This window comes from Paenibacillus naphthalenovorans (assembly GCF_900099895.1).
Classification (GTDB): Bacteria; Bacillota; Bacilli; order Paenibacillales; family NBRC-103111; genus Paenibacillus_G; species Paenibacillus_G naphthalenovorans.
This window is the reverse complement of sequence record NZ_FNDY01000015.1, coordinates 1-95,572: the sequence shown is the minus strand read 5'-3', so window position 1 is coordinate 95,572 and position 95,572 is coordinate 1. Positions and strand designations below refer to the sequence as shown.

Here is a 95,572-nt window from a genome sequence, read left to right as displayed (position 1 = left end):
TAGCTACCGTTTCCGGTAGTTATCCCGGTCTTACAGGCAGGTTGCCTACGTGTTACTCACCCGTCCGCCGCTCCAGGAGGTCTCCCCTAAGGGAGAACCCCTGGCGCTCGACTTGCATGTATTAGGCACGCCGCCAGCGTTCGTCCTGAGCCAGGATCAAACTCTCCAATAAAGTTAGAGAGAATTGATTGCTCAATTCGTTACTGACTTGTTTTGAAATCTCTTGACGAGACTTCGCACTCACTCGTTGTTCAGTTTTCAAAGGGCAATTACTTTATGGTTTCACCGATCCGCTTGTCTCATGCGGCCGGAAAATCAATCTACCATAACTCCGTACCGTTTGGCAACTGTTTTTTTATCCAGACTGAGGAACGAATCCTTTCGTCCAGACGCTGATTCAGTTGCAGTATTTTCGGAGTCACGGTTTAATAATTTATCATATTCGATTTCGTTTTGCAAGTCTTTTGTTTTCCATGCTTGGGATCGTCCGCAAGCTCAGAGAAACCGTCTGACTTGTATCCTGTCTGCCTCGCAGCAGCTCAGGATTAGTAATTTATCATACTTACTATCCCGATGCAACAGTTATATTTTCCAACCTAGATATTTGTATCATATTATCCAATGTTTTGGTGCTCGTTCAAAATAAAAAAGCACCGCATAGGTGCTCTGCTCTCGGTTCCGTCGGACGATGCGGCGAATCATGCTCTCCTCCGAGCGCGGCTAAAATGATCCTGGGTGTACGCACACGTCGCTAAGTCCCGAGGCCGTATAATCATTTATATCACTGCATGCAGAGCCTTCGCCCCTTACGGTCACCGGCCTAAGCGTCAAAAGGTTCCGCGATGTCCCTGCCGCCTCACGCAAGAAACCGCCGCTTCTTCTGCGGCGATGTGCCACCAATTCTCCCATGATGCTCAGCGTGATTTCTTCCGGCGTCCCGGCCCCGATATCCAAACCGATGGGGGAAAACAGCCTGTTCAATCTCTCTTGCGTCAATGTCACATCGTCGGACCGGAGGCTCTTTACGATTTTGCGGATGCGGCTTCCCGAGCTTAACCCCCCAAGATAGGCGATGTCTTCATGACTTTTTCCGATACAATAATCTTGCCGTCGTCAATGGCAACCGCCCCATCCTTGTAAATCCGCCTGTCCCGGTCTACAGTGATCACATAATCCGCATGAACAATCAACAACGAAACTTGCTGCAATCTGTTCATCTCCATTCACAATGGCAATCAACCCAAAACAAAAACCGGACTCACCAGAAATCAACATTCATGTTGACTCCGGCTGTCCGGTCGATTCTTTCCAACGTTAAAGTGATTCGGTTATTCGATTTTTCTCCTGTCATTCCAACTGGTGATCTAAGAGATATTAATATAATAAAATCACTAGGAATAATTGTCATTTTTTTGTTTTCATCTGATGAGACGACAGATTTCGTTTTCCGGCCAGCGGATGGAGTGAAGGCTATTCGCCGGTCATGCGGCAGGGCATCCAAACCTGCGCAGCTTCCCAAAAACGCAGCAAAGATACTTTCATAATCCTTAAGAGGAATTACTTATTTCTACGTCGAATATTGTAGATTGAGGTGAAAACAATGTCAGATACCAGAGCTCTTTATTCCGATACGGAACTATTCGCTGCATCATTGTTTCAGTTGAAAGTATCCGTCTGGGAACGTACCGCTGATGATATTCCGGTGAGAGTCGAGGACGGCGGAACCATTGAACGGATTACGCCGATTAGCGTTAAAATAAACGGGACCAACTATGTGCGAAGCGACTGCGAATTTCGAGTTTCCATGAGCGATATTAGATCGTAAGGTTCAGCTTCAATTTAAGATAAAGGATGTGGCGAAAAGATGACAGGACAATCTTTATTATTAATCGACGGATTTAACTTGTTGAGCAGAGCGCATTTTGCCACCTCATATAACCGAACCGATGACCAGTTAAAAAATAGCAAAGGCATGTACACCAATGCATTAAGGGTGTTTTACCAGAAAATATTCAACCTGATCAGGGACCACAGGATTACTCACCTCTCCGTGGTTTGGGACGTGAAAAGGGACGAAACCGCAAGAAGGAAAAAGTATCCGTTTTACAAGGCCACAAGGTTTGAACTCCCCGAACCTTTGATCCATCAGTATGAGACGTGCAAAGCAGCATCGGATGCGATAGGGATTCATCAGATTTCATTGTCGCCTTACGAAGCCGATGACCTGATGGGGGCTCTGTCGAAAAAGTGGTCTGGCGGAGATTGCTACATATACAGCAATGACCATGATTTGTTTCAATTATTGAGTGAAACGACCTCGCAAATTATTGCGGGCAAACAAGGAGAATATGTTTACTCCCTGAGCCATTTTCAAGCGGATTATGGAATCGCTCCTGAACAATGGGTAGATGTCAAAGCGCTGCTTGGCGACAGCAGCGACAATATTCCCGGTTGCCCGGGGATTGGCGAAAAATCTGCTCTGCCGCTGATTCAGCATTATGGATCGCTGGAGCGGATCTATGAAAATATCGAGCAACTGGAGCCCGGCCTGTCCCGGCTTAAAAAGAAATTGATTCAAGGCAAGGAAACCGCTCTTTTAAGCAGGGAGCTGTCGCAAATCACCTGCGATATTGCAGAGCTTGATCCGTTGTTGATGGATGATCTGAAAGTAAGCATACGTAAAGATGTCCTTGGCGAATGGCTGAAGCAAATGGAACTGAAAATCAGAATAGATTCGTATGGCGCTTAGTAGCGCCCGGGCTTTGGGAATAAACAAGAGCTGTCCGCCGGCCATTTTCATGGCGACAGCCCCGCAGCTCTTATTGTTTAATCGACCATTCGTTTACATCATAATGCATGCCGTAGATGGTGCAGTCTCGCCCTTCGATGGCTTTATCAGCGCAATCAGAATTTTTTTCGGAGTAGAGTGACAAGCGGAACATCTTCCTGAATCAGGTTTTGCAGCTCTTTATATATGACAAACCGTTTGTCCTTATCGATTTCCTTCATGCCAAGCGCTATGTCGGCAACAATACCGGGCTGGCGATCGGAGCGTGCTTGGGAGGTTTGATCGCCTCGATTTCGTTTCCGTTGACTTATGCCGTAACGTCAATGTCGACATTCGCTTTGCAGTGTTCCTGTTCTTCTTCATGACATTCTCCGCGCAGGATGAGATTCCTGCGGAAAACGCTGCGGCGGCGCATGCCAAAAGTGAAAGCCCGCTGCGTGATTTGACCCGTTTCCACATATATTTGTTCTTGGACTCGGCGCGTTGTTTTATTATATGTCATTTACGTTCTGGAGCAACGTCATCGCGCCTTATTTAACGGAGCAAGGATATCCCTTGGCCATGTACAGTTTATTGTGGACCGTAAACGGAATTGTCATTTTCGCCGGACAGCCGGTAACCACCCTGATCAAATCCACGATGGCCAGGTCGCTGGTCGCCCAAATGGTGGCCAGTGCGGTCTGTTATACGTTGGGGCTGGGCTTCATTTTAATTTTTTCACGAGACCTACGTGTTTCTGGTTTTCGGCATGATCGTGTGCACGATCGGAGAAATGCTGCTGCTTCCTGCGATTCCGACCTTTTCCTCCGAACGCACGGGCAAATCCGCGCCTTTCTATATGGGGTTGTCCGGCGGTTTCGGCAATGTGGGCAGAATGACCGGACCTACCATCTGCGGCAATGTGTATGATCATTGGGGCGTCCTGCCGGTGATTGTGATCGGGACCCTCACTTCAGCCGTTTCGCTATTGTTCTTTTTGATGCACGCTTCGCTGCACAAACAAAGTAAGGAAAACGTCAGCAAAGGGCAAGTCGCGACCTATTGATTCCATACCGTTAAGAAAAAAATCCCTTGCCGGAACGAACCGGCAAGGAATCGCCTATGTCAAACCTCTTGTTTTTAAAAAATGTCCGATCCGGCGAACAGCCTCGATCAGCCGCTCCTCTTCTTGAACCAAGGCTATGCGTACATAACCTTCTCCTTCTTTGCCGAACGCATCGCCCGGAATGACCGCAACACCGGCCGAATACAGAATTTCCCGGGAAATTTGTCGAGAAGTCCATCCGTCGGGAATCCGTGCCCAAATGAACATGGTCGCTTTCGGTCTGGCAATATCCCAGCCTGCCTCGCGCAAACCGTCAATGACGATGTCTCTCCGTTTCTCATACATTTCCGCAACCGAACGTCTATCCGGGCTCATGTCCTCCTCCAAAGCGGCAATGCCCGCTTGCTGCACCGCCAAAAACACGCCATAATCGATATTCGATTTCAGCACGCGCAGCGCCCGAACCGTATCGGACTGTCCGACCATGAATGCAATGCGGCATCCGGCCATATTAAAGCTTTTGGATAGGGAATGGAACTCCACGGCCACGTCTTTCGCGCCCTCGACTTCCAGAATGCTGGGCGGTCTGAATCCGTCAAAAGCCATCTCGGAATAAGCCAGATCCTGGACAATCAGCAGATCGTGCTTTTTGGCGTAATCTACCAGCCGTTCAAAGAACGGGAGCGTTGCAACGGCAGACAACGGATTGCTCGGGTAATTCAGCAGCATAAATTTGGCCTTCTTTGCCGTTTCCTCAGGGATATCCTCCAATTTGGGGAGGAAGCCGTTCTTTTCACGAAGCGGCATAAAGCAAGGCTGTACGCCGGCCAATACCAGGCTCGCCCCATAAATGGGGTAACCCGGATCGGGAACCAGCACGGTATCTCCCGGATCGGTCACCGCCATGGCAAGATGGGCGAGGCCGTCCTGCGAGCCCATAAGGGTGACGATCTCGCTTTCCGGATCCAGCGTCACGTTGAAGCGGTGTTTGTACCATTGCGCAACCTTCCGCCTGAACTCGGGGCTTCCTTCCGATGTCGGGTACCCATAAAGCTTAGGGTCTGCCACAGCATCCGCAAGCGCCTGCATCACCCTTGCCGAAGGAGGACGATCCGGACTTCCGATGCCCAAGTCGATCACATCGACGCCGCGGGCTGCCACCTCTTTTTTCCACTGTGCCACTTCAGAAAAAATAGCCGAACCCAGTTCGGCCAAACGTTTCGATTCCAGTCGTTTCATACGGAAAACCTCTTTTGGTATAAGAATAGATCTTAACATGTTAGCCTCGATCAAGCAAATGACCTTTAAACCGTCAAGCCGGAAACCCGATGCACAAGCGACATCATGGCGATCAGAAACGCGGCAAGCAGCACATATGCAATACCGAATTTCCAACGGGAAGCGGCGGGCACTTCGTAATATTTGTCATTTTCATAATGTGTGTAATCGATCCGGCAGTGAATCATCAGATGCAGCCCGTCTTCCTTCTGAAGATGCTCCAGCCGCGTCACGTACGCCCTCTGGATGATGCCTTGGCTCATCATCGGCACCGTGCCTTGAAAATCAAGGCTGTCCCAAAGCACCTTCACGTACTGCTGCCCATCCTCCAGACTGGAATACGTGATGAAAGGAAGTTCCCTTTTGTGCTCCGTTCCGGGAATGATGTATCCCTGGGCAATTAACGGCTCTGCCGGAACGGAAAAGCTCGCGGTCACCATGCGCTCCTCGCCCCGGTTGCGGTTTTTGACATACTTTTTGTAAAGGTCGTAGGCGAACATCGCCCAGATGATGAAAAATAAAATCGAACGCAAATAGATGATAATGACCAATCCGCCGATCAATCCGACCAGCCAAAGCCAACGGGTAACGGCCGTGGCGATGCGTCCTCCGTCTAACGGATGGATCGGCAGCAAGTTGATCAGATTCAGGAAAAACCCGACGTAGGCCACAGTATAGAGCAGCGGATGATCCAGCGCATAAGCCGCTCCAAACACGGCAACAGCCCCGAGCGTCCCGAGCGCCGGACCGCCAATCGCTACATAAGCCTCCGTCTCCGCATCTCTCGGGTGTCTTTTCATATTGATCAATGCGCCGAGAAAAGGAATAAATACGGGGGCCGTCACCGGTAAGCCTTTGCGCTTGGCGGCCCATACATGACCCAACTCGTGGACAAGGAGCAAAAGCACCACGCCTATGGCAAAGCCCCAAGGGTAGATCAAAGCATAGGCTCCAACAGAGATGAACATAGAAACCAACGCCCCGCCGGCTTTACCGAATTTCAGCAGCGTAAGCAGGCCTTTGCCTTTGGTCAGAAGGAACGCCGCCGCGGCCCCGATATACCACAGCCAATTACCTTTGTTTTTATTACGACTGGGCTGCAATCCTCGATCACCCTCCTTTTATGCTTCCGCCCGGCCCCACACCTCGGCATACATTTCCGGTTTGAACCCGACCGTTACTTTGGAACCGTCGGTCACTACCGGGCGCTTGATCAGCTTGCCGTTGGACGCCAGCAGCGCGATCTTCTCCTCGTCGCTCATGGAGGGAAGCTTGTCTTTCAGCTGCATTTCCTTGTAGACTTCTCCCGATACGTTGAACCACTTCTTGATCTCCAGGCCGCTTAAAGGAATCATTTCCTGCAGTTGCGATACGGTCGGAGGCCGCTCTACGATGTGAACGGCTTCCACATCCCATCCTTGCTCCTTCAGCCACTTTAATGCGTTGCGGCATGTGCCGCATTGCGGATATTGATATACGGTTAACTTGTGCTTGCTGCTCATCTGCTCCATCCTCGTCCCATGGTATAGATTTTCTTTACTTTACATTATACCGATGTTGGCAGCCCGCCTGCAAATCAGCGGCGGCAAGCCCGTAGTTGAAATCAGACGACGCAATACCGATAATGGAAAAGAATACCGCAACTTTCCCGGATTCATTATCTGCGTCCTGCCCGGTTATTCAGCCGTTCTTACGAATTTCCAAAAGGAGATACGACATGATTATTTATTTTATCAAACAGGTTTACAGCCTGCTCATTCCGCCCGGCATCTTTGTGCTTTTATTAGGGCTTGCCGCATTATGGCTGTATTATCGCTGCGGCCGCAGATCGTGGCTTATTCCATTGGCCCTCGCTTTCCTGCTGTACTTGTCATCGATCCCGCTGACCGGCGAAGCGGCCCTTCGGTCGCTGGAAGATCGCTATGCCCCGCCCGCATCCATAGAAGGGGACGCCTACGTTGTACTCACCGGAGGAGCCATCGCAGGAACCCCGGACATCGACGGTACAGGACATCTGAACGGCTACACTCTGCATCGGGTCGTATCGGCTGCGGAGCTGTACGCCCGGCATCCGCTGCCGGTTCTCATTTCCGGCGGCCAAGTGTTCGCCGATACCCCTAACGAAGGTCAGCTGGCAAAGCGCAAGCTGATCGCCTTGGGCGTGCCCGAACAGGCCATCCTGCTGGAGGATCGGAGCCGAACGACGCAGGAAAATGCCCGGAACGCCAAAGAGCTTCTGGAACGGCAGGGATTGACCCGCCCTGTACTGATCACCTCCGCTTTTCACATGTCAAGGTCCATCAAACACTTTAAGGAGCAGCAGGTGGAGGTTATTCCTTACCCGGTTAACTATCTGGCAGGCAATACCGGCGGCGGGTTATCGGGCCGGTTATTCGTACCGTCCTCTGCCGCAATGAATCAATTGCAATTAGTGGTGAAAGAGTACTTGGGCATGCTGCAGTAGCTTTTGCGGTACGCAAAAAACCGCCGGTTCTTTACGAAGAACGGCGGTTTTGGGCTTTATTCGTTTGATTCCAGTCTATCCAGGCACTGCTGTATGTCCGACGGCAGCGGAGCGTGAAATTCCATCCATTTACGGGATATCGGATGGGTTAACCCGAGCACAGCGGCATGCAGCGCATGACGGCCGATGAAGACAGACGTTGACGGTTCCTCCGATTCTTCCAACCCATAGAGCTTATCACCAAAGAGCGGGTGTCCCAGATGCTTCATATGAACGCGGATCTGATGGGTACGGCCTGTCTCCAGCCATAGACGAACCCACGTCGCATTCCGGAAGCGGCGCTCTACGCGATAGTGCGTTACAGACGGGTAACCGGTGTCGGTGACGATACGAAGATGCGGCGACAGCGGGTCGCGATCGATCGGCGCATCGACGGTTCCTTCATCGAGCGCCAGCACACCATGCACCAAGGCGACATACTCTTTTTTCAACCCGGTGGTCTGCATTTGTTCGGAAATTTGCTGGTGTACATACGCGTTTTTGGCAACGGCCAGCACCCCCGACGTTTCCTGGTCGAGACGGTGAACGGGACGGAAACGGAACCTTTCCCCTTTTTCCAACCAATAGTGAACCACGCCGTTGGCCAGCGTTTCCGTGTAATGTCCGTGCGTCGGATGAACGATTCGGCCGGCCTCTTTGTTCAGCACCAGTAGCTCCTCGTCCTCATAAAGTATGTCGAGCGGGATCGGTTGGGGTAATATGTCATCTGACGTTTCCACTTCCATGCGGGCTTCCACCCTGTCGCCCGCCCGTACTTTGACGTCGATATACCTGCGCTCTCCGTTGAGCAGAATGCCCTGCTCCGTCATCTTCAGCCGGGACAACAGCTTGCGGGAAATCCCCATCCTTTGCTGCAAAACCGTCCGGAGCAACATGCCGTCATCCTCCGGCGGCACGATGTACTGAAGAGGTTTGTAATAGCTTGTCATTTTCGGCGGAACACCTTGGCGCTGCGCGCATATTCCACATCGGGAATCCCTGCGCGGCTGTTGGCCGCCCGGGCCACGGTAAAGAACAAATCCGACAATCGGTTCAAATAGCGGCGCACTTCTTCATTGATTGGCTGTGTACGGGCCAGCGTCACCACCCGGCGCTCTGCCCTGCGGCAGACGGTCCGGCATACATGCAGCGCGGAGGAAGCCCGGCTTCCCCCGGGCAGAATAAACCGCTGAATCTCCGGGGCCTCCGCATCGTACTTGTCGATCCATGTCTCCAGACGGTCCACCATCTCCGCCGTCACCTTATAAGGACGCAGCTCCTGCTTGAGCAGAGCCAAATCCGAGCCGCAGTCGAACAGCTCATGCTGAATTTCAAGCAAATCGGCAAGCAAATCCTGATCCCGCTCCGGGTCAAGGAAACCCATCGCCTGTCCGACAAAGCAGTTCAGCTCATCGACCGTACCGTAAGCCTCCACCCTTGCGTCATCTTTATCCACGCGTCCTCCGATCACGCCAGTTTGACCCGCATCGCCCGTCCTCGTATATATTCTCATCCGCTATCCCTCCTTGCGATCTATCATCTCATACAACCGGTCCATATCCAAGTGCTGCCTTACATGCGCTGCCAGCCTGTCAAATGCGGCTTCACGACGCTCCTGAAAGCGAAGCTCCGCCGGCACCGGCTCCAGCCCTTTACTTTCACGAATCCGGTTTAACCAGGCCCTGCGGAAATCGTCATTATGCAAAATACCGTGCACATACGTGCCGAATCGGCGGCCGTCTCCGTTCACGACCCCATCCGCGGCAGGCTCCGTATCATCAGCGGCCGGCAGCAGCAAAAAAGGATGCTCGACCGGTTCAAGAAATGAAGTTTGGCCCATATGTATTTCGTAACCCGTAATAGGAAACCGCTGTCCCTGCCGGGCGTACAGACCCGTTGTTCCTTGAGCTTGCACCGTTCTCTTCTCCCGGGCAAAGACGGTTTCCGTCGGAAACAGGCCCAGTCCCCTCAGCTCCGGCTGATTCGATTCCACCAGTTCCGGATCCAGCAGCCTGCAGCCGAGCATCTGATAGCCTGCGCAAATGCCGACGATCCACCCGCCGTTCTCGGCAAAATCCACCAGCTTCCGTTCCAGTCCCCCGTTTCGCAAATAAAGAAGGTCGTCGACCGTGTTTTTGCTTCCCGGCACGATCACCGCATCCGGTTCGCCGAACTGTTCCGGCGTCTCCACGAACCGCAAGCGAACGTCCCTCTCGTACTCCAGCGGATCTACATCCGTGAAATTGGATATGCGCGGCAGGCGAAGCACCGCAATGTCCAGCATGCCGGGCTGCTTCTCCCCGATCTGACGTTCCGCCAGCCTCCGGTCCAATGATGCGGAATCTTCATCTTCAAGTTCAAGCTGGTGCAGATAAGGAATCACGCCCAACACGGGCTTCCCCGTCCGTCGCTCAAGCCAATCCAGTCCGGGCTTCAGCAGGCTAATATCCCCGCGGAATTTATTGATGATAAATCCTTTGACACGCGATCTTTCTTCCGGAGTGAAGATCTCGAGCGTGCCTACAATCGAAGCGAATACCCCTCCGCGGTCGATATCCGCCACCAGGAGCACAGGCGCATCCGCCCAGCCCGCCAGCCGCATGTTGACGATATCGCGGTTTTTCAGATTGATCTCGGCGGGGCTTCCCGCCCCCTCAATGAGGACAACGTCGAAATCCCTGCGCAGCCGGGTCAGCGCTTCCTTTACAACCCTTTCCGCCTCAGGCAGGTATTTTTCCCGGTACGTCCTGGCGTCAAGATCGCGGAAAGGCTTGCCGTGCACGACGACTTGGGAGATCATGTCCTTTTTCGGCTTCAACAGGATCGGATTCATATCCGTCGTCGCGGGAATGCGGCAGGCATCGGCCTGCATCCCCTGCGCCCTGCCGATTTCTTTGCCATCCGGCGTGACGTAGGAGTTCAGCGACATGTTTTGCGATTTAAACGGCGCGACGCGCCAGCCATCCTGCAGCAGGATACGGCACAGCGCAGCCGTCAGCAGGCTTTTGCCCGCATCCGAAGACGTACCTTGGATCATGAGTGTAGGAGCAAGCCCGCGATCAGGAGTTCCCACCGCGGCAGGCACAGCATCCTCGGTCTCCGCCGAGCCCTGCAGAACGCTCAAAGCTTCGGTTAAACCGGCCAACAGCTTTTCGTTTTGTTCCCTCAGCTTGACCGCTACTCTGCACCAGGTTTCGTCCAATCCGGCAAAAAGCGACGCATCGCGCACCAGAATCCCTCTTCGTCCCATCTCGGCTTGAAGCGCCTGAACCGTAAGGCCAAGCGGCCGAAGCGAGAAGAGAATAAAATTGGCGTCGCTGTCAATCACCCGGAGCCCCAGTTTCCGGAGTTTTCCGGTAAGAACCTCCCGCTCTTCCTTCAGCCATTCCAGCGTGCGCACCGCGTATTCCCGCTCCTCCAGCACACTGCTGCCGATCCACTGCGCCAAAGCATTCACGCTCCACGGCACCTGCAGCCGCTTCATCAGGCGAATCCGTTCGGGATTCGCTACAATATAGCCGAGCCGGATACCGGGGATCGAATAAAATTTGGTCATGGAACGAATGACCATCAGGCTGGAGCTCTCTGCTGCCGTACGCGTCAGCGTAAGCTCCTCCTCGCGGGGACTAAAGTCAAGAAACGCTTCATCAATAATGGCCGGAATGCCGCCTGCCGCCAGCCAGGACACGATTTCCCCAGGCAGCAGCCGCCCCGTAGGGTTGTTCGGATGCCCCAGAAACAGCAAGTCGCACAGGCTTGCCGCCTCTTTTACATCGGAAAGCTTAAGCTCATATCCCGATGCCTCGGAGAGCGGAATATCGTACACCCGCCCGCCGATTTTTGCCACAGCTTCTTCATATTCTCCAAAAGACGGCCTCGCGAGCCCTGTCAGGCCGGGACGCAGCACCCGTACGGCCAGATCGATCAGCTCCGCCGCCCCGTTGCCCACCAGAATGCAGTCCTCGTCCACCTTATGCTTTGCCGCCAGCTTGCGCGTCAGCTCTCTCACAGCCGGATCGGGATAGTTCACGACTTCCTTCCACCTGCTGCTGAAGATGAATCCCACCGTTTCCGGAGGCCCAAGCGGATTCATGTTCGAGCTGAAATCGAGAAACTGATCCTTGGGCATCCCAAAGGTTTCCGCCGCCGTCCATAAATCACCGCCGTGTCCGTATCGCTCCAGCATCCATTCATTCCCCCTGTCCCGTCATCAACACAAGCAAAAGAAGCAGCAGCACCTCCAGCAGCTCGTTCATAGCCCCATAGGTATCTCCGGTCAAACCGCCCAGCTTGCGATGAATGTACTCGCTCATCAGATAACCGCCGCCAAGAGTCAATCCCGCAAATGCCAGCATAGGCCACAGCCCCCCTGCCAAGTGCAGACCCAGCGCCCGTGCGGTCAGGAACACAGCTGCGGATAATAGTGCAGCCAGCGCACTATGGGCCGCAATGTGCTTCCATCCGACGCCGCGGTAAAAACTCCCCATACCGCCGCCTTTTTCCTGCCTCGCATAGGGCCAGCCGGCAATCGCAACCACCATATACCACCGGCTCCACAGCAAAACCATCGGCAGCAGCAGCCAGCTCAGCGTCCCGGTACGAAAAAGCTCCTGCAGCAAAGACCATTTCAGAAGCAGCACCAGCGCGCATACTACGACGCCCATAGCGCCGACCCGGCTGTCCTTCATGATCTCCAGCATCCGCTCGCGCGAACGGTGGCTCAATATGCCGTCCGCCATATCCATCAGGCCGTCCAGATGCAGCGCTCCGGTCAGCAGCACCCAGGCCGAAAGCAGCAGCGCGGCGGCGGGAAGCGGAGGCAAAGCCATATACAGCAGCTTCCCCGCACCCATCAGAAGAACTCCGAGCACCAAGCCGACCAAAGGATAAAAAACGACGCTTCGGCGAAACAAAGCGTCATTGTAATCAAGCTTCACCGGCACGGGAAGACGGGTCAGAAATTGAAAAGCAGCCGCACAGGCCGACCCCCACGTTATCCATAAAGCCAAAAAAGCCCGCACAGCAATCCCCCCGCAACCAGATAACTGACACCGTACAATATCCCGACGGTTCGACGGATGTCCTCTCGCTCCCGTTCTCTGAGCGGCCACCCCATCCGTGCCCGCTCACTCGTGCGGCCGTGGTAAACGTTCACTCCGCCAAGCTCGATACCCAGTGCTCCGGCGACGGCCGATTCCGGAATGCCGCTGTTCGGACTCGGGTGAAGCCGGGCAAAGCGTACAATCGAACGCGCGGCTCTTCCTGCACGAAGCCCGGGGCTGAACCACGCAGCCATCACGATCAGCAGACCCGCCAGCCTTGCGGGAATCCAGTTCATCACATCGTCCCAGCGGGCCGAAGCCCATCCGAAATGAATATATTTTTCATTCTTGTAGCCCACCATCGAGTCGAGCGTATTGGAAGCGCGGTACAGCATCGCCAATGGAGCGCCTCCCGCCAAGGCATAGCAAACCGGAGAAATAAACGCATCCACAATGTTCTCGGCTACGGTCTCGACCGCGGCCCGCGTAATTTCAGGCTCGTCGAGCTGTGAAGTGTTCCTTCCGACAATGAAGCCGACCTGCTCTCTTGCCTCATCGATACGTCCTTCGCTTAAAGGTTTATATACCGCCATCGCCGCGTCCTTCAGCCCCTTGACGGCGATCGTAGTCGAGATAAACCAGGTGCTGGCGGCATAACCAACCCATAGATGTACTTGATCCGCCAGCCATACCATAAGCCAAATGCTTCCGGCAGACAGACCGATCGTCAAGAAGGCCAGTACCGCTCCGCACAAACGGGCACGGCGCGCCTCTGCGGCCGATTCGCTCTCCTGTTTCACCGGAATCGGATACAGGCGGTTTTCCAAATATGCAATCAACCGCCCGATCCAAACAACCGGGTGTGTCAACCAACGCCATGCGGGGTCCCCGATGACCCAGTCGATCACTATCGCCGCAAGCACCATCCACATCAACTCTTGCAAACTATAAAACAGCAAGTCCGTTCCTCCGCACCGTACTAAAAGTGAAACGCCCGGCTTTTCAGTTCCACCGGAATTCCCGCCGTGACCAGAAACACTTGGTCGGCTATGCGGGCCAGCCGCTGATTCATTCGCCCGGACAGATCCCGAAACACCCGACCGAGCTTATATTCAGGCACCAGACCGCTGCCTACCTCATTGGTAACCAGAACGACCGGACGGTCGAGCGAACCGAATACCTCCGCCAGCTCGTCAATTTTGGCCTCAAGCCCGTCCAACCGCCCGGTCTCCGGCTCTTGTTCCAGCCTCAGCAGCCAATTGGACAGCCACAGCGTCAGGCAATCGACAAGCACGACGGGCGATTCCGCCCTAAGAAGCGCCCCGGCGAGATCATACGGCTCCTCCGCCGTAATCCACGGAAACCCTCGTTCATCCCGTTCCCGGCGGTGCATCGCGATGCGTTCCTTCATTTCATCGTCATAGGCTTGCGACGTGGCGATGTAAAGACCTTGTGCGCCAAGTGTTGCCGCATAGCTTTCCGCAAAAGAGCTCTTCCCGCTGCGGGCCCCGCCCGTTACAAGCACCTTCAGTCCCCGCCGGCTCATCCTTGCAGCTGCTCCGCAGGAAGCGCACCGGAAACACCCGCATTGGCGAAGGTCGCCATTTCTTTCATGATCTTGACCGCAGCCTCAATCAGCGGAAAAGCAAGGACGGCGCCCGTACCCTCGCCAAGCCGCATGTCCATCACAAGCATCGGTGTCAGTCCGATTTCTTCGAGCAGACGCGCGTGTCCCTGTTCCTGCGAAAGGTGCGAGGCGATCATATACCGTACGCTGAGCGGTGCCAATCGGGCTGCGACCAAAGCGGCAGCCGAGGATATGAACCCGTCGATGACGACCGGACAGCGGTGCTTGGCCGCCCCCAGGATGACGCCGGCCAAGCCGGCGATCTCAAGCCCCCCCACTTTGGACAGCACGTCCATCGGATCGGCCGCATCCGGACGATTGAGCTCGATCGCTTGGCGAATTACAGCCTGCTTGTGCCGCAGGCGCTCTTCGTCGATTCCGGTGCCTCGCCCTGCGGCTTCGGCCGCATCCGTACCCCCAAGTACGGTCAAGATGGCCGAGCTGGCCGTCGTGTTGCCGATGCCCATATCTCCGGTGGCGATCAAGCCGTAGCCATCCCGCACCAATTCAGCGGCTATCTCCGCACCGACCAGAACCGCTTCCTCCGCTTCCTCCCGCGTCATCGCGGGCCCCTTAGCCATATTGGCCGTGCCCATGCGAATTTTATGAGACCTCAGCCGTGAATCGGAAAGCTCCGCGTTCACACCAATATCGACACACAGAACGTCGGCTCCGGCGTGGCGCGAAAGCACGTTCACCGCCGCGCCCCCATTCAGAAAGTTAAGCACCATCTGCGGCGTGACTTCGGCCGGATAGGCGCTGACGCCTTCTTCGCATACGCCGTGATCCGCAGCCATGACGACGACCGCCTTTTTCCCCAGATCCGGTATCGGCTCCCCGCGGATTCCCGCAAGCTGCTTGGCCACCTCCTCCAGTCTGCCCAAGCTTCCCGGCGGCTTGGTCAGCTGATCGAGATGACGCGCCGCCTCCTCTATACTCCGTTTATCCAAAGGGGCGACACCCGCAATGATTTGTTCCAATCGGTTATTGCTCATCATCTTGTTCCCTTTCCCAGTAAGATTTGCGGAACACCGCTGTCCGGATGCGCAAGAATGTGAGGCCGCGTTCCGTACACCTGCTCCAGCAGATCGGCACGAAGCACCTCTTCAGCCGTACCGATTCCCGCCGTCGCTCCTTCATGCAGCAGAAGGAGACGGTCGCAGTATTGAGCGGCCAAATTCAGATCGTGCAGCACCGAAATGACCGTCATCCCCCATTCCTGCTGCCATTCGCGAACCATATCCATCATTTCAACCTGGTACCCGATATCCAGAAATGTTGTCGGTTCATCCAGCAGCAGCAGCTTGGGCTCTTGCGCCATTGCTTTCCCCAAGGCTACACGCTGACGTTCACCGCCGCTCAAATGATCGATGGTTCGCTCCCGCAGGGAGTCCAGCTTCAGCCAAGCGATAATCCGCTCTACCAGCGCAGCGGCATCCGCCGTTTCGTCTCCCAGCCAGTTTTGATACGGGTAGCGTCCCATTTCGATCACCTCCTGCACCGTGAAGCCGAGCGGCGGCAGCGCATCCTGCTCCAGCACCGCGATCTGCCGCGCCAAGGCTTTCCTTGAGCAGGATGCCACGGGCTTGCCATCCAGCCGCACATTTCCCGCAGTCGCCGGCTCCAGGCCGGTAATCAGATGAAGCAGCGTCGATTTCCCGCTTCCGTTGGGTCCCAGAATACCGAACCATTCACCGGGCTTCACCCGAAAGCGGACTCCCCGGAGCACCTCCCGCGCTCCGAATGCCTTGGACACCTCTTCCACATCTACTTGAATCATCGCGCCGGCCTCCTTTCACTCACGCACCATCCGTTTTTTCCGCCGCAGCAAATAAGCAAAAAACGGAGCCCCCATAAACGCGGTCACGACTCCGAGCGGAATCTCCGTCGGACTAAGCAACGTTCGGGCCAGCGTATCTGCGAGCAGCACATAAATCGCGCCGCCAATTAGAGACAGGGGGAGCAGCAAGCGGTAATCCGGTCCGATCATCAGCCGAAGCAAATGCGGCACCAGAAGCCCGACAAAAGCAATCACCCCCGACACGGATACGGCCGCCGCAGTGATCAAAGTAGACGCCATCAGGACAATCAGCTTGGTCCTCTCGATATGGACGCCTAGATGCGCCGCTTGCCGCTCCCCGAGCGCAAACAAATTCATCGACCGGCCGTAACAGAGCAGCACTGCGGAGCCTGCAGCCAAATACGGCAGCAGCACCAGCGAATAAGTCCAGCCCCGCAGCGCCAGGCTTCCCATCAGCCAGAAGATGATTTCGTTGATCACCTGATCCGACATCGCCACCATTAACGAGACGAAGGCGCCCAGGAACGCCTGCATTACGACACCCGACAGAATGACGGTTTCCTTACGCAGCTTGCCGTCGGTCCGTGCCAGCAAAAGCACCGTACAGAGCGATAGTACTCCGGTCAAGAACGCTACCGCCGGTACCGTCCACTCCCCAAAGAGCGTATACTGCAGACCGAACAAGATCAAAAAAGCCGCGCCCACCGATGCTCCGGACGAAACGCCCAGCGTGTACGGATCGGCAAGCGGATTGCGGAGTACGCCCTGAAAGGCCGCGCCGGCCAACCCCAGGGCGGCACCGACCAGAATGCCCAGCACTACCCTTGGCAGCCTGACCCTCCATACGATTTGTTCCGAAGCTTCGCTCCAATCCCCCTGGATTCGTTCACCGATCCAAGGCAGCTGATGAAGTACGATTCCCCAGACATGACCAAACGGAATTCGGACCGAACCGATCGATACTGCCGCAGAAACGGCGAATACAAGCAGGGCCAAGGCGGCTCCGCCCCAAATCCACAGCTTACGCTTCATCTATTTCACCAGTTCCGGGTATATTCCTTTGGCTACTTCCGTCAATGCCTGTGTAATCCGGGGACCCGGACGGCTCATAATGTCCTTGTCCAACCCGACCAACCGGTTCGACTTCACCGCTTCAATCCGGTCCCAGCCGCTGCGCTCGCGAATCAACTGATCCATCGGCTTATTGCTCTTCTCGTCGATGATCCCCGTCGGATAAAGAATAATCTGCGGATTGTCCGCGATCACCTTCTCCTCGCTAAGCTTTACGTAACCTTTCTCGCCGCCCGCCACATTGATTCCTCCGGCCAGGCTGATCAGCTCGTCAATATACTCGCCTTTACCGACCGTCCAGCCGGGGGAAAACTCGACAAATACCTTTTTCTTCTGCTCAGGCTTCAGATCCTTCACCGCATCCAGTACCTTTTGGCGTTCGGCCTTCATCGAATCGACCAGCTTCTCCGCCTGCTCCTGGCGGTCGAAGATTTGCCCCATGAGCAGAATATTGCTCATCACATCGTCTAACGTTTTGGGCTCGACCTTAAACAGATTCACCTTCAGTCCGCGAAGCTTCTCCACTACGGTCATATTCATGGATACCCCCGTCATGACCAAATCGGCGTTGGCCGCAACGAGCGCTTCCTCGTTCGGCTTGATGATGCTGCCGACTTTCGGCTTCGCCGCCGCTTCGGCTGGATAGTTGCAGAAATCCGATACGCCCACTACCTGATCTCCGAGCCCCAAAGCAAAGAGTGTTTCCGTTTCACTCGGTGAAGTGGAAACGATGCGCTCCGGAGCTTTCTCAAAAACAAATTCTTTACCCGTAGCGTCTTTGACGGTGAGCGGATACGTCGTCCGTTTGGCCGATGTGACCGACCCTTCCTGCCTGGCGTCGCCCGCCTTCGGCGATTCCGCCTGCTGACCTTGCCCCGGCGCTGGCGCAGCGCTTCCGCATCCTGCCAGCGTTCCCGCCAAAGCCAGGCTCAGAACGGCTGCAAGCAGCCTTTTTTTTATGCGAGTCGTCTTATCCCAATACATAGGTCCATCTCCTTATCATCATTCAAAAAACGAAAAGACCCCTGCTTTCGGATCGTCTCCAAAGCAGAGGCACACTCTGACAAACCTGGCGGCCGCAGTCGACATCAAGTCGATATGCCGCCGGCAGGCTGCGCGTCTGCCCCTTTTCCTCGAAAGGCTGCATCGAATGCATGTTCAGGCAGGTTTCCTGACTTACGGGCTGCTTCGCTGAGCCAGAGCTCTTCGCCTTCCCGTCTGCTCCAGACAGTGACTTCATGAAGAGCATTTACCCGTTTACAGTGGCGGGACCGCGCCGGATTCACACCGGCTTCCCTTTTAACCCGCAAGCGTTGATTGGCTGTGCGGGCACCTGAACCGCTATGTTGTTGTCCGCTGCATGACTGGCATGCACAATTATTTCTCGGCAATTATTTTCATGACCTGCTTCGCTTTCTCTTTGTCCGGCGCATTGGCCGGAATGAACGCGAACAGATTTTTGCCGTCGAATTCGAGCTCCGTAAACCATTTGGTTTGATCCATCGGGATGCCGTACAGATGCTTTTGCTTCTTGCCGTCTTCCGTAACTTCCAGAACGCCCTCAGGAAAATCCTCCGCTTTGGCCACATCGTCCAGCGGAACATAACCGCCCTGCTCGCCCATCGCTTTAAAATGATTCTCCGGAATCATCAGAATGCCGTTCTGACCGGCCGCTATTTCGACGATCAGCTTCTCCATTGAAAATATAGGCGCCGCCAATACTTGCACACTGGCCGATTCACCTATTTCACTTTGCAGCGAGGCTTGCAACTTTTCTCCCGCTTCATTCGGGATCCCGTTGGATCCTATCATGAAAATCGACACATCCGCCTTCGATCCTCCGCCGCAGCCTGCAGCAAGTACGAACATCATCAGCAGCAGGCAGAGCAGCCCATTCCTTCTCACGCCGGTTTCTCCCCTCGTGTTTTTCCCTCTCTACCCCGATTCTCCAACATATCCTTTATGATGTTAACATAAAAGACCTGCTCTTTCAAAGCTTTTAAGAATAAGGAGGAAGCACGAAAAACCTGGCTGCTGCGCTGAAATCATCCTTACAGCTGACCATTTGACGTTTTGGCACTCTGCTGCTCACTTACACTTCTTTCGATCTCATAAAAGAAGCCGGTCAAGACCGGCCCTTTTGATGAAGATTCATATATTCATTTATTTTGAGATCAAGCTCCATACTGATTTTCACTACTTCCGGTGATGTCAGGTCATTTCCGTTTTGTACAAGGCGCTCCAGTTCGCGTCTTAAAAGGTAAATATGATCTTCTAAAGATAAGGCAGACGAAGCACGTTTTCCTGTTCCAAAAATCCACTTGGCTTTCTGATCATTCTCGCGAATCCAGCCGTTATTCATGTATTGCCGAAGCTGATATTCCGGAAAAGCCATTCTTCATCCCTCCCGCTTCATATCTTTAGACCTATAAAGAAAAAGATTCATATTCTATGAAAATATGAATCTACATCTAATATACCAGTTTTTGGGGGGATTGAAAATGGATAATATTGTTTAATTAAAGCTTTTTGATGAAATTGCCTATTCGATCAATCGCTTCAATCAGCTGGTTAACCGAAGTCGCGTAAGAACAGCGGACAAATCCTTCTCCACCCTTGCCAAATACATTGCCGGGTACTGCTGCGACCTTCGCCTCACGAATCAAGCGCTCGGCAAATTCCTCGGAGCTTAGCCCCGTTGCCTGAATGGAAGGGAAGGCATAGAATGCGCCCTGAGGCTCATGACACTGCAGTCCGATGTCCCGGAAACCCTGTACGACAAGACGACGGCGCTGGTTGTAGGACTCTACCATGCGGTCTTTTTCCTCCATGCCGTGCTTGAGCGCCTCCAGGGCAGCAACCTGTCCCATGGACGGCGCACACATGACCGTGTACTGGTGGATTTTGAGCATGGCCGATATGAGGTCGGGATGCCCGCAAGCGTATCCCATCCGCCAGCCGGTCATCGCAAACGCCTTGGAAAAGCCGCTCACAAGAATCGTCCGGTCGCGCATGCCCGGAATCGAAGCGAAGCTGACATGCTTTTGTTCATAGGTCAATTCCGCATAAATCTCGTCCGAGATAACGATCAGATCGTGCTCCTCAACGACTTTGGCAATCGGCAGCCAATCCTCATAGGTCATGATGCCCCCGGTCGGGTTGCTTGGATAGCACAGAATCAACACTTTGGAACGGGGCGTGATCGCCGCCTTGAGCGATTCCGCCGTCAGCTTGAAGCCGTCTTTGGCAAAAGTCTCGATGCCTACGGGAATGCCGCCGCCGATCCGGGTAATCGGGCTGTAAGAAATGTAGCAGGGCTCCGGAATAAGAATCTCATCGCCCGGGGTAACCAAGGCGCGCAGCGCCAGATCGATGGCTTCGCTTCCGCCAACGGTGACGATCACCTCTTCGGAAGGCTCATACGGGACGTGAAACGACTCGTACAAGTATTCGGCAATCGCTTCCCGCAGCTCAGGCAGCCCGGAGTTGGGCGTATACTTGGTATTTCCGCGTTCAAGCGAATAAACGCACGCTTCTCTGACATGCCACGGGGTGCTAAAGTCAGGTTCCCCTACTCCAAGGGATATAATATCCTTGCTGCCGCTCACCAGATCAAAAAACCTACGGATGCCTGATGGCGGAATTTCACGCACGAGCGGAGCCAGATAGCCGCTCATCGACTTCGTCTGCAGCGGTTGCTGTTGGGCCTGTTTATGCTCTATCATCTTCTCAGCGTCCTTTACGGTGAGATCAAGAGGCGGCGATCATCTTCATGATCTTCGAAGGTAATCCCGTCCTGCTTGTACTTTTTCAATATAAAATGCGTCTTCGTCGACAATACCCGATCAATCGGGGAAAGCTTATTGGAAACGAACGACGCCACCTCTTTGAGCGTTTTGCCTTCGATCTCCACGAGCAGATCATATGCGCCCGACATCAAATAGACCGATTTCACTTCAGGATATAAGTAAATGCGTTCGGCAATCGCGTCAAAGCCGCGTCCGCGTTCCGGCGTAATTTGCACTTCAATGAGGGCAGTGACTTTCTCGCTGTCCACTTTGGCCCAATTAACGACCGTAGCGTATTTTACGATCACATTCGCCTCTTCCAGCTCTTGAATCGCCTCCGCCACTTCCGCCTCGGAAGCCCCGAGCATGGTTGCGATCAAGGCCGGCGTGCGGCGTGCATCTTCTTTGAGCAGCTCAATGATTTTCATTTTGAATTGTTCCATGGATGCGCCCTCCTACAAAGCTTAAAATGACAGAAAAGAAGTTCGATGAAAATCAAACCTTTCTGTATCCATAAAATTCCGGCTTTACCATGGTATCCATTCTTCGGCTGGCTTCGACCGGAAGCTTTTATTATTACTACATATTACACCTATCGCCCGTCATTTGGCAAAGCAAAATTACAAAGAGCATGACATGCAGCCGGAAATGGACGACAAAAAACCCCCACAGTAATGGAGGCTGATCATCGACTTATGAAGCAGACTAGCTATGGCAGAAGCTGTGAGCTGTAAGAAGTTTACGCATATATCCTTCAATTTCCCGCCCTTGGTACCCGGGAAGCACTGTAATTTCAATCCTGCTCTGATCGGCATCCACGAGACGACCCAGTCCGACAAGCCGTCCTTGATCGTAAGCGGCTATAACACGATCACTATGAGAGTACGATTCGTATGAAAATTCTCCGCTCTGGCCAGAATGTGCGGAAACGGAATCGATCAACTGCTGAAACTGCGCCTCGCCCGGAAGCTCATTATGCAGTGCGATTTTCATGAAAGGTTCCCCTCTCCAGTAAGATGTTCAAAAATCAGAAGGACCGGTTTCCCGCTCCCTTGTTTATTATTATACATAATAATGAATATTTATGCAACCTTTTTCCGCACACTTTCTCTATACAAAAAAAGCGGCGGGAGCTGTCCGCCCTGGACTGTCCCGCCGCTTCCCCTATGCCGCTGCCATCAAAATATGTCCATGCTCAAATACCGTTCTCCCGTATCCGGCGCAATGCACAGCACACGTTTGCCGCGGCCAAGCTTGCGAGCTACCTGCAGACCGGTCCATACCGCCGCTCCCGCAGACGGGCCGACCAGGATACCTTCAAGCCTCGCCAAGTCACGCGTCGTTTGCAGTGCGTCCTCGTCAGCGACCTGCACGATCTCATCGTAAACATCCGTGTTCAGAATCGAAGGCACAAAGCCCGGGCTGGTGCCGACCAGCTTATGGGGCCCGGGCTGTCCGCCCGACAGAACCGGCGATCCTTTAGGCTCAACGACATAAATACTGATCCCCGGAAGCTTCTCACGGAGCACTTCCCCGGTACCGGTAATCGTCCCTCCGGTGCCCGAGGTGGCGATAAAGGCGTCCAGCCGCCCATCCATCTGCTCAATGATCTCCAGAGCCGTCGTTACTCTGTGGATATCCGGATTCGCCTTATTCTCAAACTGCTGGGGAATAAAGCTGTTCGGTATTTGCTCCTGCAGCTCAAGCGCCTTCTTGATGGCGCCCGGCATGCGTTCCGCAGCGGGAGTAAGTACGACTTCCGCTCCGTAAGCCTTCAGCAGATTGATCCGCTCCTTGGTCATATTGTCCGGCATAACCAAAATCGCTTTATACCCTTTTGCCGCCGCGTTCATCGCCAGCCCGATTCCGGTATTTCCGCTTGTCGGCTCGATGATCGTAGCGCCCGGACGAATCCGGCCATCCTTTTCCGCCTGAGCGATCAGATTGAACGCCGCACGATCCTTGACACTTCCGCTCGGATTGAAATATTCAAGCTTCACGTAAAGCTCCGCATCATCCTGGCCTACGAGACGGTTGACCCGGACGGCCGGCGTATCCCCGATCAGCTCTGTGATGCTGTTTACCATCTTTTTACTTGAACCCATGCTGCAGCCTCCCTTAACGTACAGAAACCTCCAGCTTCCGTACTACCAATCCTCTGTCCCCTTATTTTAGCGGGAGGGAATGTTTTGTCAAGCTGGCACGCGCTTACAACCATGCCTTAAGCTTTATCTGCCTTCACTTTACGCATCCAATACCAAGCCGCGATCGGCGAGCTGCCAATGGCGAGCAGCAGCCAGTTCATGGCTGCCGGGGACCGGGTCAGGGATACCACCGTAATGAATACCGCCGTACCCAGCAGACGTCCCGCATTGAGCGCAAGCTCCCTCATCACGATATATTCCTCCCGGCGCTTCACACTTTCTTCATCGCCTCCGATCAGATCAAAAACGATCGATGTCATGGGTATGGCATATAGCGGGTAGAATACGGCCGCTCCAATACCGAACATCAGGAGCGTAACAAAATCAACCTTCCAGAAAAAAGGAAAAATAATCAGCACCAGCATAACCGCCCCGATCAGTAAAGCTTTAGGCCGGTATTCCGGACGCAGCCATCGGCCCGCAAGCATAAAACTGATCAACGCCGCGGCCGAGGTCAGAAGCGAAAAATTGCCCAGCTTCATCTCGCTGCCGGTATGGACGAAAACGAGCAGGGCGATGAAAAAGCCGAACACGCCCTCCCGTACGCCTTGCGCCATCAAAGCCAGACCGACCTTGCGCCATGCCGTATCCTTTTGCCGTAAACATCGCCAGGTCAGGAACCACTCATAATTTCCCGAGGTTTTTCGTTTTTTCAGGAAAAAACTGACGATCACGCCGATGCAAAATACGATAAGGGACAATGTAAAAATAAGGCGGTACCCGTTGGTCTCCTGCATGCGGACAATAAGAAACCCCGATATCCAGGGGGCGATCATCCCCGCTCCCGATCCGAGCAGTCCTGCTGCACCGTTAAACCGGTCGCGGTTGTCCGGATCCGTCACCTCAAAATAAACGACATTAAAAGCCAACCAGAACAAACCGGATGACAGCCCCTGGACAGCCCCAAGGAGCACATAATAATCCGCCGACTGCTCGCCAAACCACAGCACAAGCAAATAAAACAGCGCGGCAACCGCCACTCCCGTTCGCAAACAGTTCATTTTATTATGTTCTTTCACCCATTTGCCAGCCAGCCAGAACGTCAAAGCCATCGAGAGGTGATGTACTAATGTAAACCAACCAATGACCGAAAAATCGTGCTTAGCCTTCCAGAGATATACATTCACGAAGACCCCGGATAAAGCGTTGGCGGCGGCAAATAATCCGTTGACTGTCAGCAGCAGCCGCGATTGTCCCGTTAACGGAGCGCTTTTCCCCGATCCCTCACGGCCCCCGCCTCCCGGGACTTCCCTGCGGACCTGCCGCCACTCATGACCTGCTCCGCTTTTGCTGCTTTTACGAGTCCAATGGTCTGGAAAATGTTTAGTTCCGGAATGCATTCGCTCACCTAATCCCATGTAATGTCTTAGTTAAGCTTCCCAAAAAGACAAAAAACATGAGCGATGCCGGCAATATGACAAACCTTTGAATCCCCGGTTAAAGAGAAAGCGGGGAAAGGCGCGAACGCCTCCCCCCACGATTTATGACGATGATTTGCCGTTTGAACGGAGCAGCTCGATCATGGCAAGCCGATCCTCCTCGGCCAAGGAATACTCTACCTTGAAGCAGGAAGGACAAACATAAACCTGTGACGAAAAAGACGCTTTGAGCAGGGGCTGCTTCAAGTTCCCGTGCACAAACGGCGCGAACCCTTGTGATCCGTTTTGCGTTCCGGCATACAGCATCAAGCTGTGGCATGCCGCGCATTCGGGAGCATCCTCCTGACTGTCCAGCACCCGCTGCACACCCTCTTCATACTCATCTATCAGCTCCAGGTCTTCGTCGGACAGATCGTAATCGTCCTCTTCTTCGTCATCGTACGTGATCTGCTGATCCGACGGCTTGACGGTAATATTTATACTCCGGTAATCTCCCAGCTCGTTGAAGCAGTGCGGACACGTTTCTTCCGGGCCGATCTCCGGATCCCAGACAATTTCGGTGTGGCACCAAGGGCATAGAGAGTCATAGGATTGCGGCAAACAATATTCCTCCCTTTATTCAACTCATGCATGATTAATAAAATAGTAAACGCCCGCGCCCAAAAACACAAGCGCAAGCGCCAACAAGGTGCCCCATAAATATTTCACAGGACGTTCCTCCTTCAAATCGAACAACGATCCGGATTCCATCAGGTGACGCTGGCGCCTACAACGTAAGAAAGCGATATCGAAATAATCATGGATAAAAAGCCGACCGCCCGGTTATCCTGCTGGATCTGTTCGTCAATTTTGAAATACGGTGTCAAAAACTCAAATATAAAGTAAGCGATCAGCAGCAGCAGGAATCCGAAGCCGGCCCAGATCAGCGAGTGCCAGATCGTGTCATTATTGAGAATGGAAAAACGAAATATATTACAAATCCCGAAAATTTTGCCGCCGGTCGCCATCGCTACGGAAAGATTGCCCTTCTTGATTTCGTCCCAATCCTTGTACTTCGTTACAAGTTCAAACAATGCCAGAAAAACGATTAATGCCAGCACGGCGACAGAAAAAAATGCCAACGTTTCCATGTATGGATTTGCTATCATGCGTCCCACCTCTTCATTCATCATGGTCGATTCTCCCCGCCTTTTCCTTGAAGCGCAAAGACAACAATCGAAGAGACTGAAAGTGCCATCCTTTCAGTCTCCGCTTTGCTTGTGAATCTTTTACTCCGCTTGCTTTCTCGCTGCGAGTTTCGCCTTCAACGCGGCCAATTCATCGTCTACACCGTCATTTTTGCCGAGAGCGGCTAATTCGTCGTCCAGGCTTTTCCCTCTGGAGTTCAGCTCACCGCTGGCCTCCGCTTCCGCTTCCAGCTGGAGCACCTTTTCGCTCATCCGGTCGAATCCCTTGGCGGCGTTGTCTGTGCCGAATCCGGACATCGCCTGGTTGATCTGCTTCTGCGCTTTGGCAGCTTCAGCACGGGCTACAAGAATATCCTTCTTGTTCTTCATCTTGGCGAATTCATCCTTCATTTCGGCAAGCTGGCTGCGCAGGCGGTCGGCATTAGCCTTGGCCGTTTCGAACTGCCCCTTCATCTCATCATGGCGCTGCTGGTGCTCTTTCTTATCCTGAAGCGCGCGGCGGGCAAGATCTTCATTCCCCGCTTCCAGAGCCTTGAGCGCTTGTTCTTCCCGCTTCTGAACCATTTCAAACGCTTCTTCATATTGCTGCTTGAATTTCTTCTCAATGGCAATTTGCTTCGCAACGGCAACTTCGGCCTCACGAATATCCTCTTCCATATCGCGCAAAAATTGGTTGAGCATTTTTACCGGGTCTTCCGCCTTGTCGAGCAAATCGTTGATCGAAGCCATCGTCAAATCGCGCAGTCTCTTAAAAATCCCCATATCGGAGCCCTCCTGAAATATGAAATGGTTATGTTTTTAGCCTGCAGAGCTTGTGGAACATCGATGCTTTACTCTTATATACGACAATCTTCTCACGGAGTTTCAAAAGTTTCAAAAGTAAAGAAAAATTCAGAATCAGTTCCCGGGCCGGGAAAACGGATGGTTGCAGCTGGTATTATTTCAGCTCCGCGACCGTCACCCCGGCGCCCCCTTCATTATACGCACCCATCCGGAAGCTTTTCACATGCTTGTGCTTGCGCAAAAATTCCTGAATCCCCGACCGCAGAACGCCGGTTCCCTTACCGTGAATAATATACACTTGTCCGAAATTGGCCAGATAGGATTCATCCAGAAACCGGTCCACCTCAATGATCGCTTCCTCGACATTTGCCCCCCGCAAATCAAGCTCCATCTTTGCGTTATCCTCCCTGGTCCGCTTCAGGCTTGAAGTTGCCTTCGGAGGCGTTTTCGTCTGTGAGGAAGCCTTTTTCACAAGCTGCAGATCGTCCTGCTTCACCTTCATTTTGAGGATACCCAGCTGCACATTCGCTTCCTGAGCGTTCACGATGTCCACCACATGCCCTCTTTGACCAAGGCTTGTGACGATGACTTCGTCTCCCGGTCCGATCACCTCCGGCTTTTTCTTCGGAGCCTTGGACGCCTTCTTCAGCTCCGGCGCAGCATTGTTCAGCCGGCTCTTGAGCTCGCTCAGCTTATGGTCCTTTACGCCGCTTCCTTCTTCCCGCTGCAGTCTGCGCAGCTCCTTGATGACCTCATCGGCCTCGCGCCGGGCTTTAGCCACCGCCTCGCGCGCCTCAAGCTCGGCCCGCTCGAGCAGCTTGTCGCGCTGCTCCTCGAAGCGCCGTCGCTCGCTCGCCAGCTGCTCTTTGAGCGCTTCGACCTCGAGGCGAAGCTGCTCCGCCGTGGTACGCTCCGCCTCCGCCTTCAGCCGGTTCTCTTCGAGCGTCGCAATCATCGACTCGACGCGCTGATCCTCCTCGCCGACCTGCCCCCGGGCATGATCGATGATCGGCTTGGCCAGACCGAGCCGCTCGGCGATGGCAAAAGCGTTGCTTCGCCCCGGCACACCCACCAAAAGCCGGTAAGTCGGCTTCAACGTTTGGACATCGAACTCCATGCTGGCATTGATGACGCCCTGGCGATCGAAGGCGTATGCCTTTAACTCGCTGTAATGCGTCGTGGCTACGATGCGGCAGCCCATCCGGTGAATATAATCCAGAATGGATATCGCAAGCGCCGAGCCTTCGGCCGGATCCGTACCCGCTCCAAGCTCATCAAGCAACACCAGGCTCTTGGGCGTCATTTCCTTCAAGATGCGAATGATATTGGTCATATGACTGGAGAACGTACTTAAGTTTTGCTCGATGCTTTGCTCATCCCCGATATCCGCATAAATCGCATCAAAGACGCAAAGCTGGCTGCCCTCCTCGGCGGGCACGAACAATCCGGCCATGGCCATGAGCGACAGAAGGCCGATCGTCTTGAGCGAGACAGTCTTGCCCCCTGTGTTCGGGCCCGTAACGATGATGGCCGAATAGCGGTTGCCCAGCTCCACATCGATCGGTACGACGCTGTCCGGTGAAATCAGCGGATGCCGGCCGCGCTTCAGCTTGATGAACCCGCGGTCGTTCAAGATCGGCAGCGTCGCTTTCATCTCACGGGCAAGCCCGGCTTTGGCAAAGATGAAATCCAGCTCCGCCAATGCCTCCACATTCACCAAAAGCGGATCAGCCGCTTCTGCGACAAGCGCGGAGAGCATGCGCAAAATTTTCTCAATCTCCGCTTCTTCCTTCAGCTTCAGCTCCCGAACGCGATTGTTCATCTGTACCACAACTTCAGGCTCGATAAATAGCGTTGCTCCCGATGCGGATTGATCGTGAATCATTCCGCCGAAGTGGCCGCGGTATTCCTGTTTTACCGGAATGACGTAGCGGTCGTTACGCATCGTTACCAGATTTTCCTGGAGCATCTTCTGGATCGACGGCGTCCGTATCATCTGCTCAAGACGCTCTCGGGCTTTCGATTCGCTGCCGCGCAGCTCTTGACGTATCCTTGCAAGCTCGGGAGTAGCGGAATCGGCCACATTCGCATTTTCATCGATGCACGCCCGGATCCGGTCCTCTATCGCTTTATGATCGGTCATCGGCTCCGTCAGTTCGATCAGCAGCGGTATCGGATAATCCTCATGCAGGGCTTCCAGAAACTTCTTCAGCCGTCTGCCGCCCTGGGATGTCAGCAGGATATCCAACAGCTCCACCGGATTCAGCATACCGCCGATCCGGGCGCGGTGAACCGCTGCGCGAATATCGCGTATACCGCCAAATGGAGCCCCGCCCTTAAGGCGTTCCACATTCACGGCTTCATCGGTAGCCTGCAGCCTGCGTTTCACCTCGGAAAATACACCGCTCGGCTCAAGCGAAAGGACGCGTTCCTGCCCCATAGATGTGGAAGCGTGCTGCGAACAACGCTGAAGCACGGCGTGAAAATCGAGGGTGGACAATATTTTTTGATTGTATGATGAATTTGTTTTCATTGGAATTGGTTATAAACCTGCCTTTCTTGAGAACCGAAAAAGCTATTCGCTATACTATTATATCCAAGTCGGAGCCGTTAAGCTATGGATACCCTAAGGATTGCCACTTATAAAGCGTTTTGTCCGCGGTAAAGCTAATTTCAAGCCCGCGAAGCTCAAGCGTCGCGACTAACGTATTTTAAGGAGGAATCTGCAGATGCATTTGCTTGGCCATCTCGTCAGATTTGTCGTTTCCGCCATCATGCTGCTGGTGGTAAGCTGGATTGTTCCCGGATTTTCCGTTGGGGGATTCTGGAGTGCCTTCTTTCTGGCACTGGTAATCGCCATTGCGGCGTGGATCATCGAAGGAGTTTTCGGCAGAAAAATTACGCCATTTGGACGGGGGATCGTAGGCTTCGTTACGAGCGCCCTTATCATCTGGCTGGCGCAGTTTATCGTAACCGGAGTATCGACCAGCATCATCGGCGCCATTTTGGCCGCCTTGGTGATCGGGATCATCGATTTGTTTATTCCGGTCAAGACTCCCTTTGAACACGCATCGAAACGCGAAGGCGCCAAGTAACAAAGGAACTGTCCCGGTCATGGGGCAGTTCTTTTCTTTTTGCAGCACATACAGGATTAACCGGATACCGTTTTTGTTTTGATGCACACGGGTTTCGGTCACGATCTTTTCACATGTCTGTCACGACCCTGACACAGCCAAACGAAGCCGATATTGGTAATATATATACATGAACAATTCTTTAATCAACCGGGTGGGGGGAATGATCATATGAAAAAGTGGATGATCAGTATTGTGGCTGTCGGCCTTATAATTGCACTGTCCGCCTGCGGTACAAAACCGCAAGCGTCGCAGCCTGCTGCCAATGAAAACACAGCAGGAGGAGCGGCAGGAAGCTCCGCATCGTCCCAGGAAGTCAAGCTGATTGCCACCAATTTTGCTTTTGACCAAAAAGAATATAAGGTGAAAAAAGGACAAGAAGTTACCTTTACGCTGGAAAACAAAGAAGGGCTTCACGGGATCGCCATTAACGGACTGAAAGTGAATCTGGACAATAATAAAAAATCGGCGACGGTGATCGTCGACAAAGAAGGCTCTTATGATATCATTTGCTCCATTCCATGCGGCTCCGGCCATATGGCTATGAGAGCCAAGCTAATCGTTGAAGCATAAACTCATATACAAGCAGCCTCATCCCGTACGGCAATGGCGGGTGGGGCTGTTTTTTTCGTATTCGGTTATCGTGTGCCTTAGAGCCGAAACTTATTTTCCGATTAACGACAGCATCGATCAAATCAACCGGACTGTCCGGCCGCCTGATCCCCATCCGCCCGGCTCTTCCACAGCTCCTGAAGCTTCTCCGTGATGACCGGTGTCCGCTCCAGGATATAAGGAGCCAAAGCGGATTGCTTCAACAGCCGCTGAGACGTGTCGTTGGGAAGCACGGTCATGATGTGGACGGCAATTACGGCAATCAACGCAGCTTCAATAAAGCCTAATGTCGCACCGCTAAACTGGTTAATTTGCTTGAGTCCCGGTGCCGCCGTCAACAGGTTTAACAGACGTCCGGCCATGCTGAAAGCGAATTTGGCGCCAAACAGCAGGAAAGCGAAAGCAAGCGCATTGTACACGTAAGTATCCAGATGCAGCTCTTGTGTGAGGAACGCATCATTTGAGTAAGTTTCATGTCCCGAATATCCGAGCATTCCTTGAAACCATGGCGCTGCATCATCGTAGAATGCAAATGCAATCAGGTAAGCCGCGAACAAGCCGGCGATCGAGAGGAGCTGGGCAATGAACCCACGTGAATAGCCGAGCACGATCCCGACAGCCAAGATCACCAGTACTCCCCAATCCAATCCGTTCATTCTTCTATTCCTTCTCCACGAGCTCAATCCACTCGTTATATTCGATTTGCAGCTTTTCGTATTCGGATCTCAAGGTCTCCAGTTCCTGATATACCTGTTCCGCCTTCTCCAGCTGCTGTCCGTATTCGGCCTGCAGCGCTTTATGCTGCTGCACCTGTGCGTTCAACTGTTCCTGCAGCTCATTATACAGCTCTATCTGCAGCTCAAGCTCTTCCTGCTGCTCCGTCAAATCACGCCCCAGCTTCTTTGCCAGTTCGGCTTGCGCCTCCAGCTCAACAATGCGGGCTTCCTGTGCGGCAAGCCGCTGCTGGAGCACATCCCGCTCGCTCTGCGCGGAGATCTGCCGTTCTTCGAGCGCAGCGCACTGTTCTACCAGCGCCCTGCTAAGCTCTTCTGCCGCCTCGCGTTCGCGGCGCAGCTCGGCTAATTCGCTTTCGCGTTCAGCCAGCTTGCTTTCCAGTTCCGCCCTATACGCTTCATGCCTTTCCGCCGTTTGCCGAGCCTGCGCTTCCTGGGAAACGACGCGCTTCTGAAGCTCGTCATACTGTCCCTGCAGTTCGTCATACAGTTCCTGCTGCAGTTCAAGCTCTTCCTGCTGCTCATGAACCTTGGCGCGAAGCTCGTCGGCATAAGCCGCCTGCGACTCGCTGCGCTGCTGCCACTGGCTGCTGCTTTCCTGCAGCTGCAGATTGTACGCCTGCTGCTGCGCGAGCTGCCGTTCCAGCTCCGCCCGGCGCGCCTCCAACCCGTCGGCTGTCTGCTTCCACTCCGCTTCGCGCTCGGACAGCTTCCGCTCGAGCTCCGCCAGAGCTGCTTCCTGCTCCGCAGCTTCCTCGCGGGCGCGATTGCGCACGGCCGCCAGCTCCCCGGCGTGCCGCTTCTCTTGATCCGCCAGCTGCCGCTGCAGCTCTGCTTCGCGCAAACTGCTTTGATCCCGCAGTCCTTCAAGCTCTGTTTCCAGCTCACGGTAAAGTTCCTCCTGCAGCCCGAGCTCTTCCTGCTTCTCATGATGCTCGCGACGCAGCGCCTCGAGCTCCGATTGCAGCTTGTCATTAAGCTGCTGCAGTTCCCGGCCTTTCTCCAGCTGTTCGCCCAGCTGCATCTGCAGCCGCCGCTTTTGCTCCAACTGCTCTGCCAGCTCCGCTTCACGCTGCTGCGCCTGCACACGCTCTTCCGCTGCCTGCTGCTGCAGTTCGTTGTAGAGCGTTACCTGCAGCTCAATCTCCTGCTCCCGCTTGGCAACCTGCTCCTGGAGCAGGTCCAGCTGATCGCTGAGCTCTGCATACTGCCGCTCCCACGTCGCAAGCTGCTCAACCAGCTTGTCCCGCTCGGCCTGTACGGTCTGCAAACGCTGCTCCAGCTCACGGACGCAAGCCTCCTGTGCAGAGAGGCGCTGTCCCGTTTGCTTTGCCGCCTCCGCCTGCTTGACGAGCTGCGCTTCCAGCGAAGCCGCACGGCCTTGCAGGCCGTCTTTCTCTTTCTCCAGCTCAGATATACGCCGCTCCAGTCCCTGCTTCGCCTGCTCCAGTTCCCGCAGCTGCTTTTCGCGGCGCTCCGCTTCCTGCGCATCCGAATGAACACGCTCTTCAAGCTCCCACGTACGCCCGACTGCTTCCGTCAGCTGCCGTTCCAGCTCTCCGGTCAGCTCCAATTGACCGTCCAGCCGCTCCCGTACCTCCGCCAGTTCCGTTTCCAGCTTCTTCCGCAGGTCCTCCAGCTGATTCAGCTCCGCACGAAGTGCAGCCGACTCCAGCTCGGCTTGCTCGAATGCGGATTGCTGCGCATCCCGCTCCGCCGTTACGGCGGCCAACCGCTCGTTTACGGCAGACAGTTCCTCCTGCTGCTGCGCATGAATCCCACGGAGCTCCGCCAGATCATCCTGCGCTTTTTCAAGCTGCCGCACCTTGGCGAGCGTGCTTTCCAGCTCCTTCTGTATGCGTGTCCATTCATCCGCCATGTTCACCGCCGCCAGCACGGCGATTTTGGGCAAATCCAGCCGGGGACTGCTTTCGGCAATTCGATGCATTTGATCATTGACGAGCGCCGCAACGCTCTTTATATAAGAAGGACTCGACCTTGAAATCAGCTTATATTGAGTGCCATAGATGTCTACGGTCATCCGGACTTTATCTTCACCGCTCACGAAACGCTGCTCCCCTTTCCAGAACAAACAAAAAAATTCTCCGTATCCTAGAAACATTCGATACGGAGAATCGCTTTTCCTGCTACAGTTCTCAACCTTTTGTCAGAAGAGATGAACCATTATTTCCTCAGCACGGCGGCGAAAGCCGATTCCAGCTCGGCCACAACGCGGCCATGCAATTCGCTTACCTCATTGTCGGTCAATGTACGGTCCGGCGTCCGATACACAAGGGAAATGGCGACGCTTTTCTTATCCGCTCCAAGCCGTTCACCCGTGTAAACATCGAATACCTGAATCGACTCAAGCAGAGAACCCGCCGTCTCCCTGGCTTTATCCAGCAAATCGCCCACGGCTACGCCGCGGTCCACCACCAGCGCCATGTCGCGGATAATGGCCGGGTAACGAGGCAGCGGGTCATAGGTGAAGCGTTCACCCGCTAGCTCCGTGAGCGCGTCCATTTCCACTTCTAATACGTATGTGTCGGCAAGGTCTTTCTGCTGCTGCAGTGCCGGGTGCAGCTGTCCGAGCGTTCCGATGATTTTGCGGACTCCGTCACGCTCTACTTCCACTTGCGCGCAGCGCCCCGGATGGAAGCCTTCCGGACCTGCCGCTACGTACCGGACGCCTTCTATACCCAGATACTGGACGAGCCCTTCAAAGATCCCCTTCAAATCATAGAAGTCCACGTCCCCCGGTTTTCCCGTCCAATGCACATCGCTCCGCTTGCCCGTCAGCAGGATCGCGAGCATAAGCTTCTCCTCCGGCAGCCGGCTGAGCGTTTCTTCATCCGAGAGGAACACGCGGCCAATCTCAAAAACAGCCACATCGTTGATGTTCCGGTTGCGGTTATATGCAGCCACGTCCAGCAGATGAGGCACCAGGCTCGTGCGTAGCACGCTGCGTTCTTCGCTCATCGGCATCGCCAGGGCTACCGGCTTCGTTTCGCGGTGAGCGCCAGGGAAGCTGTGAATCTGTTCCGGATGGGTGAACGAATACGTAATGGCCTCATGAAGGCCGCTGTTCGTCAGAAGCGTCCGGACCACGCGGCGGATCGACTGCTCTCTTGTGAGTGCGCCCGGCGTCGTTACTACGTTCATCAGCGTTGTCGGAATATGATCGTAGCCGTGAAGGCGCGCCACTTCCTCAATGAGGTCGACCGCTCTCGTGATATCACCGCGTCTGCTGGGCACATGCACCCGGAAGCCATCCCGATCAAGCGGCTCAACGGCAAAATTCAACCGCCCGAAAATGGCTTTCACTTCCTCGGCAGACAACTCGGTACCAAGGTAGCTGTTGATGCGGCCTACGGTGATCTCGATCTTCACCGGCCGATGCTCGCCGCTTACAGCCTCTACCACACCCGATGCCACTTGTCCGCCGGCCAGCTCCGCAATCAGTGACGCCGCACGGTTCAAAGCCGGAATGACCGCTTCCGGATTCACTTCCTTCTCAAACCGCAAAGACGCCTCGGAACGGAGCCCGAGCTGACGCGACGTTTTGCGGACGGAGCCGCCGTCGAATTTGGCCGATTCCAGCACAATCCGGGTCGTTCCCTCGGTGACCTCGGAATTCGCGCCCCCCATTACGCCTGCAATCGCGACCGGCTTCGTACCGTCCGTAATCAGCAGCATGTGAGGCTCAAGCGTTCTCTCCACATCGTCGAGCGTTACAAGCTTCTCGCCTTCGCGGGCCAGCCTTACGTCAATATGGCCGTTGGCCAGCTTATCCGCATCAAACGCATGCAGCGGCTGTCCAAATTCCAGCATCACGTAGTTGGTAATGTCGACGATATTATTGATGGGCCGAATTCCGGCCGCCATCAGACGATTTTGCAGCCACAAAGGTGACTTTCCGATTCGTACGCCTTCGATCAAGCGCGCCGCATAATGCGAGCACAAATCTTTTGCGGAAATTTCGACCGATATCTTATCCTCCGCCTTTATTCCGCTTGTATTCTTACGGAGTCCCGACTCGGCGTCAGGCAGCTTGACTTCCCGGCCGAGAATGGCGCCGATCTCATAAGCCGTACCCAGCATACTCAAGCAATCCGAACGGTTCGGCGTCAGATCCAGATCCATTACCTCATCGTTTAGAGCGAGCACATCCAAAATGCTTGCACCCACCTCCGTGTCCTCAGGCAGAACAAGAATGCCTTCCTGAATCTCCTTGGGCAGCAGCTTGTCGTTTAAGCCCAGCTCCTTGGCCGAGCAAATCATTCCCTGCGACTCCACGCCGCGCAGCTTCGAGCGTTTGATCGACAATCCGCCCGGCAGCTTCGCGCCTATTAGCGCGACAGGCACCTTCTGGCCTGCAGCCACATTTTTCGCTCCGCAAACGATTTGCAGATCTTCGCCTTGGCCCGCATCGACGATGCATACGCTCAGCTTGTCGGCATCCGGATGCTTCTCCCGCGACTTGACAAAGCCGACGACGACCTTTTCCACACCCTTGTTCCGGTTTTCCACAATATCAACTTCAATCCCGCTTCTAGTCAGCTTTTCAGCCAATTCGGCCGCTGTATTACCGCTTATATCCACATACTGGGATAACCATTCATACGATACCTTCATTTCCCCAGGTCACGCTCCCCTCTTAAATATGCACGAACTGCTTCAGGAACCGCAGATCGTTCGTATAGAAATGGCGAATATCTTCAATGTCATATTTCAGCATCGCGATTCTTTCCACGCCAAGACCGAAGGCAAATCCGCTGTATTCCTGCGGATCATAGCCTGCCATCTCAAGCACGCGCGGATGCACCATGCCGGAGCCAAGGATTTCGAGCCATCCTGTCTGCTTGCACACCCGGCAGCCGTGACCGCCGCACATCGCACAGGTGACATCCACCTCCGCACTGGGCTCCGTGAACGGGAAGAAGCTCGGCCGCATCCGGATTTGCGTTTGCTTGCCGAACAGCTCCTGAACGAATTGAAGCAAAGTCCCCTTGAGGTCGCTCATACGAATGCCCTTGTCGATGACAAGTCCTTCAATTTGCGTGAACATATGGGAATGCGTCGCATCGTCGTCGTCACGGCGGTATACCCGGCCGGGGCAGATGATTTTGACCGGCACATGGCCTTTCATTTTCTCCATGGTCCGTACTTGTACCGGAGAGGTGTGCGTCCGCATCAGAATATCTTCCGTTACATAGAACGAATCCTGCATGTCGCGCGCCGGGTGGTTTTTCGGCAAATTCAGTGCTTCGAAATTGTAGTAATCCTGTTCCACCTCAGGGCCTTCGGCCACCGAATAACCCATGCCGATAAAAATATCCTCGATCTCCTGAATCACCTTGCTGATCGGATGCACCGCACCCCGTGCAACGGGCCGCCCCGGGAGTGTTACGTCAATCGTTTCAGCCGCCAGGCGTGCCTGCGTTTCCGCTTGGTTGTATTCTGCCTGCTTGGCTTCAATCACTTCCTCGATCGCAGCGCGCACTTCATTGGCCACTTGACCGATAACCGGACGCTCTTCCGCGCTCAAAGCGCCCATACCGCGCAAAATTTCGGTGAGCGGGCCCTTTTTCCCTAAATACTTGATACGAAGGTCGCTGAGCTGCTGCTGGTTTTCCACACGAGCGAGCTCATTAAGCGCCTCTTCCTTTAATGCAAGCAATCGTTCTTTCATCGCCATGCCGCCTCCTTAATCGTTGTTTCATTATGTGCCTTAGCCTTAAGTGCCTCCCGGTTTCGCTCAACGCAAAAAAGGCTTTTCCGTCCGATAAGGGACGAAAAAGCCGCGGTACCACCCTTGTTGGAAAAACCTTTCTTATGCTGCATAGCATAGGCACGAAGAAACGGTTCCTCCCACTTCGTTGAACGTAACGGTTCATGAACCACAATTCGCGGTTCGACACCGGTTCCTTCTACTTGCCGATACAGACGTACGGTTTCAAAGGACTGCTCAGGAGCGAACTTGGGCAGCCTGATTCCTCGGACACGCTCTCAATCGCCGGCGTATCCTCCCTGTGAAGAAGCACTGCTTACTTTTCTCCGTCAACGCATTTATCATTATGGATTTATCAAGTATTATATGCAAACGATGCGCCGGATGCAAGTGCCCTCCGCCTATCCGGTTACTGGGCCGGTGGCGTAAAGGTGCGTGCTAGAAACTCGGTATCGAGCATAAAAAAGGCATTGCTGTCTTTATCGATGCGCTTCAGCTTTTGAATAATGCTGTCAAACAGCGCCTCTTCCTCAACCTGCTCGTCAATAAACCACTTCAAAAAATGAATGGTGGCATGCTCGCGATCGTTCATGGCAATGTCGGACAAGTCATAGAACCGTTTGGTCACAACTTTCTCATGCTCATAGGCATGCTGATAAGCATCCAGTACGGACTTGTAATTATTATTCGGCGTATCCATGCCGGATACGGTGACGCGTTCGCCGCGATCGTTTAAATACTTGTATATTTTCATCGCATGGAACCTTTCTTCCTCGGCCTGCACAATGAAGAAATTCGCAAACCCGTCCAGGCTCTCCGAAGAACAGTAGGCCGCCATGGCCAAGTAGACTTGAGCCGAATAAAACTCAAAATTCATTTGGTCGTTCAACGCTTTGCTCAACGCTTCATTCATGAAATCACATCCTAAATATGTAGTCATATATCCCTATAATATACCATTGTGCGTCAAGGAAAGCGATTGTGAAATGTGAACATGATATGTCATTTCCTGCCGCCAAGCCGGAAGATCAACTGATCTTGTTCTTCAATTTTTCAAATAACATTTCGGCATTCGGGGCAGATACCAGCTTCTTGGATTTTCCTACAACGGCAAAGCATTCTTTGGAGCAAAGCTTGCAGTTACCCAGGCAGTCCCTTTTCTTCTGCTTTACTTTAGGATAGTCGCCTTTAATGCTTTTATACACTTTTTTGGTGCCTCTTTTAAAATTTTTGCAGCAGTATCTGATCTTTTTCATAAAGATGACGTCCCGCCTTCCGCCGCTAATTCAAAGCTTTATACCCGAATGATAATAGTTATCATTATCAATGTCAATCCTGCAGAAAACCGGTTGTTGTCGGTTGTTGCCGCTCGTTGCCGCTGCGATCGCGCTTCACCCCTCTCACGCGGGCCACTGCGCAGAAATTCATCCTTACGGCGGGGCTTTTGGCCTCTCCGCTCTCTATTGCGCTGATTTTCAACGTTACCAGACTGCTGCATACTAAAAAGCAGTAGAGATGGGACGACTCTTGCTCTACTGCTCCTCTACTTCACGGCTGCACTATTGGCAGACGATATTCCTCGCATTCCTTGAGCCATCGTACTACAAGCTCCGGATTGGAAGCAAAATGCAAATGCGTATAACCTGCCACCGTCCGGTACAGCAGGCAGCCGTCCTTTTTCGTGCCCCGCAGACCCTTGGTTTCATAGGCTGGTGCCGGCTCTACCGCCTCCGCCGGTACATAGGTGGAATAATGGAACTCGTGCCCGCGCGCGATGTCCCCGTCCCGAAACAGAAAATTGTCCGGCGTGCCTGTGATTTCCCTGAGTCCTAGTGCAGCGAGCTTCGGCTGCATGACAACTTTGCCGGGGATAAGCCCCAGCATGGGATAACTTCGGCCCTGTGTATCTTCAATCGCCTGTGTCAAATACATAAAGCCTCCGCATTCGGCCAATGTCGGCAATCCGCTTTCCAAGGCTTTCCGTATGGACCCGGCAACCGCCTCCTCCCGGCTCAGCGCATCAGCGAATTCTTCGGGGAAGCCCCCGCCAATATATAGCCCCTGCACCCCTTCCGGAAGCGGTTCTCCCGCCAGCGGGGAGAAGTAGACCAGCTTTGCTCCGTAATGCTCCAGAAGCTCCAAATTTTCAGAATAATAGAAATGGAAAGCCGCATCGTACGCTACAGCCATTCTGACTTGATATAACCGGGCCGGAGGCGCAAAAAGCTTCGGCGGCTCTACTGCCGGCGGTTCAGCGGCGGAAGCAAGCTCCAGCAGTCTATCCAGATCGGTATTCTGCTCCAGACGATCGGCCAATTCCTCGAAGAAACCGCCCATCTCCCCACGTTCAATGGAAGGTACGAGTCCGAGATGACGCTCGGGCAAGGCCAGCTGATCTTCCCTCTTCAGAAAGCCGATGACCGGAATGCCGCATTCCTGCTCGATCGCTTGTTTGACAATGCGGTAGTGTCCGTCACTGCCGACCTTGTTGGCGAAAACGGCGGCAATGCGCACATTCGGCTCCAGAAGCTGAAAGCCTTTCACGATCGCGGCCGCGCTCCGCGCCATGCTCTGACAGTTTACCACCAGCAGAACAGGCAGCTGCAGCAGCATGCCGATCTCGGCTGTGCTTCCTGTGTTGGACAGCGGATCTTTCCCGTCGTACAGCCCCATTACACCTTCAATGACCGATACATCGGCATCCTTGGAGGCGCGTCCGTATATTTCTTTCACCGTCTCGGACGTCAGCATCCAGCTGTCCAAATTGCGCGAAGACCTGCCGGTCACCGCCTTATGATAAGTCGGATCGATGTAATCCGGGCCGCATTTAAATCCCTGCACCGTCAAGCCTCTGCGGCTCAAAGCCGCCATGAGACCAAGGGTAACGGTCGTTTTGCCTGCACCGCTGCCGGTCCCGGCGATGACGACGCTTCGATGAACCGCTTGTCCGTTCACCCCTATGCTCATAAGCTGCCGCTTCCCTTCTCAAAATCCATTATGCCAACGGATATCGTTACGTTGCCGCTTTTTTTCTTTACCAGCGCAAGACGTTTCGCTCCCGTAAAGCGTTTGGCGGCAGGTTCGCTGACGCCGTACGCGCCGGTATATTTATATACGGTCTCGGACGGTTCCTCGATCGGTATTTCATTAAGCTCCCCGGGCGTATAGCAAACCAGCGGCCAGCCGTTCTCTTCACATACGGCGAGCAGGCCTTCCTCGTCTTTTTTCAAATCGATAGTGCAAACCGCCTTCACGCTACGAATCGAAAACTGAAGCTCCTCCAGCGTTTCCCGGATAACTGCCGCAATTTCCTCGGAGGAGGTGCCCCGATTGCATCCGATGCCGAGTGCGATCACTTTGGGACGGAACAGCACGCCGTTTTTCAGAATGGGCTCTTCTTCAGGCGTGAGGATACGATGAGTCACGACCAGCGCAGCCTGCGGCTCATCGCCTAGAGCGGTCGGGATATCCTTGTAAACGCGGATGTTGTGCGGGAGCGGAGACGGATAAGTCCACCAATCCGGTTCCCCGGATTCCTGAATGATAGCGATTCGTTCCTCATTTACGACGGATGCGCTCACCGGCGTCAGCTTGTCCGCCGATTCCCAAGTCCATCCGTAACGTCGTCCGAACAAATCGACGGCAATCGTCTTCTGCACGTCCGACGCCGTGGTAATCACCGGCACTGCGCCAAGTACCGCCGCAACCTCGCGCGCGAGCTCGTTCGCTCCGCCCAAATGGCCGGACAGCACGCTGATGACATGCTCGCCTTTGTCGTCAATGACGACGATACCGGGATCCGTCTTTTTATCCTTCAATAAGGGAGCGATCATGCGAACGACGGCCCCAAGAGAAATGATGCAAATGATTCCGTCGTAAGCGGGAAACAGCGCCGGAAACAGCAGGCGCACGCTTCCTTCAAACAGCTGGATATTCCTTCCGGATTCGTCTCCACGGGCGAACTTGGACATATAATACACATCCGCATGGTCAAACGACCGCTGCAGCCGGCGTGCTAGCTCCACCCCGTGCTTTGTGATGGCAATCAACGCATAATTGCCCGATTTCCGGATATCCGGGATCGTCCCTTCCTGCAGCGTAATGACTTCCGGTTCCCCCATCAGTCCTTCACCCCTTTGCGGTAGCCGTGCGTGAACGATTTATCGTACAGCTTCGAACGGTACTCCTCATGAGTACCGATTTCCGGGTCGAGCGCCCATCCGGCCAAAATCATCGCATGCTTGCGAATTCCGTTCACGCGCATATCCTCATCCAACCGGGCAAGCGTAGTCCGCACGATGATTTGATCCGGCCAGGACGCTCGTTGAACGACGGCAACCGGGGTTTCGGGACTCCATCCGGCCTCTGTCAGCTCGCGCACCACTTTTTTCGTCAGCGTTGCGCTCAGAAACAACGCCAGCGTACAGTGATGGGCCGCCAAATCTTTGAGCTGCTCGCGATCCGGCACCGGAGTGCGTCCTTCGGCCCGTGTCAGAATGACCGTTTGGGTCAGCTCCGGAATCGTAAGCTCAGCCCCTACCGCAGCCGCAGCCGCAAACACGGAACTGACACCCGGTACGATCTCGCATGCGATTCCTTCCTTGGCCAGCAGCGCCTTCTGTTCCATGATGGCCCCGAAAACGGCCGGATCGCCCGTATGGACACGGGCTACAAGCTTGCCTGCTTTGACGCGGTCCGCCATGATGGCCACCATTTCCTCCAGACTCATCCCCGCGCTTTTGAGCACTTCCGCTTCAGGCTTTGCCCGTGCAATCAGTTCGTCGTTCACAAGAGAGTCCGTGTAAAGCACGACATCGGCCTCCTGGAGGATGCGCAGTCCCTTCACCGTAATCAAATCCGGGTCTCCCGGGCCTGCGCCGATAATATAAAGCTTCATTTTCTCACCACCATTAAAGTCAAATACTCCAGCTCGCGACCGGCCAGCTCTTCGATATTGCGCCAAATTTGCTCCTCGCCCGAGGTCACCTTAGTCAGTACCGACGCCTTGTCCGTCAGCCCCAGATCCCGCAGCACCGACAGCATCAGATCGATGACCTTCGCTACCTTGATGAACACGACGCAATCATGCGTTTCCAAAGCCCGGCGCATCTGCCCATAATCATTCGTAGCCGGTACGATCGCCATCTGCTCGTCACCGTCGGCAAGCGGTAACCCGAGTCTGGATGCCGCAGCGTTGACGGAGGATATGCCGGGAACCGAAATGGCCTCCACCTCCGGGTGCCTTTCTTTCATCAGGCGCATTAAATGGATATAAGTACTGTACAGCATCGGATCGCCTTCGGTGACGAACACGACATTTTTCCCCTGCTCAAGGTGGCTCCAGACCGTATCTACTGTCTTGTTCCACTGTTTTTCCAGCGCTTCTTTATCTTTCGTCATCGGGAAGGTCAGGGCGAGCATCTCCTTTTCCCGGGTGTCTACATACATTTCTACAATGGTCAGGGCGTAGCTCTTGGCGCCCGATTTTTTGCGCGGATAGGCGATCACCGGCGATTCCTTGAGCAAACGAAACGCCTTGACCGTAATGAGTTCCGGATCTCCCGGGCCTACGCCCACACCGTATAATGTGCCGATCTTACTCATCCGTTTGTCCTCCTGTCGTCGGACTGTCTTTTTGATGCCGTCTTGCTGCAATGATATACACGGGGTTCAAGCTTTCAAACCGCGTCATGTCCAGAATCGGCTTGCTGCGGCTGATTTGGGCGAGCGTTATATCCGCTGCGAAGCCTTCTTCGGCAAAAGCTTTGGTTGCGGCCGACAGGTTCTCGATCGTTGCAGCGTTCAGCACAATGGTACCTCCCGGTCTCAAACGATTGCAGCAGATCGAAAGCAGTTCCCTCAGCTCTCCCCCGCTGCCTCCAATAAACACCGCATCCGGATCGGGAAACTGATCGAGTCCCTCCGGCGCTTTGGCATGAATTCCCGTAATGTCAGTCCGGAATTTGCGGATATTTTCACGGAAGTTCGCCAAGTCCCCTTCATTTTTCTCGACCGCATACACAGCCCCGTCACGGCATATCCGGGCCGCTTCAATCGCTACGGAGCCTGTGCATGTACCGATATCCCATACGATGCTGTCCCGTCTTAAATGAAGGGCCGCCAAGCTGAGGACGCGAACCTCTTTTTTCGTGATCAGCCCTTTGTCGGGCTTGCGCTGTGCAAACTCGGCGTCATCAATGCCGAGCGGCCAATCCGGCGACGCTGTCCCCGGCCGCCTCCGCAGAATCACGATATTCAGCGGTGAGAAGCCCGATTCACCGGAGGCGGCAAGCTCTTCGAGCCCGTACCAGCCGGTACGCTCCTTCGTACCTCCGAGATGCTCGCCGACAAAGACGCGGTATTCGGTCATGCCGAATTCCAGCAAATAGCGGGCGATTGCACCCGGATGGTTCTTCTCATCCGTCAGCAGCGCTACTTTGGCTTGTCCGTCGATCCGCTGCGCAAGCCCCTTCAGGCTGCGGCCGTGCGCGCTTGCGATATATGCATCCTGCCAGCTCTCGCCGATTCGCGCAAAGGCGAGCTGAAGCGAGCTCACCTGCGGATATACCTCCACCCGCCCGGGAAGCTTGCCCGCCAAATAACCGCCTATACCGTAAAATAGCGGATCGCCGGATGCCAGCACCACGGTCCTCCGGTGCTCTGCCTGAAGCTTCTCCGTCAGCTCGCCCAGACCACCCTTAATCAGGATCGTTTCTCCCCGAAAATCCGGAAAAAACTCCAGCTGCCGTTCTCCTCCGATAAGCACCTCGGCCTGCCTGATCCGATCCATGTACAATTCAGGCAAACCCGCCGTTCCGTCATCACCGATCCCTATGACGGCAATCGTTTCTTTCATCTAAAAATCCCCTTCCTGCCTGACGCTATATCCGCCGCTTTCCTTGGTCATGCTCATCCTTCCCAACAGCTCGGCCTTCATCGAGATAATGACCGTTTCCACCTCAAAGCCTGAGCTGCTGCTTCCCCCTGCTTCTTGAAGCAAAGAACGGCAGCAGTACGCGCACATCACATCGAAAAATAATCTGCATCCCAGCTCATGCATCATATCTCCCACCTGAGAAGCGGTGTTCGCTTCGGCAATCTTACGGACCACCGTCTCAGAAGCTCCGGCCTCCTCCGCCATACGGGCAAGAAAGCCGAAATCAACGGGGGCGCTCTTGGAATGTACCATCATCACCCCTTGCGCGACTTTGGAAAACTTGCCCATCATTCCGACCAGCGTCACCTTGCGAATGCCTTGTCTCGCACATTGTTGAAGCGCGAACCCGACAAAATCCCCCATTTCGACGAACGCTTCCTCCGGCAGCTTCGGATACATCTCCATCCCGAACTTTTCGGTCCGTCCTCCGGTAGAAAGAACAACATGGCTGCAGCCGCCCTTGACCGCTACTCGGATAGCTTGGGCTACGCTGGCTTTATACGCTGCCGTCGAGAACGGGACGACGATCCCCCGCGTACCCAGAATCGAGATGCCGCCTACTATGCCGAGTCTGGCATTCAGCGTCTTCTTCGCGATTTCTTCTCCATCGGGAACGGAAACAACCACCCTTACCCCCCGATTCAGCTCATACCGGTTTAATACCGCCTCGACCGCTTCGCGGATCATCTTCCGGGGGACCGGATTAATCGCCGCCTGACCAACCTCTACCGGAAGTCCGGGCTTTGTTACCCGACCTACGCCGACGCCGCCGTCCAGCTCGATGCCGGGCGTTTCCCGCCAGGAAACCTCGCAAATGATTCTTGCTCCATGAGTCGCATCCGGGTCGTCGCCGCCATCCTTAATAATTTCAGCGGAAGCCCGGTGCTCCTCCACCTCGCATGCGACGATCTCGAAGGTGACGTCCTGACCGATCGGCAGCCGGATGGTCGACTGCCGCTGCGGCTCCTGCACAATCAGCGCCTCAAGCGCCGCCTGCGCCGCAGCGGTCGCGCAGGCGCCCGTCGTATATCCATGACGCAGCGGCTTGGACTCCTTCGCATCCATGCCGCTTATCCTTCGCGCTCTGCAAGCAGCGACAGCGCATTAACGGATGCCACTGCAACAGGGCTGCCGCCCTTCCGGCCGATATTCGTAATGAAAGGCACATCAAGCTTGAGCAGCTCTTCTTTGGATTCCGCCGCAGAAACGAAGCCGACAGGCACGCCGATGATCAGACCCGGCTTCGCCTGGCCTTCCTTGACCAGACGAATCAGTTCCAGCAGCGCCGTCGGCGCATTGCCGATCGCATAGATCGCTCCGTCCGCCTCACGGGCCGCTTTACGGATCGAGATGATCGCCCGCGTCGTATTCAGACGCTTCGCTTCCTCCATAACATCCGGATCCGATATGTATACCCGAACGTCGCCGCCGTACTTTTGAATTCTCGGCTTGCTGATGCCCACCTGCACCATTTGCACATCGGCTACGATCGGCTTGCCGCTTCGGATGGCGTCGATACCGGCGCGGATGGCATCCGGATGGAACACCAGGCTGCGCCCCAATTCAAAATCCGCCGATGCGTGAATGACCCGCTGCACCACCTTGTACTGCTCCTCGGTAAAGGAATGCTCGCCAAGCTCCTCGGTAATCATTGCAAAGCTTTTCTCCTCAATTTCCTGCGGCTGTACCGTCAGCGGTTTAAACTCCGTCCGAAAATCCATAATTTATCGCGCCTCCCGTAACGTGTGATTTAATTCGTCCAGCACTCCGTCAAACTCCGAATACACAACGCCGTAATCCAGCTGCGGGCGTCCGATGACGATCGTATCAATGTTCATTTCCAGCGCTGCCGCAAGCTTTTCTTCGACCGCCCCGATTTTGCCGCTTTCCTTTGTGATGACCGTCGTGACCCCGTAATGCCGATACAGCGCTTGATTCAATTCCTTGGAAAAGGGCCCCTGCATGGCCACAATATTTTTCTGTTCGATGCCCAGCTGCTCGCACTTCTCCATGTTATCCTTACGGGGCAGCATACGGGCAACCAACGTCGTATCCGGGAGCCCGATCAGCCGCTCGGCAAAAATATGCAGCGTCTTGCTGCCCGTCGTGAGCATAATCACGCCGCGTCTGCTCGCGGCAAGCTCCGCTGCTTGCTCATAGTCGTCCACGAACAAAAGCCGCTGATGCCCTTCATAGGTTCCCCGCTCCCGCTCATAACGGATATACGGCACGCCCGTCTGAAGAGCGGCCGCCATAGCCTGCCGCGAAGCTTCCTCGGCAAACGGATGACTCGCATCCACGACTGTCCGAAACCCGCGGCTGCGGATCAGCTCGGCCATACCGGCTGCGTCAAGCCGGCCGGTTTGCACCGGAATCCCCGCCTCCTCCAGACTTTTCGCGGCACTCTCGGTCACAACCGTAGCAAGCAGTTCATACCCTGCGCCCTTAATGCGCACCGCCAATTCACGCGCATCGCTCGTTCCTGCCAGCATGAGAATCATAAGTACACCTCTTTGCTCTTAACAGTCGGCTTCTGCCGTTCATGTTCATGATCGTGGTCATGGTGGTCGTCATGTTCGTGATTATGATCATGATGGTGGTCGTCATGTTCGTGATTATGATCATGATGGTGGTCGTGATGCTCGTGATTATGATGGTGGTCGTGATCATGGTGATGATGGTGATCCATGTGCTTCGCCGCCTCAAGCCGAAAATGGCACATATCACAGTTCATGCGAACTTCTCCATAGAGCGCCTCGTTGGCCCGCTCCTTCAAAATTTCGCTCAGCTTCGGATGAAAGCCAAAGTAGTCCGCCAAAACGAACGACCGGTCCGGATGCTTTTTAGCAAACTCGCCTTTCATTTGCTCCAAGCGTTTGATCAGCACGCCCGTAAACAGAAAATAAGGCAGCATCACAATCCGTTTGGCGCCGAGCTTCACGCAGCGCTCTACGCCTTCGTCCGCGAGCGGGGCCGTTACCCCAATGAAGGCAGTTTCCACCCATTTCACCTTCAGCCGCTCCCACAATAGCCGCGATATTTTATATAAATCGCTGTTGGCGTCCGCATCGCTGCTGCCGCGTCCGATCACAAGCAGCGCCGTATCCTCCGCGTTCTCTTCAAGATCGATCCCCGCTTCTTCCAAGCGTGAAGACAAAATATCAAGCGCCAGCTCATGAACGCCGATCGGCCGGCTGTAAACAAACAGAACGTCCGGATACTTCTGCTTCGCCGCATCTATGGCAGCCGGAATATGCAGCTTCGCATGCCCCGCCGCAAACAGCGTGATCGGCACAACCGCAACCAAGGTCGCTCCCCGGTCTACGCAGGTCTGAATGCCTTGAGCGATCGTAGGTGACTCAAACTCCAAAAAGCACGTTTCCACGATCGGCTCCCCCAGCATTTTTGCCACCGAAGCTACAAAAATGCGTACCTCCTCATTTCCTTCCGGATCCCGGCTGCCGTGCCCTACAAACAATACCGCATTCATGCTCCGTCCCCCTTCTTTACCCATTATTGTCCTTATCGGCCTTATGAATCGCCGCACACCGCATTTTCGATCTGAAAGACCGGCAGATCCTGATGCCGGTACCCTTCCAGCTCCTTCACGCGGCCGAAAAATTTATGGAACCGCTCGTTCGGGTAACCTTCATTGGCGTAACGGGAGACGATTCTCTCCACCGTCTCCACCAACCGCTCCGGCTCGATGCCCTCAGCGACAGGCTGCCCCGGGCGGGCATTTCTTCCGACCGTTTTGCCTCCCAGGAACAGATCGAACTTTTCTCTGCGGTACACGATCCCGATATCCTCCTTCACAGCTCCGTAGCACGCCATACCGCAGCCGTTGAAGCCGATCTTCAGCTCCTTCGGCACGCGCATACCACCCAAGCGGCGATGGAGTTCTTCCATATAAGGCACCGAATCGGCCTTGTCCATGTTGCAGAAATCGCAGGCTTTCAACTGCGCCACATCGCCAATCGGGGCAACGAGCAGCCCTGCGTCCGTTAATCTTGAGGTCACCGCATCGGGATCCGATGTCCGGAGACGCACCAGCATTTGATGATGCGGGGTATATTCCATCGTCCCGTCTTCGCCAACGATCTCGGCAAGCAGCGCAAGCTGGGCGGCGGTCAGCCGTTTCTCGGCAAGCCCCGGACTCACGGCAAATTCAAGGATGGCTTCCTGGCGGAATAGGCCTGTGTCAAGGCTGCCGGATTCGGGCCGGGCCAATCCGGAGCTGTGCGCATCGGCAAGCTGCAGTGCTTCCAGTGCCAGCTCATACGCGGATACCGGCTTCTCAGATTTCCCCTCCGCTTTATATTCCGCCGCCGGACCATCCGGCTCCGTCTGTTCCCCCAGAGCCCAGGGCTCCGCTTCTTTCTGCAGCCTTTGATGCGGCTTTAGGGGCTGTACTTCTGATCCGAGCGTATACTTGCGCTGATAGCCGCGCGGTGTCACCATGAGCCCGTCATAAACTACCGTGGTCGAGTTGCCGATAATCACCGTCGTCAGCATCCCGATGTCGTGCTCTAGCATCTCTTCAAGCGTAGTGATGACGATGTCTTCACGCTCGCGGTAAGCGCTCTTGACGATCCCTACCGGCGTCTGCGGCGAGCGATGCTTCAGCAGCACCCGCTGCGTTTCCACGATTTGCCTTGTGCGTCTGCCGCTTCGCGGATTATACAGTGCAATGACAAAATCGGCCTGCGCCGCCGCTTCCACGCGCTTGATGATCAGCTCCCATGGCGTCAAATGGTCGCTCAGACTAATCGTGCAGGCATCGTGCATGATAGGCGCCCCAAGCAAGGAAGCCGTCGAGTTGATCGCCGATATGCCGGGAATCACTTCGACATCTACGCCTTGGCCGCGCCGCCAGCCTTTTTCCATCAGCACCTCATAGATCAGCCCGGCCATGCCGTATACACCGGCGTCCCCGCTGGAAATGACAGCCACCCGATGTCCGGCCTCCGCTTGGCGAACCGCCTCCTGCGCCCGGCTCACCTCTTCAGTCATCCCCGTGCGCACCACCTGCTGCCCGTTTAACAAACCTCTCACCAAATCTACGTATGTATTGTATCCGATCACAACGTCGCTTTCCTGAATTGCATCTCTCGCTCTCTGGGTCATATGTTCATAGCTGCCTGGTCCAAAACCAATCACAGACAATTTCCCTTTCATACTTCATCCCTCCTTGACTTCCTAATCAATTGATCAGCATGGTCATACCTTCTATAAGGAATATGCCTCGTCCCTTCGCAAACTGCCTTCAACAATAAAATCTGCTTCCACTAGAGTGATGTTCAGCGCAGTGGCACTCCTTCTGGCGGTGATCCCTCTTTTGGGGCTGCTGTTAGACTGATTTTCAGCTCAGCAGCACAACGTGGTCCAATCGCGACCCATACAGCAAGCTCGTGAGGCAGCTGGCAGGAGGTGCCGTACGAATCCCGCAAGCTTCTGCGTCCATCCGGATTCATCGGGATTCTCCTCTGTCCGGTGAAAAAAACTGCTGTCCAACCGATATTCGGCACCCGAACATCGGCGAGCACTGCAAACCGGATGGACTCGCTCCGCATGCCAAAAATACAAAAAAGCATCTTCCTCCCGGAAGATGCTTGACGACAATGGATGGGGAACCAGCAGCACGGCTTTATTTTACGCATGGGCTGTCGCCCGTTTGGCTGCGCTCAATAAAGACGGTCGTGCCTGCATGGCTTCTACCGCTCTCGTACACCATCCTATCCGCGTAGGTATCGGGTGACTTCGTTGACAGCCGCCATCACAACATCGGATGGAACGGCCTCAACAGAACAGGCAGGTCTCCTGACTTGCGTCTCAACGCTTTTCCGCAGCCTTCCCATCATTCGACAGTGGCGTCATTCAAGCAGAAAAGCTTCTCGCTTACAGTGGCGGGACCGTGCCGGACTTGCACCGGCTTCCCTTTTAAACCGAGACCGTCTTTACGAACGGAATCGGTACCTGTTCGATAAAATGATGACTATTGCTGATTAGGGTAAAATCGAGTTAATGATAGCATGGTTGTCCGCTTAATGTCCACATCAGTTTTCACTTTTCACGGGACCCCGAAAAGGTTATGATGGAATCAACAGGGCATAAGAAAAGCTTCTGCTAAGAAGCCTGTTCGATGAAGAACCGTTCGTGTGTTACGATGAAGCTTTTCCGTAATACCGGAATCGTGATCCTCCGGATCGAAGCCGTACATTCTGATATTAATAAAAAAGGAGATCCGCCGCCGATGGATCATCAACAGCTGATCAACTATGGATTGAAGAAAACCGGCGCCGACTTGCGTTATCCGTTTGATCCTGAAACGCCGGTATTGTTCGTCGCCAATAAAATGTTTGCACTTTTCGGTTCATTTCAAGGTACCCCCAGCGTGAACCTGAAGGCCGACCCCGACACCGTATGGCTGACGAGACAAACCTATCCGAAGTCCGTCTACCCCGGCTATCACATGAACAAGCGCCATTGGAATACCGTCCTGCTGGACGGGTCGATCGGCGACAGCGAAATATTGGACATGCTGGACGAATCTTATCAGCTGGTTTGCAGCAAGCTGCCCAAGTCGGAAAAACAGCGCTTGTCTCTCCCGTAAACGATGTTTCAACTTGCGGCTTACCCGTTAAGCGCTCTTGCTATACCATACATCGTAAGCCGTCATTTCACCGTTTGGCATCTCCCATCCACGGCCTCGCCTTTGAGATTCCTCGCTCGTTTTCTTCAAAAGCGGGTTTGAATAGGGCCACCCGTTTTTGTACAATCGGGTACAGGCTGGACAGTTCGAATCACATCCCAAAAGCACTCATCCAAGGAGGAATGTCCATGAAATATCGCAAGCTCGGTGCAACGAATTTGAAGGTTTCCGTCATCGGCGTAGGGACTTGGCAGTTCGGAGGCGAATGGGGCAAGCCTTTCACGCAAGCCGAAGTGGACGGCATTCTCGATCAGGCCAAGGATAGCGGCATCAATCTGATCGATACTGCGGAATGCTACGGCGACCATACGTCCGAGTCGCTGATCGGCAGCTACGTCTCCCGCGGACGCCGGGAAGATTGGGTGATCGCCACCAAGTTTGGCCATCGCTTCCACGCGCATATGGATCGTACACAGCACTGGTCCCCGCAAGAGGTGCTTCAACAGCTGGACGCTTCCTTAAAGGCTCTTCAAACGGATTACATAGACCTGTACCAATTTCATTCGGGAACAGACGAGGCGTTTGATCAGGACGACTTATGGACTATGCTGGACAAACAGGTGCAAGCGGGTAAAATCCGCCATCTCGGAACGTCCATCGGGAACAACGATAACCTGCATCAAACCGAAGCTTCCTCACGCGTCGGCTCAAAGGTCATTCAAATCGTTTATAACCGGCTGGACCGCGCGCCGGAGGAGCGGGTATTTCCTTCCTGCGAGCGGCAGGGGCTTGGCGTATTGGCACGCGTGCCTCTGGCAAGCGGATACTTGAGCGGCAAATATAAGCCGGGAGCTGTGTTTGCCGACAACGACGTCCGGCAGCGGCACGATCCCGAGCAAACGCGCCTCAAGCTTGAAGAGGTCGAACGCATTAAGGAGAAGGAGCTGCCCGCCGGTATGGATATGGCCACTTGGGCATTAGCCTGGTGCCTCAAGCACCCTGCGGTTACTGCCGTCATTCCCGGCTGCAAAAGCCCGGAGCAGGTTATCGCCAACGCCGCAGCGGCAAATTACGTGGGGGACGGCCACCCTCAAAGCTGGGAGCAGCAACCCAATGACCAAGCATAAAATGGTTTTGAGTTAAGAATGCCAAGGACGCGGCAGGAGCACTCCTCACCGGAATTCCGGTCGCTTTTTCACTTGCGGTAGTGCTTTGCCATGTGATAGTCCGTCTGCCGGCCGATTCCACCTGCCGGTATCAGGCGGAATCGATGCCACCCGCCGCGGCTCTTCCGCCCAAGCGGACATCCCGGCAGTCTGGTTCAGGCGCAGCGTAACTTTTCCAAAAAAATCGCCCCCTCGCCTTAAATGAACTGTGACCCACAAAGGGTCACTTTTTTTCAAAGTGTCCTTCATTATGGGGCACAGTTCAAAAGTGTGATGGGGGCCGCTTGGTTTACGCCACCATGTTCCTCTTCAGCAAATCGTAAAACTCATCTGCCGGAACCGGTTTGCTGTATATGTACCCTTGAATTTCCCTGCATTTGACCTCCAGCAGAAACGAAAGCTGATCTTCCGTCTCCACCCCTTCCGCAATGACATTCAGGTTCAAGCTTTGCGCCATCGCCATGATCGCCTGAACGATCGCGGCATCATCCGGGTCATCGGTAACATCTCTAACGAATTGCTGTGCGATTTTCAGCTTATCGATGGGAAATTTTTTCAAATAATTCAGTGAGGAAAAGCCTGTCCCGAAATCGTCAATCGAAATATGTACTCCCAGCTCGCGCAACGTATTAAGCTTGTCTACCACTTGGTCCAGCTGATACATCGCTATGCCTTCCGTAATTTCGAGCTCCAGGTATTGCGGCTCCAATCCGCTTTCCTGAAGCGCTTCTAATACAACCTGTACAAAGTCGTCCTGGTAAAATTGGACCGGTGAGATGTTGACTGCCATCTTCAACGGCGGGAACCCCTCAAGCTGCCATGCTTTATTTTGCATACAGGCCGTTCGCAGCACCCACTTCCCGATGGGAATAATCAATCCCGTTTCTTCCGCAAGAGGAATGAAATCACCCGGAGAAATAACGCCGAGCCGCGGATGATTCCATCGAAGAAGAGCCTCCATCCCGTTTAAACGATGATCGAATATATCCACTTGAGGCTGAAAATACAGCACGAATTCATCCTGCTCCAGCGCTTTGTTCATCCACTCCTCCAGAACCAGCTTCTGGATGACCGCATCGTTCATCTCGGCGGTATAAAAGCGGTAGCCGTTCGTACCGTAATCCTTAGCCCTGGACATGGCCGTGGCCGCATTCTTCATCAGCGTAATCGGATCGTCTCCGTCCTGTGGATATCTCGCTATGCCGATACTGCAGCCCACGCGAAGCTCGTGGCCGTCAATGGAAAACGGCTTGCTGAACAGATGAACGATCTTTTGCGCAGCCAGCTCGACATCCGAAGACGGCTCCGCCTCCTCAATCGTTACAGTGAACTTGTCTCCCTCCTGCCTCGATACGCTTGCACCGCTGTTTAATCCGTTCTTCAGTCGTTCCGCCGCTTCCATGAGCAACCGGTCGCCGAACGTGTGTCCGAACGTATCATTGATATTTTTGAACCTATCGAGATTGATGAACAGGACAGCCAGCGTGGATCTGGCTATTCGGGTCGCCTCAATGGAAGCCTCAAGGGATTGCTGGAATTTCTCCCTATTCGGCAGCCCGGTAAGCTGGTCATGAAAGGATAAATCATGTAAACGCCGTTCCGTCGCTTCCCTGTTCCGGAGATCGGCAATAACAAAATACAACAAAGGGACCGCCAGCAGCATCGTTCCTGCCGCATCCGCCAAGTGGACTAACCAGCCGTTCCATCCTGCATAGATGTAACGGGTCGCCATCTCCGCACATTCCGCCAGCAGCAGCAAAGTCAATGCAGCATACCAGGCAGCCCTCAGTTGATTTGCTTTTTTCTTTAAAGACAAATAAAGAACCGGCCCGGCAGCAATCAAGATGAATCCGGGCGCGACCCAATCCGCTTGATCATAGGGAAGACCGAGCACTCCTTTTATCGAGAACAGCCCGGCTTGCGTTCCGATCAAAGTAAACCACAGACGCAGAAATGAAGCATGCTGCAGAAACCCGTCCCCTTGCCATGGCCTACTTGTCCCGGACGCTCCCGCAGGACTTCGTAGTTTATGCCTGTTCATCCTCTGCTACCTCCTGAAGGGTATATTTCTATTCTAATTCCCCTGTTTCAAAAGGACAAGAATTTTCAGTCGGGAAGTCCTGCGCATTTGGGCATTTTGTCATATTTAGAGATCAAAATATTCTTATTTCCTTTTCATAGACCGTTTCGTCATCGTTGCTGTCCATGACCCGAACCTCCAATTTCCAGCGTCCGGGATACGGCAGATAGGCCCCCCGGGCCTTGTAGCTGTGCCTTTTCATACCAAATGATTCTTCAAAGCTCGGATCCTCAAAAGATTCCAGAGGAACCATCAGCGGAGCGATCTCCGGACTATCGACCGATTGAAGCTTCATAATGACTTGCTTCGGTTTGCCGAGCTTCTCGGGCAGCCACACCTTCGCCGTAAAATCGTTGACTCCCGGAGCGTTGGGACTGATCTGCGCCGTCATGTGTATCTTTTCGCCCATCACATGCCAATTCAGCGGTTCATTCGCAGGAGCCGGCAGTAAATAGGTAAAAACACCGGCAATCCCCAAAATAAGGGACATCAGCAGCACATCCGCACGAATCAGGCGTCCAGTTGTCCGTTCATGATTCCGCCGGTAAAAATAACGGATCAAGGATGCGGTAACGACCACCGCCAGCACCAGTGCCGTCTTGACGATCAGCAGCTTGCCCCACAGTGTTTCCACGATATAACGGATATCCGGCAGGAATATGAAGGTCATCAGCACCCCCGACGCGATCAGCACCAAAATACTGATCATCGCAGCCATAGAAAAAAAAGGGTACAGCCGCCTTGCTTGCTCCCTCTCATGGCGCCACAGCAGCAATAACGTCAGCAGCCCTCCAACCCAAACGGAAGAAGCGGCAAGATGCATAAAGTCCAATGTCAATGTATCTTTGGCGGGCTGGAAGGCGGCCGCATGCCCCAGCATGCTTTTGGCAACCCAGACGGCAGCAACCCATGCATAGTCCAGCAGAGCATTTCGGTACAGCATGACAAATGAAAGCAGAGCCAGCAGAAGCCCTCCGAGCCATGCATAGCCGATGGTCGTTTGCGAGAACAACCGCAGCAGCGCACCCGCCCCGGCATCGCCGATTAAATCGCCCATATGGGCCCACATGAACAAAATATAAACAATGAGGTAAAATTGCTGCCAGCGCTCTGCGTTTCGGCGCAGCCGATTCTTCGTCTCCAACGGACTGCCCGTCCCGAACCAGCGAAGCCACAGCAGCAATCCCGTAAAGCCCAGCATTGTGACGTAGAAAGCGATACGCGAAGCAAACTGCAGCACATCCTTCACTCCAAAGCGATCGAATGGTCCACTGTCGTGATAGTGAAGATGCTCCATGTCGGCCCTGATCCCGTCTGCGGGCGCCTGCCCGCTCAGGCTCTCGCCTACGGCGAACAGATACGTTCCGTTCACCGGATGTCCATCCGCTGAAATGACATGATATGTCACCAAATAAGTCCCTTGTCCAAGCTGCGGCAAATCCAGCTTAATTGCTGTTTGATTATCGCTCATCACCGGCCCCTGCTGCGTGACGAGCCGTTTGTCCTTATCATATACCCTTAATTGGTACAGCTCTTTTTCCAACGGTTCATTAAAGGTAAGAACAACCTGTTCAGGAGCTTGTACAAGCTCGCTGCCTGCTGCAGGTACGGCTTCAACCAAGCTGGCATGAGCGTCTGCGCGTGGCGCCCATCCAAGTGCAAAGACCAGCATCCAACATACTATCAAGAAATAAACCGGACGCCGAATCATCCGACTTACGGAAAATTTAAAAAACATGATAAAACCTCCTTCAAGTAGGTCCTCACTAAATGTAGCATAAATGACTCACATAAACCAATTACAAAACAATGAATATGGAATACTCACATATTTGTCGGATATTGTGTGAAATCATACATTGACAATCGGCGCGATAATGAGTTAATCTCATACTATCGCTCATCAAACAACTACATATGGTATTAGCGAACAGCTTTAGCCACGATATATTGTGGGATATTAAAAAGAAAGGCGGTTTGGTTCTGAACCGTACCGCCGATTTAAGCAGGAGCCAGTCGGCCGGATTCGCCATCTTTCGACTCGGAAAACAGCAGGGAAGAACTGCTTTTCCGAGTCGCAGACCTGCCCGCTTCTTTGGCACGATTACCCGATGGCAGACAGGGGTGTGCCTTCCGGGACGCAGCAGGCATGCTTCGTTTGCGGGAACGGCGGCGGCATGCTTTTTACTTGATGAAAGGGAGCTGTTAACATGATTATCGTCAAAAGAGACGGCACGAAGGAAGAACTCGTATTCTCCAAAATGAAAAAAGTCATTGACTTCGCTTGCGAGACATATCCCGATTGTGATCCATTGGAGCTTGAAACCGCCTTGCTGCCGTTATTCCGCAATGAAATTTCGACCAAGGAAATACAGCGTCTGCTGATTCAAGTTGCCGTAGAGAAAACCAGTGTGGAACAGCCTAATTGGCAGTATGTGGCTGCCAAATTATTGACCTATGATTTATATAAAGAAGCGCAGTTAAACCGTAAATACGGCCATTTCGGATATGGCGATCTTTATTCCCTGATCACCTATCTGACACAAATCGGCCTGTACGGCGAGTACATTCTTGAACACTATACTAAAGAAGAGATCCGGGAGCTCGGCAGCTACATCAAACCGGAAAGGGACTATCTGCTAAACTACATCGGTCTGAAGACACTTACGGACCGATACCTGATCAAAGGGCTGAATAAAGAAATCCTGGAGCTGCCGCAGGAGCTGTTCATGGGCGTTGCCATGCATCTGGCCATGAAAGAATCGGACAAGCTTTACTGGGCCAAACGATTCTACGATGTGCTGAGCAATCTGGAAATGACGGTGGCCACCCCAACGCTTGCCAATGCCCGCAAGCCGCTGCATCAGCTGTCCAGCTGCTTTATCGACACGGTGCCGGATAACCTGTGGGGCATCTACAACGTAGACCAAAGCTTCGCGCAAGTATCCAAGCATGGCGGCGGGATGGGAATTTATGTAGGTAAAGTCCGCAGCCGCGGCTCCAACATTCGGGGCTTCAAGGGAGTGGCCGGGGGCGTCATTCCATGGATTAAAAACTACAACAACACAGCGGTTGCTGTCGACCAGCTTGGTGTCCGCTCCGGAGCGGTGGCGATTTATCTGGACGTATGGCATAAAGACATCCTGGACTTCCTGAACCTGAAAACGAACAACGGGGACGACCGGATGAAAGCCCACGATATTTTCCCGGGTGTATGTATCCCCGATTTGTTCATGAAGACGGTGGAGGAACGCGGCAGCTGGTATTTATTCGATCCGCATGAGGTGCGCAAAGTCAAGGGGTACTCCATTGAGGATGCTTACGGTGAGGAGTGGGAACGCCGTTATTGGGAATGCGTGAATGACGACAAAATCTCGAAGGACGAAATTCCGGCGATCGACATCATGAAGCGCATCCTGACGAGCGCTTTTGAGACGGGTACTCCGTTCATGTTCTTCCGCGACACGGTCAACCGGGCCAACCCGAACAAACATAAGGGCATGATTTACTGCTCGAATTTATGTACGGAAATATGCCAGAACATGAGCCCTACGGAATTGATCCAGACGCAGCACGAAGACGGCATCATCACCTCGCAGGTAAAGAGCGGTGATTTCGTCGTTTGCAATCTGTCGTCTACCAACCTGGGCCGCGTGTATACAAAAGAAGACATTGAACGTGTCGTAACAACGCAAATGCGGATGATGGACAACGTCATCGATTTGAACTACTATCCGATCCCTCAGGCGGAAATTACCAACAAAAAATATCGTGCCGTAGGCCTTGGCTCCAGCGGCTACCACCAAATGCTGGCTCAGCTTCAGATTCAGTGGGAATCCGAAGAGCATGTGCAAAAAGCAGACGAAGTTTATGAATGGATGAACTACTATGCCATTAAAGCTTCTATGGAAATCGCCAAGGAAAAAGGCGCGTATCCGGCATTCGAGGGAAGTGAATGGCAGACCGGAGAGTACTTTGAATCGCGCGGCTACAACAGTCCCGAGTGGCTGGAGCTCAAAGAGCAGGTAGCCAAGTACGGCGTTCGCAACGGCTGGATGTTCGCCATCGCGCCGACGGCGTCCACTTCCCTGATCGCCGGTTCGACTGCGGGCATCGATCCGATTTTCAACAAATTTTTCGTTGAGGAGAAGAAAAACGCCGTCGTGCCGCAGACCGCGCCGAACCTGAATCCGGACACGATGTGGTATTACAAGGAAGCGCACCGGATCGACCAGCACTGGAGCATCCGCGCTGCCGGCGTACGCCAACGGCACATCGACCAGTCGCAATCGTTCAATCTGTACATCACGCCGGAGCTGTCCGCTCGCGAATTCCTTGAGCTGTATATGGCAGCCTGGAAGAACGGGCTAAAAACCGTTTACTATGTCCGCAACCAGAGCCTCGAGGTAGAGGACTGCGTTAGCTGCAGCGCCTAATATCAACCACGAAGCTTAATGAACGGATCGCAGGTATGATCATGCCTGGCGATCCTCTATTTGTACACCGCAGGGTGCAGGAGGCATGAATTCGAATGGAACTTCAAAAAAAGAAGCTGTTTAACGAGCACGGAGACCGCGATTGGGGCAAGCGCCGGATTATCGGAGGGAATACGACCAACCTGATCGAGCTCAACAATGTGAAATACGACTGGGCAACCAAAATGTACCGCACGATGATGAACAATTTCTGGATCCCGGAGGAAATTCCGCTCGCTCAAGATGCGAAGGATTACAAGTTCCTATCGCCGGCAGAGCGTCAAAGCTATGATAAAATCATCTCCTTCCTCATCTTCCTGGATTCGCTGCAGACGGCCAATCTGCCGAACATCAACGATTACATAACGGCACCGGAAGTCAATCTGTGCCTCACCGTCCAAACGTTCCAGGAAGCGGTGCACAGCCAAAGCTACTCGTACATTCTCGATAGCGTTTGTTCTGCAGAAGTACGCGACGATATTTATAATCAATGGCGTGAGGACAAGCACTTGCTGCGCCGCAACCGGTTTATTACAGACTTGTACGAGCGGTTTATCGAATCGCCGACAACGGATAATCTGATGCGCACCATCATGGCCAACTATATCCTTGAAGGCATCTACTTCTACAGCGGATTCAGCTTCTTCTATGCGCTCGGCCGTCAAGGAAAAATGCTTGGCACCGTATCGGAAATCAAATATATCCAGCGCGACGAACTGACCCATTTGGCGCTGTTCCAAAACATCTTCCGCGAAATCCGCAAGGAAAATCCGGAGCTGTTTACCGATGAGTTAATCGGCGACCTGCGCAATATGATGCGAACCGCCGTCCAGCACGAGATTGAGTGGGGTCAATACATTACCGATAACAAGATCAACGGCTTGAGCAATGATATCATCGATCTATATATTAAATACCTTTCCAATGAGCGGTTGAAAAACATTGGACTTGAAATTCTGTATCCTGAAGTTGTTGAACATCCGATGAAGTGGGTGGAAAACTTCAGCAATATGAACAGCATCAAAACAGACTTTTTCGAGCAAAAGGTGACCAACTACAGCAAATCGTCAAACCTGAATTGGGACGACCTGTAAGGCCGGCCTTCATTCTCCGAAACAGCAGAAGCCCGGAACGAGCATCTATTCGTTCCGGGCTTCTGCGATTTTCTCAACCGATATTCAAAAGCTCCCTTACCTTAAGCTCCAGTTCCACCATGGAAAAAGGCTTGCGCAGGTAAGCATGGGCTCCAAGCTTCATCCCCCTGCTGGGATCATCCTCTCCGCTTCGTCCGGAGAGAATGAGTATCTTCATTCCGGCCGGCCATGTTCCACGGTCCCTCAATCTTTCCAGCATGCCGTATCCGTCAAGCAGAGGCATCATCCCATCAAGAATACATAAATCCGCAGGCTGACTTAACAATGACTCATAAGCCTTTTCTCCATCTACGGCTTCCGCGAATTCAACAGGCAGATGCTTCAGCTTGGCGACCAGAATCGAACGCAGTATGTTATCGTCGTCGGCAATAAGTATCTTTTTGCGAACCGGAGGAGGAGACGGCATGACTCCCGAATCCTTCTGTGAAGTACCCGGGTGCAGCACAACCCGGTTGCGGCCGCTCTTTTTTGCTGTATACATCCCTTCGTCCGAGGCCGCAATCCACGCTTCCAACGACATCCCCGGTTCCCACTCGCAAACCCCTGCAGAGAAGGTAATGAAGAAAGATTGACCTTCGTTTTGTGCCACGGGTTCCAAACGGGTCCGCGTGAGAATGCTTTCCATCGTTGTCAAAGCATCCTTGCCTGAAGTATTCGGCAGAACGACGACAAATTCTTCACCGCCTAAGCGGGCCAGCAAATCCGTCGAGCGGAGATTGTTCTGCAGCAGATGCGCCAATCCTTGAAGAACCAGATCGCCTGCGCTGTGCCCATAGGTGTCGTTAATGGACTTAAACCGGTCGATATCGATAAATACAAGCGAAATGGGGGCCGGATACCGGTCTATACGCTGCAGTTCCACTTGGATCTGGTGATCGAAAAACCGCCGGTTATAGACCCCGGTGAGCGGGTCCCGAAACGCCATCTGCTCGAATGTCCTTGTCCGTTGAAGCAGGCTGTAGATCCGCGCGCTCAATTCCTCATATTCGAAAGGCTTTATCACATAATCGTCCGCTCCCAAATAAAAGCATCGAACCTTATCGTGCATTTCGTTGCGTCCGGATAAAACGATAAGCGGTGTCCATTTTAAACTCGGATCGTCTTTCATAAATTCAAAAAGCTCATAACCGCTGATCGGATGTATCATCAGCTCGAGCATGACTACATGGTAGGTCCGTTCGCGAAGCATTCTCTTTGCCGTCATGATATCGGCGGCATCGTCCACTTCATACCCGTCTAGCTTCAGCCTGCATACCAAGCCGCTGCGCATCACATCATCGTCGTCGATGACAAGAAGCCGTTGCCCATGCGAAGGGCCGACAGCATGCCGATGCCTATCCTGCTGCCCATTCAGCTCCCGGGAATACATATCGGCCTCCCTTTCCACATTCGGCATCCTTTTTCCCCCTTCCTTTCACTGCCTCTTTTCCCAGGCTAACCGATCCGCATGGCTGCGTTCCACCAGGATTCTCTTTCCATTCTCCGGTTCATCAACCCCATCCGGATGCATGTGGGAATGAATACCCTTTACGCGTCTATTCATTTTCCTTCCATTATATCATTTTCGACAATTATTATATTAAATCATTTGGGACTATTCCATCATTTATGGGTCTATAGAATTATTTTTCGCAATCCTTTAACTATGTTATGATGTAATTATAAGTTCATTTAGAAAAACCTTATAAAATTTTAGGCATCATGACCTATCGGAAGGAATGACAACGCATGAGCTCCGTGGAGCATATCATTAAAAAAGTGTCCAGATACATCACGTTCGGACAGCCGGTTTCTTCCGGATCCTTGGTCAATCAGCGCATTTCGGATCCCCGCATTCCAATGCAGGCTTATTATTTGGCCATTCAATCGAAGAACGAGCAAGAGAACTATTATCATGAAATTTGGCTCAAAAAAGAGGGAGAATTCGCCATCACCGAGGCTTGGTATCGCGAGAACAACGTGACGAGAAAGCTGCTGAAGGATCATTTATCATACGATCAGTTAAAAAACTCCATCGGCGATGAAGAGGCCAATCATATCCTCATGCGGATGACCGAAATCATCGAGAAGTCGGAAGACGGCTGGGGGCCCTATTCCAGAAGGACATAATGTGGATTTTACAAGCTTAATCGACATCGGTTGGGCTTTTTTGTTTTTCCCGGATATGCTTCCTCCAAGATCCTCTGCTAATCAGACGGCAATTCCGTGAATCCGTCCAGACATAAACCCAGCCCTCCCTTTCGCCGTTCAGCATATCCCGAATCCACACCCTTTCATAGTCGTTCACTTTCCCCGGACCATAGTATTCCTCCAGCTCATCCATGCGTTCCAGCCCTTCCTTTGTGACCATAAGCCATTGGCCTTCCACAAGAGATTCCCCGTGCTCCCCGGACAGCACAAGGGCGGGATACGAACCGGCATCGTACAATAAACCTTGCACTGCTCCGGACTGTACCGACAATACATAGGGAGCAACGACATGGTGGTTCGCCTCCCCGACAAGCAGCGTTCCATAAACAAATACAGGTATCACGGCCCTGCCTCCTTTCCCGGTCATGGATGCCCTTATCATATCATAATCTGGGACAGATCTGCGCCAGCCGGAGACAAACAAAGATTTGCCCGGATCCCATTCCCGTGGCATTTCGTTCAGCCCCGCATAAACTGAATACAAGCCGCTGGAACCTGTGGAAGGAGGGAGCATTTTGCTTAGTGCCGAAGATGCTAACAAAATCATCCGCTTTTTGTCAGCCGCCTATTTTTGTACTGACTCCGCGGAAGCCCGAGCGGAATTCAACCGTCTGGCCAACGAACTTCGTAAAGCGTCGGGACAACCGCCGCAGTAAAAAATCAAGGGGCTGTCTCAAAAGTAAGTCTGCTCACCTGACGGACAGCCAGCTTGATAAGAGAAAAGCATATCAAAATGAAAAAATGGCGGTGCAAAGGGGTTACCCCTGCATCGCCATTTCTTGCTTCCGGTCTATTGCAAAATGATGGGCAAGCGAAAGCCATCCGGTATCCAGGCTCACCTATGGCAGGCCTCGAAGCAGAAAACGTCGGTATTTTGTCTAAATACACTTTCTGGCTCGATCATTCGCCGAACCGACAACGCATAGCCTTCCTCGCTTCGAAGTTGCTCCCTTGCTTGCTGTTTATAGCGCATCTGCCTCAGACAGCGTTATCCGCAGGTTATAGCTGACAAGCGCCTAAATCCCATAGGGGCGGACGGCGACGCCCGCGTGCTGCAGGCGCTCCTTGATCAGCGTGGCTAACGCCAGGGCTTCCGGCCCGTCCCCATGGATGCAAAGGGTGTCTGCTGCAAGGGCTACTTCGTCCCCTTGCAGTGACTTTACCTTTCCTTCACAGACCATCCGAACCGCTTGGTCCGCGGCCTGCCGGGCATCGCGAATCACGGCTTCAGGGTCGGTCCTTGGGGTCAGCGTCCCATCCGCCCGGTAGGTCCGGTCTGCGAACGCTTCGGACGCCGCCCTCAGACCGATGGACTCCGCCGCTCGAATCAGCTCGCTGCCTGCCAGACCAAACAAAATAAGCTCCGGATCTAAACGATAAACCGCCTTGGCGATGGACTCCGCCAGCGGACGCTGTACAGCCGCCATATTGTATAAAGCGCCATGCGGCTTTACATGGCGCATCCGTCCTCCCTCGGCACGGACAAACCCCTGCAGCGCACCGGCTTGATACAGCACCAGATCATACGCTTCCTCGGGTGTGATCTGCATTGCTCTGCGTCCAAATCCCATCAGGTCGGGCAGTCCCGGATGCGCGCCGACCTCCACGCCATGTTCCAAACAAAGCTTTACCGTACGCCGCATAACCGCCGGATCGCCTGCATGAAAACCGCAAGCAATATTAGCCGACGTCACTACCTTCGCGAGCTCCTCATCGTGCCCGATCCGATAGGCTCCGAAGCTTTCTCCCATATCTCCATTCAAGTCGATGAATAACTGCTTCGTGGTCATGAACGATTCCCCCTTCGCCTAACTTCAAGCCCCAATCCAAAAAAACGGGAAGAAAGCCAAAAGCGTCCACTTTTGGCTTGTTCCGCGTGCTGTGCTGTTATAATTCCCCGCTCAATGTCTCGTGGTCGCCGCTTCCTGCCGGTCTGCTGCAAGTCCTCTCGTTTTTACGATAATTTTACGGATGCTGTCTTCCGAGAGATGGAATTGACGAATCAGCTCCGTCACGGAGTGACCGCTTTCATATAATCGGAAAATTTCATGATTTCTGCGCTGGATCGATTGCCGGGCGCCGTTGTTTTCACCCCAGCCCGCACGGGTTTGTTCTTTTTTCGGTATATACACGATCTCGCCCTGTATGTACTCCTCCAGCTGCTTCAGCAGCACGGGCGGCAAAATGTCTTTTCCGTTCTTGTACCCCACCGATGAAAGCCTCCTTTCGCGCCGTGATGGCCATAGCCTCGAAAGTCGTTAGCATGTTCATCTTCACACCTCCATCGGGTTTTGCTCTCGCAAAACGATCATTTCAGCACAAGGGCATAAAATAAAGAAAAACACGATAGCCCTATCGTGCCTGAATGCCTTTAATATGTCATGTATCATGCAATGACGATCAGGTGACGGTGTTGGAGAAAATGCCTATTCATTTGTCGGCAAACCCTTTTCCGCTGGTCCATGCAAATGTGTTTACAAACATCGAATGACACTCCCTTCACCTGAGTTAGATTGATGATACGCATTATGCTCCACATTATAAACCATGCTTTGCTTGAAGTCCATTGGCGAATCGGATAAGAAGGGGCCCGAAGGCCCCTTCCGACAACTTGGGCTCCCCGCTTTACGCGGAGATCACCCCGGTTAACGTAATCATGTTCACGATCACTCCTTTCCCTTAGCGTCAGCCGGCCGGCTACATGTACTATTTACTCATATGTCACGGCTTGCCGCAAGATGAAAGAATGATTATAACGATTTTATCCTTGCTTCCACGGCCGCAGCCAGCTGACGAAACGCAAGCTCGCGGAGAATGTACAGCGCCTGCGCTTCCGGCGCCGTGATCTCGGTGAAGCGCAGCCTGCTGCCTGGACGCGCCTGTGCGACAAGCGGCAGATCGACGGCAGCGACCTGCGCAATGCGCGGATAGCCGCCGGTCGTCTGCACATCGGCGAGCAGCACGATCGGCTGTCCGTCCGGAGGCACCTGAATGGTGCCCGGTGTGACAGCCTCGGAGATCATTTCGAGCGGAGAGATTAAGGCGAGCCGCTCTCCGTCCAGTCGGCAGCCCATGCGGTCCGACTGCGCAGTCACGCGATAGGGGGCGGAAAAGAAAGCTTCGAGGCTGCGGGCCTCGAAGCTTTCGGCCTCGCGCCCGCGTACCGCGCGGATCGCCGGATGCTCCGCATACGGCGGACGCGCCTCGCGCGCGAGCGCCCACGGTGCGGGCGAGAGCGCCGCCCCGGGCGCAGCCGCAGCCGCGAGACGGGCGTGGAGCGTGGCGGCCGGGGCCGGAGGCGGGCCCACAGGCAAGCGGTCGCCCGCCTGCAGGGGCCGGCCGGCTAGACCGCCGAACCGCGCCGGCACGTAGGTGCTGCGGCTGCCGAGCACGGCGGGCACGGCGAAGCCGCCCGCCACAGCGAGGTACGCGCGCACGCCCGAGCGCGCGGAGCCAAAGCGCAGCACCGTACCGCTGCGCACAAGCACCGGCCGCCAGCCGGGCAGCGGCGGCCCGCCTTCCGCATGCGCGTCCATCTCCGCGCCGCAGAAGGCCACGACCGCCTCCTGCTCAAAGCGCAGTACCGCGCCCGTCAAGGTCATTTCCAGCACCGCTGCCCCCGGCGCGTTGGCCACGAGCGCATTCGCCGTTCGGAAGGCGAACGGATCGACGGCGCCGGCCGTCACGACGCCGATGCCGCGGCGGCCGAATCTTCCGGCGTCCTGCACCGTCGTGAGCATACCCGGCTTTTCCACCACCATGCTCATGCGTCTCTCCCTCCGATCCTTTCCGAACTGCTTGCATCCCGCTGCAGTTCCCGCTCCAGCTCCTCGTACCGCTCAGGGGTCAGCGGCTCAAAACGTACCCTGTCTCCCGGCTGCAGAAGACTGGGACGTTCGCGGTGAGGATCGAACAGCGTCTCCGGCGTTCGGCCGATGATCCGCCATCCGCCCGGCGACGCGAACGGATACACTCCTGTCTGCGTTCCGGCAATGCCGACCGAACCGGCAGGCACGTACGGACGCGGCCTGTCGAGACGGGGACAGCATAAACGGTCCGGAAGTCCCCCGAGATAAGCAAAACCGGGCATAAATCCGATCAGATACACCGTATAGGTATGGGAACAAAACAGCTCGATCGTGCGCTCCTCCGTCAACCCGGCTTGAGCCGCGACCTCCCCGAGATCCATGCCAAAGACACCTCCAAAGCATGCGGGGATCACAACGGGATTGCCGTCAAGTTCACCTGCATTTTCTTCCGATAAGCCAACCAGACGGCGATGAATCCATTCACAAACCTGATCATAGGGGGAAGTTTCCTGGCTGCCGTTCAACCCGGAACGATTCCCTTCCAGCCCCTCTTTATACACAAGCCAGGAGTCGTAATATACCGTCACCGTCGTATAAGCCCTTACCCACTCCACCACGGCTGCCGGCGGATGCTCGGCTAATCTGCGTACCGTACCGTCCACCAGCTTCCGATTCCGCTCCGAGACAACGCCTTTCCAGCGAATGACTACCGCCTGCTCACCAAGCGGGTACAACTCATAGGCACCATGATCACGGATCTGCATCTGTTCAAAACCCCTTTTGCGCGGCCAAGCACCGCAAGCCTGCGTCCATGCGAGTGCCCCGTGACGGTCTTTTCGCAAGTCCCAGCCCGTGACGGCCGCTCTTATATACATGGAATCGTGGCCAATCGTTCTAAAGGCCGCTCCTCAAATCATACTATAAAAGCGGTCATTTCGAAAAACGGTTTCGACCGCCCCGCCGAACAAAAAAAACCGGAGAAAGTCATTCCTCCAGTCTCACCCGTCAGCCGGACCTTCCGCTGTTTTGGGCCGTGCCATCTTCGCCTGCAATCCATACAGCGGGACTAATCCCACACCACTTCCCAGTTCCGGTTAAGCGTCGCCTCGATCGTACCGCGTTCCATGATATAACCGGCAAGCAGCTCGGCCATGTCCGTCGGAATGTCCTTGATCACGGGCTTGCCTTGGAACATCAAATAATTTCCGCCTCCGCCGGCGCGGTAATTATTCATGACCACGTCATATTCCGCCAAAGGATCGACCGGACGCCCTTGATAGTTCAACTTCACCACCCGTTCCCCGACCGGACGTGAAATGTTAATCCGGTATTCAATGCCCTCCCACATATCGTAGTTATAATGCTGCGGCTTCGGATCGCTAAAATCGGGACTTACTTTGATCGGACCGTTTCCGTCATACCGCTCAAAATAGGATGCGGACCGCTCCAATGCATCCTTGATATCCTGTCCCGTAACCCTGATCACCTGCAGTGTATTGGGATATATGTAATTCGTCACAATATCGCGCATCGTAATTTGCTCGGGAAAGCCCGGCGAAACGTTGTCGAACAGCGCCGTATTGGAAATCGGAGCTCCGGACAGCTCCATCTGCACTTTGTTGATAAATTCGATCAGCGGATGCTCCTGGAGCCTCACCTGCATCGGATCGGTGATCCGCATATCTCCGATTAAACGTCCGATCGGCTGATCCAGCCAGATTTGCGTCTGTTCTTCGTGAGGCCGCATAAGCGAAAGAACCGTTCGATCCGGCTCAACGCCCTTAGCGGACAGGAGCTCGGAATATTTGGATGTGATCCGATAACGGCCGTCCGTTTTGCGAAGGGTCAGCTGGACTTTGCCAAGGCATGCTCCGGCATAGCCCGGCTGAACAATCGGAACGCCGCCGATTTCTTTACCGGCAAGCATTCGATGCTGATGGCCCGTAAGGAGCACGTCGATACCTTCCACCTCGCAGCAAAGCGCATAGCCCTGATTTTCTCCCGTCAACGGCTCCGCAATCTCCCCCGTGTCCAGATGCCGTTCGAATCCCCCATGATAGGAGACGATGACCACGTCCGCCCTTTCCGTTTCCCGCAAATAGCGAACCCACCGTCTGCCCGTATCCACAGCGTCATCGAAACGCAATCCCGCGATATGCTCCGCTTTTTCCCAATTGGGGATGTACTGCGTCGTTAATCCAAGAACGGCTACCTTGCAATCGCCGCCGTATGTTTTTATGAGATAGGGCTTTCCGAAATACGGCTCCCCCGTCGAAGCATTCACGATATTAGCGCTCAGCCAAGGAAATCTCGATTCCGATACCGCCTTATTCAACAGTTCGATTCCGTAGTTGAATTCGTGGTTGCCGATGACTCCCGCGTCGTAGCCAAGCTCGTTTAAGGCTTGGATCATCGGATTCGGCTGCTCCCTGTTCAGCTTCGCATGATGGTACGCCAGCGGCGTGCCCTGTATTAAATCGCCATTATCGATGACCAGCACGGCAGCTTCCTTGCGCCGTTCTTCTTTGATCAACGCAGCGATTTTGGCAAAACCCGACTCGGTCGGATCATTGTTTGCATATTGAATGGGCAGCATATTTCCATGAATGTCGCTGGTTTCCAATATAGTGATGGTTAGACAGGTGGACATCCTCGTATCAACTCCAATATTCGTTGGCTGAGACCCACTATATCAAATTTGTGGAAAAAGAGCTACAACGGCACGAATTTCGTTTATATCGGGGATATGATCCACATGAATCCATATTTACAAAAGACAAAAACCAAATATGTTATATTGTTATCAAGATTGGATTCAAGATATTTCACAGGAGGTTCATAAGCATGTTCCATAAATTCGCTTCGATCAGTTTATCCCTGGTTCTTCTGGCCGGAATTGCAGCAGGCTGCGGGCCACAGCAAGATAACGCGCCGACGGATCGAGGAGATCAGCAGGAAACGCCGGCAGCCCGCTATGTTCCCAAAGAACTGAAGGTTCAGGTTGTCCCCCCGCACAACGCGGAGACACTGGAAGCCAAAGCGAAGCCGCTGGAGAAGCTTCTTGGCAATAAGCTGAACATTCCCGTGAAAATTTCCGCTTCAACGAACGACCATACCGTCATCGAAGCGCTGTCCTCCAGGCAAGCGGATATTGGCTTCCTACCTCCGAATGCTTACGTTCTCGCCCATGACCAGAAAAAAGCAGCCGACGTGCTCCTTCAGGCTCAGCGCTATGGGATTGAAGATGCAACGGGCGCGGAAACAAACGAGCTGGTCGATGTTTACAAAGCCATGATTATCGTGAAAGCCGACTCCCCGATTCACGCATTGAAGGATCTCAAAGGTAAAAAAATCGCTTGGCAAGACGCTGCTTCTTCCGCTGGCTATGTATGGCCGGCCAATGAAATGAAAAAGGCCGGCGTCGATCCAAAGAAAGACGTGACCGGCATCGAAGTCAAGGGCCATGACAAAGGCGTGCTAGCCGTATTGAACGGCCAAGTAGACGCAGCCGCCATATACCAGGATGCCCGTAACCTGGTGATAAAGGACAGGCCGGACGTATTCAGGCAAACGCGCGTTGTCGCATTCACGGCACCGATTCCCACCGATACGATCTCGGTCCGCAATGATATGGACCAAGCCTGGAGAGACAAAATCGCTCAAGCGTTCATCGATATCGGGAAAGATCCCGAAGGCTCGAAAATCATTTACGATGTCTTTTCCCACCGCGGTTATGTGAAGTCTGACGACCGGAAATTCAATATCGTTCGCGACTACTTCAAAAATGCCGGACAAAAGTAATGATCGATTTGTATCCCCAAGGTGCATTTGCCTTTACAGGGCCGTGTCATATCCGCATCCGGACCGGACTTAACTGACGTACCAAGCAATCAGCTGCGCGCCCGGAGCCAGAAAAAGGTGCGCCAACAGGGTACCTGCGAGCCTGGACAGCATTAGGAACCCGAACATTCGGTTCATCTCATTCAGGCTTGTTTGGCCGGCCATCGTCTTATCCGTGAGCAACGCCACCCTTGGATCGATAAAGACCGTCAGCAGGATCGTGGCCACGCCGTTAATCAAACCCGACGATTGCGATGCGGCCCTGGAATGCTCCGGTACGAGATACGATGCGTAAAGTGCCGAGAGTACCCCTACGGTATAAATGCCGGTGACCAGCGTATTTAACAGAAGCAGCCGCTTGGGAATCCCTCCCACCCGAAGCCTCTTCAGCATCTCCCAACGGGGAAAGCGCACATTGTTTTTTACCCGTTTAAGCTTGTCGATGGAAACGGATTGCCGCAAAAGCAGGGGAATCGAGCCAGCCGCTTCCAGACGGGATACCATCCGCATTGAAATAAAGACCATCGTCGGAAACAAAAGAATGGCCAGCAGCGTACCCGCCGCCGCACCGGCCAAAATGAGATGAAACTGCCATTCCAAAGGTGTTCCCGGTTGAAGAACGGCCGAATCGATCAAACCACCGGTTAGCGGCCCCTGCAGCAAATTCGACGTCCGCGACACCAGAAGGATAATGCCGGTCAAAGATAAGGCCACTGCCAGCTTGCCTGTACGAATCCCGGCCAGCCTCACGGCATAGGCCAGCGTTTCCACAGCATGAATCACCAGCGTCAACAGCACAACCAGCAACAGCTCTCCGGTCAATAACGCACCTCTCCTTTCATACCATTCCCGGGACCGCTTATACAGCGGTTTGCTTTTAACATCAAGCCGTTCCATGCGTTCTGACCGTAAAAAAAGGGATGGCGCACCCCGTCTGGAGCAGCTGCATCACGCTGTTCAATCAGCCTCCGGCAACGTCCCTTTTCGTGAACAGCAGCCAAGAGACGGCGCAAAAGACGATCCAATAAACCACCAGCATAGACACCGAAAATCCAAGCGTCATCCCCGGAATCAGCGGATTTCCGCCCAGTACATAAGGGGATAAATCGGTGTTGGCGAACAATAAATATTTTACCCAGGTATACTTGAGCTGCGCCAGTACCGAAACGACCGTTCCGGAAGTAAACATGAGAAAAATGGACAACCCGATCGCAAGCGAACTGCTGCGGAATACGGTGGAGATCATAAAAGCCAAGGTTCCGGTCATGACAATCTCGACGGCCTTCAGCCCGTACCTCTGCAGGATCGAAGAAATCGTCTCATCCGGAGCAACGATTCCGCCTGCGCCGAACAGCAGCAAGCCCGTAAAATAGGAAATGATCAGCATGACAAGCAGAAGCGTTACGCTAAAGAGCAGCACTGTCACATACTTGGACCAGAGAATTTTCCCTCGGGACGACGGACGGATCAGAAGCAGCTTAATCGTACCCCATGTAAATTCGGCAGCTACGATATCCCCCGCCACAATAACCGTAAATATGGTAACGAGCGAAGCCAGGCTCGACGCGAAAACCATAAATTGGAGGACATGATCCATCCCCGCTTCAACCACATACTTCATCAGCACACCCATGGCGATGACCGCGAGCGCCAGGATCGCCAGCATCACCCACGTACGCAGCCGGGTATAAATCTTCATGTGTTCATTCTGTACAAGCCGGACAAAGCTAGACAATCCGATTCCCCCTTGTCACTTCGAGGAATTGTTCCTCCAACGTTTTGATCTGCGTACGAATACCGTATACTCCGATTCCAGCCTTCACCAGTCGGGCATTCAGCTCCGCGATGGCCTGCCGCCGATTCGGTAAAGTAACGACCAGCTCCGAATCGTCAACTCTGGCCGTCATGTCATCGGTTAGCATGTCGAGCGCCTGAGCAAGCTCGTTCACCTCGAAGCGCACCTCCACCGTTTCCGACTCCGTCAGAACGTTTTTGAAGGAGCGGACATCCAGCAGCCGGCCGTTCTGAATGATCGCCACCCGGTCGCACATCAGCTCCATCTCGGAGAGCAGATGGCTGGAGACAATGACAGCAATCCCCTCCTCGTTCGCCAAACGCCGCAAATAATCGCGCAGCTCACGGATTCCTTCAGGGTCGAGCCCATTGGTCGGCTCGTCCAGCACAAGCACTGAAGGGCGGTGCAGGATGGCCTGGGCTACTCCAAGCCTCTGACGCATACCAAGAGAGTACGTTTTCACTTTATCCTGAATGCGATTCTCCAGGCGAACCAGCTGCACGACTTCGTCAATTCTTTCTTGTCCTACATCCGGCATCATCCGGGCAAAATGAACCAGATTCTGATAACCGCTCATAAAGCCGTAAAATTCAGGATTTTCTACAATAGCTCCGACGTGCACCATCGCTTGTTCAAATTCGTTTCTGACACTGTGGCCCCGGATCTTCACTTCTCCGTCAGTGATCGACATAAGACCTACCATCATCCGGATCGTTGTCGTTTTCCCCGCCCCGTTCGGCCCGAGAAAACCAAAAACCTCGCCGGGCATGACTTGAAAAGTCAGGCCGTCAACTATGGTTTTGGAACCGATCTTCTTTGTCAGGCTTTGCAGTTCAATTACAGGACTGGTCATATAGCCTCCAAATGAAAAAAGATATGATACGCTTTTCTGGCACGAAAAGTATACCATACCTCATGAAATATGACCAAACGCCCCGATTAATCTTCGTTTTCTTCATAATACTTGGCCAAGCTGACGATCATGCTCCCCATTCTTTCCTCTGCAGGAGCTACAACACGGTCAATCCCTTCATCACGAAGGGCCTCCGCCGTCACCTTCCCTACGGCAACAGCCACCACACTGCCGTTGAACGCCGACTTCACTTGCTCCGCCAAGCCTTGCTTGCGGGCATAGGACATCAGAAAACGGACTTGGGGCGTGCTTGTAAACGTTACGGCATCCAGCCGCCCTTCGACGATTTCCGATAAGAGCTGATTCATCACGCTCAGTTCCGGGGGCACATGCAAGTACGGAAGAATTTCATAGTACTGAGCCTGCTGCTCGCCCAGCCATTTCACAAGACGGGGTGCATGATCTCCATACAACTGCAGGGCAACCCTGCGGCCGCGGAGGTCATACGGCATAAGCGCCCTCAGAATGCCTACCGTCGTGCCGTCGTCATCCCTTACCTTGGGCTCCAAACCGAGAGATTTCAAATACCTCACTGTCTTGTAGCCTCTGGCGGCAATTTGTGTACGTCTTAAAGTATCGATGAACGCTTCGCCGACTCTCATCGACTCTGCCGCTTGAACCAGCATCTCCGTTCCCATACCGGTAGTAAAGATGACCCAGTCCGTTCCGTTTTCGATGAGGCTGGTGATCTCCTTCTCCACTTTCTCCCGTTCGACGGCTACCGTGCCTTGGGCGGGACGGACGAGCGGAATGCCTCCAAGCTTTTCCACCATAACGCTCAGCTCGGCGGCCTTCCTCGGTCCAGTGAGCGCGATTCTCTTTCCCTCTAGTCTGCGCATGTCCTTTCTCCCCCATATCCGCTGGTATCTTCTTGATGACTGAACCGCTCGTTCATACAGCGTGAAGACACGATTTAAAAAAACAAATTATGTCAATTATCCTATCTATAGGCGTAGTCTATCTTTACATAATATTTGTAATAGTAATATACCTTATGGACCAGGAAGATTCAATACAAATCTGCTTATAACATTCATAAATTGTGCTTATGAAGCCAAAATAAGCGAACATTTAAAACAAAAAAAACTAAATTGTTCGTCTTTATTTTCACAAACATGCCCCCCTCTATGAATTACACAGGTTTATATTCTATGAATCCGGGCAACTCTAGTACTATCGCTTCTATTAAATCAGATTCAGAGGAGGATACACTTGATGAATAAGTTTAGCCGAATAACAATGTTATGTTTTCACCTGCTTCTGCTGCATGTTTTCATTGGGGCTGTGCCTGCCGCTGCTTACAATACGTATGACGAATACTATGAGTCATGCTGCATATCCGCATCCTATTTTTATTCCGGAGAGAACGTGAACGAAGCTCCCGGGCTTCAAGTTCCGCCACCCCTGTCGTACAAAATCAAGTCGGGAGACACAATGTACAGCATCGCCAGGTCCTTTGGTATTAGCCTTCCAACCTTACTCGCTGCCAATCCGACGGCAGAACCCAGCCGTCTCACCATCGGACAGCTGCTGGAGATCCCGGCGGATGAGGCGGAACTGCGGCTGCCCGACGGCCAAATGAATACGATAAGCCAAGTGTTCACTTCTACACTCACCGCCTATACCGCCGGGGCCGAATCGACGGGCAAAACCCCTTCCCATCCGGCCTACGGTGTTACATCCAGCGGCAGCAGAGCGGAAGAAGGACGGACGATCGCCGTAGATCCGTCGGTTATTCCGATCGGTACGACCGTATTTATCGAAGGTATCGGCATTCGTACAGCCGAGGATACCGGTTCCGCTATCCGCGGCGCACGCATCGACGTATTTATGGAAGATGTGCGGAAAGCCCGTAAATTTGGCGTGAAGAAGAATGTCAAGGTGTATGTATTGGGCAAAGACGCAGCACGAACCGGCTGATGACGCCCGTCTGTATTCAACCGATGGCGCTCGAATATGACAAAACAGCGGCAGGGGCTGTCCTTCCGGTTTAAAGAAGGACAGCCCCTTACACGTTTATTTTCGGCTCCCGACGGAGAGCCCCTTTCAAGAGGCGGTTCCTCTTAAAGTCATCCTCCGTATTTTTTCTGAAGTTGGCGAATCCGGTCGATCAAATCTTTGCCGATGACTCCCTCAAATTCTTCATAAATCGGTTCCCAAACACGCATCCACTCCCGCCTCTCCTCCGGCGTCTGGATATGGATTTGCATCATAGACCGGTCATAAATCTCCTGAAGCTGGCGCGCGTTCATCACGACGGCATTTTGATTCGCCCATTCCGTAGTCTCTTTTAACGCCTCGCTGATCAGGCCTTTCAAATCGTCAGGGAGCTTATCCCAGTATTCTTTGTTCATCAGTACCGCATATCCTAAATAACCGTGATTGCTAATCGTCATATATTTTTGAACCTGATAAAACTTTTTGGAGTCGATGTTGCTGATGGCATTCTCCCCGCCATCCACGAATCCTGATTCCAGTCCGCGATACACTTCGTCGAAAGGAATGGCCACGGCTTTGGCACCAAATAATCGAAACTGGGCTTTAAGCACGTCACTGGGCATGATCCGAAACTGCTGCCCTTTAAAATCCGCCGGATGAATAAGCGGCCCCCGGGCCGAGGTCATTTGCTTAAAGCCATTGCTCCAATATGAAAGCCCTATCATATTTTTGCTCTTTAATTTCTTAAAAAGGATTTCTCCTATTTCTCCGTCAAACGCCTCTTGCACCGCCTGATCGGTCAAAAAAGCATAAGGAAGATCGAATGCCTGCCAGGCCGGCACATATTGAGATATTTTCGAAAACGCCGGAGCGATCATCTGAATGTTGCCGTTCATCAATGCATCCACTTCGTCCGTATCGTTATAAAGAACGGCATTCGGGAAAACCTCAACCTTGACGCGCTGGTCCGTTTTTTGATAAACGCGACGGGCAAAATCTTGAGCCGCCAAGCCCTTGGGCGTATTTTCCGCAACAACATGACTGAATTTGATGACGATTTCCCGGTCGAAGCCCTGCTGTTCATCATCATCGGCGGCAGGAGCGGAGCTTAATGTGGGATAAAAGCCGATGGCAACCGCCGCGACAAGGCCGATCAAAATGACAAGCATCGTTCCGAGCAGCCGTCTCAAATCCGCCCACCTCCAACCTCATCAGGATGATAAAACTTAAGTACAGTATACCATGAAATCTTTGTCCTTGCAGGAACAAACATGAATTCGGAGTTTTGCGGTTACACTACAAAAAAGCCCTGCCGGCCGCGGCCATGAGAGCGAGGAGGAATAGCCCTATGATGTATAAAGGTTATGTTATCCGTTTAATTTGTTGTCCCGCCCTTGTTCTGCTTGTTGCATCCGGGTGCGGACAAAATCAGCAAAATTCCAATCCAAACCAGCAAAACTCGAATCAACAAAATGTCAGACCGGTCGATACAGAGCTTCAGTACCAAATGAAAATGTACCAGGACATCCGGCAGGAAGAATTCAAGCAGCAGGAACAAATTCGCAAAAACGAAAAACAACAGCTAAAGACCCTGCAAAAGCAGCAGGAGGAAATGCTGAAGCAGGAGCTTGAGTTTCAGGAAAAAATCCGAAAAGCAGGTGATTCCTGGTCGATCAAGAATAAAGAAGAGAAGTCTTCCGGCAAGCAGGAGAACCAAGATGAGCAGGACAGGTAAAGCGCCAGAGGCTACCCCCGCCGTACATGCCTGTCATTGTAATTATTTCCACAGATAGGAATGACGGGCAAATTTATTCCCAATGGCTTCAGCTTATTGTATGATTAGAATAAACAATGGCTCAGTCATTCGCCGACGGGAAAGGGGACATCTTGCCAAAGCTATGCTTCAGCGTTTGAAAATTAATTGGAAAATCGCCATTCTATCATTTGGTATCGTGCTTTTTTCGCTGTGCATCGCCGGAAGCGTTCTCATGGGCGGCATTATCCGGATGAAAGAGGAAGATCTCGGGTGGCGGCTGCTTGTCACCGCGCGAACCGTGGCCCAGATGCCCGAGGTCATCGCCGGTCTCACTAACCCCGATCTGCGACCAGGGATCCAACCTGCCACCGAACGCATCCGCATTATCAATGACGTGACTTACGTCGTTGTCATGGATATGAATCGGGTACGGCTCTCTCACCCGGTTCAGAGCCTAATCGGCACCCAGTCGAGCGGAACTGACGAGGGATCGGCCTTCGCTGAGCACACCTATATATCCAAGGCAAAGGGGGAGCTGGGTACGGCACTGCGCGCTTTCGTGCCGATTATGAACGATAATGTTCAAATCGGAGTCGCGCTGGTCGGCCGCATTATGCCGACCGTAGGACAAGTGCTGCTCGACCTTTCCGGCCAAGCTTATGTGGTTTTGCTGCTCTCTCTTTTATTCGGGTTTTGGGGTTCCTGGAAACTTGCCCAGCACATCAAGCAGCAAATGTTTGAACTGGAGCCGCACGAAATCGCCAGGCTTCTGGTTGAGCGCACGGCAACCTTTCACGCGATGCATGAAGGCGTTATCGCGATTGATAAGAATGAACGCATTACCATATTTAATGAAAAAGCGAAACAAATGCTGAAAATTTCAGGTGACGTGATCGGGAAGCTGATTCACGAGGTCTTTCCGAATTCCCGTCTGCCCGAAATTCTCAAGATGAATCACCCCGTATATAATCAAGAACAAGCGATTGGCAGCGATATCATTATGAGCACACGTGTTCCCATTACAGTAGGCGGCCGCACCGTTGGGGCAGTGGCGATTTTTCAGGACCGGACTGAAGTGACGCGAATGGCCGAAGAACTGACCGGTGTGAAAGCGTTCGTTGACGCCCTGCGTGTTCAAAATCACGAGTATATGAACAAGCTTCATACGATCGGAGGCTTGATTCAGCTGGGCAACAATGAAAAAGCGCTCGACTACTTGTTTGAAATTAGGGAGCAGAAAGAAGAGCTGACCCGTTTCCTTACCCGACGGATCCAGGACGACAGCCTGACCGGACTTCTCCTTGGCAAGATCAGCCGCGGACGCGAGCTGGGCATTGAAGTAACGATCGACCGTCAAAGCCAGTTGGAGCGGTTTCCGGAACGGCTCGATCACCATGACTTTGTTATTTTGCTCGGGAACCTGCTGGAAAATGCTTTTGACGCTCTTCAGCAGGTTCAACGGGATAAGCGCGTATTCGTCAGCATTGCCCAAGACGAACAGGCCCTCTCGGTGCTTGTGGAGGACAACGGCTGCGGTATGGATAACGCTACTCGCGCCCGGATTTTTGAACGCGGCTTCACTACAAAAGGCGGCAGCGAGCGGGGCATCGGACTTCACTTGGTTGCCGGTATAGTGGATAAAGGCGGAGGTACCATCGAAATCGATTCAACACCTGGTGAAGGAACCACATTTGTGGTTTCGTTCCCGATGGACTAATGTTTGATATAACGAACGAGGCAAGGTGAACCTATGAATATGATGAATTCCCCAGAATCCAAGCTGTTTCGTGTTATACTGGTCGAAGACGATCCTATGGTTCAAGAAGTGAACCAACAGTTTATCGAACGTGTGAAAGGCTTTCAAATTATCGGCACCGCTTCCAGCGGAGATGAAGGGCTGCGCATGGTGAAGAAGCTGAAGCCGGACCTGATGATCCTTGATATTTTCATGCCGGTACAGGACGGGATAGAAACGCTGGCACAAATTCGGAAACAGCAGCTATCCGTTGATGTTATTGTGATCAGCGCCGCTAACGATATGCGAACCATTGAGCGGATGCTGCAAAACGGAGCGGTCGATTACATTATAAAACCGTTTAAATTCGATCGTGTCAAACAGGCGCTTGAGCATTACCGGAGCATCAAAGAAACGCTTCAAAGCGAGCATACGGTAACCCAAAGCGAGCTCGACCGGGTTCTGTACGGCAATCCGCAAACGCCTTCTTCACTTATATCCGCTTCAGACGCAGCGGCGGTCCAAGATCTGCCCAAAGGTCTGCAAGCTTTAACCCTGAAGCAAATTCTTCATTTTTTATCGGGCCAAACCGATCCGCTTTCAGCTGAAGAAGTAGCCGAAGGCGTTGGCATCGCCCGGGTCACGGCTCGGCGTTATTTGGATTATTTGGAAAAGAGCGGTCAAGTACGCCTTGATCTGCAGTATGGCGTAGGCCGCCCCATGAACAAATATGTTCTTTCATCCCGGCCGGGAGAATCCCGTTGAACGTAAATTAACAAATACAGGTCTTTTTCTTCTTGCCGATTTTGCCGGCCTGCTTCGCTTTGCGAAGGTATTCCGACGCCAGCGGTACTTTACAAGCCGTTGCCCCGACATCCACGTGTACGCTACCGATCGATTCAGCAACCCTCATTGCCTCCTCATGCAAAACGGCTGCGTAGGTACCGACTGCAATAACGAATGAATTCATGGTATAGCGGACCCGGTTCATTTCGTCATGTACGGTCGCTTCCACCTGCTTTAAAAGCTGTCTGATTTCATTTATATCCAAAAGCTCGTCAGGAGTAATCGAGATATAGTTCGCATAAGTGCTCCAGCCGCAAACAGCGATCATTTCCTCAGGCGACTTTATCCATTCCCTGGCTAATTCCATGGCGTGCGGACTTTCCGCGGCAACCCAAGCTACCGTATACTCAGCAAGCATATACCAATTGGCTCTTCTCACCCAGTCTTGAAGCATTTCTTTTGTCGCCGTCTTGGGGTTAACGGTAAGTCCGGCCAAATACATCGCATCGCTATTTCCGGTTTCGTATAGCGCACGAGCGAGATGCTGGTCTTTTTTCACATCTTTGACCAGCTTCTTTAAATCGCCCACCTTCACTCCGAACAAAGGCTCTTTCGCACCGTGACGCAGGAAGATCTGTTTTGTTTGCTCCGATCCCATTGCTATGAGCTTGTCCATGATTTCGTTTAAATCAGTCATTGTATCCACCTTCCCCTCAATGTATGCTTTTCTCGATTTTGAAAATCCGATACTTTTAAACCAATTCTGGAATGATGCATGCTAAAACAATTCAGGAACATACTATCATAAGAGATAAAAAGGCCCCAGGAACCCACTTCCTTGGACCAATTTTTTACTTTCTTAAAAATTAACTTCCAATATTAAGAATGAAATTATTTAACAATTATCACAGGGTAAAATAACCAGTCTCTTGACTTATACTCTTTCGAGTAAAGATCCCTAATATCCCGAGTGGTGACATTTTCAATGAGGAAATTACGCAAGTGTCCTCAAATTGTCCCCACCCCCTGAAGATGAAGGTTCGTGAAGAGAATAGAAAATAAAAAAACCTTGATATACAAGGTTCTTTCATTAAGCGGGTGATGGGAATCGAACCCACGCCGCCAGCTTGGGAAGCTGGAGTTCTACCATTGAACTACACCCGCATGGCTGATTAAAATGGTCGGTACGGGACGACACGATTGGAATGCCGGTAGAGTGACAAATATTAATATAGCAGGCTTTAAGTCAAAATGCAACATTCTATTTTATTGTATATCATGCTTTCAATGTGTCTGAAATGAGGTATCTTTAAAAGGAAAAAAACAAGGAATCCCGTATTGATGATTCCTTGTTTTAATTATGCGCTCGAGAGGATTCGAACCTCTTTTTGCCGTGATCTAAATGATCTTCATGGAATTCTGGTTGCTCTGCGATTCCAGATGCTTCTGTATAAATTGAATGATCAGAGCGTTGATCTCGCGGGGCTTTTCACTCGGGCCGTAATGCCCACAAGATACAACCGCCATCTCAGAATGCGGAATCAGAGAATGCATCAATTCGCCCATACTGATATCATTGATCTTATCCTCGGAGCCCCAGATAATTAAAGCAGGGCTCTTTATATAAGGCAATCTCCGCTGCAGGTTGTATCTGGCGCGGTGTGTAGGTTCATTCATATGGTTCAATATTTTTTGATAGGCCTCTAATGCCCCCGGCAGCAAAGTGCGTTCATACCACCGCTTAGCGGTTTCAGCGATTTTCGTGGTTTCACCGCACGACGTTTCACTCACATGCTTCAAAATGTCATCATAGACGGGTGGCTTAAACGATGTCATCGATGATAAAGTGCGCTTGGATATCCCTCCGGCACTAATCAAGGTCAATGTGCGAACGCGATCCGGGCTTTCATAACCGAGAATCGATGCAACCCATCCCCCCATCGAGTGACCCACAACATGCGCGGATGAAATTCCTAAAGCATCCTGAAACTCTCGGACAAAGTCCGCGAGATAAGAAAACGAATACTCGACCTGAAGCCGGTCTCCCTTTCCCCAGCCAACGAAATCGGGAGCATAAACATGAAAATATTGGCTGAGTTCAGCCATGTTCGGAAGCCAGTAATCGCCCCCCGTCCAAAATCCGACCCCATGAAGCAAAATCAACGGCTCCCCCTGACCTGCTTCCAGATAATATGTCGTGCCGTGACTTAACGCAAGCTGACGTTCCTTTACCGAATCGATATCCAACCAGATTCCTCCCCACTCTTGCCCTACGCATCATTTGTGCTTATTTCCAGACTGCAAATGTCATTCCTACTCCCGTACCGGCGGGTGACCGATACCCTGAAACATATTCCAGATACTGCAGTTCCAAATGTTCAATTGCACCTGCAGAAACAATCCAGTTCAGAATCTCCCCGGAGGCCCCCTCCAGCTTTTCCCTGGGCAGCGTCTTGAGAATGTCAGGCTCCTTGCTCTTGAGCCCTTGAATAACTACTTGATCGAGATGCTCATCCAATTTAAAATGGCTCAACCCGCCGGATGCAATGACAGCGACACGTTGATCTTCTCCCCATGACTCAATGGCCCGTCTCAGTGCTTGCCCGAACTCATAACAACGTGCAGGGGTAGGCTGATTGGGCTTATAAAAGCAATTGACAAATACCGGGACCATGGGAATGGTCTTGTGAGTAGCCAACCGCCGTTGGACAAATGTATAAGCGTGACCGAGCGACCGGCCCTCGATCTGGGTTGTGCTTTGTGAGACGTCAAACCCCTCGATCATCATCTTTTCAATGATATGTTTGCCTAATTCGCTATGCGCGGGGTAATAATCGATATTCTCTGTCGTGTGCCAAGCCCATATGACGGGGCGCATCGACGGATGAAGATCCTCCAAGCGGAGGGGAAAATCTTTCAATTCCGATCCCCAGAACACACCGAATGTAGGCTTAGCTTCATCCAAAAAGAGCTCTTCCTGATCGTCCCCTACAACCACCAGAATGTCAGGATCAGCCTCCTGAATCTCGCGGTTCAAACGCTCCACGGCAGCTTGACATGCTTCGTATTTTTTCTGCCAAACTTCCGGGGATAATTGCTCCTGAAGCGTGTGACCGAGCTCCCGTTCACGTTCTTCATAATGAGTATCCGGATTCAATCGGTCCCGTTCCGCATGCAGTGACCAAATATCCGCCGTGCTGCTCACTTGTGGGCTATGCGACGAACCAATACCAAGCACGATCTTTGCCAAACGAATCATCCTCCCTATGATAAATCATTAATGAATGAAACCGTTTTCAAATCGTATTGTAATTTTATTCGCAGTTGTTGCTCGAACTTATGATTTTTCAGGGCAAAACAGCAATAATTTCAACTTGTACGATGGCTCCCATCCGCAGATTTTTAACTACTGAATGCCGTGCAGGCCGGCTTTCAGGATCAGGAAACATTTTCACCCACTCTTCATTGACCAAGTCCCGATATTGCTCATCCTGGAGATAAACCGTCATTCTTCCGATATCGGCGGGAGTGCCTCCCGAAATTTCCATGAAGCGTTCAACGTTTCGAAAAACAAGTTCCACTTGTTTTACCGGATCTTCCGGGATCTCGCCGGATGCCGGATCCATTCCTGCAATCGCAGAAGAGAAGACCAATTGATCCACTTTCGCTCCCAAAGGAATAGGGGCAGACCTATGAGTGATCCCCTCGATCTCGATACTTTTCCTACGAGCCATTCCATCACCTCAATTTGTTGTATGTATGGTTATATAGATTACTGACCAATTTTCCGCAATAAATCAGAGCATCAGGCTGCCGCCGGTTACATCAAGTACGGCTCCGGTCACATAGCTGGCCTCATCGGAAACAAGAAATGCGACCGCATTCGCAACTTCTTCAGGTTGACCGATCCGTCTCAATGGTGTTCTAAGCGCAGCTTGCCGGCTTAATTCCTTATCCACGCTTTGTGTCATTGGCGTATCAATACGTCCGGGTACAACTACATTTACCCGAATGCCTAAAGGACCGTATTCGCCGGCTAATTTACGGCTTAATCCCAGCAGTCCGGATTTGCTTGCAGCATAGTGCGCGGATGTAACCGGACTGTAGGTTCGGGATGCTTGAGAACATATATTGACGATTCGTCCTCTTTGATTTTCAACCATCATCTCCAGCGCAACCTGGCTGCAATTAAAGGGACCGTTCAAATTAACGGCAAGCACCCGGTTCCAATCTTCAATCCTAATCTCTTGAAATGGAATCGAACCATTCGGACCTTTAGGAGAGATACCGGCATTATTAATTAGGATATCGACCCTCCCAAAGCGTTCCTTTATTTTTCGTCCCCCTTCCCATACGGCCTCCGTGTCCGATACATCCAAAGGAAGATTCATAATTTCCACAGGATATGCGGAAAGCTTTAGAGACAGCTCTTGTAAAGCATCATGATTTATATCGCTAAGTATAAGATGACTCCCTTGTTCGGCAAGCTTATGGCTGATTGCCTGGCCCAAACCTCCGGCAGCTCCTGTTACCCAACTGACAAAATGATGAAGTTTCAATGCATTCACCTCCTATCCGGATAATTCCAGTGTATTTAACGTCGACATTATTGTCAACAATATTTATAACAATTTTGTCATCGGTACACATCAGATGTTATTCTCCCATTTCCTTCAATGTTTTTTCCAATAATTCCGTGTTTACGAAATCCTTGGGATCAACCATCTGTTTAATATAATTTTCCTTAAAGTACCAATTGATTTGTTCCTTGATATCTTCCACATTCATTTTACCGTCGGGATCAATGTACGGAAAAACGGTAATTCTCTCTTTAGGCTGCTCGCTATATTTGGAAATAATGCCGATCACTTCTTCATAGTTGCTGCCTTTTACAAAATTTCCGTCTTTTTTCGCAAGTACCGCATCGTAATAATAACGTGAACCTTTAATAAAGGCCTTCAGAAAACGTACACTCGCATCTTCGTTTCCGGCAAACTTTGACGAGAAAAATATCGCAGCGGATTGAGGAGAAATCTCATCTGAAACCCAAGCGAGCACTTTTCCGTACCCTTCCTTTATCGCAATGGACACGTTAGGTTCACTGAGCCCAATAACATCCAGATTTTTGCCTTTTAACGCTTCCATCAGACCACTGACACTATTTAACGATACCCATTGAACATCCTTTGAATTTAAACCGTTTTTTTCTAACATCATTCCTATATTATATTGATTGGCGCTTCCAATCGACGTGAGTCCGATCTTTTTGCCTTTTAAATCTTTAATCGATTTGATTTCGGAGTCATCCTCTCTAACCACGATGGCTGAATAATGATATGTTTTTTCTTCCCTCCCTTTATCTGCTACGGCAACAACCTTCTCTCCGGCTGAAATCATATTGTACAAGTCCGCTGAAAAGCCGCCTGCTCCAACATCTGCACTTCCGGATGCTACCGCTACATTGATCGCCTGGCCCGAATCTAAAAACTTAAATGTTACATCCAGATTTTCATCTTTAAAAAAACCTTTTTCCATAGCTATGAACAATGGCGCATTGGTTGTAAACTTCGATATGGCTACGTTTATAGAAAAAGGATTCTTAACCGGCTTTGGCGATTCTTCTTGAGTTGCACCAACTTTGGGAGTTTCCTTTTGAGTCTCTTGGGTGGTTGTATTTGTTCCACAAGCCATAAGTAATGTTGAGAGATGCAGCATAACCGCCAACATTACTATTTTTACTTTTCTCATATTAAGCAGCCCTCCAATAAATAGAGTTGTACTGCAAAACTAAACGGCGACAAATACATTTCCGTCTTCAACTTTGACTTCATAGGTTTTCAGTCTTTGCTTAATAGACGGAATAACAGCCTTTCCCGAATCCATGGCAAACTCCCAATGATGCCAAGGACATCTCAGCACCAATTCATCATGCCGCATTTCATATTCTTCAAAAGAGTGGAAAATCAGGGTTCCGGTTACATGCCCCTTGCATATTTCCGCATGAAAATGCGGACAAATGTTCAATATCGCGTAATACTTGTTTTCTTCATAAAAAATGCCGATTTGCTTATTATCGACTTGCACTAACTTAGCCTTTCCGGGAGCAATCTCCCCTTCCCGGGCAACAAGATTCCATGCCATTTGCTTCCTTCCTCCTTTTCAGGCCATAATGGATGACTGCTACTTCAAATTGAAAAATTCCGCAGCATTATCATGCAGTATTTTCTTTCTTGCCGTTTCCGAAAGCTTCTTCGGCAAAACGCTGGGTTCGTCAAAGTCCCAATGAGGATAATCACTCGCGAACATCAATATATTTTCGGCGTCCATCATATCGAATATATGAAGCATATGTTCTTCTTTCTTCGGATCCGGCCATGGTTGGGTAGTCAGACGTACATGATCGGCTATATACTCGCTGGGCAGGCGCTTTAACCAAGGTGCTTGCTGACGCAGCCCCTTAAAGCGTCCATCCATTCTCCACATTAAATGCGGCAGCCAGTCAAATCCGCCTTCAATAAGTACGAACTTCAGTCGGGGAAACCGCTCAAAAACGCCTTCCAATATGATGCTTGCCAAATGACCCATATAGATCTGCGGTACACATGAATGCCACTCCAGATAATTGCGGGCGACACCTGCCGGTGTAGGCGACGCCTGCGCAAACATGGCATTGGATTGGCCGGTATGCACCCCTATGGGAAGTCCTTTGCGCTGCGCCGCCTCATAGATTGGATAGTAAAAGCGATTGCCGAAGGGAATGCGTGACGTTGAAGACATAGCAACCATGACCATGTCCGGATGGTCTCCAAGCCTTTCGATTTCTCTTGCCGCCAGATGCGGATCTTGGGGGGCTACCATAATGACGCCTTTAAATCGTTTATCCTTAGGCAGCCAATGCTCGATGGAATGGTCATTATATGCCGAGCATATCGCCTGAGCGTAATCGGGATCCGGAATGGCCGATATGTGATACCCCGATCCCGTCAGTAAAGCATACGAATAATTGTACTTATCCAGCAATTGCTCCCTTAAAAAATCAGGATCCGAACCGGCTGGGCCGCCATTGGGCGGAATGGAATCCCATCGGAATCCACCTTCATTCAGAATCCCGGAATCCATTTTCCTCTCACCGTACTTCAAAAGCTCCGATCTCCATGGTTCGGGCAAATAGGGAGCCAGGTCTACCTCTTTTCGCCGGGCATGATGGACATCGCAATCAATGATCATCGTATGAACACCTCTTCTCCTTTATTTCCACGGCAGCAGCTTTCGTTCCAGCCATTCCAACGAACGGTTAAACAATAGGCCGAGCATGGACAAGATCAAGACACCTACCATCAAATTGGTCGTCATCATCAGATTGCCATAATGCAAAATCATGGAGCCGACCCCCTTCTCTGCCGCAATCATTTCCGCCGAGACAAGCAAGAGCAGGGAATTCCCGGCAGCAAGCTTTAGCCCGGCAAAAATGGTCGGCAGTGCAGCAGGCAGAATAACCTTGCGGATGACGCTGAAATATTTCGATCCGAACGTAACGGCAGCTTTGAGCAGGATCGGGTCAACCTGTTTGACTCCGGCATAGGTGTTAATCACTACCGGGAAGAATACGCCAAGCGCGATAATCGTAAACTTGGGCAATTCGCCGATCCCAAGCCATAAGATAAACAACGGCAGCAGCGCAATCTTCGGGATCGGGTAGATCGAATAAATAACCGGAGTTAATACGGAATCCACCCAGCGAAAGAAGCCCAGCAGCAGCCCGATCACAATGCCGGCAACCGCTCCGATGGCATACCCCGTCCCTATCCGCATTAAGCTTGTCAAAATATTATCCGTGACTTCCCCCGTCGTTACCATCTGCCATCCGGCTGCAAGAATGGCCGAAGGGGAAGGCAAAAAAAGCGGCGGAATCACTTGTATTCGGGCAAGCCCCTCCCATAATGTCAAGATGCCGAGTACTCCCAGCACCGAAGCATAGACCGGGGTTCGTTTCTCCAAAAAGGCTACGCGATTGCGGATGGTTTGCCTTTGAGGCTGAACGGTCCGACTGACTATATTCACGTTCGTGCTTCCCTGTTCCATCCTAATCCCCCTCCTTCAGTGCTTCTTGTGCGTCATGCCGGATGAGCTGCCATATTTCATCCACATAACGTTCGAATACCAATCGGTATTCCTCCTGATTCCGGCCGATTTTCGGCAGATCGATGCGGATAATATTTTTAATCTCTCCGGGGCGTCGTGACATTACAATGACCCGGTCGGCTAAATAGACCGCCTCTTCGATGTTGTGGGTGACATAAAGCGTACTTAGTCTAGTACGATTCCATATGGCCAGCAGTTCCTCTTGCATAATGGTTCGCGTTTGTGCATCAAGAGCCGAAAACGGTTCATCCATCAGCAGAAGGTCCGGCTCGACGGCAAGCGCTCTTGCAATCCCCGCACGCTGCCGCATGCCCCCCGATAGCTGCTTCGGATATGCGGACTCAAAGCCGGTCAAGCCCACCATTTCGATATAATGGCGGCCTTTTTCCTGCTGCTCCTCTTTGCTGGCACCTTGTTCCTCCAGACCAAATATCACATTTTCGTAGACGGTCCGCCAGGGGAATAACGCAATTTCCTGAAACACAATCGCGAGCTTCGGCTCCTTGTTTCCCTGCAGCCCTTCGAAACTCACTTCACCGCTGCTGGGGGACAGCAGTCCCCCGACAATGTTCAATAAAGTAGATTTGCCGCAGCCGCTTGGGCCGACAAGTACTACAAATTCCTGGGCCGCTATCGTAAAATTGATGTCCTTGAGCGCAGTGATTTCCCGCTTGTTTGTGTCAATAAATTGTTTCTGAACATTTTCGACAACAATTCTCACGTCCTATTCACCAGCCAATTATAATTTTTTTAATTCCCTGCCGCTTTTAAAGCTTCGTCTAACAGCGTGGTATCTACGAAATCGTCAACCTCCAACGTTTTGACAATCAATTTTTCCTTGGCATACCATGCGATCTGCTCCTTGAGATCATCAATATCAGGCTTTCCGTTACGGTCGATAAACGGAAAGGACTTTTTGATCACGTCTTCCGGCTGGCCGGTATATTTGGTGATGATCTTGAGCACTTCGTCAAAATTCGGGCCCTGCGCCAATTTCCCGTCCTTCTCGGTCAATGCCGCGTCATAATAATAGCGCAGTCCCTTGAGATATGCTTTCAGGAAACGTACACTCGCATCCCTGTCGGATATGAATTTTGAAGAAAAAACAAGGGCGGAACTTTGAAATTTTATCTCGTCCGATATCCAAGTGAGCGTTTTGCCAAAACCTTCATCCACAGCCTTGGTAACATTGGGCTCACTGATAAAACCGAAGTCCACGCGTTTGCCCTTAATGGCATCTACCACGCCGCTGACGGAGTTCATCGGTGTCCATTGAACATCCTTCGAACTCATGCCATGATTCTCCAATATTCTGGCTATCGAGTAATGGTTCGTGCTGCCGATGGTTGTAATGGCGGCTTTCTTTCCCTTTAACTCTTCAACCGATTTGTACGGAGAATCATTAGGCAGCACCAGCGCCGAATAGGCATATCCCTTTTCCTCTCTGCCCTTATCGGCGACGAGAAACATCTTTTGACCCTGCGCGATCATATTGTAAAAATCTGCAGTCAAACCGGCAGCCGCAATATCCACGCTGCTGGACGCCACGGCTACGTTGACGGCATTCGCCGAATCGAACCATTTTAATTCAACGTCGAGATGTTCATCTTTGAAAAAGCCTTTCTCATAAGCGATAAACAGTGGAGCATTGGACGTAAATTTTAATAAGGCCAACGATACCGACTTCGATTCGGCCGGTTTTGTATTAGCAGGCTCCGACGGGTTAGCCGGTTCCGCGGAATTCCCCTGTTTTTCCGCACTTTTTCCGCAACCGGAAAGCATCATCGCGAAAAGTAAAAGAATAGCAATTACCGGGTAAACTGTTTTTTTCACCATGAACACCTCCTTTATCCGTTATATGGATCCATTCTGGTAAGGTTATCCTTCAACCGTTCCTGAAGTGCGGCAATGTCGATCTCATGGACGCTGCCCGTACCGGCAAGGCTTAATGCGTGTGCTGCTGCCGCCCCCGTTGCAATGCACGGTCCCATAACACGTACGCTGGACAGAGCCGCCAGATCCCCGTCAATACAACGGCCGGCTGCAGCCAGGTTGTCAACATCGGGAGGCGTCAGACTGCTTAAAGGGATATAGTGGACATGATCCTCGGAAAATGGCTGCCAGACATAGCCATCCTTTCGATTATGCAGTTCAATCGGCCATGCTGTACGGGCTACTGCATCCGGAAACCGCGTTCCGGCACGCACATCCTCAACCGTTAATTGCCGGCGGCCGACAATCCAGCGCGTTTGCCGGACGCCGGGAAAGCCATAACTGCGTACTCGACACTGGCCGAATGCAAGAGGAAATTCATTCTTTAGAAATACAACCGTTCGATCAGCCTGATCCTTGCCTTCAAGCGCTTTTTCCGCTGCCGCAATCGGCTCAAGCGGCGTTTCAACGTGCGTCATATTGAGAAGGGCTGTTCCCCTGCCCGGGAATACGATGGCAAGACCGTCCCTCCGTTCAAATCCATAATCATCGGCCTTTTCCTTAAGTCTTTGAATTAGCTCGTCATATGACGGATAGTTCTTTTCGTCGATCCCCTCGAGTACCAACACCTGGGACCCATAAACCGAACCTTCCGCAGGCTCCCGGCATGGAAGGCCGGCGTGCCAAGCAAGTGCAGCGTCACCCGTCGCATCTACGAAACCGTTTGCATAAAGGCGCAAATCGCCATACCGGGTGGCCAAATCGATCGAATCGATACGCGTTCCCTTTCTTGTCACCCCCCGCAAAACGGCACCGGTAATCACGGTTACCCCGGCATCTCTAACGGATTTTTCTATCCATCGGGCAAGGGCTACCTCATCGTACATGATGGTATTAAATCTCCTGCGCAGGTGCAAATTCCCAGCAGCGCCAAGATCGCGGATGATGTCTTCAGCAATGCCATAGGTCATCAGGTATGGGTTCGGACCGTTGGAAACCAGGCCGGCGAATGTGCCTATGATCGAATTCACAGCCTGCCCCCCTAAGGTAGGCGAACCGTCCACCAATGCCACCTTATGACCGGATCGTGCCGCTTCCAAAGCGGCTGAAACTCCGGAAATGCCCGCACCTACTACACAAATATCGACTTTCACCTCCTGTACGTTTACCGTTGTGTCTTTTTGAACCGTCCGCGTAACCTTTAAATTCATTTCTTCCATTCTCCAAACATCCCTTCTTGTGATTAATTATTTAAAGAGAATACCTCCGGTTTCAGGCAACGGCCTAACCAATCGCTGATAAATCGACAACCATCCGTGCTCTTCCATGACAGGAGCGCCATTTAAGCGCGAACGCCGAAGCTCTAGCTCGCTTTCCGGCACTTCAAGATTGACGAAACGCTTCTCTACATCAATTACGATGGTGTCGCCATCTTCCACAAGTCCTATAGGTCCGCCCTCCGCCGCTTCAGGAGAGACCTCGTTCACCGCCAGACTCATATTGGAAAGTCCTGATTGTTGCCCGTCAGTCACCACTGCAACCTTATCGCCTAAACTCGCCCCGTTCAGGGCAAAAACAAAATTGGACAAGAAGCCCATGCCGGGTGCACCCTTTGGACCAAGTCCTCTGACTACAACCACATGTCCGGGCTTGATCAGTCCCTTATGTACGCCTTCAATGGCTTCATCGGCTGAATTAAAGACAATCGCCGGCCCGCTAAACTGAAGTTGCCGATCATCGGTGACTGCAAGTTTGACGATACCGGTGTCCGGTGCTAACGAACCGCGTATTAATACAATAGAAGGGCGATTGACGAACGCGCGGTTTACTGGACGGATCACCTCTTCATCGGAGATCGCGATCCCGTGAAGGTTCTCCTTTATGGTCCGGCCGGATACCGTTATTGTATCGGTATGAAGGAAAGATTCGAGCTGCTTCAAGACCGCTTGCGCTCCGCCAGCCGCCTCGAACTGCTCAATCGTATGCTCCCCGTTGGGCCGTACGGCGCTCAGAAGCGGAATTTCATCGGCAAACCGTTCGAACATGCCGTAAATGTCCACATCCATCTGAGCCTCCCTGGCCAGCGCTTGAAGATGCTTCACCGCATTGATCGAACCGCTGATCGCCAACACCACCTTCACGGCATTGGCAAAAGCTTCAGGTACAAGAATATCACGGGGTTTCAGGTCGTCCCACACCATTTGTACTATTCTTTTGGCAGCGAGCCCGACCGTGTCCCACATCTTCTGGCTGTTGGCCAGTACCGGAGTGCTGCCGGGAAGCGCCATGCCAAGGGCTTCGCAAACAATGTGCATGGTGTTGGCCGTACCCATCCCGGCACATACGCCAGGACCAAGGATCGCATTCTTGCTCATCTCACTCAGTTCTTCGACCGAATAAACCCTCTTGCCGTTTTGTTGCTTTACAGCGTTTAACCATAGATCCTCAAAATCAATGTGCTCGCCACGATACTGCCCGCTTGGCTGATAACCGCAAGCTACGACAATAGTCGGAATGTTAAGCCGGGCGGCCGCCATGAGAAGACCCGGCACTGTCTTATCACAGGATACCAGGCAGATCATCCCGTCCAGCATGGCTCCTTCCACCGCCACCTCGACGTCGTTCACAATCAGGTCGCGGGCTGGCAGAATATATCCTCCCTTACGTCCCATACTGGTTACGGCATCCGACGGTGCCGCCGTGCGTACCTCAAATGGCAAACCACCGGCAGCGCGTATTTCCTCCTTCATCTTCGCAGCGATGCCATCAAGGTGGGCAAAGCACGCCGCCAGGTTTGAGGAGGTGTTTACGATCGCGATCTTGGGCTTTTCCATATCCTCCTCGTTGATTCCGAAAACTCCCCATTGCGCCCGCCTCATGGCCCATCTTACACTACCCGGTTCAACATAGCTCCTAAGCTTTCTTTCCATTGCAATAAAAATCTCCCTTCTGTTGACTTACAAAAACGTACTCAAATTCATTATAGTTAACACGGTCTGATCCGGATAAATGCTCCGGGAAGCGATTTTCCAATCTCCACCGATGTTGCGCAATACATCTAAACGCTCGCCAAAAATTTGCTCTACGGCATGATCAACTCCCCTGCTTCGTTGAAACGAAAAATAACTTTGTACTTTTAACTCGTTACTGGATGTACCTTCTTTAATAATAATATTGGATACAAAATGGCGTGTACGCAGCGGAGGATCCTCGGCCCATGCCGAGCCGGTTCTAAGTCTTTTTACCCGTGTTGTCAAAGATTTCTTGGTTTCCTCATAATAAGCCATATCATTATTTTTATCGAAACCGTCTTTGGATTCCTTCGTGACCCGTACAGGCATCCGATAAACAACATCATCCGTAAGCAGTTCCAACCAATCCTCGAACTCCCTATTATCCAATAAAAGCGCTTCAGTGTTGAGAAAATTCGTTATTTGGTAGTGCAGCTCATAATTCATAACCATCCCCTCCTTTTCTCCCCTTTTTCTTACCGATTTCAATCGTTCCATTTACCTATCATCTTTCAAATCGCTTGTCATCAGTTCCAACCAATAGTCATGCATCCCTCTCAAGGCGGCATCCACATAACATGTCGGGTAAGCGACACCGGGTCCCGGCCACGATTCATCCGGCAACACTTCATCCATACCCATCATATAGTTAAGCAGATTATTATAACTAAGGTCCTTATCGCGAGCCATTCTCCCCTTGCTTGCCTGAACCACCCGAGTCCAGATTTCCGTATCGTCCGCCTCTAAAGTTCCCGATGGACCAAACGAAGCCACATAGCCTTTATACGAATCCATTTTATACGCTTCCGGTGCAGCTTTATCGATCAAGAACCAAGACCATATTTCAATTTTGTCCGGCCCCATTGGACGCCATATACGCAAAGTTAAATAATTGTGCAAGTGACCTTCACTTCCATGCACCGGACAATGGAAAGAAAGATTCGGGAAGCAAGAACCGACGATCACGGTGGTCTTTTTATAAACCTCCAACTGTTCTTTGGATAAGTTCCTTTCAAACATGGGCCACATTTCTTTAGGCAGCCCTTGATAAGGCGGCATATTTAAACCGGGCACGACTGTACTTACGTTTACACAATGTCCATGATTTAACTTGACTTGATGGCCATAACTGGAATATAGCGGGTCCTTGGGACTTATGCCAAGTTCAACGGTAGATCTGTGAGTAGTTGCTACATGATAGGGGTCGCCCCCGAAGTTTTCCGCCGTTAACTTCCAATTCGTGTTTACAACCCAGCGCTGAGGACCTCCTTTGACCTCCATTCCTCCGTCGCTTCGTCCTAAAATAATGTCAAGATACCATTTGAGTTCCCCGAGATACTCATCCAAAGACATTGCATTTTTGTCCATATTGCCGAAAATCATACCCTTATATGTCTCAACTCGGGGAATCTTGCGCAGCGACCACTCTTTCTTATTCAATTTTTGGCCATAGACCTTGTCGCCTGCAACGACTCCAATCAGTTCTCCCTCCGTATTAAACGTCCAGCCATGAAACGGGCATGTAAACGCTTTCTTATTTCCTGAATCGGCCGTACATAAATGTGTTCCTCTATGGGTACAAGAATTCAAAAAGGCATTGATTTCTCCCTGTTTGTTTTTGATTAACAACACAGGATCATCCAACAACCATCTGGTGACATAGTCCCCTGGTTCCTTTAATTCCGACTCATGCCCTAAATATTGCCATGTGTATCCGAATATCCTATCCACTTCCAAAGCATAAATATCCGGATCTGTTAAAATCCATTGAGGGAACAATCCTTCTTCAAATTTTTCTTTTATTTCATTAAGCATTTCTTGATCAATACCATTTCTTAAATTATGTATCCTCGCCATTTGATTACCTCCCAACCCAATGTACCTGCATCCGTTTGCATCGATGACGGCAGTTCCACAGAATCTCTTGCTTCCAGACTGCAAAAGTCATTCCTGATCCCGTACCGGCGGGAGACCGATACCCTGAAACGTATTCCAGATACTAAGCTTTAGAGACATCAACCCCCTCGATCATCATCTTTTCAATGAAATGTTGGCCTGATCGTTTCCTACAACCACTAAAATGTCTGGGAGCGTCCTGAATCTAAACGCTTCATAAATGAAACCCCTTTCAAATCTTCATACGAGAAACGGCAGCAAAAATCCTTTCACGCTTCCTCGCGTAAAACAGCTGTGATTTCAACTTGCACGAGCGCTCCCGCCCGCAAATCCTTCACTACCGTATGTCGCGCAGGCCGATTGGCAGCATCGGGAAACATGCTCACCCATGCCTGATTGACTAAGTCCCGATACTGCTCATCCTGGAGATAAACCGTCATTCTCCCGATATCGGCTGAAGTTCCTCCGGCAACCTCCATGAAGCGATGAACGTGATCAAAGACTAGCTCAATTTGTTTTTCCGGCTCATCCGGAATCTTGCCGATTGCCGGGTCAACCCCGGCAATCGCAGAAGAGAAGACAAATCGACCCACTTTCGCTCCCAAGGGAATCGGAATCGTTCCGTGATGATTTACCCCTTTAATCTCAATACTTTTTCGACGAGCCATTCCCTCACCCCACTCACGTTAAACATTCACTTTAAGAACAAAAACGTCTAAAATAAATCTCGCAACCCGTTTAAAATCCGGCCGAGGTGCAGGCGCATGGCTTGTTCTGCCGCATCAGGATCACGTCGGATTACAGCTTCAACGATCGCCCGATGATCTTCGTATGATTTATCAGGCCGCCCCCGTTGCAAAATCGTTTTATACTGAAAACGAACACTCTGTGAATTGAGCGTATCCAAAACCTTCGCTGCGGTCTTATTCCCCGACATTTTAATGAGCATGTGATGAAGCCTTGTGTTGCAATCTGAATATTTCAGCAGATCGTTTGCCTCGTAATATATTTTCATTTCATGTAAAATGTCCTGAAGAACACCCTCGTCCTCGTCTGTTGCATTTTCTGCGGCGCGACGAGCGGCTAGGCCTTCTAAAGCTGTACGTACCTCGAGGATTTCTATCGCTTCTTCCTCCGTGACGAGACGGACACGCGCTCCGCGATAGCGTTCCCGCTCTACCAAGCCCTCTTGCTCCAAGCGCGCCAATGCAGTCCGTATCGCCGCGCGTCCGGCACCATATGATTTCGCCAAATCCAATTCCACAAGGTGCTGGTTGGGCATCAGAATCCCGCGGCATATATCCTCCTTCAATCGGAGATAGCATTCTTCTTCGTTCAGTAATGTAGCTTCATTTAGCATTGTACGCCAAATACTCCTTCCCCAGATAGCTAACTTTAGTATATTTCTATTCCAACATTATTGTCAACAATAATTTATACAATTTAGCTGAAAATATGATCTATCATTTTATGCACAATCTTATTTTGTGTAACGCGGTAGTTTGGTAAAGTATCTGGATAAAAAGTAGGGGCTTTCCCATATGTCAACCTGATGGAGTAACTGGATGACTGAGGGACGGCCCTTGTGGGATATGGAAAAAACGACGGTATGGCAGAAGTAAAGGGTTGGGAACCCTTGCCAAGGCCATCGCCTGCAGATAGAGCTGTTAGGCTGATTTTCAGCGCAGCAGAGACAATCTGCCACCGAAGGTGGTTCTCACACACGATTGAGGCTTGGGACCCAAGTGGGAAACAAGTCAAGGATGAGGAACATAAAGCCCATAAAAATCCTTGTAGAATCAAGGGTTTCCGCGAATTTTTATCCGACTTATCCCTGACCTTAAATGGCACTGGCGAACGGTGTAAGTAAGAATCAGAAATGGCCGGTCATAGCCATTTCTCCACCATCACCAATATTGGATTATAGTTTTAAGTATCTTCTGTCCAAAAATAAAAAAGATCCCCAACCTGCCAGAATGTGCAGATCAGAAACCTTTACTGACGTTATGATGCGGTCGAGAGGACTCGAACCTCCACGGCTGTTACACCACTAGAACCTGAATCTAGCGCGTCTGCCAATTCCGCCACGACCGCATGTTTGAAATGAGTTTAAAATTATGGTGCGGTTGAGAGGACTCGAACCTCCACGGGCCTACGCCCACTACCCCCTCAAGATAGCGTGTCTGCCATTCCACCACAACCGCATATAATTTTGAAAAGTGAGCCATGTAGGACTCGAACCTACGACACCCTGATTAAAAGTCAGGTGCTCTACCAACTGAGCTAATGGCTCATAGGAATAAATGGTGGAGGATGATGGATTCGAACCACCGAACTCGTCAGAGAACAGATTTACAGTCTGCTGCGTTTGGCCACTTCGCTAATCCTCCGCATATGAAAGAATGTATGCCGTTCATGGTGGCTCGGGACGGAATCGAACCGCCGACACGAGGATTTTCAGTCCTCTGCTCTACCGACTGAGCTACCGAGCCCGACTATACATGCTTCATAACAGAATCCCCACTCTTGTAGAAGCTTCGCTTGGCGACGTTCTACTCTCCCAGGACCCTGCGGTCCAAGTACCATCGACGCTGGAAGGCTTAACGGTCGTGTTCGGTATGGGTACGCGTGGTTCCCTTCCGCCATCATCACCAAACG

At 52.5% G+C, this 95,572-nt stretch carries 95 protein-coding genes, 6 tRNA genes, 2 rRNA genes, 1 pseudogene and 2 riboswitches; of the genes and pseudogenes, 19 read left to right on the top strand and 85 right to left on the bottom strand.

What is annotated here, in order from left to right; all coding sequences use genetic code 11:
- From BLT35_RS15645 to BLT35_RS27040, 3 genes are all read right to left on the bottom strand, one after another.
- Positions 1–172 (bottom strand): 16S ribosomal RNA (locus BLT35_RS15645); the annotation flags it as partial.
- Positions 173–720: 548 nt separating this feature from the next.
- A complete protein-coding gene (locus BLT35_RS15640) occupies positions 721–1,029 on the bottom strand; it encodes an XdhC family protein (RefSeq protein WP_235594353.1) in 309 nt (102 codons plus the stop codon).
- 23 nt (positions 1,030–1,052) lie between these two features.
- The gene (locus BLT35_RS27040; RefSeq protein ID WP_160327387.1) at positions 1,053–1,208 is read right to left on the bottom strand and encodes a hypothetical protein; all 156 of its coding nucleotides are present in this window, start codon (positions 1,206–1,208) and stop codon (positions 1,053–1,055) included.
- A gap of 392 nt (positions 1,209–1,600) precedes the next feature.
- Here BLT35_RS27040 and BLT35_RS15635 point away from each other — a divergent pair, with 392 nt between their 5' ends.
- Both BLT35_RS15635 and BLT35_RS15630 read left to right on the top strand, forming a co-directional pair.
- On the top strand, positions 1,601–1,825 hold the full coding sequence (locus BLT35_RS15635) for a hypothetical protein (RefSeq protein ID WP_054818689.1): 225 nt from the start codon (positions 1,601–1,603) through the stop codon (positions 1,823–1,825).
- 39 nt (positions 1,826–1,864) lie between these two features.
- Entirely contained in the window at positions 1,865–2,749 is an 885-nt protein-coding gene (locus tag BLT35_RS15630; RefSeq protein WP_074728859.1) for a 5'-3' exonuclease, read from the top strand.
- A gap of 346 nt (positions 2,750–3,095) precedes the next feature.
- Here BLT35_RS15630 and BLT35_RS27035 read toward each other — a convergent pair whose 3' ends face one another.
- A complete protein-coding gene (locus BLT35_RS27035) occupies positions 3,096–3,290 on the bottom strand; it encodes a hypothetical protein (protein ID WP_074728857.1) in 195 nt (64 codons plus the stop codon).
- A gap of 228 nt (positions 3,291–3,518) precedes the next feature.
- Here BLT35_RS27035 and BLT35_RS15620 point away from each other — a divergent pair, with 228 nt between their 5' ends.
- Complete coding sequence (locus BLT35_RS15620) at positions 3,519–3,833, top strand: MFS transporter (RefSeq protein ID WP_074728855.1); 315 nt, start codon at positions 3,519–3,521, stop codon at positions 3,831–3,833.
- 54 nt (positions 3,834–3,887) lie between these two features.
- Here the strand turns inward: BLT35_RS15620 and BLT35_RS15615 are convergent, their stop codons facing one another.
- The 3 genes from BLT35_RS15615 to BLT35_RS15605 form a co-directional block, all read right to left on the bottom strand.
- Positions 3,888–5,072 (bottom strand): aminotransferase class I/II-fold pyridoxal phosphate-dependent enzyme, encoded by a 1,185-nt coding sequence (locus BLT35_RS15615; protein WP_074728853.1) that lies wholly within the window; start codon positions 5,070–5,072, stop codon positions 3,888–3,890.
- Between the two features lie 65 nt (positions 5,073–5,137).
- A complete protein-coding gene (locus tag BLT35_RS15610) occupies positions 5,138–6,214 on the bottom strand; it encodes a site-2 protease family protein (protein ID WP_074728850.1) in 1,077 nt (358 codons plus the stop codon).
- Between the two features lie 18 nt (positions 6,215–6,232).
- Positions 6,233–6,613 (bottom strand): arsenate reductase family protein, encoded by a 381-nt coding sequence (locus BLT35_RS15605; protein ID WP_062409423.1) that lies wholly within the window; start codon positions 6,611–6,613, stop codon positions 6,233–6,235.
- Between the two features lie 215 nt (positions 6,614–6,828).
- Between BLT35_RS15605 and BLT35_RS15600 the strand changes: the two genes are divergently transcribed.
- Complete coding sequence (locus tag BLT35_RS15600) at positions 6,829–7,575, top strand: YdcF family protein (RefSeq protein ID WP_254777576.1); 747 nt, start codon at positions 6,829–6,831, stop codon at positions 7,573–7,575.
- 56 nt (positions 7,576–7,631) lie between these two features.
- On the opposite strand, the gene BLT35_RS15595 is transcribed toward BLT35_RS15600, so the two are convergent.
- The 22 genes from BLT35_RS15595 to BLT35_RS15495 form a co-directional block, all read right to left on the bottom strand.
- Positions 7,632–8,564, bottom strand: a complete 933-nt coding sequence (locus tag BLT35_RS15595) for an RluA family pseudouridine synthase (RefSeq protein WP_062409424.1) — start codon at positions 8,562–8,564, stop codon at positions 7,632–7,634.
- Positions 8,561–9,127, bottom strand: coding sequence for a cob(I)yrinic acid a,c-diamide adenosyltransferase (locus tag BLT35_RS15590; protein WP_054818682.1), 567 nt, complete (start codon positions 9,125–9,127; stop codon positions 8,561–8,563). The genes BLT35_RS15595 and BLT35_RS15590 overlap by 4 nt, the downstream gene beginning before the upstream one ends.
- A 3-nt stretch (positions 9,128–9,130) precedes the next feature.
- Positions 9,131–11,800, bottom strand: coding sequence for a cobyric acid synthase (locus tag BLT35_RS27920; RefSeq protein WP_062409425.1), 2,670 nt, complete (start codon positions 11,798–11,800; stop codon positions 9,131–9,133).
- Between the two features lie 4 nt (positions 11,801–11,804).
- On the bottom strand, positions 11,805–12,623 hold the full coding sequence (gene cobS, locus BLT35_RS15580; RefSeq protein WP_254777575.1) for an adenosylcobinamide-GDP ribazoletransferase: 819 nt from the start codon (positions 12,621–12,623) through the stop codon (positions 11,805–11,807).
- Positions 12,608–13,615 (bottom strand): adenosylcobinamide-phosphate synthase CbiB, encoded by a 1,008-nt coding sequence (gene cbiB / locus BLT35_RS15575; protein ID WP_062409427.1) that lies wholly within the window; start codon positions 13,613–13,615, stop codon positions 12,608–12,610. Before cbiB ends, cobS begins: the two co-directional genes overlap by 16 nt.
- A 20-nt stretch (positions 13,616–13,635) precedes the next feature.
- Positions 13,636–14,202, bottom strand: coding sequence for a bifunctional adenosylcobinamide kinase/adenosylcobinamide-phosphate guanylyltransferase (gene cobU / locus BLT35_RS15570; protein ID WP_062409428.1), 567 nt, complete (start codon positions 14,200–14,202; stop codon positions 13,636–13,638).
- A complete protein-coding gene (gene cobT, locus BLT35_RS15565) occupies positions 14,199–15,278 on the bottom strand; it encodes a nicotinate-nucleotide--dimethylbenzimidazole phosphoribosyltransferase (protein WP_074728872.1) in 1,080 nt (359 codons plus the stop codon). The genes cobU and cobT overlap by 4 nt, the downstream gene beginning before the upstream one ends.
- Complete coding sequence (locus BLT35_RS15560) at positions 15,278–16,063, bottom strand: ABC transporter ATP-binding protein (RefSeq protein WP_062409429.1); 786 nt, start codon at positions 16,061–16,063, stop codon at positions 15,278–15,280. The genes cobT and BLT35_RS15560 overlap by 1 nt, the downstream gene beginning before the upstream one ends.
- A 15-nt stretch (positions 16,064–16,078) precedes the next feature.
- The gene (locus BLT35_RS15555) at positions 16,079–17,116 is read right to left on the bottom strand and encodes a FecCD family ABC transporter permease (RefSeq protein ID WP_062409430.1); all 1,038 of its coding nucleotides are present in this window, start codon (positions 17,114–17,116) and stop codon (positions 16,079–16,081) included.
- Positions 17,117–18,139: an ABC transporter substrate-binding protein gene (locus BLT35_RS15550; protein ID WP_062409431.1), complete on the bottom strand. Its 1,023-nt coding sequence runs from the start codon at positions 18,137–18,139 to the stop codon at positions 17,117–17,119.
- A gap of 160 nt (positions 18,140–18,299) precedes the next feature.
- Positions 18,300–18,507, bottom strand: a riboswitch (cobalamin riboswitch).
- Positions 18,508–18,532: 25 nt separating this feature from the next.
- Positions 18,533–19,060 (bottom strand): hypothetical protein, encoded by a 528-nt coding sequence (locus tag BLT35_RS15545; protein WP_062409432.1) that lies wholly within the window; start codon positions 19,058–19,060, stop codon positions 18,533–18,535.
- A 220-nt stretch (positions 19,061–19,280) separates the two neighbouring features.
- Positions 19,281–19,550, bottom strand: coding sequence for an aspartyl-phosphate phosphatase Spo0E family protein (locus BLT35_RS15540; protein WP_054818679.1), 270 nt, complete (start codon positions 19,548–19,550; stop codon positions 19,281–19,283).
- A 124-nt stretch (positions 19,551–19,674) separates the two neighbouring features.
- Entirely contained in the window at positions 19,675–20,880 is a 1,206-nt protein-coding gene (locus tag BLT35_RS15535; protein WP_074728848.1) for an aminotransferase class I/II-fold pyridoxal phosphate-dependent enzyme, read from the bottom strand.
- Between the two features lie 14 nt (positions 20,881–20,894).
- Positions 20,895–21,386 (bottom strand): Lrp/AsnC family transcriptional regulator, encoded by a 492-nt coding sequence (locus BLT35_RS15530; RefSeq protein WP_062409434.1) that lies wholly within the window; start codon positions 21,384–21,386, stop codon positions 20,895–20,897.
- 262 nt (positions 21,387–21,648) lie between these two features.
- Positions 21,649–21,936 (bottom strand): GNAT family N-acetyltransferase, encoded by a 288-nt coding sequence (locus BLT35_RS15525; protein WP_054818678.1) that lies wholly within the window; start codon positions 21,934–21,936, stop codon positions 21,649–21,651.
- Positions 21,937–22,121: 185 nt separating this feature from the next.
- On the bottom strand, positions 22,122–23,048 hold the full coding sequence (cysK, locus tag BLT35_RS15520; RefSeq protein WP_074728846.1) for a cysteine synthase A: 927 nt from the start codon (positions 23,046–23,048) through the stop codon (positions 22,122–22,124).
- Between the two features lie 116 nt (positions 23,049–23,164).
- Positions 23,165–24,487 carry an MFS transporter gene (locus BLT35_RS15515; protein WP_074728844.1) on the bottom strand — a complete coding sequence of 441 codons (1,323 nt, stop codon included), beginning with the start codon at positions 24,485–24,487 and terminating at the stop codon, positions 23,165–23,167.
- A gap of 141 nt (positions 24,488–24,628) precedes the next feature.
- Positions 24,629–25,126, bottom strand: a complete 498-nt coding sequence (locus tag BLT35_RS15510) for a hypothetical protein (protein ID WP_062409437.1) — start codon at positions 25,124–25,126, stop codon at positions 24,629–24,631.
- A 24-nt stretch (positions 25,127–25,150) separates the two neighbouring features.
- Positions 25,151–25,276, bottom strand: a complete 126-nt coding sequence (locus tag BLT35_RS27825) for a hypothetical protein (protein WP_256380563.1) — start codon at positions 25,274–25,276, stop codon at positions 25,151–25,153.
- The gene (locus BLT35_RS15505; protein ID WP_062411011.1) at positions 25,276–25,695 is read right to left on the bottom strand and encodes a DUF350 domain-containing protein; all 420 of its coding nucleotides are present in this window, start codon (positions 25,693–25,695) and stop codon (positions 25,276–25,278) included. Before BLT35_RS15505 ends, BLT35_RS27825 begins: the two co-directional genes overlap by 1 nt.
- Before the next feature lie 99 nt (positions 25,696–25,794).
- A complete protein-coding gene (locus BLT35_RS15500) occupies positions 25,795–26,475 on the bottom strand; it encodes a PspA/IM30 family protein (RefSeq protein ID WP_074728842.1) in 681 nt (226 codons plus the stop codon).
- Positions 26,476–26,650: 175 nt separating this feature from the next.
- Positions 26,651–29,029, bottom strand: a complete 2,379-nt coding sequence (locus BLT35_RS15495; protein WP_074728840.1) for an endonuclease MutS2 — start codon at positions 29,027–29,029, stop codon at positions 26,651–26,653.
- A 196-nt stretch (positions 29,030–29,225) separates the two neighbouring features.
- On the opposite strand from BLT35_RS15495, the gene BLT35_RS15490 reads away from it, so the two are divergent.
- Complete coding sequence (locus BLT35_RS15490) at positions 29,226–29,591, top strand: phage holin family protein (RefSeq protein WP_062409439.1); 366 nt, start codon at positions 29,226–29,228, stop codon at positions 29,589–29,591.
- 210 nt (positions 29,592–29,801) lie between these two features.
- Positions 29,802–30,203, top strand: coding sequence for a cupredoxin domain-containing protein (locus tag BLT35_RS15485; RefSeq protein WP_062409440.1), 402 nt, complete (start codon positions 29,802–29,804; stop codon positions 30,201–30,203).
- Between the two features lie 122 nt (positions 30,204–30,325).
- On the opposite strand, the gene BLT35_RS15480 is transcribed toward BLT35_RS15485, so the two are convergent.
- The 17 genes from BLT35_RS15480 to cobJ form a co-directional block, all read right to left on the bottom strand.
- Positions 30,326–30,898, bottom strand: coding sequence for a CvpA family protein (locus tag BLT35_RS15480; RefSeq protein ID WP_062409441.1), 573 nt, complete (start codon positions 30,896–30,898; stop codon positions 30,326–30,328).
- 4 nt (positions 30,899–30,902) lie between these two features.
- Positions 30,903–33,041: a cell division protein ZapA gene (gene zapA / locus BLT35_RS15475; RefSeq protein ID WP_137671154.1), complete on the bottom strand. Its 2,139-nt coding sequence runs from the start codon at positions 33,039–33,041 to the stop codon at positions 30,903–30,905.
- Positions 33,042–33,160: 119 nt separating this feature from the next.
- Positions 33,161–35,611, bottom strand: a complete 2,451-nt coding sequence (pheT, locus tag BLT35_RS15470) for a phenylalanine--tRNA ligase subunit beta (RefSeq protein ID WP_062409443.1) — start codon at positions 35,609–35,611, stop codon at positions 33,161–33,163.
- Between the two features lie 22 nt (positions 35,612–35,633).
- Positions 35,634–36,668, bottom strand: a complete 1,035-nt coding sequence (pheS, locus tag BLT35_RS15465; RefSeq protein ID WP_054818670.1) for a phenylalanine--tRNA ligase subunit alpha — start codon at positions 36,666–36,668, stop codon at positions 35,634–35,636.
- A 448-nt stretch (positions 36,669–37,116) separates the two neighbouring features.
- Positions 37,117–37,620, bottom strand: coding sequence for a ferritin (locus BLT35_RS15455; protein WP_074728835.1), 504 nt, complete (start codon positions 37,618–37,620; stop codon positions 37,117–37,119).
- Between the two features lie 115 nt (positions 37,621–37,735).
- Positions 37,736–37,963, bottom strand: a complete 228-nt coding sequence (locus BLT35_RS15450; protein ID WP_054818668.1) for a DUF1450 domain-containing protein — start codon at positions 37,961–37,963, stop codon at positions 37,736–37,738.
- A gap of 73 nt (positions 37,964–38,036) precedes the next feature.
- The gene (locus BLT35_RS27030; RefSeq protein WP_175472001.1) at positions 38,037–38,186 is read right to left on the bottom strand and encodes a hypothetical protein; all 150 of its coding nucleotides are present in this window, start codon (positions 38,184–38,186) and stop codon (positions 38,037–38,039) included.
- A gap of 69 nt (positions 38,187–38,255) precedes the next feature.
- Positions 38,256–39,674: a cobyrinic acid a,c-diamide synthase CobB gene (locus tag BLT35_RS15445; protein ID WP_074728833.1), complete on the bottom strand. Its 1,419-nt coding sequence runs from the start codon at positions 39,672–39,674 to the stop codon at positions 38,256–38,258.
- The gene (locus tag BLT35_RS15440; RefSeq protein ID WP_074728831.1) at positions 39,671–40,828 is read right to left on the bottom strand and encodes a cobalt-precorrin 5A hydrolase; all 1,158 of its coding nucleotides are present in this window, start codon (positions 40,826–40,828) and stop codon (positions 39,671–39,673) included. Before BLT35_RS15440 ends, BLT35_RS15445 begins: the two co-directional genes overlap by 4 nt.
- Positions 40,828–41,604 (bottom strand): precorrin-4 C(11)-methyltransferase, encoded by a 777-nt coding sequence (cobM, locus tag BLT35_RS15435; protein ID WP_062409449.1) that lies wholly within the window; start codon positions 41,602–41,604, stop codon positions 40,828–40,830. Before cobM ends, BLT35_RS15440 begins: the two co-directional genes overlap by 1 nt.
- A complete protein-coding gene (cobI, locus tag BLT35_RS15430) occupies positions 41,601–42,311 on the bottom strand; it encodes a precorrin-2 C(20)-methyltransferase (RefSeq protein ID WP_062409450.1) in 711 nt (236 codons plus the stop codon). Before cobI ends, cobM begins: the two co-directional genes overlap by 4 nt.
- Positions 42,304–43,563, bottom strand: coding sequence for a bifunctional cobalt-precorrin-7 (C(5))-methyltransferase/cobalt-precorrin-6B (C(15))-methyltransferase (locus BLT35_RS15425; RefSeq protein WP_074728829.1), 1,260 nt, complete (start codon positions 43,561–43,563; stop codon positions 42,304–42,306). Before BLT35_RS15425 ends, cobI begins: the two co-directional genes overlap by 8 nt.
- The gene (locus tag BLT35_RS15420; RefSeq protein WP_062409452.1) at positions 43,564–44,709 is read right to left on the bottom strand and encodes a cobalt-precorrin-5B (C(1))-methyltransferase; all 1,146 of its coding nucleotides are present in this window, start codon (positions 44,707–44,709) and stop codon (positions 43,564–43,566) included.
- Positions 44,710–44,714: 5 nt separating this feature from the next.
- Positions 44,715–45,365 carry a precorrin-8X methylmutase gene (locus tag BLT35_RS15415; RefSeq protein ID WP_062409453.1) on the bottom strand — a complete coding sequence of 217 codons (651 nt, stop codon included), beginning with the start codon at positions 45,363–45,365 and terminating at the stop codon, positions 44,715–44,717.
- 3 nt (positions 45,366–45,368) lie between these two features.
- Complete coding sequence (cobK, locus tag BLT35_RS15410) at positions 45,369–46,145, bottom strand: precorrin-6A reductase (RefSeq protein WP_054818665.1); 777 nt, start codon at positions 46,143–46,145, stop codon at positions 45,369–45,371.
- Positions 46,142–47,134 (bottom strand): sirohydrochlorin chelatase, encoded by a 993-nt coding sequence (locus tag BLT35_RS15405; RefSeq protein ID WP_074728827.1) that lies wholly within the window; start codon positions 47,132–47,134, stop codon positions 46,142–46,144. Before BLT35_RS15405 ends, cobK begins: the two co-directional genes overlap by 4 nt.
- Before the next feature lie 41 nt (positions 47,135–47,175).
- Complete coding sequence (gene cobJ / locus BLT35_RS15400) at positions 47,176–48,822, bottom strand: precorrin-3B C(17)-methyltransferase (protein WP_074728824.1); 1,647 nt, start codon at positions 48,820–48,822, stop codon at positions 47,176–47,178.
- Positions 48,823–49,252: 430 nt separating this feature from the next.
- Between cobJ and BLT35_RS27025 the strand changes: the two genes are divergently transcribed.
- From BLT35_RS27025 to BLT35_RS15390, 3 genes are all read left to right on the top strand, one after another.
- Positions 49,253–49,402 carry a hypothetical protein gene (locus BLT35_RS27025; RefSeq protein ID WP_171006028.1) on the top strand — a complete coding sequence of 50 codons (150 nt, stop codon included), beginning with the start codon at positions 49,253–49,255 and terminating at the stop codon, positions 49,400–49,402.
- Positions 49,403–49,437: 35 nt separating this feature from the next.
- Positions 49,438–49,639: riboswitch (cobalamin riboswitch) on the bottom strand.
- A gap of 258 nt (positions 49,640–49,897) precedes the next feature.
- A complete protein-coding gene (locus BLT35_RS15395; RefSeq protein ID WP_074728870.1) occupies positions 49,898–50,257 on the top strand; it encodes an MmcQ/YjbR family DNA-binding protein in 360 nt (119 codons plus the stop codon).
- 227 nt (positions 50,258–50,484) lie between these two features.
- On the top strand, positions 50,485–51,423 hold the full coding sequence (locus tag BLT35_RS15390; protein WP_074728822.1) for an aldo/keto reductase: 939 nt from the start codon (positions 50,485–50,487) through the stop codon (positions 51,421–51,423).
- 328 nt (positions 51,424–51,751) lie between these two features.
- Here BLT35_RS15390 and BLT35_RS15385 read toward each other — a convergent pair whose 3' ends face one another.
- The gene (locus BLT35_RS15385) at positions 51,752–53,503 is read right to left on the bottom strand and encodes a putative bifunctional diguanylate cyclase/phosphodiesterase (RefSeq protein WP_074728820.1); all 1,752 of its coding nucleotides are present in this window, start codon (positions 53,501–53,503) and stop codon (positions 51,752–51,754) included.
- A gap of 112 nt (positions 53,504–53,615) precedes the next feature.
- Positions 53,616–55,280, bottom strand: coding sequence for a copper resistance CopC/CopD family protein (locus BLT35_RS15380; RefSeq protein WP_074728817.1), 1,665 nt, complete (start codon positions 55,278–55,280; stop codon positions 53,616–53,618).
- Positions 55,281–55,459: 179 nt separating this feature from the next.
- On the opposite strand from BLT35_RS15380, the gene BLT35_RS27020 reads away from it, so the two are divergent.
- The 3 genes from BLT35_RS27020 (at position 55,460) to BLT35_RS15365 (ending at position 59,111) form a co-directional block, all read left to right on the top strand.
- A complete protein-coding gene (locus BLT35_RS27020; protein ID WP_074728815.1) occupies positions 55,460–55,756 on the top strand; it encodes a hypothetical protein in 297 nt (98 codons plus the stop codon).
- Positions 55,753–57,978, top strand: coding sequence for a ribonucleoside-diphosphate reductase subunit alpha (locus tag BLT35_RS15370; RefSeq protein WP_062409460.1), 2,226 nt, complete (start codon positions 55,753–55,755; stop codon positions 57,976–57,978). The genes BLT35_RS27020 and BLT35_RS15370 overlap by 4 nt, the downstream gene beginning before the upstream one ends.
- Before the next feature lie 95 nt (positions 57,979–58,073).
- Positions 58,074–59,111 carry a ribonucleotide-diphosphate reductase subunit beta gene (locus BLT35_RS15365; protein WP_062409461.1) on the top strand — a complete coding sequence of 346 codons (1,038 nt, stop codon included), beginning with the start codon at positions 58,074–58,076 and terminating at the stop codon, positions 59,109–59,111.
- 73 nt (positions 59,112–59,184) lie between these two features.
- Here the strand turns inward: BLT35_RS15365 and BLT35_RS15360 are convergent, their stop codons facing one another.
- Positions 59,185–60,567: a GGDEF domain-containing response regulator gene (locus tag BLT35_RS15360; RefSeq protein WP_062409462.1), complete on the bottom strand. Its 1,383-nt coding sequence runs from the start codon at positions 60,565–60,567 to the stop codon at positions 59,185–59,187.
- 332 nt (positions 60,568–60,899) lie between these two features.
- On the opposite strand from BLT35_RS15360, the gene BLT35_RS15355 reads away from it, so the two are divergent.
- Positions 60,900–61,280 (top strand): hypothetical protein, encoded by a 381-nt coding sequence (locus tag BLT35_RS15355; RefSeq protein ID WP_054818655.1) that lies wholly within the window; start codon positions 60,900–60,902, stop codon positions 61,278–61,280.
- A 16-nt stretch (positions 61,281–61,296) separates the two neighbouring features.
- On the opposite strand, the gene BLT35_RS15350 is transcribed toward BLT35_RS15355, so the two are convergent.
- Positions 61,297–61,704 (bottom strand): gamma-glutamylcyclotransferase family protein, encoded by a 408-nt coding sequence (locus BLT35_RS15350; protein ID WP_062411013.1) that lies wholly within the window; start codon positions 61,702–61,704, stop codon positions 61,297–61,299.
- A 172-nt stretch (positions 61,705–61,876) separates the two neighbouring features.
- On the opposite strand from BLT35_RS15350, the gene BLT35_RS15345 reads away from it, so the two are divergent.
- Positions 61,877–62,017, top strand: a complete 141-nt coding sequence (locus tag BLT35_RS15345; protein ID WP_054818654.1) for a hypothetical protein — start codon at positions 61,877–61,879, stop codon at positions 62,015–62,017.
- Between the two features lie 102 nt (positions 62,018–62,119).
- Here the strand turns inward: BLT35_RS15345 and BLT35_RS28060 are convergent.
- The 6 genes and pseudogenes from BLT35_RS28060 to BLT35_RS15320 all read right to left on the bottom strand — a co-directional run.
- Positions 62,120–62,343, bottom strand: a pseudogene (locus BLT35_RS28060) (transposase); the annotation flags it as partial.
- A 34-nt stretch (positions 62,344–62,377) separates the two neighbouring features.
- Positions 62,378–63,151 (bottom strand): LamB/YcsF family protein, encoded by a 774-nt coding sequence (locus tag BLT35_RS15340; protein WP_062409463.1) that lies wholly within the window; start codon positions 63,149–63,151, stop codon positions 62,378–62,380.
- A gap of 111 nt (positions 63,152–63,262) precedes the next feature.
- Positions 63,263–63,571, bottom strand: a complete 309-nt coding sequence (locus BLT35_RS15335; RefSeq protein WP_074728813.1) for a CD3324 family protein — start codon at positions 63,569–63,571, stop codon at positions 63,263–63,265.
- Positions 63,572–64,111: 540 nt separating this feature from the next.
- On the bottom strand, positions 64,112–65,128 hold the full coding sequence (locus BLT35_RS15330) for a 5-oxoprolinase subunit C family protein (RefSeq protein WP_074728811.1): 1,017 nt from the start codon (positions 65,126–65,128) through the stop codon (positions 64,112–64,114).
- On the bottom strand, positions 65,125–66,045 hold the full coding sequence (pxpB, locus tag BLT35_RS15325; protein WP_254777574.1) for a 5-oxoprolinase subunit PxpB: 921 nt from the start codon (positions 66,043–66,045) through the stop codon (positions 65,125–65,127). Before pxpB ends, BLT35_RS15330 begins: the two co-directional genes overlap by 4 nt.
- 191 nt (positions 66,046–66,236) lie before the next feature.
- On the bottom strand, positions 66,237–67,820 hold the full coding sequence (locus BLT35_RS15320) for a bifunctional metallophosphatase/5'-nucleotidase (RefSeq protein ID WP_062409465.1): 1,584 nt from the start codon (positions 67,818–67,820) through the stop codon (positions 66,237–66,239).
- 194 nt (positions 67,821–68,014) lie between these two features.
- Between BLT35_RS15320 and BLT35_RS15315 the strand changes: the two genes are divergently transcribed.
- On the top strand, positions 68,015–68,971 hold the full coding sequence (locus BLT35_RS15315; RefSeq protein ID WP_074728809.1) for a phosphate/phosphite/phosphonate ABC transporter substrate-binding protein: 957 nt from the start codon (positions 68,015–68,017) through the stop codon (positions 68,969–68,971).
- Between the two features lie 69 nt (positions 68,972–69,040).
- Here the strand turns inward: BLT35_RS15315 and BLT35_RS15310 are convergent, their stop codons facing one another.
- The 4 genes from BLT35_RS15310 to BLT35_RS15295 form a co-directional block, all read right to left on the bottom strand.
- Complete coding sequence (locus tag BLT35_RS15310; protein ID WP_082660834.1) at positions 69,041–69,907, bottom strand: lipid II flippase Amj family protein; 867 nt, start codon at positions 69,905–69,907, stop codon at positions 69,041–69,043.
- 64 nt (positions 69,908–69,971) lie between these two features.
- Positions 69,972–70,745: an ABC transporter permease gene (locus BLT35_RS15305; RefSeq protein WP_054820068.1), complete on the bottom strand. Its 774-nt coding sequence runs from the start codon at positions 70,743–70,745 to the stop codon at positions 69,972–69,974.
- On the bottom strand, positions 70,738–71,658 hold the full coding sequence (locus BLT35_RS15300) for an ABC transporter ATP-binding protein (protein WP_062409467.1): 921 nt from the start codon (positions 71,656–71,658) through the stop codon (positions 70,738–70,740). Before BLT35_RS15300 ends, BLT35_RS15305 begins: the two co-directional genes overlap by 8 nt.
- A gap of 86 nt (positions 71,659–71,744) precedes the next feature.
- Entirely contained in the window at positions 71,745–72,557 is an 813-nt protein-coding gene (locus BLT35_RS15295; protein ID WP_074728807.1) for a uroporphyrinogen-III synthase, read from the bottom strand.
- Between the two features lie 376 nt (positions 72,558–72,933).
- On the opposite strand from BLT35_RS15295, the gene BLT35_RS15290 reads away from it, so the two are divergent.
- Complete coding sequence (locus BLT35_RS15290; RefSeq protein ID WP_074728805.1) at positions 72,934–73,638, top strand: 3D domain-containing protein; 705 nt, start codon at positions 72,934–72,936, stop codon at positions 73,636–73,638.
- A gap of 149 nt (positions 73,639–73,787) precedes the next feature.
- On the opposite strand, the gene BLT35_RS15285 is transcribed toward BLT35_RS15290, so the two are convergent.
- Entirely contained in the window at positions 73,788–74,846 is a 1,059-nt protein-coding gene (locus BLT35_RS15285; RefSeq protein ID WP_062409470.1) for a TRAP transporter substrate-binding protein, read from the bottom strand.
- Between the two features lie 158 nt (positions 74,847–75,004).
- Here BLT35_RS15285 and BLT35_RS15280 point away from each other — a divergent pair, with 158 nt between their 5' ends.
- The 3 genes from BLT35_RS15280 (at position 75,005) to BLT35_RS15270 (ending at position 77,912) form a co-directional block, all read left to right on the top strand.
- Positions 75,005–75,391, top strand: coding sequence for a hypothetical protein (locus BLT35_RS15280; protein ID WP_074728803.1), 387 nt, complete (start codon positions 75,005–75,007; stop codon positions 75,389–75,391).
- 163 nt (positions 75,392–75,554) lie between these two features.
- Positions 75,555–77,129 (top strand): ATP-binding protein, encoded by a 1,575-nt coding sequence (locus BLT35_RS15275; RefSeq protein WP_054820072.1) that lies wholly within the window; start codon positions 75,555–75,557, stop codon positions 77,127–77,129.
- Between the two features lie 42 nt (positions 77,130–77,171).
- Entirely contained in the window at positions 77,172–77,912 is a 741-nt protein-coding gene (locus tag BLT35_RS15270) for a response regulator (protein ID WP_074728866.1), read from the top strand.
- 7 nt (positions 77,913–77,919) lie between these two features.
- On the opposite strand, the gene BLT35_RS15265 is transcribed toward BLT35_RS15270, so the two are convergent.
- The 24 genes from BLT35_RS15265 to rrf form a co-directional block, all read right to left on the bottom strand.
- The gene (locus tag BLT35_RS15265) at positions 77,920–78,630 is read right to left on the bottom strand and encodes a DNA alkylation repair protein (RefSeq protein WP_074728801.1); all 711 of its coding nucleotides are present in this window, start codon (positions 78,628–78,630) and stop codon (positions 77,920–77,922) included.
- 396 nt (positions 78,631–79,026) lie between these two features.
- Positions 79,027–79,097, bottom strand: a tRNA-Gly gene (locus BLT35_RS15260).
- 234 nt (positions 79,098–79,331) lie between these two features.
- Positions 79,332–80,180 carry an alpha/beta fold hydrolase gene (locus tag BLT35_RS15255; RefSeq protein ID WP_074728799.1) on the bottom strand — a complete coding sequence of 283 codons (849 nt, stop codon included), beginning with the start codon at positions 80,178–80,180 and terminating at the stop codon, positions 79,332–79,334.
- 40 nt (positions 80,181–80,220) lie between these two features.
- The gene (locus BLT35_RS15250) at positions 80,221–81,183 is read right to left on the bottom strand and encodes a DODA-type extradiol aromatic ring-opening family dioxygenase (protein ID WP_074728797.1); all 963 of its coding nucleotides are present in this window, start codon (positions 81,181–81,183) and stop codon (positions 80,221–80,223) included.
- 97 nt (positions 81,184–81,280) lie between these two features.
- Positions 81,281–81,667, bottom strand: coding sequence for a RidA family protein (locus BLT35_RS15245; RefSeq protein ID WP_074728795.1), 387 nt, complete (start codon positions 81,665–81,667; stop codon positions 81,281–81,283).
- A gap of 63 nt (positions 81,668–81,730) precedes the next feature.
- Positions 81,731–82,492: an SDR family NAD(P)-dependent oxidoreductase gene (locus BLT35_RS15240; protein WP_175472000.1), complete on the bottom strand. Its 762-nt coding sequence runs from the start codon at positions 82,490–82,492 to the stop codon at positions 81,731–81,733.
- A gap of 97 nt (positions 82,493–82,589) precedes the next feature.
- Positions 82,590–83,681, bottom strand: a complete 1,092-nt coding sequence (locus BLT35_RS15235; RefSeq protein WP_074728791.1) for an ABC transporter substrate-binding protein — start codon at positions 83,679–83,681, stop codon at positions 82,590–82,592.
- A gap of 39 nt (positions 83,682–83,720) precedes the next feature.
- Complete coding sequence (locus tag BLT35_RS15230; RefSeq protein ID WP_074728788.1) at positions 83,721–84,074, bottom strand: Rieske (2Fe-2S) protein; 354 nt, start codon at positions 84,072–84,074, stop codon at positions 83,721–83,723.
- Positions 84,075–84,113: 39 nt separating this feature from the next.
- Positions 84,114–85,160 carry an amidohydrolase family protein gene (locus BLT35_RS15225; protein ID WP_074728786.1) on the bottom strand — a complete coding sequence of 349 codons (1,047 nt, stop codon included), beginning with the start codon at positions 85,158–85,160 and terminating at the stop codon, positions 84,114–84,116.
- A 21-nt stretch (positions 85,161–85,181) separates the two neighbouring features.
- On the bottom strand, positions 85,182–86,015 hold the full coding sequence (locus tag BLT35_RS15220) for an ABC transporter permease (RefSeq protein ID WP_062409477.1): 834 nt from the start codon (positions 86,013–86,015) through the stop codon (positions 85,182–85,184).
- A gap of 1 nt (position 86,016) precedes the next feature.
- Positions 86,017–86,796, bottom strand: a complete 780-nt coding sequence (locus tag BLT35_RS15215; protein WP_054820010.1) for an ABC transporter ATP-binding protein — start codon at positions 86,794–86,796, stop codon at positions 86,017–86,019.
- A gap of 29 nt (positions 86,797–86,825) precedes the next feature.
- Positions 86,826–87,911, bottom strand: coding sequence for an ABC transporter substrate-binding protein (locus tag BLT35_RS15210; protein WP_254777573.1), 1,086 nt, complete (start codon positions 87,909–87,911; stop codon positions 86,826–86,828).
- Between the two features lie 11 nt (positions 87,912–87,922).
- Positions 87,923–89,218: an FAD-dependent oxidoreductase gene (locus BLT35_RS15205; RefSeq protein ID WP_083351313.1), complete on the bottom strand. Its 1,296-nt coding sequence runs from the start codon at positions 89,216–89,218 to the stop codon at positions 87,923–87,925.
- 36 nt (positions 89,219–89,254) lie between these two features.
- Positions 89,255–90,937: a dihydroxy-acid dehydratase gene (gene ilvD / locus BLT35_RS15200; protein WP_074728782.1), complete on the bottom strand. Its 1,683-nt coding sequence runs from the start codon at positions 90,935–90,937 to the stop codon at positions 89,255–89,257.
- Between the two features lie 27 nt (positions 90,938–90,964).
- Complete coding sequence (locus BLT35_RS15195; protein ID WP_074728780.1) at positions 90,965–91,465, bottom strand: 3-phenylpropionate/cinnamic acid dioxygenase subunit beta; 501 nt, start codon at positions 91,463–91,465, stop codon at positions 90,965–90,967.
- A 51-nt stretch (positions 91,466–91,516) separates the two neighbouring features.
- On the bottom strand, positions 91,517–92,875 hold the full coding sequence (locus BLT35_RS15190) for an aromatic ring-hydroxylating oxygenase subunit alpha (protein ID WP_074728778.1): 1,359 nt from the start codon (positions 92,873–92,875) through the stop codon (positions 91,517–91,519).
- Between the two features lie 308 nt (positions 92,876–93,183).
- Complete coding sequence (locus tag BLT35_RS15185; RefSeq protein ID WP_054820326.1) at positions 93,184–93,582, bottom strand: RidA family protein; 399 nt, start codon at positions 93,580–93,582, stop codon at positions 93,184–93,186.
- A gap of 47 nt (positions 93,583–93,629) precedes the next feature.
- Positions 93,630–94,274, bottom strand: a complete 645-nt coding sequence (locus BLT35_RS15180; RefSeq protein ID WP_074728776.1) for a GntR family transcriptional regulator — start codon at positions 94,272–94,274, stop codon at positions 93,630–93,632.
- Positions 94,275–94,924: 650 nt separating this feature from the next.
- Positions 94,925–95,008: transfer RNA gene (locus BLT35_RS15175), tRNA-Leu, on the bottom strand.
- A gap of 24 nt (positions 95,009–95,032) precedes the next feature.
- Positions 95,033–95,118, bottom strand: a tRNA-Leu gene (locus BLT35_RS15170).
- Between the two features lie 16 nt (positions 95,119–95,134).
- A tRNA-Lys gene (locus BLT35_RS15165) sits at positions 95,135–95,207 on the bottom strand.
- A gap of 11 nt (positions 95,208–95,218) precedes the next feature.
- A tRNA-Tyr gene (locus tag BLT35_RS15160) sits at positions 95,219–95,304 on the bottom strand.
- 26 nt (positions 95,305–95,330) lie between these two features.
- A tRNA-Phe gene (locus tag BLT35_RS15155) sits at positions 95,331–95,406 on the bottom strand.
- 47 nt (positions 95,407–95,453) lie between these two features.
- Positions 95,454–95,570 (bottom strand): 5S ribosomal RNA (gene rrf, locus BLT35_RS15150).
- Between the last annotated feature and the right edge of the window lie 2 nt (positions 95,571–95,572).

Coding starts and splice junctions, on each gene's coding strand:
- cobU (WP_062409428.1), bottom strand. CDS start 14,202: ATGAGCCGGCGGGGACTGAAGGTGCTTGTAACGGGCGGGGCCCGCAGC.
- pheS (WP_054818670.1), bottom strand. CDS start 36,668: ATGAAAGAACGATTGCTTGCATTAAAGGAAGAGGCGCTTAATGAGCTC.
- BLT35_RS15485 (WP_062409440.1), top strand. CDS start 29,802: ATGAAAAAGTGGATGATCAGTATTGTGGCTGTCGGCCTTATAATTGCA.
- BLT35_RS15395 (WP_074728870.1), top strand. CDS start 49,898: ATGGATCATCAACAGCTGATCAACTATGGATTGAAGAAAACCGGCGCC.
- BLT35_RS15535 (WP_074728848.1), bottom strand. CDS start 20,880: ATGATAGAGCATAAACAGGCCCAACAGCAACCGCTGCAGACGAAGTCG.
- BLT35_RS15185 (WP_054820326.1), bottom strand. CDS start 93,582: ATGGCTCGTCGAAAAAGTATTGAGATTAAAGGGGTAAATCATCACGGA.
- BLT35_RS15505 (WP_062411011.1), bottom strand. CDS start 25,695: ATGAATGAAGAGGTGGGACGCATGATAGCAAATCCATACATGGAAACG.
- BLT35_RS15405 (WP_074728827.1), bottom strand. CDS start 47,134: ATGAATGCGGTATTGTTTGTAGGGCACGGCAGCCGGGATCCGGAAGGA.
- BLT35_RS15445 (WP_074728833.1), bottom strand. CDS start 39,674: ATGAGCATAGGGGTGAACGGACAAGCGGTTCATCGAAGCGTCGTCATC.
- BLT35_RS15220 (WP_062409477.1), bottom strand. CDS start 86,015: ATGGAACAGGGAAGCACGAACGTGAATATAGTCAGTCGGACCGTTCAG.
- BLT35_RS15420 (WP_062409452.1), bottom strand. CDS start 44,709: ATGGATGCGAAGGAGTCCAAGCCGCTGCGTCATGGATATACGACGGGC.
- BLT35_RS15300 (WP_062409467.1), bottom strand. CDS start 71,658: ATGACCAGTCCTGTAATTGAACTGCAAAGCCTGACAAAGAAGATCGGT.
- BLT35_RS15290 (WP_074728805.1), top strand. CDS start 72,934: ATGAATAAGTTTAGCCGAATAACAATGTTATGTTTTCACCTGCTTCTG.
- BLT35_RS15630 (WP_074728859.1), top strand. CDS start 1,865: ATGACAGGACAATCTTTATTATTAATCGACGGATTTAACTTGTTGAGC.
- BLT35_RS15265 (WP_074728801.1), bottom strand. CDS start 78,630: ATGACTGATTTAAACGAAATCATGGACAAGCTCATAGCAATGGGATCG.
- BLT35_RS15360 (WP_062409462.1), bottom strand. CDS start 60,567: ATGCCGAATGTGGAAAGGGAGGCCGATATGTATTCCCGGGAGCTGAAT.
- cobJ (WP_074728824.1), bottom strand. CDS start 48,822: ATGAAAGGGAAATTGTCTGTGATTGGTTTTGGACCAGGCAGCTATGAA.
- BLT35_RS15540 (WP_054818679.1), bottom strand. CDS start 19,550: ATGGCTTTTCCGGAATATCAGCTTCGGCAATACATGAATAACGGCTGG.
- BLT35_RS15280 (WP_074728803.1), top strand. CDS start 75,005: ATGATGTATAAAGGTTATGTTATCCGTTTAATTTGTTGTCCCGCCCTT.
- BLT35_RS15500 (WP_074728842.1), bottom strand. CDS start 26,475: ATGGGGATTTTTAAGAGACTGCGCGATTTGACGATGGCTTCGATCAAC.
- BLT35_RS15455 (WP_074728835.1), bottom strand. CDS start 37,620: ATGAATGAAGCGTTGAGCAAAGCGTTGAACGACCAAATGAATTTTGAG.
- BLT35_RS15480 (WP_062409441.1), bottom strand. CDS start 30,898: ATGAACGGATTGGATTGGGGAGTACTGGTGATCTTGGCTGTCGGGATC.
- BLT35_RS15495 (WP_074728840.1), bottom strand. CDS start 29,029: ATGAAAACAAATTCATCATACAATCAAAAAATATTGTCCACCCTCGAT.
- BLT35_RS15605 (WP_062409423.1), bottom strand. CDS start 6,613: ATGAGCAGCAAGCACAAGTTAACCGTATATCAATATCCGCAATGCGGC.
- BLT35_RS15330 (WP_074728811.1), bottom strand. CDS start 65,128: ATGAGCATGGTGGTGGAAAAGCCGGGTATGCTCACGACGGTGCAGGAC.
- BLT35_RS15245 (WP_074728795.1), bottom strand. CDS start 81,667: ATGGCTCGTAGGAAAAGTATCGAGATCGAGGGGATCACTCATAGGTCT.
- BLT35_RS15440 (WP_074728831.1), bottom strand. CDS start 40,828: ATGGGGGAACCGGAAGTCATTACGCTGCAGGAAGGGACGATCCCGGAT.
- cobM (WP_062409449.1), bottom strand. CDS start 41,604: ATGAAGCTTTATATTATCGGCGCAGGCCCGGGAGACCCGGATTTGATT.
- BLT35_RS15525 (WP_054818678.1), bottom strand. CDS start 21,936: ATGAAAATCGCACTGCATAATGAGCTTCCGGGCGAGGCGCAGTTTCAG.
- BLT35_RS15425 (WP_074728829.1), bottom strand. CDS start 43,563: ATGAAAGAAACGATTGCCGTCATAGGGATCGGTGATGACGGAACGGCG.
- BLT35_RS27035 (WP_074728857.1), bottom strand. CDS start 3,290: ATGACATATAATAAAACAACGCGCCGAGTCCAAGAACAAATATATGTG.
- BLT35_RS15270 (WP_074728866.1), top strand. CDS start 77,172: ATGAATTCCCCAGAATCCAAGCTGTTTCGTGTTATACTGGTCGAAGAC.
- BLT35_RS27825 (WP_256380563.1), bottom strand. CDS start 25,276: ATGGAATCCGGATCGTTGTTCGATTTGAAGGAGGAACGTCCTGTGAAA.
- pheT (WP_062409443.1), bottom strand. CDS start 35,611: ATGAAGGTATCGTATGAATGGTTATCCCAGTATGTGGATATAAGCGGT.
- BLT35_RS27920 (WP_062409425.1), bottom strand. CDS start 11,800: ATGCTGGAGCGATACGGACACGGCGGTGATTTATGGACGGCGGCGGAA.
- BLT35_RS15315 (WP_074728809.1), top strand. CDS start 68,015: ATGTTCCATAAATTCGCTTCGATCAGTTTATCCCTGGTTCTTCTGGCC.
- BLT35_RS15530 (WP_062409434.1), bottom strand. CDS start 21,386: ATGGAACAATTCAAAATGAAAATCATTGAGCTGCTCAAAGAAGATGCA.
- BLT35_RS15560 (WP_062409429.1), bottom strand. CDS start 16,063: ATGATTCAAGTAGATGTGGAAGAGGTGTCCAAGGCATTCGGAGCGCGG.
- BLT35_RS15180 (WP_074728776.1), bottom strand. CDS start 94,274: ATGCTAAATGAAGCTACATTACTGAACGAAGAAGAATGCTATCTCCGA.
- BLT35_RS15595 (WP_062409424.1), bottom strand. CDS start 8,564: ATGACAAGCTATTACAAACCTCTTCAGTACATCGTGCCGCCGGAGGAT.
- BLT35_RS15205 (WP_083351313.1), bottom strand. CDS start 89,218: ATGAATTTAAAGGTTACGCGGACGGTTCAAAAAGACACAACGGTAAAC.
- ilvD (WP_074728782.1), bottom strand. CDS start 90,937: ATGGAAAGAAAGCTTAGGAGCTATGTTGAACCGGGTAGTGTAAGATGG.
- cobK (WP_054818665.1), bottom strand. CDS start 46,145: ATGATTCTCATGCTGGCAGGAACGAGCGATGCGCGTGAATTGGCGGTG.
- BLT35_RS15195 (WP_074728780.1), bottom strand. CDS start 91,465: ATGAATTATGAGCTGCACTACCAAATAACGAATTTTCTCAACACTGAA.
- BLT35_RS15210 (WP_254777573.1), bottom strand. CDS start 87,911: ATGGTGAAAAAAACAGTTTACCCGGTAATTGCTATTCTTTTACTTTTC.
- BLT35_RS15365 (WP_062409461.1), top strand. CDS start 58,074: ATGGAACTTCAAAAAAAGAAGCTGTTTAACGAGCACGGAGACCGCGAT.
- BLT35_RS27025 (WP_171006028.1), top strand. CDS start 49,253: ATGCTTGACGACAATGGATGGGGAACCAGCAGCACGGCTTTATTTTAC.
- BLT35_RS15370 (WP_062409460.1), top strand. CDS start 55,753: ATGATTATCGTCAAAAGAGACGGCACGAAGGAAGAACTCGTATTCTCC.
- BLT35_RS15340 (WP_062409463.1), bottom strand. CDS start 63,151: ATGACCACGAAGCAGTTATTCATCGACTTGAATGGAGATATGGGAGAA.
- BLT35_RS15390 (WP_074728822.1), top strand. CDS start 50,485: ATGAAATATCGCAAGCTCGGTGCAACGAATTTGAAGGTTTCCGTCATC.
- BLT35_RS15235 (WP_074728791.1), bottom strand. CDS start 83,681: ATGAGAAAAGTAAAAATAGTAATGTTGGCGGTTATGCTGCATCTCTCA.
- BLT35_RS15295 (WP_074728807.1), bottom strand. CDS start 72,557: ATGCGCAGACTAGAGGGAAAGAGAATCGCGCTCACTGGACCGAGGAAG.
- cobT (WP_074728872.1), bottom strand. CDS start 15,278: ATGAGCAATAACCGATTGGAACAAATCATTGCGGGTGTCGCCCCTTTG.
- BLT35_RS15555 (WP_062409430.1), bottom strand. CDS start 17,116: ATGAAGCGTAAGCTGTGGATTTGGGGCGGAGCCGCCTTGGCCCTGCTT.
- BLT35_RS15615 (WP_074728853.1), bottom strand. CDS start 5,072: ATGAAACGACTGGAATCGAAACGTTTGGCCGAACTGGGTTCGGCTATT.
- BLT35_RS15415 (WP_062409453.1), bottom strand. CDS start 45,365: ATGGATTTTCGGACGGAGTTTAAACCGCTGACGGTACAGCCGCAGGAA.
- BLT35_RS15600 (WP_254777576.1), top strand. CDS start 6,829: ATGATTATTTATTTTATCAAACAGGTTTACAGCCTGCTCATTCCGCCC.
- BLT35_RS15450 (WP_054818668.1), bottom strand. CDS start 37,963: ATGAAAAAGATCAGATACTGCTGCAAAAATTTTAAAAGAGGCACCAAA.
- BLT35_RS15490 (WP_062409439.1), top strand. CDS start 29,226: ATGCATTTGCTTGGCCATCTCGTCAGATTTGTCGTTTCCGCCATCATG.
- BLT35_RS27020 (WP_074728815.1), top strand. CDS start 55,460: ATGGTATTAGCGAACAGCTTTAGCCACGATATATTGTGGGATATTAAA.
- BLT35_RS15380 (WP_074728817.1), bottom strand. CDS start 55,280: ATGTTTTTTAAATTTTCCGTAAGTCGGATGATTCGGCGTCCGGTTTAT.
- BLT35_RS15355 (WP_054818655.1), top strand. CDS start 60,900: ATGAGCTCCGTGGAGCATATCATTAAAAAAGTGTCCAGATACATCACG.
- pxpB (WP_254777574.1), bottom strand. CDS start 66,045: ATGTATATAAGAGCGGCCGTCACGGGCTGGGACTTGCGAAAAGACCGT.
- BLT35_RS15310 (WP_082660834.1), bottom strand. CDS start 69,907: ATGGAACGGCTTGATGTTAAAAGCAAACCGCTGTATAAGCGGTCCCGG.
- BLT35_RS15635 (WP_054818689.1), top strand. CDS start 1,601: ATGTCAGATACCAGAGCTCTTTATTCCGATACGGAACTATTCGCTGCA.
- cysK (WP_074728846.1), bottom strand. CDS start 23,048: ATGGGTTCAAGTAAAAAGATGGTAAACAGCATCACAGAGCTGATCGGG.
- BLT35_RS15515 (WP_074728844.1), bottom strand. CDS start 24,487: ATGCATTCCGGAACTAAACATTTTCCAGACCATTGGACTCGTAAAAGC.
- BLT35_RS15550 (WP_062409431.1), bottom strand. CDS start 18,139: ATGTATTGGGATAAGACGACTCGCATAAAAAAAAGGCTGCTTGCAGCC.
- BLT35_RS15275 (WP_054820072.1), top strand. CDS start 75,555: ATGCTTCAGCGTTTGAAAATTAATTGGAAAATCGCCATTCTATCATTT.
- BLT35_RS15230 (WP_074728788.1), bottom strand. CDS start 84,074: ATGGCATGGAATCTTGTTGCCCGGGAAGGGGAGATTGCTCCCGGAAAG.
- cobI (WP_062409450.1), bottom strand. CDS start 42,311: ATGAGTAAGATCGGCACATTATACGGTGTGGGCGTAGGCCCGGGAGAT.
- BLT35_RS15225 (WP_074728786.1), bottom strand. CDS start 85,160: ATGATCATTGATTGCGATGTCCATCATGCCCGGCGAAAAGAGGTAGAC.
- BLT35_RS15385 (WP_074728820.1), bottom strand. CDS start 53,503: ATGAACAGGCATAAACTACGAAGTCCTGCGGGAGCGTCCGGGACAAGT.
- BLT35_RS15320 (WP_062409465.1), bottom strand. CDS start 67,820: ATGTCCACCTGTCTAACCATCACTATATTGGAAACCAGCGACATTCAT.
- BLT35_RS15190 (WP_074728778.1), bottom strand. CDS start 92,875: ATGGCGAGGATACATAATTTAAGAAATGGTATTGATCAAGAAATGCTT.
- BLT35_RS15590 (WP_054818682.1), bottom strand. CDS start 9,127: ATGAGAATATATACGAGGACGGGCGATGCGGGTCAAACTGGCGTGATC.